This is a genomic window from Ensifer sp. ENS08 (genome assembly GCF_014852195.1).
In the GTDB taxonomy this organism is placed as follows: Bacteria; Pseudomonadota; Alphaproteobacteria; order Rhizobiales; family Rhizobiaceae; genus Ensifer; species Ensifer adhaerens.
Genome location: NZ_JACVBF010000016.1, coordinates 57,672 through 172,462, shown reverse-complemented (window position 1 = coordinate 172,462; position 114,791 = coordinate 57,672). Strand labels below are relative to the sequence as shown.

Here is a 114,791-nt window from a genome sequence, read left to right as displayed (position 1 = left end):
TGCCCGTGCCGCAGCCGCAAAGCCGCCATGATCCACGACTTGGACAAAATAATAGAGGTCGTTCAGGTCCTGCATCGTTCTATTCATAGGACGCTGCGTCGAAATTCACAATCTTTTTGCGGCGACGGTCCTGCAGTAGCTTACGTTCAATCACAGCAGATCGGCAACGAAGGCCGCTGGCGGTGATGAAAACCAAACGAAGGAAAGGACTTCCGATGACCAAGCCCTACGTACGCCTCAACAAGGATGATGTTGCCGTCCTGCTCGTCGACCATCAGACCGGCCTGTTGTCGCTGGTGCGCGACTTCGACCCGGACAAGTTCAAGAACAATGTTCTGGCGCTCGGTGATCTCGCCAAGTACTTCAAGCTGCCGACGGTTCTCACAACCAGCTTCGAGGATGGCCCGAACGGCCCGCTGGTTCCGGAGCTGAAGGAACAGTTTCCCGATGCGCCCTTCATTCCCCGTCCGGGCCAGATCAACGCCTGGGACAATGAGGATTTCGTCAAGGCGGTGAAGGCCACCGGCAAGAAGCAGCTGCTGATCGCCGGCGTCGTGACCGAGGTCTGCGTGGCGTTTCCGGCGCTTTCGGCGATCGAGGAAGGCTTCGAGGTCTTCGTGGTGACGGATGCTTCCGGCACCTTCAACGAGGTGACACGCGATTCCGCCTGGTCGCGCATGACCGCCGCCGGCGTTCAGCTGATGACCTGGTTCGGCGTTGCCTGTGAGCTGCATCGCGACTGGCGCAACGACATCGAGGGTCTCGGCACGCTGTTTTCGAACCACATCCCGGACTACCGCAACCTCATCACCAGCTACAATACTATGGCGGCGCGCAAGTAAGACACGCCAGACGATGAACGACGAAAGCCCCGGCCTCGGATGGCCGGGGCTTTTCGTGTTGTCTGTTGCCGTGGCCTTTATGCGCGGCTGGCGGCCTGCTGGGCGTCGTCTTGCACGTCCAGACGGGCCGCGGGCTTGAGCCGGCCGGTCAAGAGCAGGCTGACGGCGAGGAAGGGCACGAGCACGCCAAGACCGAAGCGCATGTCGCTGTATTCGGCGATCAGGCCGATCAGCGGCGGCCCGAGCAGGAAGCCGAGCAGCGCGATGAAGGACAGAATGGCGACACTCGCGGCCGCCGGCCGGTCCTTCTGGTCGGCAGCGGCGGTGACGGCGAAGGGAAAGCCGACGGATACGCCGAAGCCCATGGCAGAAAAGCCGAGAAGCGCTGCCCAGGCGGCGGGGCTTACCACCACGAGAATGAGCCCGCTAATGCTGGCGATACCGCAGGCACGTGCCACCGCAACCGGGCCGTAGCTCGCCTTCAGCCGGTCGCCGGCAAAGCGCCCGGCAGCCACCATGAAGGCGAAGATCGAGTAGCCGAAACCGGCGCTGGCGCTGGAAAGCCCGAAGATGTCGCGCAGGAAGACCGCCGACCAGTCGGCGACGGCGCCTTCGGTCATGGTGATGCCAAAGACGAAGAAGCAGACGCCAAGCAATGCCCAGCCCGGCAGCTTGCGTCTGGAGGGCGCCGCTTCGGCAGCCGCGGCCTCGCCGGTCTTCAGGAGCGGCAGCTTCCGGGCGAAGTAGACGCTGATCGGCAACATGCCTGCCGCCGTCAGCGGCACCGCCCATTCCGGTGCCACGTGCAGCGCCGCGAAGCCGACGCCAACCAGGCTGCCGGTCATGATGCCGAGGCTCCAGAAGCCGTGGCAGGTGCTCATGATCAGCTGCCCGGAGTGCTTCTCGATCGCGTCGGCCTCGACATTGAGGCCGAGTTCGAGCGTCGTCAACGCTGCGCCGACGATGGCGAGCGCCACGAAGAGCACCTCGATGTTCGGGGCCCATGTCGGTAGCCAGACGAGCGCCAGAAAGACGACGAAGCCGTAGAGGATGGTCGCACGGCCGCCGATCCAGGCGACAAAACGGCCGGCAAACGGCAGGGTCAGCAGAATGCCGACGGGCATGCCGAGCAGCGCGATCGCCAGTTCCGCCGGGCCGAGGCCGAGCCTTTGCTGCACGTCGGGAATACGCGGCAGCCAGGCGCCGAAGGCGATCGGTTGCAGGAAGAAGATCAGCATGATGAGCCGTTGGTTGGTCATGCGCATTGTTCCCCGGATAGCGTGTCGCGCGATGCACCCTCGGCAGCGGGCGGGAGCCGTCGAGCCGATGCGGTATGTGAAGGAATTCTGATATTCTGAAAATTGTTTTCAGAGCTTGTCGCGCGGGGCGGGTCCCGTCAAGGCGAGAAGAGGCCGTCAAGTCGGAAAGCGCGGCCTTTCCGAGCGAATGGCTGTTGGTGTTGCGAATGTGTCGCCACCAATCCTGGCATTGGTCTGGTTCCGGTGAAAAAAATGTACATACCGGAAGCGGCGGGCTCCGACCCGCCGTGCCGTTGCGCGTGCTTTTGTCCTATCGCAGCAATTTCAGCGATCCCGTCAGCGATCTGACCCACTTCACGTCGCCGGCAAGACCGATGCCGTCGATCGTCTCCTGCGCGAGATCCCGTTCCGGAAATTGCGTCTCGTAGTCGGCATAGCTGTGCAGCGAACGCGCGAAGGCTGGAAACGGCACGACGACACGATCGTCTTCTTTCGGCAGTGCCTTCAGGAGCAGTGCACGGATCGTCGCGCCATCGGCCTGGAGGATCGGCACGGGCCGGTTGGAGCTGATGTCGATGGTGTTCTGCCTGCTGTCCGTCAGCCGCTGGTTACCGAGACCGGGCATCGCCGAGCCGATGCCGATGCAGATCGCGGCGATCGTGTTGGCGAGATGACCGGGTGTCAGTTCGGGATTGACGATGATGGCGAGGCGGGTGTCCTGAAGCACGTGGTCTGTTTCCTCTCTGTTTCTCAAAGGCTGGGTCGGCCGGGAGAATAGACCGTGTGGCGAGGCAGTATCTTTCTGATGTTGCGAGAAATTGCCAAGATGGGGTAGATTCATCCCGATAGAGCAGAAAATGAGATAGAAGATGCCCGCCACCCTGACACCCGCCGATGTAAAGATCCTGACCGCGCTGCAAAGTGACGGGCGCCTGAGCAACCAGGCGCTTTCGGAGGAGGTTGGCATGTCGACCTCGCCCTGCTGGCGGCGGGTACGGCAACTGGAGGACGACGGTGTCATCCAGGGCTACATGGCGGTACTCAATCGCCGGGAAATCGGCCTTGGGGTGCTCGCCTTCATCCGGGTAAAGATCGACAGCCATACGGAGGCGGAGGCGGACGCCTTCGCCGAGGAGGTGATGAAACTCGACAGCGTCGTTGCCTGCTACAGCATTGCCGGCGATGCGGATTTTCTCCTCCAGGTCGTCTCTGCCGATCTCGATTCCTATTCGGATTTTGCCATGAAGGTCGTGCGGCGCCTGCCGTGCATCAAGGAGATGCAGACGACCTTCGTGCTGAAGGAGATCAAGGCCTATGGCGGGCTGCCCCTGCGCGCCTCGGCCGGCCAGCGCTGACCCAAACGACGGTCAGGAGGCGGAGGCCATCAGCGGGTCTTCCCGGACCACCTGGACAAGGAAATCGAGAACGGTGCGCACGCGTAGCGGCACGTTTCTGCGCGAGGGATAGACGACGCTGATCGGCAGGCGCGCCGGCGGGAATGCCGGCATCACGTTGACCAAGCGGCCAGCCTCGATGTCCGGGCAGGCCAGGATATGGGAGAGGATCGCAAGGCCGTTGCCGGCGAGCACCGCGCGATGCACGGCCACGGCACTGTTGGCGACGAGCCGCGGCGCGATGCGCACGAAAACGTCGCCGGACCCGTCGGAAAACGTCCACTGGCGGCCGTCGCCGGCGCGGCTGTAGCAGATGCATTCATGCTTCCCGACGTCGTCGGGAATCTTTGGCGCGGGGCGCCGGTTCAGATAGTCGGGTGCCGCCACCAGAAACGCGGTCGTCCAGCCGATCCGCCGGCAGATCAGGCCGGCCTCCGACACCGGACCCAAGCGAACCTCCAGATCGATGCCCTCTCCAATCAGTTCCGATGGTTCCTCGCGAAACAACATCTCTACGGAAAGCCCCGGATGACGGGCGAGCAGGGCGGCCAGGCGATCGCTCAGATAGAGGCCGAGCGGCGCGGGCACGGTGAGCCGCACGCGGCCCGCCACGAGGCCGGCCTCGCCGCAGGAAGCCTCGTTCAGAGCATCGACCGCCTCGACAACTTTGAGCGCCATCGGGATCATGTGTTCCCCCTCGGCGGTCAGCGCCAGCGCATTCGTCGTCCGGTGCAGAAGACGCATGCTCAGGTGCTCCTCGAGTGCCGAGACCTGGCGTGATACCGCCGGCTGGGTCAGGCCGAGATCGTTGGCAGCCGCGGAAAACGAGCCGGTCTCCGCCACCCGCAGGAAGGCTCTGAGCGCAGAAACGATGTCCATCCGGCTTCCCCCAAACGTTTCGACATAAGCCTTATGCGCCGAGTTTACCCCCGGCGCGCTTTACTGTCCATCGATTAAGGATATCTTGTATCCATAAGGATAACAGATGTCCTTAATTAGGAGCAAAGCCATGACCCAGCGCCTCAACTACGCCCAGCAGTCACCCGAGTTCTTCAAGAAAATCTCCGACTTCAGCCACAGCCTGAAGGACAGCGTCATCGAGCAGACAATCCGCGATCTCGTCAATCTGCGGGCTTCGCAGATCAACGGCTGCGCGTTCTGCGTCGACATGCATGTGAAGGAGGCGAAGATCCACGGCGAGAGCGAATTGCGCCTCTACCACGTGGCAATCTGGCGGGAATCGAACCTGTTTGCGCCGCGCGAACGCGCAGCACTTGCCTGGACCGAGGTGCTGACGAAATTGCCCGAGGGCGGCGTTCCGGACGAGCTCTATGAGCGCGTGCGCGGCCAGCTTTCGGAAAAGGAGATCTCCGATCTGACCTTCTCCATCATGGCCATCAACGCCTGGAACCGCGTCAGCGTCGCGTTCAAGTCCGTGCCCGGCTCGGCCGACAAGCTCTATGGGCTCGACAAGGCCGGGCTCAACTGAGCCCGCAGCAACCGTCATGCACGGCGGCGCGATGGGCGCCGCCGATGGAGGATCCCATGAAAATCGTCATCATCGGCGGCACCGGCCTCATCGGTTCGAAGACGGTCGAACGCCTGCGCAAGCGCGGACACGAGGTGATTGCCGCCTCCCCGAACACCGGCGTCAATACGATCACGGAAGAGGGGCTCACCGAAGCGCTCAGCGGCTGCGAGGTCGTCGTCGACCTCGCCAACTCCCCCTCGTTCGAGGACAGGGCGGTGCTCGAATTCTTCGAGACGTCGGGCCGCAATCTGCTTGCCGCCGAAAAGGCTGCCGGCGTCAAACACCATATCGCGCTTTCCGTGGTCGGAACCGAGCGGCTGCAGGAAAGCGGCTACTTCCGCGGCAAGCTTGCGCAGGAAAAGCTGATCGAGGCCGGTGGCATCCCCTACACGATCGTGCACTCGACCCAGTTCATGGAGTTCCTGAGCGGGATCGCGCAATCGGGAACCGTCGGCGACCTCGTGCGTCTGTCGCCGGCCTATGTGCAGCCGATCGCGTCAGACGATGTTGCCGATGCCATGACCGACGTGGCGCTCGCCGATCCCGTCAACGGCACGATCGAGATTGCGGGTCCGGAGCGCTCGCGCCTCAGCGATCTCGTCGCCCGCTATCTCAGGGCGATGGGCGACAATCGCAAGGTCGAGCCGGACCGGGAGGCGCGCTATTTCGGCGCTCTGCTCGAGGACGGCTCGCTTGTTTCCGACAACAATCCCCGCCTCGGCCGCATCACCTTCGAAGAGTGGTTCGCAACGGCACCCCGCAAGTAACCGAACCGGAGGCGCGCGCGTCGCGCATCTCCCTCATCTGAAAGGATTTTCGACATGATCAAGTCTCTCCTCACCACCCTCGCCGTTACCGCAACCCTGTTCGGGACCGCCGTCGCCGGTGACGCTGCCAAGGTGACGCTCGTCTATGAGCATGAATTGCCGAACGTTCCGGGCAAGAGCATTAAGGGCGTTCTGGTGGAATATGGGCCTGGCGGCTCGTCCGATGCGCACACCCATGCGAGCACGGCCTTCATCTATGCGACGGTGCTCGAAGGCTCGATCCTCAGCCAGGTCAATGATGGTCCAGTCAAGGAATACAAGGCCGGCGAGAGCTTCTCCGAGATGCCGGGCGACCGTCACGGCGTCAGCGCCAACGGCAGCAAGACCGCGCCCGCCAAGCTGCTGGCGGTCTTCGTCGTCGACACCGCCGAAAAGGAACTGACCTTTCCGATGACGAAGTGACGCCATGCCAAGGGCCGACTGCCGATCGCGCAGCCGGCCCTTCTTTCGGCCCAACCGTTGGGGCCAGCCAAGTTTGCCGAGCATCTGCCGGCGCAGGCCTATCTCTACGCTTCGCCTGCTGAAACCGCGGCCGGCGCCGCTCATCCGGCGCGTTCTAGCACCCAGGCAAAGCTTCGCTTCGAGAGATCGGCGGGAATTTCCTTCGAGAGGATTTCCATCAGGTCGGACAGGCGCACGCTTCGCAGCTTGTCGCGCCAGGCTTCGTCCGCCTCCCACATGATGCGCGCCACCGCACAGGGGGTCTCGTCGCAGTAACCAGGCGCCCGACAGGGATTGTTGGCCCGGATATTGGTACAGACGAAGGTGCGCGACCGGCCTTCGACCGCCTCGACGATATCGAGGAAAGTCAGTTCCGCCGGCGCTTTCGCCAGCCGGTAGCCTCCCGAAGGACCGAGGGTCGTGTGGACGAGGCCCGCCTGTGACAGGCTCTGCAGCGCCTTCGACAGATACTCCTTCGGAAGTCCGTGGAATTCGGCCAGCGCCTTGGTCGATAGGTAGCGGCCCTCGGGCAGGCCGGCGAGAATGGCGCAACAGTGCAACGCCCATTCGACTTGGCTCTTAAGGATCATACGCTCTAACGATCTTTTTTTCGTCCGGCAGATGCCGCCCGCATCTATTAAGGACAAAAAATATCCCTATTTTTTCCCTGTGTAAACAGCGCCGTCATGTGCAACAGGAGGGATCATGGTCGTTGTCGTCGGCTTTCTGCTTGTTCTCAGCATCCTGCTGCCGCTTGCCTTCATCTGGCGACTGTGGCGGCTGAATGAACCGACGCGGCTTGGCTGGCTGCTGGCGCTTGCAGAGACCGTCGTGCTGCTCACCCTGATCGGACTTCTCAACCGCTGGGACATCGCCGGCTTCTGGACCCGGGCGGCGCTGGCCGCGCTCGCGGTCGCGGCGTCTTTGGTTTCGTTGCCCCGACATTGGCGCCGGCCCTGGCTGTCGCTGGATCGCGGAGCATTGGCGCGCAGCCTGGTGCCGACCGTAGCCTCTCTTTTCGTCTTCGGTGCAGCACTCGCCTATGTCGCCTGGGGCATCGGCTCGCAGCACGGTCCGCGCGGGCTATCGTTTCCGCTGGCCGGTGGTCGCTTCGTCGTCGCTCAGGGCGGCGGCATCGGCGTGCTCAATCATCACAGCGATCACCCGGTGCAACGGCATGCCCTCGACATCACGGCGATCGGCGACGCCGGCTTCCGGGCGTTCGGCCTGCTACCTAGGGATCCCGCTGACTATGCCATCTTCGGCAAGACCGTCGTCAGCCCGTGCGAGGGAGAGATCGTCGCGGCAGTGGATGGGCTGCCCGACCTGCCCCCGCCCGAGGCGGATCGGGGCAACCCGGCTGGAAACCACGTGATCGTTGCCTGCGACGGCATGCGGGTGGAACTGGCGCATCTGCGCAAGGGGAGCGTGACCGCCTTGATCGGGGCGCGGGTTCTCGCCGGCGATCCGATCGGCGCTGTCGGCAACTCTGGCAACAGCACGGAGCCGCATCTGCACATTCATGCCGTCGATGCCGGATCCGGAAAGGCTGTTCAACTGTCCTTCGACGGGCGTGTTCCTTCCCGCAACGCGCAATTCGCCAGGTGAGAACCGATGCGTGGTTGAGCGGGCGGTGCTTTACACGTTCGATCTGAACGGCCAAAGATAGGCCGCTCACGGGAGGAGCCCGTTCATGGACATCAGCACCATGGCTGCCTTTGCGGCCGTCACCTTCATCGCGGTGGTCACGCCCGGCCCGGACGTGATCCTGGCGATGGCCAATGGCTCTCGTTTCGGCATGAAAAAGGCGGTTGCCGGGATGATCGGCGTGCTTCTTTCCGACTTCTTCCTGATCGCCGCCGTGGCAGCCGGCCTCGGCGCCATCCTTGCCGCGTCGGAGTTCTGGTTCTCGGTCGTCAAATATGCGGGTGCCGGCTATCTAGCCTGGCTCGGCTACAAGATGCTTCGGCCCGGTAGAGCCGAGAAAGCGGAAACGCAAGACGCCGAAAACGGCGATCTCGTTCGCACGGAATCCGCGCTTGCGATCTGCCGCCACAGCATGATCGTGGCCATCACCAACCCCAAGGCCTACCTGTTCTTCTCCGCACTGCTGCCGCAGTTCATCAACCCGGCCGCGCCGCAACTGCCGCAGTTCCTGGCGCTTACCGCCGTGTTCACCGTCGTCGAGTTTGCCGTCATGTTCGGTTACGCCCTTGTCGGCTTCAAGACGACGCAATTTGCCGCCTCGTCGATGCGGCGCTGGATGGAACGAGGCTGCGGCGGCGCCTTGCTTGTCTCGGCTGCCTCGCTCGCGCTGGTAAAGCGCGTCAACGGATAGGCGGCGGGTCGCGATAACGGGGTGCCCGGCCGATCGTTCGTTTTCGGGATGCGGAAGGTTCAGGAGCCGGTGGGCCGCCGTGTCGCAGCACTGCTTCTGGCAGGGCTTAATGATAGAAGCGTCGCCGCCGTTCCGGCGGGTGCGATCGAGCCCGCTGCAAACTGCGGCACGCCCGACGGATCATCCGACCAAACGCTGTTTCTGCCGGCGGCCTTCGCGGCATAAAGCGCGGCGTCGGCGGCGGAAATGATCGCGTGCACATCCTTTTGCCGGTCGGCAAAGGCAATGCCGATGCTGACCGTTGCCGACAGCGCGCCCTTGGTCGTGCTCAGCCGGCGCGCTTCGAGCGCGGTGCGAATGCTGTCGGCAATGGCGATCGCGTCGGCGCGATCCGCCTGCGGGAGGCAGGCGGCGAATTCTTCCCCGCCCATGCGCGCGATCAGGGCGTCACGCGGCACGGCCTTCGAGAGGATCCCGGCAAATTCCACGAGCACCTGGTCGCCCACCGCATGGCCGTAGCGATCGTTGATCACCTTGAAGTGGTCTATGTCGAGATAGAGCAGTGCTCCCTTGGCCGGTTGCGTGGCGAGATGGGTCTCCAGCTGCGCAAGGAACGAACGGCGGTTCGGCACACCCGTCAGCGCGTCGGTCTCCGAGGCGAGCTTGTAGCGTTGCTGGGTTCGCTCCTTGACCATGGCGAAGAAGGCGAAACCACCGGCGAGGCTGTGAAAAAACAGCTCGAAGGTCAGCAACTGGTACCAGAGCGGCTGCGAAGTTCCCGCGGCCGTGTTGCCGGCGAGCGGCCAGATCAGGATCAGCGGGATGCGGGCGAGATAGAGCAGGCCATGGGTGGCGAACACGAAGGCGACGATGTAGGAGCTCGGGAGCTTGCGGAAATTCTCCGAGCGGAAGATCTCGTGCGCGATCAGCGCCGAATAGGCGAAGATCAGGATCGAGTAGAGCACGATCCGGCTTGTGACGCTCTCGCGAACATAGTCTGAAGAATAGGTGACGACGATCCACAGGAGCGGCCCGACGAGCGCGGAGGCGATCTTGAGCGGCTGATTGTCAAAGGCGCGCAAGCCCAGCCAGATCATCGCGAGCCCCAGCACCGCGAGCGCGTTGCCGAGCGAGATGGTGATGAAGTTGTAGCCGTCGCCGCGCAGCGTCAACAGGACGAAGCCGACTGCGCCGATGGCGAAGGCCAAGGACCACAGAAGCAGTTCGAGGCTTTTGCGCTCCTGCCGCCAGGCAAAACCGAAGAAAGCGGCGAAGATCACCAGCGTTACGAACGAACTGAGCATGATCGTCGGGGTATGCAGGATGTCCACCATCGTCTCCTGATGTTCGCGCGAAACCATGCCCGACAAGCGTAAAGCTTTCGCAAATGACGGCATTTGGTGGCGTGCGCGGCTCCGGGCAATCTGTGCCAAAACGGCGGTCGCGTAGGCAGGAAACGGGTTGAATTCGGCGGCGTCCTGCACGATTTTTGAGGGAGGCGTACAAGTGGAGGCGAGGCCGATGGGTCAGGCGATGCATCGTTATTTCATCTTTGAGACCGCGGCCGGTTTCTGCGGCATCGCCTGGAACGATGTCGGCATCACGCGCTTTCAACTGCCGACCGGCACGCTAGAGGCGACCGAGCGGCTGTTGCTGCGGCGGCTGCCTTCCAGCGAGGCGTCGGAGCCGACGCCGGTAATCCGGGCGGCGGTGGAAGCCGTGCGGCACTACTTCGAGGGCAGGGAGGTCGATTTCTCCGGCTTCGCGGTGGATCTGCAAGGCCAGGATGAATTTTTCCTGCGCATCTATGCGGCCGCGCGGGCGCTGCGCTGGGGCCAGACCACGACCTATGGCGCGCTTGCCAAGGAACTGGGCGTCGGGCCGGAAGCAGCACGCGATGTTGGCCAGGCCATGGCGAAGAACCCGGTATCGCTGATCATCCCCTGCCACCGGGTGCTGGCCGCCGGCGGCAAGATCGGCGGGTTTTCAGCGCCGGGCGGTTCGACCACCAAGACGCGCATGCTCGAACTGGAAGGCGTCCATTTGGAGGAGCAACAGGCCAAGCCCGCACAGCAGTCTTTCGGCTTCTGAGGTGAGGCTGCTCCAGCGCGTGGCGCCTAAAGCCTGTCGCGTCACAAAGGATTCACACGCCAGACTGTAAGCTCTTGTTTTTATGCGTCTCGTTGCCGCAAAACCGATGCACAGTTTTGCGCGACATGCATTAGCCTTTGGAGCGCTGCTCGGCCTCGCGTGCGTAAACCGCGAGGAAGGCCTTCCCCATCAGCGAATTCTCGTTCTCGATGCTCTTTCGCAGGACCGCGGCGCGGGTTGCCTGAATGGCCCGGTCGTCGGGTGCGGCTGCGCTGGCGAATTCCACGAGTTGCACCGCGAGGCGAAAATTCCCAGCCTCCGATAGGTGCGTGGCCCGCTCCGCAAGCTTTTCGGCGCCGCCGGCAAGAGCGGCCAGTTCCGATGCGAGATCGGCAGTCCTCGGCGGCTTGAGATGGGCCGCGTCACCATCGAACCAGCCGGCATAGAAGTGATAGATGCCGCGGACGAGGAATTCCGGGTCGTCGTATTTCGCTGCCAGATAGGGCTTGCCCAGATATGCCTCGGGCACCTTCACCGCATGCAGAACCGCGTCGAGGCTGGCGCCCCTGTTGAGGAGCGCGAGCGTTTCACGCACGAGATGCTCGAGCGCCTCTGCCCCGTGGCGCAGCATCTCGGCCGCGCGCTCTTCGCCAAAGACGACCGGACCGTGACCGGGAATGAGGACCGCCGGAGCGAGCGCCTCCATCCGCCGAAGTGCCGTCGCCCAATCGGCTGCATAACGCTGCACCTTGCGCGGATTGCCGGCGTTCGGAAACACCCAGATGACGAAATCGCCGCTCGCAAGGACACGTCGTTCCGGTAGCCAGACGAACGTGGCATCGTCGGTTTCGCCTCTGCCGTGAAAAAGTTCGATCCGCTCGCCACCGACGGACAGTGACAGGGTATCGTCATAGACCGCGTCCGGTCGCCGCTGACCGATTGGGTAGATGTAGCCCGGTTTGTTGAACTGCTGGCTCTGCGCGATGCTGTTGTAGCCATGCGAAGCCTCGTAGCGCTCCATCCGCCGCTTCACGTTGCGGTGGGCGACGATCCGCGGGCGCGCTAGCCCACGCGCATCCGCTTCCTGGTCGATGACCGTGATCCCGCTGGTATGGTCGATATGGCCATGCGTGAAGATGACGGTGTGTATGGGGCTGTCGTCCCAGGAGCGTATGACGTCGAGGGTCTGCTTTGCCGTTTCCGGCTTCGCGGTGTCGATTAGGACCAGACCTTCGCTGGTACGGATGGCCGTCACGCTGCCGCAGAAGTAGGTCGTGTGGACGGTGATGATGTTGTCGGCGACATGGGTGATGGCGCCGTGCGAGACCGCGGCGGTCCATTCTTCCATCTGAGCCGTGCCGTCCCACAGACGCTCGAACAACGGGTCGTGTCTCATGGTCTTTCTGTCCTCGAAGCAATCGCCGACAGCTTTAGCATTGCCGGCCGTGGTTGGAAGCCGGCACGTGTGGTCTTGTGGACATGCCTCAGGTTTTGGGCTGCATCATCTGAGACGCTCGCTCATTGAAGAAGCTTGAACAGCTTTCCCAAAGTGCCGCTGTCCTGTGCCGGTTGCTCGGCTTCTGCAGCGGGTTGCTGCTCCGGCTGCGGCGTTTCCGGCGCCGGCTGTTCGGCAGCCGTGTCGGGCGGAGCTTGCCCATCGACGGGCGGTGCCGCCTCGGGCTCGGTGCCGCCACCGCCGATGATCTGCTCGATGGAGAGCTCGCTGCCTTCGTCCTTCGGCTGCTTGCCGATCGCACCGCTGAGGATGTCGCGAAGCTTTCCTCCCTTGCCGTCCCCGGACAGAAGCTCATCGAGCCCCAGCTTGCCGGTCGGCAATCCGAGCTTCTTCAAGGTCGAAAGCGCGGCATCGGGGTTTTTCAGAAGGCCCGAAAGGTCGGGATAGATGCGCGGAGCGGCAAACGACCCTTCGATGACGACGGGCACGCCGATGCCTTCGGTGGCGATGTCGGCACCCTGGCCCTGCAAGGATGCGACCACGCGGGGATCGAGGCGGAAGTTCAACTGGTCCTCCGGCAGGTTTGCCTCGCCTTTGCCGCTCATCCGCACGAGCGGGCCGACGAGCTTGATGTCGTCGGTGCGCGCAACGCCGTTCTCGATGGCAAAGGATGCCCCGAGTTCGGTAAAGCCGGTCGCCTTGTTGTCGTTCTGCTTGAAGCCGGAGGACATCAGGCCGACGAGATTGTTGTAGACGTCGGCAACGTCGATCCCGCGAATGGCGCCGTCGGAGAAACGGACCTCAGCCGTGCCCTTGAGCGATCGCTTGAGCGTGCTGGTCGTGCCGCCGGCGCCTGCAATGTCGAACGTCGTCTGCAGCGCGCCTTCGAGATGCTTGAAGTTTGCAAGGTCGGTGAGCAGTGGTGCGGCCGAGGCGCCCGATATCGAGGCCTTCACGGCGATAGACGGCTCCGTGCCGGATCCGTCGGCGGTCAGGCTCGCGGCCACCTGGCCGCCATAGAAGGGGCTATCCGGAATGTCGAGGTTCGCGATGCCCTCGGAGATCTTCAGGGAAGTTGCGACCGGCCCGACGACGACGCGGCCGTAGGCGAGTTTTTCGGCATCGACCTTGATGGAGGCATCGATGGAGCGAAGTGCGGACAGATCCAGCGGACCATCCGGGGCAGGGCCACCACTCGCTTTGCTTTTGGCCTTCGCCTGCGGCGCGGCCGAAGGCGCGCCGGCCAACCGCGCGAGGTCTAGTTCCTTGAAATGGAGCGCGCTCGAAATTTTGAGCGGTGTCCCGAGTTCGACCGCGCCATTGCCGCTTCCTTCGACCCCGTTGACCGAGAGCGTGGCCTTCTGGAATGCGACGCCCGCAGCGCTTGCCTTCACGTCGCCATTGAAGGCGAATTGCGTGATGCCGCCCGCGTCGGCCTGACCGATCCAGGCAAGAAGCGCTCGCAGGTCTGCGGCCGCGAAGTTCAGCTTGCCGACGTAGCTGCCCGCAAGCGCCGCCTTGCCATCCAGCGCAAGCGTCGCTTCCTTCGAGCGCAGGTCGAGCTTCAGCGGGATGTCGCCCGCACGGGCATTGGCGTCCATGAGCAGGTCGCGGATCGGTAGGGTAAGATCGATCTCGGCCGGTTTGCCGCGCCACTCAAGGCTGCCCGCAAGACGCATTGGCTTGGCCAGGCCCTCGATCTTGAGGGCGAGTTTCTTTGCCTTCACCTCGGCCATGGCCGGATCGGCGATGCCGGGAATGACGATGGTCGCGTCACGCAGGCTTGCGCCGCCGGTCACGTTGATCGTCTTGCGCACAGAGTTCGCGCTCAGTCCGCGAAACGCGAAGGCCGTGTCCATCGTCACGGTTCCCGACAGCGGTACCGATTGGCCGGCCAGAGCCGCGAGTTTGGAAACGTCGAGCCCGTTGCTGACGACGCGGCCCTGGAAAATCGGCTCGGCGGCGCCGACGTCGGCGGCGAGATCGGCGGCAACACTGCCGGCGTCGATGCCGAGATGCTCGAGCCGCCCGGTCAACTGCCCGTCCTTGAGGGTCGCCGTCAGCGCGACGTCGGATGCGGAAATGTCACCAACGGCAAGGGCGCCGACATTGACGCTGATATCGGCGTCAAAACCGGCCAGCGCCTGCAGGCCTGCAGCTGCCTTGGCCTTGTCCGTCCGGCCTGCCGGTTCCTCGGGCTGCGAGGAGGATGCGGCCGTCTCGCCGTCATCGAGAAATGCGCTCAGATCCAGCCGCTCGGCGTTGAGGTCGGCGAGGAACCGCGGGCGGCTGCCCGGCACGAACAGCGCGTCGAGTCCGAGCGCTTCGTCGCCGATCGTAAGCTTGCCGCCGCGGATCTGGTAACCGCCATTGGCATTCAGCGCTACCTGGCCGCTGGCAGTCAGTTCGGTGAGCCCGGCCGCAAGCTGGGGCTCGGCCTCCAGGGAAAGGCTGAGTTCGGCAGGCTTGTGCTCGAGCAGCGGACGCAAAGGCGAAACGGCAAGCGTGACATCGTAGCGCCGGCCATCGACGCCGGCGCCGGCCGAGAGCGACAATTCGCCATCGATATCCGGAACGGCGAGCGTAAGATCGAGATCGCTGACGACGTCGACCGAACCGCCGGCGCCCTCCTGCCGCAGCGTTCCCTCGCTGATCGAGATCTTGTCGATGGCGCTTTTCTCGAGGAAGGCGACGAGGGCGGCGAGCGGATCGCGCGTTTCGCCCGTGCTCGCCTGTCCCGCCTCAGCCCCCCCGTCTTGCGCAACCGCTGCGGCCTCTGCCTTCGGCCGCAGCGCCACGACAGGGCGTACAAGCCTTACTTCCCTCACGTGCAGGCGGTCGGACCATAGCGAGGAGAGCGTCACGGAGCCCGCGACTTCGCCGATCTCGGCGGTCATGCCGTCGGCATCGAGCGAGACGTTTTCGGCCACCACCGCCAGATGCGGGACGACGGAAAGTCTGACCGGGCCGTTGAGCGCGATCGCGCTGCCGGTCGCGTTCGAGAGTTGCCGTCCCAGTTCGGCGCGCATCCAGTCGCTCGAAACGAAGCTGGGCAGGATCATGACTGAAACGACAGCGAGGACGCCGAGCGCCAGCAGGCAAAGAAAGAAACGCCGCATGTTTCCCCTCGTTGCGAAAGCGATTGATTCGGTATCGTTTTCCAGCGCGCGCCGTTTTGCAACTCCTGGGGCGATCTGCCTTCTCGTCGTACGGTTGCGCTATCGCGCGCCGACACCCTTTCCGGCGATGGCTGCATCGCCCATCTCGACGGCTGTACTCTCGGCCACGGCTGCCGGAGCGGCAACCGCGCGCGGACGATGCACGAGCGTGACCAGCACGAACGACAGGATCATCAGCAGATACCAGGCGCCGAGCTTTTGCACGGAGACCAGCGTCCAGCCGGCATGCTGCGAGGGATAGATCCAGGCCCGCGACCAGGTGCCGATGTTTTCGGCGAACCAGATGAAGAGGGCGACCAGCAGGAAGCCCACGAGCAGCGGCATGCGGTGGCGAAAGCGGAAGACGCGATAATGCACCGTGGTGCGAAGGAAGAGGATCGCGGTCAATCCGAACAGCGCGTAGCGAAGGTCGATGATGTAGTGGTGGCTGAAGAAGTTGACATAGATGGCAAGGGCCAAAAGCAGGGTCGCGATGAGCGGCGGATAGTTGCTGTAGCGCATGTCGAGAATGCGGGTCACGCGCGCCAGATAGGAGCCGACGGCGGCATACATGAAGCCCGAAAACAAAGGCACGCCGCCGATGCGGAAGAAGCTTGGCTCCGGATAGATCCAGGAGCCGACGGAGGTCTTGAAGATTTCCATCAGCGTGCCGACGACGTGGAAGATCAGGATGACCTTGGCCTCGGCGATGGTCTCGAGCTTGAAGACGAGCAGTGAGATCTGGATGGCGATGGCGCTCAGGAACAGGAAGTCGTAGCGGGCGAGACCACTACCTTCGGGCCAGTAGAATTTCGTTGCCAGCATCAGGGCCAGCATCGCGCCGCCGAAGAGGCAGGCGAAGGCCTGCTTGATGCCGAACACCAGAAATTCGGTCAGGCCGCCAAGGAAGCCGCTTGCCGGAAGCCGGTCGAGCACGCCATGCGCCGCAGCGTCGATGCGCGCCTCAAGGCTCGTAAACCGCCTCTCCTCGGGTTGTCCAACCATCCGCATCGCCTCCTTTTGCCGTCGCTGCTGCGATGGCCTGACAATGCGGTTGAATTGTGGATGGCTGGAAACCGGGCCGTGTGGAGGTGGCTGCCGCGCATCCGCCACCAGCGGCGGCAGCAGGATTGCGGCATGCCGTCGTCTGCGCTCGTGGCGGGTGATCAGCGCGGGAAGGCGTAGCGGTCGACGATCGCCCAGATTTCCCGGTTGACCTCCTGCAGCTGCTCGATCACCTCGTTGATCCGCGCGATCTCCGCCTCGTTGATCTGCTCGATCTTGCCGTACTTGATCGTGTCCTTGCTGTCGAAGATCGCCATCAGTTGCGTGCTCGCCTGATCGCCGGTTTCGTCGAAGGAATAGATGCAGTGGCTGTATTTGTTGCGGAGTTTTGCCTGCCGGCCAAGCTGTTGGGTAATCGAAAGAATTTCTTGCCGCTGCGCGGCAGGCGTCTTTCCCATCTTGGTCAGCCGCTCGACGAGTTCGATGCGGGCCCGCGTCGTGTTCAGCGTCAGGAAGATGACGATCGCGGTTTCCTTGTCGACCCGGGCGAGGCCGGCGATGAGGTAGATGAGCAAACTCTCCGTATTCGTCCACGTGTAGTTGAGTTGTCCGATTAAGAGGAGGATTTCGTGAAATCTTGCCATGGGCCTTCCAGTGCTCGCCGGTTGCCAAATGCCACACCACTGCTCGTCAGAATACTGCATTCCTGCGTCCAGTAAATTCGTTCTGACGATGGTCGCGCAGGCCCGGAAATGCGGCGCTCGGGCCCTCTCCGGCGCGTGGCCAGCCGTCGGGTGACGGCCATATTTTGCCTAGCCCACGGGTGAAGGTTTCTGCGTCTCGTCGCTAGCCCGCGAAGGTTAGCCCGAACTGACAACTTACAATGCGTGTCGGTTTTAGACAGAGTCTCCTCTGCAACCGGCGAGCAGGACGCACTCAGGCCCCCTTTGGGCAAGCTCTGCATCGAATGGAATACCCAGTTGGGAACCTGTTCCGGTCCTCTCGACCAAGTAAGGGGAGAGGCAACAAAAGCGATCAAAGTATCGACAGATGGGCGACTAGGCGCCCGGAGGAAAACACCGTTACTGAGTTCAACAAGTCCAACACGTAGCCCGCGCATGGCCCAAATCCGCGTAAGAGAAGAATGCGGCTCGGCTGTCGCGGCCTCAACTCGAGGTAATCGTCATGAGTAAGGACAAGAATATCCTGTGGCCATGGGATGACAGCCAGTCTCAAGATCAAGACCAGGGACAAGGACAGGGCCAGGGTCAGGGACAATTGCAGGCGGAGCTGCAAGGCCAGCTTCAGGGACAAGGCCAGGGCCAGGGGCAAGACCAGGGACAGGGCCAGGACCAAGGTCAGGGCCAGGATCAGGGACAATCGCAGTACAGCGAGTCCTACAACGGCAATCTCAACGGCAACGGCAACCTCAATGGTAACGGCAACGCCAATGCCAACGGGAACGGCAACCTGAACGGCAACGGCAATGCCAACCTGAACGGCAATGGCAACGCCAACCTGAACGGCAATGGCAACGCCAACCTCAATGCCAACCTCAACGAAAACAGCACCCATGTCGACGTCGACAGCAAGACGACCGTCGACGTGGACGTCGATCTCGACCTGAGCGGCTACAAGCCGTCCGACGACGACTTTGCCGATATCGACAACTCCTCGATCCACGGCATGGCGAACACGAGCTTCAAGGACATCCTGAACGGCTCGATGAACGGCAACAGCAACGTTGCCAACGTGTTCAGCCAGAACGCCATCATGTCGGATGACGACAGCGCCTCTGACATCAACAACAGCGGCACGCTTAACCAGAACGGCAACGCCAATGCCGGCGACGCCCGCTCGGGCGACGGCATTCAGGCCGGCGCAGACGGTGGTGAAGGCGGAAGCAAGGCCTATGCCAACGGTGGCGACGGCGGCGATGGCGGCCATAGCGTTGGTGGCTTCGCGGGCGCTGGCGACGGCGATGGCGGCGACGCAGACAACAATGCCGATGCGACCGGCGGTGCCGGCCTTGGCGGCATTGCAGCCAGTGTTGGCGTTGGCGGCGGCAGCTCCAGCGGTGACGCAAATGGCGGTACGGCGACAGCCGGTGCCGGTGGTGCCGGTGGTGCCGGCCTCGGCGTCGGCCTCGGTCTCGGTGTCGGCCTTGGTGTCGGCGCGGCAGCCGGCGGCGACGGCGGCAGCAATGGTGCCGGCAACGGTGGCACAAGTGGCGACGTCACGAGCGGCCCGGCAGGATCTTCGGATGCAGGTGACGGCGGCGATGCCGGCGGCTTCATCCTTCCAATCCTGAACCTCGGTGGCGACGGTGGCGACAGCAACGGTGGCAACAGCGTAGCGGTTGGCGATACCGGCAGTGCTGACGGTGGTGATGCCGGCGATGCCGGCGACGGCGGCGGCGCTTTGGGTGCTGGTCTTGGCGCGGGTGCTGGCTTCGGCGCCGGTGCAGGCGTCGGCGGTGCCGGCGGCGGTGGTGGCGATGCCTATGCCGGTGGCGGCTCTACGGGTGACTCGACCGGTGGTGACGGTACCGGTGGTGCAGCGACCGGTGGTCACGGCCTCGGCGGCCTCGCGCTCACGGGTTCGTGGGCAGCCGGCGGCGACGGTGGCGATGCCTACGGTGGCCATGCACTCGGTGGTGCCGGCGGTGCCGGCGGCGCGGGTGGCTTCGCGACGAACGGTGATGGCGGTGCGGGTGGCAGCGCCGGCATGTGGGGCTCGTACAATGGTGACGACAGCTTCGTCGAAGGGCTCTCCTCGGCTTCGGCAGACGCAGTTATCGACACCAACGCCTTCAACCAGCAGATCGTGCTCGGCGCGAACCTGCAGGGCAACACGATCGACATGACGGTCGTCGGTGGTGATTACACGACCACTGCCGTCGGCGACGACGACAACACCTGATCGGTGAGGGGGCGTCGATCCGCGTCTCGCGGGATCGACCCGAGAATGACTGCGCGGGAAGCTCTCGCGCAGTCAGGCACGACCCGCCAAGCCGGCGGGGACTGCCGACGACAAGAGGAGGGCCTGACCTTGTATTCCGCAAAGATCACCGAGGCCATTGCCCATTTCATCGGTCTCTTCGAACTCTCTACCGAAGAGGCGCGTCTGCGTGAAATCCATGAGAAGTTCGACCCGGATCGCGACGTCCACAAGGATCCGAAGGAGCTCGTTTCTGCGCCGGTCAAGGTGCACGCACCTTACGATCTCGACGACTTCAACCCCGACGTCCCGTACAAGCCGGTCGGACCGGACATCTTCATGCCGATACCGGACGGCTATGCTGGGGTGTCCTTCCCCGAATACCCGATTTTTGGCGGCTCCCTTGGCCGCGCCAGCTCGGAAGCCTTCCTGCAGGGCGCATCGCCGAGATCGGCCTCGCAGGTGGTCGAGCCGCACATCAACCCGCCGGGCTCGGTGGTGGTCTACAGCAACCAGACCGCCGAGCTTTCGGACAATGATTTCGTCAGTGTCGGCGGGCATGGCCTGAAGTCCGGCCTGCAGATCGACAACAGCGCGACGATGGCCGAGCTCATCGACGCGACGCAGAGTATTTCGCTGCTCGGCGAGACGGATGTCGCCGGCTCCAGTGACGCGATCGCCAGCCTCGTTGTCGGCACGGCCGAGAGGCTTGAGGCATTCTCCACCGGCGGCGAAGCGGAGGCCGGGGGGCTGAGCGTCACCCATTTTTCAGCCAGGGCCAGCACGCTCGAAGGCATCTATGTGAACGGCGTGATCGTTGAGGAAGCGCCGGTTCTCAAGGATCACCTGCCGGACCCGGACGAGGCTTCCGATGCGCCGGACGAGCCCGAACTGTCGAACGACGGGGTCGAAGTCGAGGGCGGCATCGCCTATGGCGAGGGTGCCGTCTCGGTCGACACTTCGGTTGAGCTGGAAGCGGGCAGCAACACGCTGGTCAACTCCGTCGTCATCACCAGCGACTGGCTGCAGGCCGAAGTGCTGGCGGTGGCCGGCGACCACGTCGAACTCAACGCGATCGTTCAGGTCAACACCCACTATGACAGCGACCTCGTCAGTTCCGCGCTGAGCGGCAACAATATTGAGCAGCATGCTACCCAGGCGTTCAACATCGCCATGTTCAAACATGTCGAGCCGGCGCAGACGACGCATGCCGACACCGCCGACTTCCCCAAGGTCTGGGCCATCACCGAGGTCAAGGGCGACCTGATGATGGTCAACTGGCTCCAGCAGTTCACTTTCATGTCGGACCAGGACACGGCGATCCTCGCGGCTTCGGGCTCGAAGCTTTCGATCGTCGGTGGCGACAACACGGCGGCCAACCAGATATCGCTGCTGGAGCTCGGATACCGCTTTGACCTGATCTTCGTCGGCGGCAGCGTCTTCGACGCCAACATCATCCAGCAGACGAACATCCTGCTCGACAACGATCTGATCGGTGCCGTCGGCGGCTTTCACACCAGCGGCGCCGGTTCGGTCTCGACCGGCGGAAACCTGCTTTGGAACTATGCCGGAATCGTCGAAGCTGGCAGTGCAGGCCCGGTCAATCCGATGTCGGACGGTTACCTGTCCGCGCTGCAGGATCTGTCGGAAGGCAAGAAGCCGTCGGGCGACGACTTTCTGCATGATCCCGCCTTTGCCGGGCTGAATGGCCTGAGGGTGCTCTACATTTCCGGCGACCTCATCAGCCTCAACTACATCCAGCAGACCAACATTCTCGGCGACAGCGATCAGGTGACGCTGGCGATGAACGCGCTCGAGGCGCGCCCGGACGCGGACTGGACCATTTCCACGGGCTCGAATGCCCTGCTGAACTATGCCGGGATCGTCGATGTCGATACGGGCAAGACGATCTATGCCGGCGGCGGCGCCTATTCGGACGAGGTGCTCATCCAGGCGGAGCTGGTCAAGAACGATCCCTATCTCGGTAGTCAGAACCCGGATGCGCTGGTCAGCGAAGCGGTCGTCTTTCTCGGCGACGACATGCTCACTCCGGATTTCGGCCACCAGCCGCAGGATCAGATCTCGCCGAGCCATGGGCACGGCATCGATACGGCCAGTGCCGACCCCATGCACAGCATGGTCGCCTGATGGGAGTGCGGGAGGATAGTCATGACCGACCGCACGAATCCGTCTCGGCCAGTGTCTGCCGAAACCGGCGCCGATGCCGCTTCGCGTGCGGAGGAAAACGGAACACGGCCGGAAGCATCCGGCGCCGACGCCGCGCGACGGCAGTTTCTGCGCAAGCTCAATCATCAGGAACACGTTCTGGACCGTGCTGTTAGGGAGATCGACGGGGTGGCGGACCAAATAAGAAGAGTGGCGGCAAACGGCGCCGGCGAGGATGGCAACTGGACCCCTTCACCCGTTTCGCCTCTTCCCGGATCGGGCGTTGCCGCAAGGCCGGTACAGATCACCGGTCCGACACCCGGCCTCGCACCGGCGCGCGCTGCTGCACCGGCCGCACCGATCGGGGCAGCGCAGGCGTCACGCGCACAGATGGGAACGCCACGGGCGGATGCCGCTGAGACGGTCAACGTCACGTCGCGGCCGTGGCCTCCAAAGACCGAGCCCGTGGCCAGACCCGAGCCGGCTCTGCGCGGCGAGGCGACGGTCGAGCGCCGCCCGTTGCAGGAGGAACCAAAGCCGGCACCCTGCATCGAAAAGCCGGTCGGAAAACCGGTTGCCTGGCCGACCGCGGAGATGAAGGAGAGATATTCGCCTTCGGGCATGGTGGTGATCGAAGCCGACCGTGGGCCGATCAAGGCCGAGCCGCGGTCGCCCGACAAAGGTGGCGGATCGTCCGACAAGGGCGGCGGCGGAGGCGGTGGAGGGGGCGTGTTCCACAAGCGCCTTGGCCCGGTCGATTTTTCGGCGAGCCTCAGCGCTGGTCTCAAGGCGATCCGGCAGAACCTGATGATCGTCATGCTGTTTACGATCGTCACCAACATCCTCGTGCTTTCGATCCCTGTTTATCTGTTCCAGATTTCGGACCGGGTGCTGACCAGCCGCTCGGTCGACACACTGGTGATGCTGACGGCGATCATCGTCGGCGCGGTGCTGCTGCAGTCGGTTTTCGACGCCATTCGCCGCATGATCCTGATGCGCACCGCCGTGGAGGTGGCCGCGCAACTCGGCGCGCCGATCCTGAGCGCGGCAGCGAGAGCCGCCCTGCATAGCAACGGGCGCGAGTACCAGACGCTTGGCGACCTGCAGCAGCTTCGCTCCTTCCTCGTCTCCGGCACGCTGCTTTCGTTTCTCGATGCGCCGATCGCGCCGCTCTTTCTGGTGGCGGTCTTCCTCATCCATCCGCATCTCGGGATAATCGTCGTCACCTCAGCCGTTCTCCTCCTCATCGTTACGCTGTTGAACCAGAAAGCGACGGCTGCGGCGTTCGGCGAAGCGACCAATTTCCAGACCAAGGCCAACCTTCACCTCGATTCGATGTCGCGCAACTCCCAGATCATCAACGCACTGGCGATGATCCCGGAGGCCGTGCACATCTGGGGCAAGGACATGGCCGGTTCGCTCAAGGCCCAGGTGATGGCGCAGGACCGCAACATCGCCTTTGCGTCGCTGTCCAAGGCGGTGCGCCTCCTGACGCAGGTGACGATGCTCGGTTGGGGCGCCCATCTCGCCCTCAATGGCTCGCTCACCGGTGGCATGGTGATTGCGGCCTCCATCATCGCGGGCCGCGCGCTTGGACCTATCGAGGGCGCGATCGAGGGATGGAGCCAGGTCATCCAGTCGCGTGCTGCCTATGGGCGCATTTCCGCGCTGCTGAAGACGTCACCGCTCAATTTCGAACGGTTGAAGCTGCCGCGGCCCGAAGGGCGCCTTGATGTCGAGCGCCTGCTTTTCGTTCCGCAGGGCACCAAGCGCGTGGTGCTCAACGGAATTACCTTTGCGCTGGAGCCCGGCGATTCGCTTGCCGTGATCGGCAGTTCCGGTGCCGGCAAGACGACGCTCGGCAAGATGCTGGTTGGATCCATCCTGCCGACGTCGGGCAACGTCCGGCTGGATCTCATGGACCTGAGGAACTGGGACCAGCGGCAGTTCGGCGAAAGCATCGGCTACCTGCCGCAGGACGTGCAGCTGTTTCCCGGCACGATCAAGGCCAACATCGCCCGCATGCGCGAGGATGCCACCGACGCCGACATCTACGCCGCTGCCAAGCTTGCCGATGTTCACGACATGATCGCCATGCTGCCGCACGGATACGAGACCGTGGTGGCCGCCGACGGCTCGCCTCTATCGGGCGGCCAGAAGCAGCGCGTCGCCCTTGCCCGCGCCTTCTTCGGCAACCCGCGCATGGTTGTGCTCGACGAGCCCAACTCCAATCTCGATACCGCCGGCGAGGCGGCGCTGACGCGGGCGCTGACGCATGCCAAGCGTGAGAAGATCACGGTTGTCACCATCACTCAGCGACCGGCGCTTTTGAACAGCGTCGACAAGGTTCTGCTGCTCGTCAACGGCACGGTGGCGCTCTTCGGCATGCGCCAGGACGTTCTCAAGGCACTCGCTTCGCGTGGGGTGAATACCGAAGGCAACCCGCTCGAACAAAACCAGCTTCCGTAGGCGATCATGAGCGACATGGCCAAAGTACAGGATCTGACCTGGTACGCAGAGGTTCCGCGTTCAATCTGGCAGCATACGATGATCGGCCTGGTGCTGATCGTCGTGACCTTCGGCGGCTTTGGCCTTTGGGCCTTCACCGCGCCTCTGGCGGCAGCCATCATCGCCCAGGGCAGCTTTGTCGCAACCGGGCAGAACAAGGTGGTCCAGCACTTCGAAGGCGGGATCATCAAGGATATTCTGGTGAGCGAGGGCGACCGCGTAACCGTGGATCAGCCGTTGGTGCGGCTGGACGAAACGGCCGCACAAGCGAATGAGAGGCAGTATTTTCTGCGCTGGGCGCGGCTGGAGGCGATCGTCGCCCGGCTGACCGCGCAGGCGCACGGTTTGAAGCAGATCGTGCTGCCCGCGGTTCTCACGGAGCACGTCAAGAAAGATCCTGAGATTGTCCCGATCGTGCAGAGCCAGGAGCTCAATTTTCAGACCTGGAGGAGCAAGCTCGACAGCGATATCGGACTGTTGAAGCGGAATATCGAGAGCCTGGAGTTCCGCTCGCAAGGTTTTCAGGAGCAGCTGAAATCGGTGCGCGAGCAACGAGTCCTGCTCGAGGAGGAATACATCGGCAAGAAGACGCTTTTGGCCAAGGACCTGATCCGCAAGACGGAGATCAAGACCATCCAGCGCGCGATCGCCGATGCAGAGGGCCAGATTGGCCGTCTGATGTCCGAAGTCTCGGAGACCGGGTCCCAGATCCTCAAGCAGCAGCAGCAGGTCAACCAGACCGAACAGAGCTACCAAGAGGCTGCGCTCGACGAATTGCAGAAGGCCGAGGGTGAACTGGACACAGTGCGTGAACAATTGCGCGGCGCCACCAATGTGCTCCGCCGCGCGACGATCAACGCGCCGGTGACCGGCACGGTCATCAGGATGCATTTTCATACGTCCGGCGGCGTCATCGAGAGCGGCAAGCCGATCATGGAAATCCTGCCGGCCGATGTACCGCTCATCATCGAGGCGCAGGTGCTGCGCACCGACGTCGACAATATCCGGGTCGGCGAGAAGGCGACGGTGCGGCTGACCGCGCTGAACCAGCGCACGACGCCGGTCCTCAATGGGCAGGTCTTCTACGTGTCGGCGGACGCCCTGCCGGTGCAGACGCATGAGGGCACGCGCGAGGTCTACCTGGCGCGCGTCAGCCTTCCGGCAAGCGAGCTTGCAAGAGTTCACAATTTCGTCGTGACCCCCGGCATGCCGGCGGAAATTCTGATCCAGACGGCGGAGCGGACCTTCTTCGACTATCTCACCAAGCCGATCCGCGACAGCATGGCGCGCGCCTTCATGGAAAACTGACGGTTTCGCGCGGCAGAAGCGCCTACGACGTCGGAATACGGGCGGCGTGAAACCCGTTTCCGCCTGCCCGCGTTTCGCCGGCATCACCGGCCGTTCGATCGCATTTACGGCGGCTCTGGACCGATGCGCCGGTATTGCGCTGCGCGCATAGCGCATAGCTGGCTTGCGCAAAATCCGCCTACGATTTGGGCAGAAACCCTGTATATTCACCTCATCGAAGCAATGCATCTCCTCCCGCAGAGCTTCGATGCGGTGAACGATCTCCTCCTCCCATGGATCGTTCACGAGATCAGCGCCACTCCTCCTCCCAGGCTGCTGATCGATTTTTAGAGAGCCTGCCGCTCCTCCCGCGGCGGGCTCTTTTGTTTTTCGGCAGACGCTGCCGGCAATTGCGTCCTTCAAGTGTCGAATTCGTCGACGCCACGCCCCCGTGATCAACAATGCATGCCCGCGCACGGAACCAAAGTGCCCGGTTAGCGGTTACGCCTGTGGAGGTGCGTGATGTCTATCCGGCACGTGAAATCCGATCCGCAGTCGAAACCACAGCGCTGGGCGTTTCACCATGGCGCAGGGCGCCTGCGGGCAGGAGACGCGACCCGCGACGGGTCGACGACGCAGGAACGGTTGTCTCCCGTGGTCGACGCCGGCGACGGCGGCCTGGTGGCGCCGGATCTTTCGGGATCTCTCGCCCCTCATCGCAACCGGCAGCCGCCGCCGCACGACTACAGCCGTCCGGCGGTCGGTCGCGATGCGCTGGCTTCCATCCGCGACATGCGCGACGAAGACTGCAGCGGCGGGCCGATCTGGGTCGCCTTGCTCGGCGACAATACGAGCGAGGGCATGCGGCAGTTCATGGGGCTCGTGCTCGCCTTCATCTTCCTGTCGGCCGTTTTCTTCTGGTTTCTTGCCTAGGACGTATGAGGCAACAAAGCCGCCGTGGCCGTGACATTTTCCCGGTTGACGGTCGATCGCTGAAGCCTAGATAACCGGCGGTATCCCGTCCTCCTTCCCCAATGCCAGCGAGAGCGCCATGCACTACAGAACCTTCGGCCGTACGGGCCTGCGCATTTCCGAAATCGGTTACGGTGCCTGGGGCATCGGCAAGAGCCATTGGCAGGGCGCGCGCGACGACGAGTCCGCCCGCGCCCTCAACCGCGCAGTCGACCTCGGCCTCAATTTCATCGACACCGCACTCGGCTACGGCCAGGGCCACAGCGAGAAGCTGATCGGCGCCTTGCTGCGCGAGCGGTCGGAGACGATCCATGTCGCCACCAAGATCCCACCTAAGAACATGCAATGGCCGGCGCACGCCGGCATCCCGGCCGAGCAGACCTTCCCGGCCGACCACGTGATCGCCTGCACCGAGACGAGCCTGCGCAATCTCGGTGTCGAGACGATCGACGTGCAGCAGTTCCATGTGTGGTCGGACGAGTGGGTAGGCCGCGGCGACTGGCTGGAGGCTGTCGAGCGGCTGAAGCGCGACGGCAAGATCCGCTTCTTCGGCGTTTCGATCAACGACTACGAGCCGGACAATGCGCTCCGGCTGATCGAGACCGGCGTCGTCGACAGCGTGCAGGTGATCTACAACATCTTCGAGCAGGCGCCGGAAGAAAAACTGCTGCCCGCGTGCCTGAAGCACAATGTCGGCGTCATCGTCCGCGTGGCGCTCGACGAAGGTGGTCTGACCGGCCAGATCCGCGCCGATACCGTCTTTCCCGAGGGTGACTTCCGGGAAACCTACTTCCGGGGCGAGCGCAAGCGCGAGGTCGAGGAACGAACGCAGAAGATCGTCAAGGATCTGGAAATCAAGCCCGACGCACTGGCCGAGACGGCGCTGCGCTTCGTTCTCAGCCACCCGGCCGTATCGACGGTCATTCCCGGCATGCGTTCGGTGCGCAACGTCGAGCGCAACTGCGCCATCGGCGACGGTGCCGGCCTGCCGGATGCGCAGCGGGCGAAACTGACCGCCCACCGCTGGCGGCGCAACTTCTATCGGGATTGAAGCCGCCGTTTCGCCGCCTGTCATCGACGCTCCCAGGGATCTGTCGGCTGCGTGGCCGCGTCTTCAGTGCCTCGCCCGTCCGGATATGCTATCCATAGGGGTGCTGGAGCCTGGGGGCGCCGATGGAACAAAAGCTCTCCGTCATCATGGCCGCGGACGTGGTCGGCTATAGTCGGCTGATGGAGCTCGACGAGAAGGGCACGCTTGCGACCCTCATGGCTCATCGGCAGGAGCTGTGGGACGTCGCGGTCGCCGCGCATCACGGGCGCATCGTAAAGCTCATCGGTGACGGCATGCTGATGGAGTTTCGTGCCGTGGAAGACGCAGTTCTCTGCGCGGTCGAGATCCAGCGGGGAATGCAGACGAGGAACGCGGGTACGCAGCGGGATCGCCGGATCGAATTTCGCATCGGGATCAATCTCGGCGATATCCTGTTTGAAGACGGCGACGTTTACGGTGACGGCGTCAACGTGGCGGCTCGCATCGAGAGCCTCGCCAAGCCGGGTGGTATATCCGTCTCCGCCTCGGTTCACGACACGCTGGGCGGTCGTCTGGACATCCGCTTCGAAGACACGGGCGCGCAGGCGTTGAAGAACATCGGCCGCCCCGTCCACATCTACAATATCGTCATCGACGACGGCGGATCGGAGGGGGCGGCGCTGATGGCGCCACCGACACAGGAGGTACGGGAAAATCCCCCCGTCAAGTCGAGCCGGACGCTTCTCTATGTGTCGCGCTTTGCGAATTTAAGCGGCAATCCCGATGAGGATTATTTCGCGGCCGGCATCACGCAGGACGTCGTCGCGGCATTGTCGCGGTTCTCCGGTTTGAACGTGATCGTTCGGTTGCCGCGTCCCGAGCCGCAACCCCAGGCACGCACAACCTACTACACGCTCGAAGGCAGCGTCAGACGCGCTGCCGACCGGGTCAGGGTCAATGCCAGTCTGACCAATGCCACTGGCGAACACATCTGGGCGGACAAATACGATTTCGACCTTGTCGACATGTTCGATGTCCAGGACGAGTTGTCCCGTTCCATTCCGGCTGCCTTGAATGTCAAAATCGAAGAGGCCGAACGATACCGGATTCTCGCCGAGCCGCTCAAAGGATCAAGCGCCTACGATTTCTATCTGCGTGGCCGGCACATTGAAAAAAGCCTGAAACCGGATGAGGTCAGGCGGGCAAAGGAGATGTTCCTGGCCGCGGTCGACGCTGATCCAGCCTACGCCCGCGGATATCTCGGGCTGGCCTGGCTGGATATACGCAAACTGAAATGGAACGAGCGTGCCGACATGGAAGCGACGCTTGCCAGTGCCTTCGCATCGGCAAGCAAGGCTTTGGAGCTCAGTCCCTGTGACGCCGATGTTCACTGGGCGCTCGGCGTCGCCCATTTGTGGAGGGGAGAGGCAGAACGCGCCATCGGTTGTTACGAGCGTGGGCGCGAACTGGCGCCGAACAATTGCGATCTTCTTGCGGAATATTGCGATGCCCTGGGGTATCTCGGTCTGTTGGAGGACGCGATCAGGATCGGGGAACTGGCCTTGCGGCTGAACCCCAGTCGTCCGGACTGGTATTTCTGGAACATCGCGGCTGCCAGGTATCTCTCCGGCCAGTACACCGAAGCGTTGGCTCTGCTGGAGAAGATGGCCGATCTTGGTTCGGCCTACCGTTTGCTGGCGGCGACCTACGCGCAACTCGGGCGCCTTGAGGATGCACGTCGCGCCGCGGCGGAGCTCCTGAAACTCAATCCGGAATTCTCGATCGAGCGATACGGTTCCCGTGCACCCTACCGGGATAAGGCCTTGCTTGCGCGTTACGTTGAAGGATTGCGGCTGGCCGGACTGCCGGAGTGAGTTCGGAACGGCGTGAGGGAGCCGCATCGGCCGGCCGGGTTTACTTGGAGGAAAAGCAATGTCGGAAACAGTCAATGTCCGCTACATGGTCGACGACGTCGAGGCGGCGATCGCCTGGTACACGACCCACCTCGGCTTTTCGCTTCTGTCGAGCTATGCACCGGCTTTCGCGGATGTGCAGCGCGGTGCGCTGCGGCTGCTGCTGAGCGGACCGACGAGTTCGGCCGGCCGGCCGATGCCGGACGGCGAGAAGCCGGGGCCGGGCGGCTGGAACCGCATCCATCTCCTCGTCGATGACCTCAACGCCGAAGTGGAGCGGCTGCGCCGTGCCGGCGTCATGTTCCGCAATGACATCGTCACCGGTCCCGGAGGGGCGCAGATCCTTTTGATCGATCCCTCCGGAAATGTTGTCGAACTGTTTCAGCCCGCGCGACGATAGCGACCCGCGCGCCCGCGGGTCGTCGATGCGCTCGCACCGCTGGGGATGCGAGCGCCAGGTCGGCTCTCAGCCGGCGCTGGTGTCGACCACTTCGAAATCGTGGGTGATCGTCGCGGTCTTGGCGAGCATGGCCGAGGCCGAGCAGTATTTCTCGATCGAGAGCGAAACGGCGCGCTCGACCTTGTTGACCGCAAGTCCGCGTCCCTTGACGATGAAGTGCATGTGGATGCGGGTAAAGACGCGCGGTTCCGTCTCGGCGCGGTCGGCGTCGAGTTCGACGACGCAGTCTTCCACCGGCTCGCGGCCCTTCTCCAGAATGTGCACGACGTCATAGGCCGAGCAGCCACCGGTGCCGATCAGCACCAGTTCCATCGGGCTCGGTCCCGGGGTGCGCCCCTCTTCGCCGAAGGCGGTTCCCAATACGACTTTGTGGCCGCTACCAGACTCTCCGACGAAGGTCCGGTCTTCCACCCATTTGACGCGTGCTTTCATGTGTCTCGTCCTGTTGTAGCCATGGCATGATCACGGACCCAGACAGAGCCGATGATCCTCCGTTCACATAGCGTCTTGGAGGGTTTTCGCAAATGGCCCGCATCCTCTAAAATGGCAGCCAGCGCCATCGGTGCGGGGACGGACGGCGCGGAAACCAGACCAAAGGTGTTTTGATGAACGAGACGACGGGAAATGCGCCTGACCGTTCCGGCGCCGTGATCCATCCGCCGATCGCCTGGGTGATGTCGGTGGGCGGTGGCCTCGTGCTCGACCGGCTCTACCCGTTGCCGTTCGTGCCCGCGACCGTGCCGGACGCCCTCGTCGGCGGCATCATTTTTCTCGCCGGTCTCGCGCTTTTGATCTGGGCGGCGGTGAGCTTCAGGCGTGCGGGAACCGAAATCCAGATCCATCGCCCGACATCGGCGATTGTCGAAGCCGGTCCCTACCGCTTCACCCGCAACCCGATCTATACTGGCATGTTTCTCGGCCTGATCGGCTTTTCCATCATCTTCGACAGCCTGTGGCTGCTGATCCTGCTGGTGCCCTTCTACTTCGTCATCCGCTATGGCGTCGTGGCGCGCGAGGAGGCCTATCTTGAGCGCAAGTTCGGCGACGTCTATCGGGTCTACAAGGCGCGCGTCAGGCGCTGGCTCTGATTGCACAAATCGGCATGCTCCGCGGCGATGAAACGGGTCCGGACGTCGCGTCGCAGCACTCGCGATTTCGGGTGGATGAGTCGGCAGGCCCTCGATTGATCATAGCCGAGGCGGCTGCGCGTGTGCCTAGGGGGTATTGCCGGGATGGACTTGAACGAGCGTCCATCCCGCTGGAACACGAAAGGTGGTCTTTCGTGCAGAAGGTCGGGCCTTATCTCGGCGCTACGATCCCGTGATAGTAGTCGCCGTCACCAGCTTCATAATCGGCGGCGTAGCCGCCACCGCCACCGCCGCCGCCGCCGGTCTGGGAGCATCCGGCGAGGGCGAGAACCATTGCCAACAGGATTGTAGCGCGCATTTATTCTACCTTTCAGTTGAATGATCACGACAGAGGCTGCCGAGTTGCTGCCATACCTAACACGCCCGGTGGAGTATGATCGAGCGCGTGTGGCGATGTGTGCCTATGGCAATGCGCCGCGCCTCAAGCGCGCGATCGCCTGTCGAAGGCGATCGTTAGCGCCAGGCCACAAGCCCTTCTTCATACGGCCGTATCTCCTGTGCCCACCTCTTTCAGGTAGGTTGCTGTGAAGGGCCATAGACTATATGGCCCTTGACCTCACTTCCGGAACAAGGAGGACACATGACTTCGATCGAACCCGCCTACGGAACCGCGACGCTCCTGCTGATCGCGGCGGCAGCCGTTGGCCTGCTTCTTTTTCTTATCCTCCGGTTGCGCCTGCATGCCTTCGTCGCTCTGGTTTTGGTCAGCCTCTTGACGGCGCTGGTGACCGGCATCTCCTTCGCGGACGTGGTCCCGACCCTCCTGCAGGGCTTTGGCTCGACGCTTGCCTCGGTGGCGCTGCTCGTCGGTTTTGGCGCGATGATCGGGCGGATGCTGGAGGTCTCCGGTGGCGCGCAGGTGCTCGCGGATCGGCTGATCGGCCAGTTCGGACCTGAGCGCGCGCCTCTCGCGCTCGGCGTCGCCTCGCTGCTGTTCGGCTTTCCGATCTTCTTCGACGCCGGCCTCGTGGTCATGCTGCCGATCATTTTCAGCGTCGCAAGCCGCTTCGGCGGCTCGGTTCTGCTTTATGCGCTGCCTTCGGCAGGCGCCTTTGCGGTCATGCACGCATTCCTCCCGCCCCATCCAGGCCCGGTGGCCGCCAGCGAATTGCTGGGGGCGGATATCGGCCTGCTCGTGCTCGTCGGCCTCGTCGTGGCGCTGCCCACATGGTATCTCGGCGGCTATCTCTTCGGCCTATGGGCAGGCAAACGCTTCGAACTGCCGGTGCCAACCCTTCTCGGGTCGCCGAACGAGGCGGCGCACGACGAAGTGCCCCCGTCTTTCGGCACGGTGATGCTGGTGCTGCTGCTGCCGCTCGTGCTGATCTTCCTCAATACCGGCCTATCGACGCTGGCCGCCGCCAAGATGATCGACGGCGGCGCATTGTGGGTCAGCATCCTGCGCATGGCCGGGCAGACGCCCGTCGCCCTGCTGATCACTGTGCTCGTCGGCATGTGGGTCCTCAGCGGCGAGCGTACGCTCAAGGACATGGAAAAGCTGATGGACGGGGCGCTAGGCCCGATCTGCGGCATCATTCTCGTTACCGGAGCCGGCGGCATGTTCGGCGGCGTGCTGCGAGCAAGCGGCATCGGCCAGGCGCTCGCCGGCAGCCTCGAGGCGATCGGCATGCCGCTGATCGTCGCCGCCTTCCTCATCTCCACGGCCCTGCGCGTGGCGCAGGGTTCGGCGACCGTGGCACTGACGACGACGGCGGGCCTTCTCGCTCCAACGGTCGCGGCAACGACGGGGCTCAGCCCCTTCGACCTGTGCTTCCTCGTGATCGCCATCGCTTGCGGCGCGACGGTGCTGAGCCATGTTAACGATTCCGGCTTCTGGCTCGTCGGCCGCTTCCTTCAGATGGATGAGCGGACGACGCTCAAGACCTGGACGGTAATGGAAACCCTGCTCGGGGTGATTGGTTTCGCCTTCGCGCTTGTGGGATGGTGGCTGCTATGAGTGAGGACCTTCAGCATGTCGTGGTGATGGGCGTATCCGGCAGCGGGAAGACCACTGTCGGCGAGGCGCTGGCCACAAGGCTCGGCTGGCGTTTTGTCGAGGGCGACAGCTTTCACCCGCCGGAGAACGTCGCCAAGATGTCCGCGGGCATTCCGCTCGACGACAATGACCGTGAACCCTGGCTGCGGGCGCTGGCCGCAGAAATTGCCAAGGACGAGGCGGCTGGCAGCCCTTCGGTGGTCGGGTGCTCGGCCCTGAAACGGTCCTATCGCGACATCCTGCGCACGGGCGCGCCGCGCGTCTGCTTCGTGCATGTGCACGGCGACCGCACCGTGCTGGCCGACCGACTCTCGCATCGGGCGGGACACTTCTTCCCGGCTTCCCTGCTCGACACTCAGCTTGCGACCCTCGAGCCGCTCGGTCCGGACGAGGATGGCGTCGTCGTCGACGTGGCTCTTCCAACAGCTGAGCAGGTCGATCTAGCCATCCAGGGGCTGGGCAACTAGCCCAGCCGCGCTTGCGCTTCTCACTTCGGCGGACAGTCGCTGTACGGCGGGGACGGGGCGTGCAATCGCGCATTGAAGGCGAAGCGATCCCTGAACGTCCGCGCATCCCGCAGCCTGAGCTCCAATGCGTGAGCGCTGGCGGAGGGGAGTGGGGGTCGAACCCACCCAGGACAGGCTCGCTGCCCCAACCGGATTTGAAGTCCGGCCGTCCCACCGGAGACGATTCCCTTCCTCAGCGCGCAAACAGGTCGCTGCGATGGGGATTTATGCGACGCAGATCTCCCCTGCGCAAGGTCAGGCCGAGCCGGTCGTAGAAATCGAGGACCTCGATGGCGACCTTGCGGCCGTTGTGGACCCGGTCGCGAAAGCTGGGCGCGGTGAACCAGCCGTCTTCCGCCTGTGCCGCCACATCGAGCACGATGGCCGCCATCTCCTCAACGACGGCGCGGGCGAAAAAATGGTCGTGCGCGATCTCGTGGGTCTGCCCGAGCCTCTGGGCGAGCTTCAGCACGCGCCGTATGTCGCGCTCGTCGGCATTGAGAAGGGCCGCGAAATCGCGCACACGCGGTGGCCGGAAGCGGCTATCGTCGACGAGGTGCGGATGGATCCGCTGCCACAGGTCCTCGTCCGCCGGCGACAGCCGAACCTCGTGGCCCGGCAGGCGCAGGAAGGCGCCGTCAAGCACGATTCGACCTGCCGCGGCTTCGTCTCGGAGGAACGCGAGGAAGCTTGTCGTCGGCAGGCGCGGTTTGAGCAGGAGCCGCAACCGTTCGCGACCGATCCCGGCAAGCTCCGGGTTTTCTGCGTGGAAGGCTGTGAGTGTGTCAGTCAGGTTCGCCCGCAATCCGTCCGCTGCTGCGGACGAGAGCGCGTGGTCGCCGATGGCCCTCGCCCCGGCGGCAATCAGCAGCCGGGAAAGCGTGTCCTCGCCCAGGCCACGGTCGCGCTGGAAGGCCGCAAGCTCGATCGGTGCCAGGTCGGACAGGTCGGAAAGGGCCGCTGCCGGGTCCTCGTTGCGGGAAGCGGTAAGGAAGGCCAGGCGCTCCGGCGTGCCACGCTTTCGCGCCGGCGGGCGCAGATCGAGAAAACGGCCACCGCCGATGGTCCGGATGGCCGAGGTGTCGCGCAGGATGAAGCGGTCGCCGATGGTCGCGGCGATGGGGCGGTCGAGGACCAGTTGCACGAGGCCTTGTGTCTCGGGATCGAGCGGGCCGGCAAGAGGCACGATCCGCGCACCGACCTCTGTCGCATGGGTGTACAAGCGTGCGGGAAACCAGATGCCGATCGGCTTGGCCTCCGAGGCAAGCACGCGGACCTCCGCGTCGATCCGGTCCGTCGGTGCATGCAGTGCCGGGGCGAGGACCACGTCGCCGCGCCGGATCGCGTCCTTCGTCACCCGTTCGCCGGCGATATTCAGCGCGCAGCGTTGGCCGGCAAGCCCCTCCGCTGCTTTCCGGTTCTGCGCATGGATCCCGCGTATACGGGCGGTCAGGCCGGACGGACTGACCGTGACGCTATCGTCGAGCTTCGCACGGCCGCCGAGCACCATGCCGGTCACGACCGTGCCGGCGCCCGCAAGCGTGAAACTGCGATCGACGGCAAAGCGCAGCAGGCCGGCATAGTTGCGTGCGGCGGTTTCCGCTTCGGCGGCGGCGAGCCCCGCGCGCAGGACCTCGATGCCTTCGCCGGTAAGGGCGGAGACGGCAAGGATGGGCGCCTTTTCCAGACCGGTGCCGGCGAGGGCGGTCTGGATCTCCGCGGTTACCTCCGCGCGCCGCTCAGGCCCGGCCAGATCGGCCTTGGTGAGCGCGACGAAACCTCTGGTGATGCCGAGCAGGTCGAGGATCGCGAGATGCTCGCGCGTCTGCGGCATGACGCCGTCGTCGGCTGCGACCACCAGCAGCGCGAAATCGATACCGCCAGCGCCGGCAAGCATCGTATGGATCAGCCGCTCATGACCCGGCACGTCAACGAAGCCGGTGACCGTCCCGCCGCCGAGGTCGGCATAGGCAAAACCGAGGTCGATGGTGATGCCGCGGGCTTTTTCCTCGGCAAGGCGGTCGGCGTCCGTGCCGGTCAGGGCCTTCACCAACGCCGTCTTGCCGTGGTCGATATGCCCTGCCGTCCCGACGATCATAGTGCTGCCAGGGCCGCGATGAGCATCTCGTCGCTTTCCAGGCAACGCAGATCGAGGACCAGCGCGCCATCACGGATATGGCCGACGACCGGGATCGGCAGGGCGCGAAGCCGTGCGGAAAGCCGTTCCGGCGCGTCGCCGCCGCTGCCTGTCAGCCGCAGGCCGGCGCTCGGGATCGTATCGACCGGCAAGGCGCCGGAGCCGACCTGGCTCTGGCACGTGCAAGCTGCTGCCGAATAGCCGTGCGGCTTGAGCAGCGCATCGATTGCCGGAGCGAGACGGGCCGCCTGTGCGCCGATGTCGGCCTCCGGTCGGGAAAGAAAGCGCAGCGTCGGCAGCCGCTCCTTAAGCCGATCGGGATCGCGATAGAGCTTCAGTGTCGCTTCGAGCGCGGCAATGCGGATCTTGTCGAGACGAACGGCGCGTTTGAGCGGATTGCGGTTGATGGCGGCGATGAGATCGCGCCGACCGACCACGAAGCCCGCCTGGGGCCCGCCGAGCAGCTTGTCGCCCGAAAACGTGACGAGATCCGCGCCTTCGGCGACGGCTTCCGCCACCGTGGGCTCGCGTCGCAATCCGAAGATGGAGAGATCGATGAGTGAGCCCGAGCCGAGGTCGTTCAAGAGCGGCACACCGGCCTTGCGGGCAATCTCGGCCAGTCTTGGCGCCGGCACCTCGGCGGTAAACCCTTCGATCCGGTAGTTGGAGGTATGGACCTTGAGGATGACGCCGGTCTCAGGCCCGATCGCGCCCTCATAGTCACGCGGATGGGTGCGGTTGGTGGTGCCGACCTCCACCAGCCTGGCGCCGGCGCGGGCCATGATGTCGGGCATGCGGAAGGCGCCGCCGATTTCGATCAGTTCGCCGCGCGAGACGATCGCCTCGCGTCCGTCGGCCAGGGTATTGAGCGCAATCAGCACGGCGGCGGCATTGTTGTTGACGATTGTGGCGTCCTCGGCGCCGGTCAGTTCGCAGAGCAGGCCACGCAGATGATCGTCGCGCTGACCACGCCCGCCGCCGTCAAGGTCGAACTCCAGCGCCAGCGGGTTGGCCATCGCGGCGGTTGCGGCGCTGACGGCTTCTTCGGCCAGGATGGCGCGGCCGAGATTGGTGTGCAGCACGGTGCCCGTGAGGTTGATGAGCGGGCGAAGGGCGGAGCGGGCGGCGGCCGCCAGCTCCTCGGCGACGCGGCGCGGTAGGTCGGCCGCAAGCGTTGCCCCATCGTCGCCCGCACGGATTTTTTCCCGCGCGATCTCAAGCCCGGCGCGGACGGCGGTGACGACGGCGAGACGGCCATGTTCTTCCGTCAGCGCCAGTCCCTCTGGCGAGGTCAGCATCTGGTCGACCGAGGGAAGCACGCGAAAATCCTGCATCAATACCCCGCGAGATAGGGGTTGAAGCCACCGCGGCGAAACTCGGTCTCCTTCATCAGGATATCGAGGCCAAGGCTGCCGACGTCGTCGGCGATCGGCTCCAGGCTCGGGTTTTTCACCTGGTAGAAGATCTTGACCCAGGCATGGCATTCCCGACAGGTCTCAGCCTTTACCGTCGCCTCCGAGGTCTCGACCGAACGATAGCTGATGCCCTTGGTCGAACCGCAACAGAGGCACTTCACCCGCACCTCGTTCCATTGCGTGGCGCAGCAGGCGCAGGCGGCATAGCGCACGTTCTCGACGCCCTGCGTACCCACGACCGACGACGTCGCCGGCCGGCCGCCGCAGGCGGGACAGACGCCGAGGCTGACAGGGACGAGCGCTTCCGCATCGAGCGTCGCGGCGAGCCGCGCCATGTGCACCTGCACCGCGGCCGCGACGAAGAGATGGGGAGCGGCGCTGTCTTCCGGAACCCGATCCGATAGGATGTTGGCGAGCAACCAGTGCCGGTCGCCGTCCTCTGCTGCGCGTACCGCATCGAGCGCCAGGCGGGCGGGGTCGGGCATGGCGAGATCGGCAGCGCCTTCGAGAAGCGCGTCGAGGGTTGCGGAAAGGCCGGGGTCATCGACAAGCGCCATTCGGTCGAACGGCGGCATGGCGGCGCGTGCGGCCTCGGCGAGGCGCGCCGATGTGGGCGCCGCGACGGGCGGAAGGGTCACGACCAAGCGAGCCTGAAGTTTGGAGAGCGCCGCGAGGAAGGTGAGATACGGCGCAAGCGCGTTGCTTTCGGCGAGAAACGCGAAGCGGCGCGCGCGTGTCTGGAATAGTTTGACCGGCTCGGGCAGGAAAGCCAGCGGCGGTTTCGGCACGCCGCCAATGAGGGAGGGATCGGGTTGTACGTCTTCTGCCATCGCATCTCCGGCGATCCGACAGAGACGCCGGATCAAGCAGCATTCACGGTGCTACAGCGACCTTTGCGCGCCTGACAGGACGCGCGGCGCTGTAGGAGACCTTCATTTTGACGGGTCGGAGCCCTGGCGTCCAGCCAGTTCGCGCAGCCATTTGCGATGATGCCGAAAGGCCCAGCCGCCGGTGACGGTGCCGCGGGTCATGGCCCTTATCGTGCCGCGCGTCCAGATTGCCGCATAGACATGGACGATGAAGATCAGGATCGTGAAAAGCGCCGCCAGCGAATGCACCGCGACCGCGATGCGGCGAACGGGGATGGAAACGAGGTCCGGGAAGTACTGCTCCCAGATCATGATGCCGGTCGTCACGAGCACGACGATCAGACCGGACATGCCCCAGAAGACCATCTTCTGGCCGGCATTGTATTTTCCGAGTTCGGGCAAGCTCTCTTCGTTGCCCTGGAGTAGATCACCGAACTTGCGGCTCCATTCCACATCCTCGCGCCGCGGCAGATTGAGCTTCCACATCTGCGCAAACAGGAGGAGGAAGCTTGCGACGAGGATAAGTCCGACGATCGGATGCAGCCATCGCGTGGTCTGGCCGCCGCCGAAGAGGCCGGTCAGGAAAAACAGCGACGGGTGGAAGAAGGAAAGTCCGGAGATCAGAAGCACGATCATGCAGGCGGCGGTGACCCAATGGTTGAGACGGGTATAACCACGATAGCGATTGACGGTGACCGGATGCTTCGTCTCGATCCTGTCGCCGGGGGCCGAATAGATACGTTTGTCAGCCATCACGCCTCCCTGCCGCCTTGCGGGCGGTTGCGATCCTCGACGAGTTCCTCCGCCTCGCCTTCCTCATGGGCGGTCACCTCGTTCGGCCGGGCGAAGATGCCGTGCAGCACGGCGCCGGCGGCGGCAAGTCCGGCAACGGCGAGACCAACGGTTTTGGCCGGACCCTTCCAGCCGCGCACCACCGGCGAAATCTGCGGATCCTCCGGCAGCCCGGAATAGAGCGACGGTTGATCGGCATGGTGCAGCACATACATCACATGCGTTCCGCCGACGCCTTGCGGGTCATAGAGGCCGGCATGATCGTAGCCGCGCGACTTCAGGTCCTCGACACGCTCGTTGGCAAGCGTGACCATGTCTTCCTTCGTGCCGAAGGAAATCGCCTTGGTCGGGCAGGCCTTGGCGCAGGCCGGTCCTTGTCCAACCGCCACGCGGTCCGAGCAAAGCGTGCATTTCTTCGACACATGCGCGGTCTTCGAGATACGCGGAATGTTGAAGGGACAGCCGGCGATGCAATAGCCGCAGCCGATGCAGTTGTCGGAGATGAAATCGACGATGCCGTTGGAATATTGCACGATGGCGCCCGGTGCCGGGCAAGCCTTGAGACAGCCGGGATCGGCGCAGTGCATGCAGCCGTCCTTGCGGATCAACCACTCGAACTCGTTGGTAACCGGGTTCTCGTATTCAGTGAACCGCATCAGCGTGAACATATCAGCTGTCAGGTCATGCGGGTTCTCGTAGACGCCGACATTTTCCTCCAGGTCCGGATGGGTGTCGTTCCATTCGATGCAGGCGGACTGGCAGGCCTTGCAGCCGATGCATTTCGACACGTCGATCAGCTTGGCGACCGGGGTCAGCTGTCGTTCGGGTGCCGGCACGTTGCTTGTTGCCGAAGCCTTGACGACGTCGCTCGGCAACAGGTTCGACGCCAGCGGTTGCAGCGGCGGGTTGGCGGCGGCCGTTACCGGTTCCGGTGCGCGTTCGCTCATGCCGAAGCTCCTTCTTCCGCCGCCGGTTCGATGTTGACCAGGAAGGCCTTGAACTCCGGCGTGTCGATATTGGCGTCGCCGACGAAGGGAGTGAGGCTGTTCGGGCCGAAGCCCTTGCGGGCCGCACCCATGAAGCCCCAGTGCAAGGGAATGCCGACCACATGGACCGGCTTGCCGTTGCAGATCAGCGGACGAATTCGCTTCGTCACCACTGCCTTCGCCCAGACCTCGCCACGTGCGCTCCACACGCGCACCCGCCCGCCCTTGGTGATGCCGCGTTCAGCCGCCAGCTCCTCGCTGATCTCCACGAAGAATTCCGGCTGCAGCACGGCGTTGACCCGGCTGTGCTTGGTCCAGAAGTGGAAATGCTCGGTGAGGCGGTAAGATGTGGCAACGAAGGGGAAGTCGGTGCTCGTGCCCAGCTGCTGCAGGTCGCCGGGGAAGATGCGCGCTACGGGATTGCCGCGAAGTTTGGCGTTGAACGGATTTTCGACCGGGCTTTCGAACGGCTCCATATGTGTTGGGAACGGCCCGTCCCGCATCAGCTTGCGGGCAAAGAGGCGGGCGGTGCCCTCCGGCGTCATGATGAACGGCATCACCGCCTCGGGCTTTGCCGTCACCGCTATGTCGGGCACGTCGAAGCCGGCCCAACGCTCGCCGTTCCATTCGATCAGTTTACGCGCCGGATCCCAGGGTTTGCCCTGGAGATCGCAGGACGCGCGATTGTAGAGGATGCGGCGATTGGCCGGCCAGGCGAAGGTCCATTTGAGGAAGGTGCCGACATCGCCCGGATCGCTGTTGTCGCGCCGGGCCATCATGTTGCCTTCTTCCGTCCAGGAGCCGGCGTAAATCCAGCAGCCCGACATGGTGGATCCGTCGTCACGCATCACGCCGAAGTTCGGCAGGAGCTTGCCCGCCTCGACCAGCACCTTCGTCGGATCGGTCGGGTCATAGAGCGTCTGCAGCGCCCGTCCGTTCATCTCCTGGGCAAGCTCGGCCGGTTCCGGCTCGTAAGGGTCCTTGTAATCCCAGGCAAGGTTCAGGATCGGCTCGGGACAGACCCCGCCTTCCTTGCGGTAGAGTTCACGCACCCGCAGGAAGATGTTGGCCATGATCCAGGTGTCGTGCTTGGCGTCACCAGGCGGTGTCGCCCCCGGCCAGTGCCATTGCAGCCAGCGGCCCGAATTGACAGTGGCGCCCTCGTCCTCGGCAAAGCAGGTCGCCGGGAGTTGCAAGACCTCCGTCATGATCTTGGCGGAGTCCACCTGGTTGTAGATACCGTGGTTTTCCCAGAAATGCGCCGTCTCGGTCTGCAGCGGGTCGATTGTCACGAGCAGTTTCAGCTTCGACAGACCCTCGGTCAGCTTCGCCCGATTGGGGAAGGACAGAAGCGGGTTGAAGCCCTGGCAGAAGTAGAGGTTCACTTCGCCGCGGCTCATCATGTCGAACATCCTGAGGATGTCGTAGTAGGGGACATCGAGCTTCGGCAACCAGTCGAAGCCCCAGTCGTTTTCCTTCGTGGCAGCGCTGCCCCACATGGCCTTCAGGAAACTGACCATGAATTTGGGGGTGTTCTGCCAATAGCTTGTCTGGCCGGGAACGAGCGGCTTGTTGCCGCGCGTCGACATGTAGGTGGTGTAGTCCGTCTCCTTTTCCGTCGCGAGGTTCATGTAACCCGGCAGGGAGTTGGAAAGCAGGCCGATGTCGGTCAATCCTTGGATGTTGGAGTGACCGCGCAGCGCGTTGACGCCACCGCCCGGCAGGCCGACATTGCCGAGGATGAGCTGCAGCATCGCCATGCCGCGGATGTTCTGGGCGCCTTTCGAATGCTGCGTCCAGCCGAGCGCATAGAGCGAGGTCATCACCTTGTCGCGCGCCGACGTCGCGCCGATCATCTCGCAGATCTTCAGATAGCGATCCTTGGGCGTGCCGCAGATATTTTCCACGAATTCCGGTGTGTAGACTGCGACATGCTCTTTCAGGAGGTTCCAGACACAGCGCGGGTCGGTGAGAGTCGGATCGGTTTTGACCGTTCCGTCCTCGTTGAGCTGGTAGTCCCAGGCGGTACGATCGTAGTCGCGCTTCTCCTCGTCATAGCCGGTGAAGAGACCATCGGCCCAGCCGAACTCCGGGTTCACCAGATAGGTGGCGTTGGTATAGTTCTTGACGTAGTCCCACTGCACCTTGTCGTTCTCGATGCAGTAGCGGATCGCGCCCATCAGGAAGGCGATGTCGGAGCCGGGGCGGATCGGCGCATAGACATCGGCGACCGAGGCCGTGCGGTTGAAGCGCGGATCGACCACGATCAGCCGGGCGCCGCGATAATGCTTGGCTTCCGTCACCCATTTGAAGCCGCAGGGATGAGCTTCGGCCGCGTTGCCACCCATGACGATGACGAGGTCGGTGTTCTTGATGTCGGTCCAGGCGTTCGTCATTGCGCCGCGGCCAAATGTTGGAGCCAAACTGGCTACCGTGGGGCCGTGTCAGACGCGTGCCTGGTTGTCGAAGCCGACGACTCCCATAGACCGGACGGTCTTGTAGGTCAGCCATCCCGTCTCGTTGGTGCCGCCCGACGCCGCAAGGAAGCCCATCGTCGTCCAGCGGTTGACGGTCACGCCGGCCGCGTTCTTCTCGATGAAGTTCTTGTCGCGGTCGTCCTTGATCGCTCGGGCGATCTTGTCGAAGGCATCTTCCCAGGAGATGTCCTGCCAGGTGTCGGCGCCCGGAGCGCGGTGACGCGGCTTCGTGGCGCGGGTCTCAGACTTCACGAAGTCCTTGAGCGCCGCGCCCTTGGGACAGAGCGTCCCGCGGTTGGTCGGATGATCGGCATCGCCCTCGATATGGATGAGCTCCGCCTTCTCGCCGGCGGAAAGATCACCCTTCGAATACATCAGGATGCCGCAGGCGACCGAACAGTAAGTGCAGACGTTGCGGGTCTCGGTGGTGCTTGCGAGTTTGAAGGCACGCACATGGGCGGCTGTTGCGGCCTCGGCCGCTCCGAAGCCCATGGCGCCGATCGTGGTGGCCGCGGCTCCTGCGCCAGCGAGCTTCAGGAAACTGCGGCGGGAAAGATCGATGTTCATTGGAGGTCATCCTCTTCCATGCGTATCGGTCTTACCGGGATGGTCGAACCTCAAGGCCCTGGTGTCAAGAAGGAATTGAATGGCATTTGCCCCGAAAAGTCATGGTCTTGCCCGGGATCATCGGTCATGATCGCGAGCTGCGACAGGGCCGCCTTTGACGCAACCGTATGAAGGGAGTTCCAACCGTGAGCAGTATTTCCGCTTCTGCCGAACCGCGCCTGACCTCGCTTGCCCATGGCGGCGGCTGCGGCTGCAAGATCGCCCCGGGCGTGCTTCAGGACATTTTGCGCGGACGGGTACAACTGCCGGTCCCGCCGGAACTTCTGGTCGGCATTGAGACCTCGGACGATGCAGCGGTCTATCGCCTAAACGATCACCAGGCGGTGGTCGCCACCACGGACTTCTTCATGCCTGTTGTCGACGACCCCCACGATTTCGGCCGGATCGCCGCGACGAATGCCATCAGCGACATCTACGCCATGGGCGGAACGCCGATCTTCGCACTGGCGCTGGTCGGCATGCCGGTCAACGCGCTCTCGACGGAAACCATTGGCGCCATCCTCGACGGCGGGGCGGTGGCCTGTCGGGCGGCCGGCATTCCGATCGCCGGCGGCCACACGATCGATTCCGTCGAGCCGATCTACGGTCTCGTCGCGATCGGGCTCGTCGATCCGGCCCATCTCAAGCGCAACAGCGGAGCCGAGCCGGGTGACGTGCTGATCCTCGGCAAGCCGCTCGGCGTCGGCATCTTTTCCTCGGCGTTGAAAAAGGGCGCGCTCGATGAAGCCGGCTATATCAGGATGATCGAAAGCACCACGCGCCTCAACACGGCCGGACCCGATCTCGCGCGGCTTTCCGGCGTGCATGCCATGACGGACGTGACGGGTTTTGGCCTTGCCGGCCACGCGCTCGAAATGGCGCGCGGGTCGAACTGCCAGGTCCGGGTCGACTGGTCCGCCGTTCCCCTTCTGGAAGGTGCTTTCGATCTGGCTGCCGCCGGTTTTGTCACCGGCGCCTCCGGGCGGAACTGGGCAAGCTATGGGCAGGACGTGGCCTTTGCCCGCGAGATGGGCGCGATCGACAAGGCGCTGCTTTGCGATCCACAAACGAGCGGCGGCTTGCTCGTCGCCTGTGACCGGTCGTCCGCGCAGGCGGTGCTCGACCTGTTCGACAAGCACGGTTTCGGCGCGGCGGTGATCGGGGAAACTGTGGCCGGGCCGGCGGGATTGGTGATCGCGTAGCCTTTGGCGCTTACCCGGCCCTGCCGAGCTTGGCTGCGTCTCTCTAAGCCAAATCTCGCGTCGACCAGAGTGGTCGCAACGTCTTTCGTCGGGACGGGTTGGTCCCGGCGATGATCGTTGTATTGCGGCCGGGCTGTGTCGGCCGCAACAAGATGGATGCGGAGGCACGATCTCTCCACGCCGTGACGGTTGGGGTGCGCTTCTTACCCCGGCTATTGCTCGGCAGACCGGAGCGCGCCGGCATCGTACACGACCTTGCCGCCAAGCAGGGTCAATACCGATCGGATGGTATCGATCTCGTCAACCGGCATCGTCATGTAGGGCTTGTCGAGCACTGCCGGCACAGGCCACCCTCCAGGCGGCTGACGAGATTGACCGCCGGGCCGATGGCTGTGAAGTCGAGCCTATCGGCGGCACCTATATTGCCCCAGAGAATGTCGCCGAGGTGCAGGGCGACGCCGAAGGAGAGCGGCGGTAGCCCCTCGGCCTGCCGGGCCTGGTCGAGATGCGCCATGCCGGCGCGCGCGGCGGTGACCGCGCGCAAGGCTGCGTCGCAGGCTTCGCTCGGCGAGCCGCTCACTGGAAAGATCGCCAGAACGCCGTCGCCGATGAATTTCAGCACCTCGCCGCCAAAGGCATGGATCGCGCCGGCGAGGCGATCGAACCAGGCGTCGAGGGCCGCGATCACCACGGCGGGTTCCGATGTTTCGGACAGCGCCGTGAAGTTGCGCAAATCGGCATAGAGTAGGGCCGCGCGAATGGTTTCGCCGGTGCCGCGGCCCGCTCGGCAAGAACCGCCAAGGGCGCGACGGCAAAGCGCGCGACATCACCAAGCCGCGCCGTCTCTTCCGGGCCGAACGGGCGCGTCCCGGCCCAGCCGAGCGACGCGCGTTCATTCCCCGAACCGGTCGATTGTTGCAGCAGTGGCCCGAGCCCGGCCAGCCACTCCTCTCCCGCCCGGTCGGAGACGGCGCCGGCAAAGCCTAGGCTCTCGATCACCACGCCGGTCTCGGCTCGCCAAAGCCAGGTGCGGCGGGCGATGATCGGATGCGGCACGGCGAGCGTAAGCGCGCCGCCCGAGAGCGGCAGACCGTCGGCGACGAGCTGGCGGCCAAGGTCGGACAGGAATCGGTCCGGCTCCTGCGAGGCGCTTGCCTCGTCCACGAGCCAGGCAAGGGGGGCGGACAAATCCATGCCGAAGAGGATAGGGTCGAGCGCCCTATGGACAAGCCCTTTCCCGCCGCCGCGCTGCGCGCAAGTCAGGGGCGGACGGTGGCGCCGTCCGCCCCTGCGGTCTATGATTGCGGCAGCCTGCAGAAGGACTCTCAAGCCGCAGGCAGGCCAATCAGCAAAGGGAAGACCGATGCCAGAAGCCCTCGTCGTCCGCCGCGAAGCGCATATTCCGGGGCCACCCGCCGCAGTGTTCGCTCTTTTGACCGACCCGGAAAAGATCCTGCGCTGGATGGGAACGGAGGCCGACACCAAGGCGGAGCCCGGCGGTCTCTATCTCGTCAACGTGACCGGGGCCCGTTTTGCCCGCGGGTCTTTCCGCGAGGTCGTGCCGGTGCATCGGCTCGCCTATAGCTTCGGCTGGGAAGGCAGCGACATTGTCCCGCCCGGCTCGAGCCTGATCGAGAGCGACCTGATCGAGCAGCCGCCCGGAACATTGCTGCGCCTTACGCAAACGGGTCTGCCCAGCGCCGAACAATGCGCCGGCCATGCGGAAGGCTGGGCGCATTATCTGGAGCGGCTGGGCCAGGTTGCGTCGGGCCGCGATCCAGGCCCCGATCCCTGGCTCGGCCGCGACGGCGCGGCTTGATGCAGACGTCCCTTGCTTGCCACGACTGGGCCTGAAGGCTTGACGACGGCGCTGGAATGCCATGTTGCTTGGGATTGGCGCGAACCTGCGTTCACATCTTATTGATGCCAAATCAGGACGTTAGGCGGCATATGTCATTGCGGTGCGCTGGCTGAACGCACCGGGACATGTATGAGTTTAGTCGGGATGGGAGCGAATGGACGACAACAACATCATCAAATTTGAACGACCAAAGCCGAAAAAGGAGGCGAAGCCGGCCAACCCTGTGCCGCGGAAGGCGTTGATTTGGCTGGCACTGATAGCCGCCTTGGTTGCGGTGTGGTCGTACTATCAGTTTATCGCGCCGCCGAGCTTGCCAGGCTAACAACGCTACAGACCGGCGGTTGGCGAGCGGCACGCGCTCCTCGCTTGGTCTGTCTGCAGACACAAGCGCACAATTCGCGAGCTCGCCACCGCCTTCGCTCACTTCCACATGGAGCGCATGCGGGCGCCGACGTCGATGCGGATCTGCTTGGCGCTTCGCTCGCTGGCGCTTGCCGAGATCTTCGGCCAGCTCGTCGTCTCGAAAAACTGAAGCAATGTCGCCGGGATGAAGCGGGTTCGCGAGGCGTAGACATGCCGGTCGCCCTGGGCGTTCTGGCCGTGGGTGAAGAAGCGCTGCGGCGTCACCAGGGAGAGATGATCGCGTGCCCGTGTCATGCCGACATAGAGCAGCCGCCGCTCCTCTTCGAGTTCGGCAGTTGTGCCCACGCCGAGATCGGACGGAATGCAGCCGTCGACGACGTTGAGCATGAAGACCGAGCGCCATTCCTGGCCCTTCGCCGAATGGATGGTCGACAGGATCAGATAGTCCTCGTCGAGCAGCGGCACGCCCGCCTGGTCGCTCGTGGCATCGGGCGGGTCAAGGGTCAGCTCGGTCAGGAAACGTTCGCGGTTCTGGTAGCCGCCGGCAATCTGCTCGAGCTGCAGCAGGTCGGCCTTGCGCGTGTCGGCGTCTTCATGGATCCGGTCAAGATGGGGCTCATACCAGGCGCGCGCAGCGCCAATCTCCTGCGGCCATCCGGGCTCGGCCCGTCGCAGACCGGACACCAGGTCGACGAAGCCGGTCCAGTTCTCGCCGGTCTTGGCGGGAGGCGGGATCTCAGCAAGAGCCGCGAGCGGTTCCGGATCGGCGGCGATCGCATCGAGGATCTTTCCAGCGGTCTGCGGGCCAATACCGGGCAGCATCTGCAGCAACCGGAAACCTGCGACGCGATCACGCGGGTTCTGCGCGAAGCGCAGGACTGCGAGCAGGTCCTTCACATGGGCGCTGTCGAGAAACTTCAGGCCACCGAATTTCACGAACGGAATGTTGCGGCGGGTGAGTTCGACTTCGAGCGTTCCGCTGTGATTGGACGAGCGAAAAAGCACCGCCTGCTGCTTCAAGGCGATACCGATCTCGCGGCCAGCGAGAACCTGCTCCACGATGTAGGCGGCCTGATCCGCTTCGTCCTTGACGGCGACGAGCAACGGGCGCTGCTCCGATTGCCTGTCCGTCCAGAGGTTCTTGGTAAATCGCTCCCGCGCCAGGCCGATCACGCCGTTCGCAGCGGCGAGGATCGGCTGCGTCGAGCGGTAGTTCCGGTCGAGGGTGATGACGTCGGCAGGCTCGGGCGAAAAGGCGTTCGGGAAATCGAGAATATTGCGAACCGTCGCAGCCCTGAAGGAATAGATCGACTGGGCGTCGTCGCCAACGACCGTCAATCCGTGGCCGCCGGGTCTGAGCGACATCAGGATCGACGCCTGCAGCCTGTTGGTGTCCTGATACTCGTCGACAAGAACATGATCGAAGCGTCCGCCGATATCTTCGGCAAGCTCCGGATCGGAAACCATCTGCGCCCAGTAGAGCAGGAGATCGTCATAATCGAGCACGTTCTGCGCCTGTTTGGCATCGACGTAGGCCGCAAACAGCGCCTTGAGCTGTTCGTCCCAGCCGGTGACCCAGGGATAGGCCGACTTCAATACGTCGGCAATCGAGCTTTCGGAGTTCACGACGCGCGAATAGATCGAAAGGCACGTTCCTTTCGTCGGGAAGCGGCTTTCCGTCTTCGAGAAGCCGAGCTCGTGGCGCACGAGGTTCATCAGGTCGGCACTGTCCTCCCGGTCGTGGATCGTAAAATCCGGGCCGAGACCGATTTGTTCGGCGTAGATGCGCAGGATCCGGGCGCCGATGCCATGGAAGGTGCCGGCCCAGGAGAGCGCGTCCGTCATGACTGCAGCGTTGTCGCCAAGGACCTGGCGGCAGATGCGCGCGACCCGGCGGGTCATCTCGGCTGCTGCGCGTCGAGAAAAGGTCATCAGAAGAATGCGGCGCGGATCGGCACCGTTGACGATGAGATGCGCGACGCGGTGGGCGAGCGTATTCGTCTTGCCGGAGCCGGCACCGGCGATGATGAGAAGCGGGCCGCCGACCTGTCCTTCCGGCAAGCCGATACCGTGCTCGACCGCCTCACGCTGGCGGTCATTGAGTTTTTCGAGATAGGCGGCGCTCATGCGTTCCCGTTCGTTTTCGTCGCACTCAGTCACTGCCCGCATCGATTTGCATCCAAGAGACGGGCAGGAACAAAGAAAGAACTAGCAATTTAGCATCCAGATGAAAACCCTGACGTCGCCGAGTTTTCCCTCCTGCAACGTCGGAATGTCACTCTTCCAAGGTTTTGATGACCTGCGAGATCGCCGATGGGCTTGATTGCTGCAGGTAAGGCCAATCGGCCCTGGATCGAGATCTGTCGCGGGTGATCGCCGGCTTATCGATCGGCCTATACCTATGGCTGTGCGCCGCACGAAGAACGCGCGACGGCTTGTGGCCTTATATAGTAGATTAGAAATATGCTCTGCTCCTGCGTCCACTCGAAAGAGGAAGAGCACATGGACGAACGGAGCGTTGAAAATACCTGCGAGGCCACCGGCTCGACCGCCGAATTGCAGGAGATTGCGCGCAAGCTGGCGTCGCTCGCCCAAGAGATCAGGTCAATTGCAGCGACCCCGCTCGGCGAAACGGTCGTACTCGACGAAAGCGGCGATGGATCGGAAACGGCAGTCGACTGATGTCGGCCGCGGGGCAGCGGCTTTACTTGTTCGGTACAGGCATTCATTCCTCAATTGGGGGATGGCCGTGATCTGCCTGCGCGCTTAGAACCAGCCTACGGTGGCGACCTTGGGATATTCGGGACGTCGATACGAGGCGACGCCTTCGAATATCCCTTGGCGCGTCAGCAGACGCTGGTGTCTGTTCAGGGGCAGCATTGAGCTCGTCACGCTACGACCGTCATCGTCATTTCGATGTAGGCGGCAAGGCACAGGGCTGAAGCCAAGATGCCCGGCGTTGAAGGCACGGCTTGCATTATTTTCGCGAAGAACATACCGCCGGCGATGAGCAATCCGCCGAAAAGCAGACCGTGTTCTGCAACAGCGAGGCCGATGGCGCAGAGGTTCACGGCACTCGCAACCATGGTGAGGGGCGCTGCGGCCAACGCAGCGTTCGATTGAGCCAGGAAGATGAGCCTGAAACGCGGCCAGCTGAGGCCGATGGCGAGAACGAGGAACACCAGGGACATGCCCATCAGCATGCTCCTGCGAGAGTGCGCTCGATCGATCCGGCCTGGTTGTCTCGGGCCGAAAACACGTCGCCGACAGCGATGAGGACCGGGTTGTCGTAGCCGATCTCCCCTATGCCCTCCGGGATTGTGGCGAGCATGCCTCGCCAGCTGCGTTCCGTCGGACGGCTGACATCGCTCATGATCACGGCCGGTGTTTCAGGTGGACGGCCTTCGCCGATAAGCTTTTCGGCAATCAGCCCCGCCGTTCGGCCACCCATGTAAAAGACCGCCGTGCTGCGCGGATCGGCAATGCCTGCCCAGTCGACATCATCGGGCAGGCCGCCGTGGCGGGAATGGCCGGTCACCAGCCGAAGCGACTGTGCATAGTCGCGATGGGTCAGCGACAGACCGAGACGGGAGGCCATGGCGCTTGCGGCAGTGATGCCGGGGATAACGTCGACGGGAATGTTCTCGCGGTCGAGATGGGCGATTTCCTCGCCGGCCCGGCCGAAAACCATGGGGTCGCCGGATTTCAGTCGCACCACGCGTTTCCCAGCCTTGGCGAGCTTGACCATCATGGCGTTGATGTCTTCCTGCCGGCAGCTTTCGCGGCCGCCGCGCTTTCCGACGAGCATGCGCTTTGCCTCCCGCCGGGCGAGTTCGAGCACGTCTGAAGAAACGAGGTCGTCGAAAAGGATGACATCGGCCGCTTGCAGCGCGCGCACGGCCTTCAGCGTCAGGAGTTCGGCATCGCCCGGTCCCGCGCCGACCAAAGTCACGTGACCGATGGCGGGGGCTCCCGCGAGCCTTTCGGCATCAGCAAGAAGCACCCCGCCTACGCCCTCCTCCGGCGTATCCATGGTCGAAAAGACGCGATCGGCAAAACGTTCCCAGAAGAGGCGGCGCCGGGGACCGGGTTCGATTACGCGGTTCACCGCTCCACGAAGAGACTGGGCCAGCGCTGCCCAGGCCTTCAGGCTTTTCGGCAGCAGCGTCTCGATCTTGCGGCGGATCGTCTGGGCGAGGATCGGGGCGGCGCCATCGGTCGAGATTGCAACGATGACGGGCGAGCGGTTGACGATCGAGCCGAACTGGAACTCGCAGAAGTCCGGCTGGTCGATGACGTTGACCGGAACGCCCGCCGCGCGGGCGGCGGCGAAGAATGCCCGCGCCTCCGCCTGGTCCTCGCAATCGCCGACGGCGAGCGCGGCACCGTCAAGATCGGCGGGCGCCCACAGCCTGCGGTTTAGCGTGACGCTGGCGGTGGGGTGTTGCGGGGTACGGCCGGCAAATGCCGCGAGCGCCTCGTCGTTCCCTTCAGCGTAAAGGTCGACGCGGGCGCCGCAGGCGGCCAGAAGCTCGGCCTTCCACATCGCTCCGTCCGTTGCACCGGCCACCACGACGCGCCGCCCCTCCAGCGCCCAGAAGACGGGCAGCTTGGCGAGCGCCTCCATGCGGGCGGGTCCGTCACTCTGCGGCTGCTGCAAGACATCCATCGATGATCCCCCTGATTTCGGCGCGGCACGAGCCGCAATTGGTTCCGGCATTGAGCGCCACGCCGACGGCCTCGACGCTGTGGCAACCGCCGCGTACGGCCGCGACGATCTGGTTGACGCCAACACCGAAGCAGGAGCAGACGGTGGCGCCTGGATCCGGCTTGTCCGCCCCCGGACGGCCCGCGACGAGCGCGAAGCGCTTGCGCAGATTGGCGTGGTCAGCGCCGAGTTGTGCGATCGCCCAGTTGCGCGCGACGGCGACCGGTTCGCGCGCGAGGAAGAAGGCCGCGAGAAGCTGCGGACCATCGAAGAAGGCGAGCCTGATGTCGCCGGTCTGTGCATCCGCATAGCCGAGCGGCTCTACACCTTGCGGGATCGCAAGAACGCGGCGGCACCAGCCGGCCCAGTCGTCCACCGGCTCGGCAAAAGCCAGTTCCAATCGCCAGCCGCCAGCCGCCTTCGCCAGCGCCCAATAGGCAGCATCCGGATCGACCGGCTTTGCCAGCGAGACAGCGAAGGCGTAGTGCGTCGCCTTGAACTTTCGCGCGGCGACCGCAATGTTCTTCGATGCCGGCTGGCCGGAAAGACAATCGGTGATCGGCGGCACGAGGACATCGATGCGTGCCTTCGCCGCAAACTGGTCGTTCCAGTGCATCGGCGCGAAGATGCTGCCGCGCGCCTGGCGGTCGGTGATGAGCGCACGTACGAACGCCTTGCCCTCAGGGCTTTCGATCTCGATAAGGTCGGCGTTGCCGACGCCGATCTCCATCGCATCACGCGGGTGCAGTTCCGCAAACGGTTCGGCGATATGGGCCGAGAGGCGCGCGCTTTTGCCTGTGCGGGTCATCGTGTGCCACTGGTCGCGAATGCGGCCGGTGTTAAGCGTGAACGGGTAATCGGCATTGGTGCGGTCGGTCTCTGCCGGGCGAACGGCCACGAACCGGCCTCTGCCGTCAGCGTGATAGAAGTTGCCCGCCGCAAAGAAACGGCTTTCGGCGCGCTTCTGGCCTTCCCGTTGGGGCCACTGGAAGGGCGTCAGCCCGTCGTAGTCCTCAAGCGCAAGATCGGCATAGGCTCCAATGTCGAAATCGCGGCTGCCGGCATTTTCGAAGGCCGAGAGCGCGGCATGTTCGCGGAAGATCGCGGCGGGCGCTTCGTAGGCGAAAGCATCGGTATGGCCCAGGCGGCGACCGACCTCGGCCAGTTGCCACCAGTCCGCCCGGGCTTCTCCCGGTGCGGCGAGGAACGCCCGCTGGCGCGAGATGCGGCGTTCGGAATTGGTGACCGTGCCGCTCTTTTCCCCCCAACCGAGCGACGGCAGCAGCACATGCGCGTGGCGGGCGGTATCAGTTTCTTTCAGGATGTCGGAAACCACGACGAAGGGACAGGCCCTGATCGCGGCCTCGACGGCGTCCGCTTCCGGCATCGAGACGACGGGGTTCGTTGCCATGATCCAGAGCGCCTTGACGCGACCGTCTGCCACCGCCCGGAAGAGATCGACGGCCTTGAGCCCCGGATTTTCGGCAATCTTTGGCGAACGCCAGAAGCGCTGGACGCGATCGCGATCACCGGCATCTTCGATCGCCATGTGTGCGGCGAGCATGTTCGCAAGCCCGCCGACCTCGCGGCCGCCCATCGCATTCGGCTGCCCCGTCAGCGAGAACGGCCCCATGCCCGGCCGGCCGATGCGGCCGGTCGCAAGGTGACAGTTGAGGATCGCGTTGACCTTGTCGGTGCCCGAAGACGACTGGTTGACGCCTTGGCTGTAGCAGGTCACGACCTTCTCGGTTGTCGAAAACAGCCGGTAGAATTCGCGCAACTGCATCGCCGGAAGACCGGTCCGCTCGAGCACGTCGTCGAACGAAACACCGCCCGCTGCGAGCAAGGTATCACCGAAGCCGGCCGTATGCGCCGCGACATAGTTCTGGTCGACGGCATTGCTGGAAACCAGATGTGAGAACAGCCCGACGAAGAGCGCCACATCGGCGTCGGGCCGGATCGCGAGATGCAGGTCTGCGATATCGGCCGTCATGGTGCGGCGCGGATCGATGAGAACGATTTTGAGGCCCGGCCGTTTCGCCTTGGCGGCGGCAAGGCGCTGGTAGAGGACGGGGTGGCACCAGGCAAGGTTCGATCCGGTGAGTACGACCAGATCGGCCAGCTCCAGATCCTCATAGGTCCCGGGTACCGTATCCGAACCGAAGGCACGGCGATGACCGGCAACCGACGAGGACATGCAGAGACGTGAATTGGTATCGATGTTGGCGGAACCGACAAAACCCTTCATCAGCTTGTTGGCGACGTAGTAGTCTTCGGTGAGCAACTGGCCGGAGACGTAGAAGGCGACCGAATCCGGGCCGTGTTCGGCAATCGTTTCCGCAAAGCGTGCGGCGACGAGGTCGAGCGCTTCGTCCCAGCCAGCCTGGCATCCGTCGATCTCCGGATGCAGCAGCCGACCGTCGAGGTCGAGGGTCTCGGCGAGTGCGGACCCCTTGGAGCACAGCCTGCCGAAATTGGCGGGATGGTCGGCATCGCCGCGCACGGCGACGGCGCCGTTGTCATCGACCGTCGCGATGACCCCGCAGCCGACGCCGCAATAGGGACAGGTGGTCTTGACCTCCTTTTCCATGGTCATTCCGCCGCAATCAGCAGGCTTTCGAGCGCAATGAACAGCGCGCCGCCGTCAATACGCACCGGAATTGTGCGCACCGCGCCTTCGTCGGCCCCGAGCGCCTTGCCGGTTTCGAGCGAGATCGCCCAATTGTGCAAGGGGCAGGTGACCGCCTTCGCGTGGACGATGCCTTGTGACAGCGGCCCGCCCTTGTGCGGGCAATGGTCCTCGATCGCGAAGACCTCGTTTTCGGCTGTGCGGAAGACGGCGATCTTGCCCTGAGGCGTCTTCACGCAGCGCGCGCCTCGCAGCGGAATGTCCGAGATGTCGCCGATCGGGTGCCAGGTCATGTTCATCATCTCACTCCGCAGCTTGGGGGAAGCCGACCGTCGCCATCGGCCGGAACTCGTGTTTGTCCTTGCCGGAGACGCGCTCCGACCAAGGGTCGACCTGGGCGAATTTCTGGCTGAAGACGAAGCGGTCGAAATAGGCCTTGCGCTTGTCCGTATCGTCCATGATCTGGCGGCGGATCTCGTCGAGGCCGACTCGTTTCGCCCACTTGTAGATGCGCTCGAGATAGCGGGCCTGCTCGCGGTACATTTGCGTCAGCGCCACGATGTGTTCCAGCGCCTCGTCCTCGCTTTTCACCAGGCCAAGTACCTCGGTGCCCTTGATGTCGAGCCCGGCAGCACCGGCGAAATGGATCTCGAAGCCCGAGTCGACGCAGATGACGCCGATGTCCTTGCAGGTGGCCTCCGCGCAATTGCGCGGACAGCCGGAAACCGCCATCTTCAGCTTGGCGGGCGTCCAGGAACCCCACATGAACTTTTCGATCCGGATGCCAAGCCCGGTGGAATCCTGCGTGCCGAAGCGGCACCAGTCCGAGCCGACGCAGGTCTTCACCGTGCGCAGACCCTTGGCATAGGCCTGGCCCGAGATGAAACCGGCCTTGCCGAGATCGGCCCAGACGGCCGGTAGATCTTCCTTTTCGATCCCGAGCAGGTCGATGCGCTGGCCGCCGGTCACCTTCACCAGCGGAATTTCGAACTTGTCGACCACGTCGGCGATGGCCCGCAGCTCGCCGGAATTGGTGACCCCACCCCACATGCGCGGCACGACGGAATAGGTGCCGTCCTTCTGGATGTTGGCGTGAACGCGCTCGTTGATGAAGCGCGACTGGTAGTCGTCGGCATATTCGTCCGGGAAATCGCAGACGAGGTAGTAGTTGAGCGCCGGGCGGCACTTGGCGCAGCCGCAGGAGGTCTTCCATTCCAGCTCCTGCATGACCGCGGGAATGGTCTTCAGGCCCTTGGCCTTGATCAGCCGACGTACGTCGTCGTGGCCGAGATCGGTGCAGCCGCACATCGGCTGGACGGCGGCCGGTCTGTAGCTCTCGCCGAGCGTCAGCGTCATCAGCTGTTCGACAAGGCCGGTACAGGAGCCGCAGGAGGCCGATGCCTTGGTATGGGCGCGCACCTCGTCGAGCGACGTCAGGCCCTTGTCGGCAATCGTGGAAACGATCTTACCCTTGCAAACGCCGTTGCAGCCGCAGATTTCCGCATCATCCGGCAAGGCTGCAACGGCCGCCATAGGGTCCAGCGGAGCGCCTCCCTGGAAGGCCTGGCCGAAAATCAGGGTCTGGCGCATCTCGGAGACGTCGGTCTCCTTCTTCTTCAGATCGTTGAACCAGGCGCCGTCGGATGTTTCGCCATAGAGCACGGTGCCGATGATGCGGTTGCCCTTCAGCACCAGCCGCTTGTAGACGCCGGCCGTGGCGTCGCGCAGGACGATCTCCTCGCGGTCGTCGCCATCGGCAAAGTCGCCGAGCGAGAAAAGTTCGATGCCGGTGACCTTGAGCTTGGTCGGCGTGTCGGAATGGACAAAGGCGGCGGAGCGGTCGCCAGCCAGATGCGAGGCGGCGACACGGGCCATCTCGTAAAGCGGCGCGACGAGGCCATAGACCATGCCGCCCACTTCCGCACATTCGCCGAGCGCCCAGATGCGGCCATCCGAGGTCTGCATGCCCTGGTCGACGACGATGCCGCGGTTGATCGCAAGGCCGGCCTCCTTCGCAAGGCCGACACTCGGCCGAATGCCGACGGCCATGACGACGAGCGTCGCCGGAATGATGCGGCCGTCGTCGAGCTCGATGCCTTCGACCCTGCCGTTGCCGACGATCGCCTTGGTGTTGGCCTTGCAGATGATCTTGATGCCGCGGCCTTCCAGCTCCTTCTCAAGGAGATAGCCGGCGGCCGGGTCGAGCTGGCGGTCCATCAGCGTCGGCATCACGTGAAGAACGGTGACGTCCATGCCGCGACCGGCAAGGCCGGCGGCCGCTTCAAGGCCGAGCAGGCCGCCGCCGATGACGACGGCTTTTTCGCGCGACTGGGCGGCGAGCAGCATGGCCTGCACGTCATCGAGATCGCGATAGGTGATGACACCGGGCAGGTCCTTGCCGGGCACCGGCAGGATGAAGGGCACCGAACCGGTCGCGATCACCAGCTTGTCATAGCTTTCGGTCACGCCATGGTCGGAGGTCACGGTTTGGGCATCGCGGTCGATCGCGACGATGCGATGACCCTTGTAAAGCGTGATGCCGTGTTTGATGTACCAGCCGTCGCCGTGGATGATGATCTCTTCGTAATCCTTTTCGCCCGACAGCACCGGCGACAGCATGATGCGGTCGTAGTTGACGCGTGGTTCGGCGTTGAAAATGGTCACGTCGTAGTGCCCGGGCGCCTTTTCCAGCAGGTGCTCCAGCATGCGCCCCGGCGCCATGCCATTGCCGATGATGACGAGTTTCTCGGTCATGGTCTGTCCTTGTCTGTTTACGCGGCAGCAGCCGTCGGCAGGGTGAGCGCGCGGCGTTCCATCTGGCGGATCGAAAGATGCATCCACAGGAGCGATGCGACGACGACGGCAAAGAGAAGCAGGAAGCAGCTCGACCACAGGCCGGTCGCGTCCTTGAGCAGGCCGAAGGCGATCGGCAGCACGAAGCCCCCGAGCCCGCCGACCATGCCGACGATGCCGCCGACCGCCCCGACGTTTTCCGGGTAATAGGCCGGGATGTGCTTGTAGACGGCGGCCTTGCCAAGGCTCATGACGAAGCCGAGCACGAAGACCGTGACGATGAAGACGGCAGGCGTAATGCCGAAGCCGTGGCCCTCGCCGGCGGCCGGCAGCGACAGGATCAGTGTTGCCACCGCCGAGATGCCGAGCATCCAGTACATGACGCTACGCGCGCCCTTGCGGTCGGAAAGCACGCCGCCGAAGGCACGGAAGACGCTGCCGGGGATGGAGTAGGCGGCTGCGACCATGCCCGCCACGGCGATATCGAAGCCGTAGACGCCGACGAGATAACGCGGCAGCCAGAGCGAGAGGGCGACGAAACCGCCGAAGGCGAAGAAATAGTAGAGCGAGAAACGCCAGACCTGGGCGTTCTTCAGCGGTGCGAACTCCTGGAGCAGGCTGCGCTTTGGCAGCTGGCGCTCGCGGCGGCTGCGGAAGGCCGGATCGTCGCTTGTCGTGAACCAGAAGACGAGTGCCGTGACGACGAGTGCGGCCGCCCAGATCTCGGCAACCGTCTGCCAGCCCCAGGCAATGAGGACGAAGGGCGCCAGGAATTTCGTCACCGCCGCGCCGACATTGCCGGCGCCGAAGATGCCAAGCGCCGTGCCCTGCTTTTCCGGCGGAAAGAAGGGCGAGACATAGGCGACGCCGACCGCGAAAGAGCCGCCGGCAAGACCGATGCCGAGGCCGGCGAGCAGCATCTGCGGATAGGTGGTGGCGTAGGTGAGCAGAAAAGTCGCAAGGGCTGCGGCCAGCATCGTCAGCGTATAGACGAGGCGCCCGCCGTAGCGCCCGGTCCAGACGCCGAGCAGGATGCGCACCAGTGAACCGGTGAGGATGGGCGTGCCAACCAGCAGGCCGAACTGCGCTTCGGTGAGCGCGAGGTCCTGCTTGATGCGGATGCCGATGATGGCGAAGATCGTCCAGACGGCGAAACAGATCGTGAAGGCAAAAGTGGACATCCACAAAGCCGTGGCGGGTTCGCTGGCGGATAATGGCTGCTTGTTCTCAGACATGGCTTCTCCGAGGCCCGACAAGGTCGTGCCGCTCCATCTTGGGGGTGAAAAACAAAAAGCCGCTGGCCAGGTATGCCCGACACGGTTCGCTCCGTGTGCGCAGTCCTGATCAGCGGCTTTGCTGGTAGGGCGCCCGTCGTTGGACACCGATCTCTTGGCCCGAGGGCCTGAGAATATAAAAGCAATCAGCGTGCCAGTTTTGGCAAGCTATTGATCTAAAAGAAAAAGTGAAATCGTCGGCCTGGCGTCATCCCGGTGGGTGACATTCCTTGGTGCAGTGCGAAGCCATTTTTTGTGCAATGCGCATAAATTAGGCGTCGCGCATTCAGCCTGCAGACTGGGCAGCGATGTAGGCATCGAGGTCGTCGGGATCGAAGCGTCCGCCATCGAAGAAGCCATCCGGCCCGAGCGTCAGCGCGCCCGATGAGCCGACTGGGGTTTCGACGGTCAAGGCGCCTTCCACCTTGGCGCTTGCCGACGGCATGGCGATACCAAGGTGCTTCAATGCGGCGCGGTAGATGTCCGGCCGGTAGGTTTCCGCGGCGATACGCTGGCGCTCTGCCGTATGCTCGATTTGCCGCCAGCGCACCATCTGGGTGTAGAACCAGAGGGCATGGCTCTTCCAGGGGAAGGTCGCCGCCTTGGCATTCGGAACGAAGAAATCTCTGACCACCCGGACCTCACCGCCGCCGACCGGCAGCGTGCCTTTGAGGGCGGGAAGAAGCAGTTCGGCGTCGCGCCCCACATAGGCAGGCTTTGCCAGAAGGGTCGCGAGTGCCTCGTGGTTATCCGGGCGGGCGCACCAAATTGACGCCTGATGAAGCGCCACGAGCAGGGCGGCCATCGCCTCCGGGTTGGCCTCCCCCCACTGTGCGTTGACGCCAAGCACTTTCTCGGGGCTCGACCGCCAGATCGCCGCCTTGACGGTCGCGAGATGTGCGCCGCGGCGAAGCACGCCGAAGGTGTTCCAGGGCTCGCCGGCGCAATAGCCGTCGATCACGCCTTCGGCGAGCGCATCGCCCATGTCGGGCGGCGGCAGCACGACGATCTCGATATCACGGTCCGGATCGATGTCGCTCGCTGCCAGCCAGTAGCGCAGTTCGTAATTGTGCCCGGAATAGGAATGCACGACGGCAAAACGCAGCGGCGCGCCCGCCTGCGCATCGATCGCCTTGCGCAGGGCTGCACCGTTCGCGCGCGCATCGAGATCCGTGGTCGCGCCGTTTTCCGCCATCCTTTGCCAGAGCGCCGGAGACACCGTCACCGCATTGCCGCCGAGACCCAGCGACATCGGCACGATCATTTCAGGGGCAGGCACATTGAGGCCGAGATTGCCGGCGATCGGCATCGGACCGAGAATATGCGCCACATCGACATGGCGAACCGCAAGCCGGTCGCGGATGCTTGCCCAGGAGCGTTCGCGCAGCAGGGTAAGGTCGATCCCCTGTTCTTCGGCAAAGCCCATCTCGCGGGCGACAACGAGCAAGGCGCTGTCGAGGAGCGGCACGAAACCGGCGGTGATGGCGTGGCGCGTCGTCATTCCTTTCCTCCCGGATCGAGCAGGCTTGCCGCCGTGACGAGGCTTTGGGCGATGTCGACGATCTTGCGGTTCTGGTTCATCGCCGTGCGGCGCAGCAGCGCATAGGCCTCTTCCTCGGAGAGCCCGCGCGAGCGCATCAAGAGGCCCTTGGCGCGGTCGATCACCTTGCGGTTTTCCAACTCGCCGCGGGTTTCTTCCAGCTCGCGGTTGAGGCGGGAGAATGCGTTGAAGCGGCTGATCGCCATCTTCAGGATGGGGCGCACCCGTTCCTGCTTCAGACCGTCGACGATATAGGCCGAGACCCCGGCCTCGACAGCCGCCTCGATGGAGGCCTCGTCGGACTTGTCGACGAACATCGCGATCGGGCGCTTCACCGCGCGCGAAAGCTGGAAGATGCTTTCCAGCATGTCGCGGTTTGGGTTTTCGAGATCAATCACGATGACGTCGGGATTGAGGTCCGCGATGCGTCGCGCCAGGCCGTGCATATTGTCGATGACGGTGACATGGTCATAGCCCGCGTCGCGCAGCCCGTCCTCGATGATGGCGGCGCGGATGCGATTCTCGTCGATGACCAGGACGTTTAGTCTGCTGTGCTGCATGCCACGACCGCATTCTGACCAAGCTTGACCTGCCGTGTCGGCTCTTTTTGCAATGCAGCATGGCGGGTCCGAAAGCAAGGGTGATCTTTCGGATGGCGTTCACGCACAGGCGGGACTGCCAGATACTCGGCGTAGATCGACATGCCGCGGCGCGAGCGCCGCGCCGCGGCAATGAGGAGATCAAGCTCTTCCACGGTCCGTGAAAGTGCCGACCGAAGGCATTTTAGGCTGCAATGAGTTCGTCGGATGGGCCGAAGAACTCATAGTGGACCCGCTCGCTGGAAACGCCTTCCCTGGCAAGAGCCGGGACGAGCGCACGAAGGAACGGTTTGGGGCCACAGAGATAGAATTCGGCATTGGCGATCGGCGTGTGCTTGCGAAGCCATTCCGCGGTGATGAAGCCATCGAAGTCGTGCGACAGCCCCACGGCATCCCCGTTTGCAGGCGCGCTATAGAAGCTGCTGATCGTGATCTTGCCATGTGCATCGGCGAGTTCGCGAACATGCCGATCCATGGCATGCGTGCCGCTGTTCAGCGCGCCGTGGACGAAGTGCGCCTCGAGGTTCGGATGTTCCTCGGCGATCGTCTCGAGAATACTGACCATGGGGGTCAGGCCGACGCCACCCGACAGCAATACGACAGGTGCTTCCGGCGCTTCAGGGAGGAAGAAGTCGCCGGCCGGCGGGGTCGCGCTCAAGACCGTGCCGACGGTCGCCTGATCGTGGAGATATCGGGATCCGCCTTGCCCGTGCGCCTCGCGCTTTACCGAGATGCGGTAGAAGCTGTCGTTCGGCCCGCTGGAGATCGAGTAGTTGCGCTTCATCTCCAGGCCATTGTCCAGTTGGAAGCGAAACGTCAGATATTGGCCGGGTCTGTGGCGCGCAACGCGACCGCCGTCCTTGGGTTTCAGGATAAACGAGGTGACGACGTCGCTCTCGCGAACTTTTGAGGCGATGACGAAATCTCTCCAGCCGTTCCAACCGCCCGAGCGCTCCATCAGTTCGCCGCGTATGGCGGTCTCGCGCTCCTTGAGAATATCGGCCAGGAACCAATAGGCCTCGCCCCATGCGTTGAGGAGCTCAGGGGTCGCCGCACTCCCGAGCACATCCTCGACGGCGGCGAGAAGAGCCTTGGCTACAAAGGGATAGTGCTCTGGAAGGATATGGTAGCCGATGTGCTTGTGGGCGATCCGTTCGACCACCGGGCCAAGCACGCCGAGATTATCGATGTTCTGCGCATAGGCGAGAATGGCGGCGGCAAGCGCGTTAACCTGTGAACCGCCTTCGCCCTGATTGGCGTGGTTGAACAGCGCGCGGATATGATCGTCACGGAAGAGGCGGGCATACATGCTCTTCGTGATTTCCGTTCCGTGGGCCGCGAGCGCCGGAGCGCTGGCTTTCACGATCTGGACAGTCTCGGGGGAGAGTGGTTTCGGCATGATTTTTTCCTTTCGGTGGGACGTATCAGTGGGGGCAGGTTGGTGATCCTGGAAATGCAGCCGGCAATTCACCGGGCCCGGTGATCGGGAACTGTGTCCCAATCTCTCGCGGCCGCGAATCCCGCGCTCAAAATCCTGTTAATGCGGACTTCGCCCTGGAAGCATTCGACGATCATCCTGATCTCAGCTCCGGCTACCGTTCGCGCGTTCATCGCAAATGACCCTTAAAGATGTATCTGAAATGCATCTATTCGCTTGCGATCAAAGATGCTAATCAAATGCATGTTTTTTGAACGGACTTTTTGACGCAGATCCCGCGATGAGGCTCACGAAATACACCGACTATGCGATGCGCCTGATGATCTATCTGGGCTCCCAGCCCACTGGGCTCAGCTCCATCCGGGAGATATCCGATACCTTCTCGGTCTCGCAGAACCATATGATGAAAGTGGTTCAAGACCTCGCGAATGCGGGGTTTTTGGAGGCTGTACGCGGCCGGAACGGCGGTATCAGGCTCGCAAGGGCTGCGAACGAAATCAATCTCGGCGCTCTCCTCCGGCACACGGAGGAGTTGTCCGATCTGATCGATTGCCGAGGTTGCCGCATCGCGCCGGCCTGCAGCCTACCGTCCGTCCTTTCGGAAGCGACGGCCGCCTTCGCCGCGGTCTTCGACAAGTACACGCTTGCGGATCTCGTCGAAAAACGCTCGACGCTCGGCGTGCTCCTGGGTTTCCGGGCAGCGTTGCCGGGCGAAGATTGCACCCTGTGACGAAGGGATTGGCGGCCCGTGCGCGTTAGGTCGCCAGTCGCTCGAGGAATAATAACGCCCGGCACCCCAATGACTCGCCGCGGCCTGCTACTTCACGTCCGATTTGAGGTTGCGCCGCTTTGCCGGGGGCGAACCTGGCCGTGGCCGGAGCCCGCCTGAGCATCAGATCGGCAGCAGCGCGTCCGGCTTGACGTCGCCGACCGAGGCGTAGGTGTGCGTCTCCCTGACGCCGGGCAGGGGCAAAATCACCCGTTCGAGAAAATCCTGGAACAGCGACATGTCGGCAATGCGCGCCTTCACCAGATAGTCGAAGCCGCCGATCACCATGTGGCATTCCAGAACTTCCGGCGCCTTTGCAACCGCGTCAGAGAAGCGCTCGAAGATATGCGGGGCGGTATGGTCGAGGCGCACCTGGATGAAGACGACGGTGCCCCGGCCGATCTTCTTCGGATCGAGGATCGCTCGCACGGCCTTCACGTAACCCTCGCGGAAGAGGCGCTTCACGCGCTGGCTCGTGCCCGTTGGCGACAGGCCGACACGCTCTGCCAGCTCCAGTGTGGTCCGCCGGCCATCTTCCTGCAGCAATCTCAACAAGGTGCGATCGATGGTGTCGAGGCCTGCAATTTCGTTCATCACGCTATTTGGTCCATAAAAGAGTGATAATCGCTTAGATTCACTGAAATCAGTGTATTTTGACGCGGCCCTTTGCGCAATACGGTGCTTCTGTCGAAGCCGCGGGTAAGGCTTCCGCAATGTGGAGAGACGGGCGTGCAAAGTGCTACGATAGGGGAGGGCGACCGCAGCCGGCGGCTGGCGATATGGGCAGGGGTGGCGGTCGTCGCAATCACCACCTTACAGTTCGTGGCTGCCCGGTTCAGTCTGCGCGAGCATCTGACCGCCGCCGACATCGTCACCTTGCGGTTCTCTGGCGCCGCCCTGGCCTTCCTGCCGGTGTTCCTCAGCGTTGGCTTGCCGAAGTTGATGCAGCTTGGCTGGCGCAAGGCAACCGTGCTGGCGCTGCTGACGGGGCTGCCCTATCCGCTGATCATCAACCAGGGACTTTCGCTGGCACCGGTCGCCCATGCGGCAGCACTCTCTCCCGCCGTAATCGTCTTCTTCTCGTTCCTGTTTTCCCGTCTCGTCTTCAAGGACAAGGCCTCCGGCACGCGCCTTGCTGGCGTTGCCACGGTCATTGCCGGCCTTTTGCTGTTCGTGCTCCAATCGGGCGTCGCCGACGCCGGGACATTGCGCGGTGATCTGTTGTTCGCCGTTTCGGGGTTGATGTTTGCCACCTTTGCGGTGCTGGTGCGGCTATGGTCCGTCGACGCCGTGACGGCGACGATCGCAGTGGTGTTCTTCTCCTGTCTTCCGTTGCCCTTGCTGCACATTCTGGCGCCCAGCGGGCTCGCTGCCGCCTCTTTCACCGAAATTGCCACGCAATTCGTCATCCAAGGCTTTCTCGCCGGGGCGCTCGCGAGCGTTCTCTACACCTATGTCATCCGTCAATTGGGTCCGCAGCCTGCGTCGCTGTTCATGCCGTGCGTTCCGGTAACGACGACCGCGGCGGGGGTCGTCGTTCTCGGTGAAGTTCCGACGCTGCTTCAGGTCGTTGCCATTGCCGTCATCACGTTCGGCATGATCTTCCCGATCCTGAAAAGGGCGTAGGCCGGGCCGGCGACCGGCCTATTTCTGCGCCTGCTCGGCCGGCATCGGTTTGACCGGTGCGCCCGGGAAAATTTTCTGCAGGTTTCCCGCGATTACCTGGTCGCCCTCCGAAACCCCTGACGTCAGGCCGATGAGGTCGCCGCTCGTCGGCCCGAGGGTGACGAGCCGCTGCTCGACCGTTTCCCCCTTGCCGACGACATAGATGTATTTGCCGAGCTGGCTCGAGCCGAGCGCCGTTTCCGGCACCATCAGCACGTTCGGCTCGTCGCGGATCTTCAGCCGGACGCGGACATATTGGCCGGGCAGCAGGGAAAGATCAGTATTGTCGATCGTCACGCGCGCCACCACCGTTCCGGTATTTCCCTCGACCGTGTTGTTGATGAAGGTGAGGTCGCCGCGATAGCGCGGTTCCTTGTCGCCAGGCAAAAGCACTTCCGCCTGCACTTTCCCCTTCGCCCGGGCCTTCTGGATGTCGGCGAGTTCTGTTTCGCTCGGGTTGAAGGAAACATAGATCGGCGAAAGCTGCACGAGGTTGTTGAGCGGTGTCCCGGCGGTGTTGCTGACAAGCGTTCCCTCCGGCGCCTGGTCGCGGCCGAGCCGGCCGGCAAAGGGCGCGTGGATTTCGGTGTAGTCGAAATTGATCTCGGCGGTGCGCACCGCCGCCCGCGACATCTCCAGTGCCGCTTCGGCCTGGTGCACAGCACTCTGGCGCTGATCGAAGCTGTCCTTATCGAGGTAACCCGTCGTGGCCAGTTCGTTGCCGCGGTTGAGATTGGAGCGGAGATAGGCGAGCGACGCCTGGTCGCGCTCGACCTGGGCCTTTGCCTGATCGAGCGCTGCCCGATAATCGCGCGGGTCGATCCGATAGAGCAGATCACCTTCCTTCACATCCGAACCGTCGGGCACCGCCTGCGACTCGATATAGCCCGTGATCTTGGCGCGGAGCGTCACGTTGCGGATCGCTTCGGTGCGTGCCGAATAGTCGAGATAGATCGGAATGGTTTTCTTGACGACCGAGGCGACGGGAACGGGCATAGCCTGTTGCGGCGGACCCACCGCCGCACCGGCGTCGCCGCCCTTCAGCTCGAAGCCGCCGTTCTTGTAGTGATAGGCCGCAGCAAGGGCGGCGACCACGACCGCTGCGGCAAGGACCAGTCTCGAACCACGCATGTCAGGCTCCAATTCCTATTCCGCCGCCTCCGGCTCGTGACGCTGGCCGATCGGCTGCGAGGACGTGCCTTCGCGCCATTTTTCGATGACCGCGTAGAAGACCGGGACGAAAATGAGTGTGAGGATCGTCGCCGCCAGCATGCCGCCGAAGACGGTGGTGCCGATTGACTGGCGGCTGGCAGCACCTGCGCCCCTGGCATACATCAGCGGCAGCACGCCGAGAATGAAGGCGAAGGCCGTCATCAGGATCGGCCGCAGCCGGAGACGCGCCGCTTCCGCGGCGGCTGCGACGACGTCGAGCCCTTCCTCGCGTCGGCGTCTTGCGAACTCGACGATCAGGATGGCGTTCTTGGCGGCAAGTCCGACCAGCATCACGAAACCGATCTGCGAATAGACGTCGATCTGCATACCGCGCAGCCACAGCGCCGAGAGCGCGCCCAAAAGCGCGAGCGGCACTGACAACAGCACCATGAAAGGCATCGACCAGCTTTCATACTGGGCGGCCAGGATCAGGAAGCAGAAGACGAGGGCGAGCGCAAAGACGAGCGCGGCGATCGAGCCTGCCCGGATCTCCTGATAAGTAATGCCGGTCCACTCGAATGTGTAGTCCCTGGGCAGCGTCGTTTTTGCCACCCGCTCCATCGCCGCCACCGCCTGGCTCGAGCTGAAGCCGGGTGCTGCCGCACCGTTGATCAGCGCCGAGGGGTAATTGTTGTAGTGGGTGATGGTCTCCGGGCCGACCGTCGGCTTGAAGGTTCCTAGCGTATTGAGCGGCACCATTTCCCCCTCAGTGTTGCGCACGTAGAGACGAGAGAGATCGGTGGCCGAGGCGCGTGCGCCCTGATCGGCCTGCAGCGTCACGCGGAAGGTGCGGCCGAAGATGTTGAAGTCGTTGACATAGAGCGAGCCGAAATAGATCTGCAGCGTGCTGAAGATATCCGGAAGGCTCAGGCCCAGCAGCTTTGCCTTGTCGCGGTCGAGGTCATAGTTGAACTGTGGGCTCGAGGTGCTGAAGGTGGTGAACAGCTGGTAGGGATTGATTTCCGGCTGCTTGCGCGCCTCGGCGATCAGCGCCTGCGTCGCGTCGTTCAGCGCCTCGGCGCTGCGGCCGGCAAGGTTCTCCACCTGGAACTCGAAGCCACCGGTAGCACCTAGCCCCTGGATCGACGGCGGGTCGAAGGCGAGCACCAGCGCGTCCGGGATCTGCAGCAGTTGCGGCATCACCGCTTCACGCAGCGCCGAGGCGCCTTGTTCGGGCGGCCGCTCGTCCCATGGCTTCAATACGGCGAATTGCACGGCCGAGTTTGACTGGGCGGCGAAGGACAGGAAGTTGAAGCCGACGACCGAACCGACGAAATCGACGCCGGCGGTGCCGCGCAGGATCTCTTCGGATCGCCGCGCGACCGCCTCGGTGCGTTCGAGCGAGGCACCATCGGGCAACTGGATGACGACGAAGAAATAGCCCTGGTCCTCGACCGGCAGGAAGGTCGAGGGGATCCGCTGCCATAGCGCATATGTCGAGGCGATCGCGGCGAGGAAGACAGCAAACAGCGCCCAGCGCCAGCGCACGAGCCCGGCGACGCTGCGCGCATAACCGTGCGACAGGGCGTGAAAACCGCTGTTGAACCAGCGGAAGAGGGCAAAACGCGGCTCGCCGCGATAGCGTAGGAACGCGGCGCTCAGCGCCGGACTGAGGGTCAGCGAGTTGAAGGCGGAAAAAGCGACGGAGATCGCGACCGTCAGCGCAAACTGGTTGTAGAGGCTGCCGGCGACGCCCGGAATGAAGGCGACGGGGATGAAGACGGCCAGCAGCACCGCGGTCGTCGCGATGATCGGGCCGGTCACCTCCTGCATCGCCTTTTTGGTGGCCTCGAGCGGCGGCAGCCCGGCCTCCAGCTGGCGTTCGACGTTCTCGACGACGACGATCGCGTCGTCGACCACAAGCCCGATGGCAAGCACCATGCCGAGCAGGCTCAGCATGTTGAGCGAGAAGCCGAAGAGATACATGACGACCAGCGTCGCGATCAACGAAACCGGAATGGCGATCGTAGGGATGATCGTCGTGCGCAGGTTTTGCAGGAAGATGAAGACGACGAAGACGACGAGGGCGAGCGCCTCGAGCAGCGTGAACACGACATCCTTCATCGCCGCCGAGACGAAACGCGTGGTGTCGTAGAACATGTGGTAGGCGATGCCCGCGGGGAAGCGCTGCGACAGCTCGTCCATCTTCGCCTGCACGCGGGCCTGCAGGTCGAGCGCGTTGGAGCCCGGTGCCTGGAAGACGGCAAGCACGACGCTTTCCTTGCCGTTGAAGGTGACCGACGAGGAATAGAGCAGCGCGCCGAGCTCGATGCGCGCCACATCGCGCAGCCGCGTCGTTGCCCCCGTCGTCTGGTCGGCGCGCAGCACGATGTCGCCGAACTGGGACGGGTCGCTCAAGCGTCCGAGCGCGTTGATCTGCATCTCGAAGGGCGTGCCGGCCGGTGCCGGCGATTGCCCGATCTTGCCGCCGGCGACCTGGATGTTCTGCTCGGCAATGACGTTCTGGACGTCGACGGCGGTAATGCCGAGATTGGCCATGCGATCCGGATCGAGCCAGACGCGCATCGAATAGCGGCGCTCGCCGAAAAGCTGGACGTCGCCAACGCCCGGCAGGCGTTTGAGTGGATCGAGGATCTGCAGGTAGGCGTAGTTGCTGACCGCGGCGAAATCGACCGAATTGTCGGGCGAATCCAGGCTGACGAGCACGGTGAAGTTCGGGATCTGCTTGGCGATGGTCACGCCGGTCTGGTTGACGAGGGCCGGAAGCGAGGAGGCGGCCTGCGAGACGCGGTTCTGCACGTCGAGCGCGGCGACGTCGATCGGATAGCCGACCTCGAAGGAAATGATGATGCGCGACGAGCCGTCGTTCGAGCTGGTCGAGGTCATGTAGAGCATGCCGGGCACGCCGTTGATCTGCTGTTCGAGCGGCGTCGTCACCGTGTCGGCGACCACCTGGGCGCTGGCGCCCGGATAGTTGGCGGCAACGACGATCTGCGGCGGCGTGACGTCGGGAAATTGCGAAATCGGCAGCAGGAAATAGCAGATGCCGCCGGCGAGCGTCATGATGATGGCGATCGCCGATGCGAAGATCGGCCGGTGGATGAAGAAGTCGATCATGGGGCCGATCCTTTGGGAGCGCCACCATCGCAGCAGGCGGCGTGGCGGAAACTCGGCACCGGCACGCCCGCCGCGCGGACCTTGCGGTCAGCGACGGTCTCCCCAGCCTTCAGCCCATCCAGCATGCGCATCATAAGGCTCCAGCACGAGATCATGACGGGCCGATCCGGTCCTAATCACGACGACCAAATCACGAGCGTTATCGAATCTAAAAAGTCTCTGCGGTGTGCGCTCTGGCTAAAAGACGCCTGGCGACCGCGCTCACCGACACTGCGCATGAAATTTTTCTGCAGTTACCGCCGCCGTTTCCGGAAGAGGTCTTTGCCGCAAGCGGATGCTCCTCGATTTGCCACGGTGGCGAAAATGTTACTGGTCGGTAACATCGTCGCATGTTATCGACCAATGACAGGGCGTCAAGGGGCAAGATTTTCCGCGCCGTTCACGCCGGGCCACTGCGATGACAACGGATTTCTGCAAACCATCCCGTCGTTCGCCGCGCGATCGCATCGTCGAGGCGGCGCGTGATCTCTTTCGCCGCCGCGGCATTCGCGGAACCGGCGTCGATGCGATTGCCGATGCTGCCGAGAGCAACAAGATGACGCTCTACCGCCACTTCAGTTCGAAGGACGAGCTGATCGTCGAATGCCTGCGCCATGCGGGAATGGAGATGGATGGCTTCTGGCGCGAACTGGAAGACCAGCACCCGGGCGACGGTCTCGGTCAGCTCAGGGCCTGGGTCCGGCGTATCGCCGAGCACCTCGGCGAGGACAAGTGCCAATGCGAAATGATGAGCGCCGCCGTGCAGCTGACCGATGAGGATCACCCCGGCCGCGAGGTGATCCGCCTCTTCAAGGATGCGCAGCGCGACCGGGTCGTCGAGCTGTGCCGCCGGGCCGGCATCGCCGACGCAGAGCTGCTCGGCGACACGCTGCTGCTGCTGATCGATGGCGCGCGCGCCGCGCAGCAGAGCAGCGGCGCCGAAGGGCCAAGTGCTCGTTTCGCCGAGATCGCCGATGCGGCGATCCTGTCTTTTACCGGCAACAGGACCGCTTCCAAGTAGCGGCCGTTGCCTACCGCTGGGCTGGCCAGTCCGGGTGATGGCTGTCGATCACGAACACATGGGTGTGGCGGTGGCCGCTGCCGACGCGCGTCGCACCGGCAAGATGGGGGTGATCGCCCGCCAGCGCATGATGGGTGTGTTCGATTTCGTCCGGGTCGGGCGCGGGCCAGAGCCGGGCGGCCGCGGCGACAGCGCCGATGGCGATGAGGCCAAGCGCGATGAAGGTCGTGCCGAGCCCGGCGGTAGCGCCGAGCCAGCCGGCCAGCGGATAGGTGATCAGCCAGCAGGCATGCGAAAGGGCGAACTGCGCTGCAAAGAGCGCCGGCCGGTCTTCGGGCTGGGCGGAGCGGCGCAGCAACCGGCCGGACGGCGTCTGGGTCAGCGAGTAGCCGATACCGATGGCGAGCCACAGCGGCAGCAGCGAAGCGAAATTTGGAACGAGGGGCCCGATGAACAGGCCGGCGACGAGGATCGTCGCCCCGGAAAACATCGCGAAACGGTCAGGCGTCCTGTCGAGCAGGCGCGGCAGCATCAGCGCGGCAATCATCGAGCCGCAGCCAAAGGCGGCAAGCGCGATCGCCGTGTCGGTCTGGGTAAGGTCGAAGCCGGCCTGAACCAGCACCACCGTGTTGACGATGACCATCGAACCCGCCGCCGAGACCGCGAGATTGAGCGCGAGCAGGCCGCGCAGCCGTGGCGTCGAGAGATAAATGCGCAGACCCCGTGTCGTGCGGTCGTAGATACCGCGCCGTTCCGCAGCCTTCGGGCTTGGCAGCGCGACGGACACGACGAAGGCGGCCGAGGCGAGGAAGCCGATCACCGTGCCGGCAAACACGTCATGGAAACTGACGACGGTAAGCAGTGCCGCAGCGAGCATCGGGCTTGCGACGCTTTCGAGATCATAGGCAAGCCGCGAGAGCGACAGGGCGCGGGTGTATTCCTTTTCATCCGGCAGCACGTCGGGAATGGTCGCCTGGAAGGTGGGGGTAAAGGCGGCCGAGGCCGACTGCAGCACGAAGATCAGCACATAGACCTGCCAGATCTCGGTCACGAACGGCAGGAACAGCGCGACGGCGGCGCGCACCAGATCGAGGCTGACGAGCATGGCACGGCGTGGAAGCCGTTCGGCGAAGGCGGCGGCGATCGGCGCCACGCCGACATAGGCGATCATCTTGATCGCGAGCGCCGTCCCGAGCACCGCGCCCGCTTCGGCGCCGGCCAGATCATAGGCGAGAAGGCCAAGCGCGACGGTTGCGAGGCCGGTTCCGATCAGCGCGATCACCTGCGCCAGGAACAGGTGGCGATAGGTGCGGTTTGCGAGGATCTGCAGCATGATGATTGGGCCTCGCTCGGTGGCGGTTTGTGGCAGCGGATTTGCTGCTCAGAGGTATTTCGTGATCGCCTTGAACTCGTCGATGGAGTGGCGCTGCTCGTGCGGAAGCGCCCCGATCGTGTCTTCAAGGCAATGGTCCAGGTGATCCTGGATCAGGGTTCGCTTCGCCTGGCTGATCGCCTTCTCCACTGCGTGGAGCTGCTGGGCGATGTCGAGGCAGGAGCGGCCGCCTTCGATCATGGTGATGACGCTCTTCAGGTGCCCCTCCGCGCGTTTCAGCCGCTTGACGATCTCGGGATGGGTGTCGTGTCTGTGCTCGCTCATATCAATATCCTATCCCCCTGGATAGGATATTTCAAGGGAGTGATTTTCGATGGTTGCTGCGGTGTCCGAAGGCGGGCGTTGTGGCGCCATGTATCTGGTCTATCCGGATCCAGATGCGGCGGGACCGGGTGCCCAGCGCCTGGGCGAAATCATCAGGCACGAGGCACGCGCCTGGCGCAATAGTCGTCCGTCTGCGCGTCTTTCCGGAATGTGCCCGCCGTTGCTTTAGGCCAGCCTCTTCGAGAGGCCGCGCTCCATCACCACCCCGTGGTTCCAGCGAAAGACGGGTCTGAGGATAAAGGAAAGACGGACCATCCAGGGCTTCGTGACTGTCACGATCCAGTCATAGCGAACGCGGCAAGCGCTGCCTTCGCCTTGCAGGGTCCAGCGGCCGATGCCGTCGAGTTCGCCCAAGGCCCGGCCTTCGATGAAGAGAGGCGGCTCGACTTTGGTGGTCTCCATGTCGAAGACCAGTTCGTAGGGGAGTGCCGTCGACCAGCGCATGCGCCTGACGGCGCCGACACCATGTTCGTCCCCCTCGTTTAGCAGCGTAACCTGCTTCACCGATGGCCACCACTCGGGCCAGCGTTCCGGCGTGCTGAGTTCATGCCACACGTCTTCAAGCTGGGAGGCGATCGTCCATTCGGTGACGAGATGAAAGTTGGTCGACGACATCGCCGATCCCTCAACAGGCGGAACGCCTGAAGTATAACACGGCATGCGGACCTTGCGGCCCGCATGCGTCGTTTCACGCCGTCAGGCAGCGCGTGCAGCGGCGCCAAGCGGTTCCAGGTCGTCGAGCACCTTGTCGCCGTTGTAGACGGTCTCGTCGAGAATGCCTTCGCGCTTGGCGACGATCGTCGGCACGAGCGCCTGACCGGCGACGTTAACCGCCGTGCGGCCCATGTCGAGGATCGGGTCGATGGCGAGCAGCAGGCCGACCCCTTCGAGCGGCAGGCCGAGCGTCGAAAGCGTCAGCGTCAGCATGACAGTCGCGCCGGTGAGGCCGGCGGTTGCGGCAGAGCCGAGCACCGAGACGAAGACGATCAGCACATATTCCTGGATGCCGAGCGGCAGGCCGAAGAACTGCGCGATGAAGATCGCCGAGATGGCCGGGTAGATCGCGGCGCAGCCGTCCATCTTGGTGGTGGCGCCGAGCGGCACGGCGAAGGCGGCATATTCGCGCGGCACGCCGAGGCTCTTTTCGGTCACTGTTTCGGTAACGGGCAGGGTGCCGACGGAGGAGCGTGAAACGAAGGCGAGCTGGATCGCCGGCCAGGCGCCGGCAAAGAAGCGCGAGGGCCTCAGGCCGTGGCCGACGAGCAGCGCCGGGTAGACGACAAAGAGCACGATCGCAAGGCCGATATAGACGGCAGCGGTGTACCAGCCGAGCTGCGCCAGCGTTTCCCAGCCGTACTGGGCAACGGCGCGACCGAGCAGGCCGATCGTGCCGATCGGCGTCAGCCGGATAACCCACCAGAGGACCTTGCGCACAATCGCGAGAAGCGACTGGTTGAAGGCGAGGAACGGCTTGGCAGCATCGCCCACCTTCAGCGCCGCGGCGCCGACGGCGATCGAAACGACGAGGATCTGCAGCACGTTGAAATTGAGCGAGGTGTTCGCACCCGTGTCGGTGACCTTGGTGCTGGCTTCAAGGCCGAGCATGTTGGCGGGCACGAGGCCCTTCAGGAAATCGAGCCACGAGCCGGAATAGGAGGGGGCCTTGGCAGCTTCCTGCGAAACGGCCGAACCGATGCCCGGCTGGATGATCAGGCCGAGTGCGATGGCGATGACGACGGCGATGAGAGAGGTGATCGCGAACCAGAGCAGCGTCTGCCACACGAGCTTGGCGGCATTCTGCAGCGTCGCCAGGTTGGCGATCGAGGCGACGATGGCGGTAAAGACGAGCGGCGGCACGAGCGCACGCAGAAGCTGGACGAAGATCGAGCCGATCGTCTGCAGGGTGACCGTCAGCCAGTTGGCATTGCCGCTGGCATCGACGCCCATATTGCGGGCGATGAGGCCGAGCAGCAGGCCGATGACCATGGCCGCCAGGACTTGGAACCCGAAGGAAGCATAGATCGGCTTTGGTGAGGATTGGGTGGTTGCTTGGGACACGTCTTTCACTCTCATTGTGTGGCGGCGGCCACATTTTTAGGCAATGGCCGCCGCAAGTGCCCGAAAAATAGTCGAGTATTCTGGTCGAGATAAGAAAACCTTTGGCTCGAAAACTATTCCAAGTGGAATATTTTCCCGGATCAACCGCGCACTCTCGCTCCGGCCGGATTGCGCCTGAGGGCGGCGAAGCGGTCATCGATCTCTAAACCGGGCGAACTGACGAAAAACATTTCAATCCCGGCACGTCTCGTTGAAATCCTCTTTCTCTATAAAATTAGTGTATAATGTAACCTGTCTGTCGTGGCCGGAGTTCGCCGCGTGTTGCGGAGCGCCTTGTGCGCTTCGCCTTCGGCAGGGTGATCTCCTCGAGTTTAAAGCGAGAACAGGAGAGGATTGAGATGACACGCAAGATCCGGCTTGGAGCCTTTCTTCCCGGCGGCGGGCAGCATATTGCCGCCTGGCGCCACCCCGACCAGCCAGCCGACGGGGCGACCAGTTTCGAGTTTCACAAGCAGCTGGCGCTGACCGCCGAACGTGGTCTGTTCGATGCCTACTTTCTTGCCGACGGGCTGGCGATCGGCTTCGGTGGCGCGCGAGAGGGCGGCAATGCCCGTGTTGCCGGCTTCGAACCGGTGACCCTGTTTTCGGCGCTGGCGCCACTCACCACCCATCTCGGTTTCATAGCCACCTCGTCGACGACCTATGAGGAACCCTATACGACAGCGCGCAAGTTCGCGTCGCTCGACCTCATTTCCGGCGGTCGCGCCGGATGGAACGTGGTGACGACCACGGGTGATCCGACCGCCCAGAATTTCAACCGCGACACGCAGCTTCCGCATGCCGAGCGTTACCGGCGCGCCGCCGAGCATGTCGATGTGGTCAAGAAGCTCTGGGACAGTTTCGAGGACGATACCTTCATCCGCGACAAGCAAACGGGCGTCTTTTTCAATCCGGCGAAGTTGCACGACACGGATCACCGCGGCGAGCATTTCAAGGTCCGCGGTCCGCTCAACATATCGCGCTCGCCGCAGGGACATCCCGTCATCGTGCAGGCCGGCCAGTCCGATGATGGCAGGGGCCTTGCCGCCGCCACTGCGGAGGTGATCTTCACGGCGCACCAGCACATCGAAACGGCGCAGGAATTCTATCGCGATATCAAGGCCCGCGCCCGAGGCCTGGGCCGCAACCCGGACCACATCCTGGTCATGCCCGGTGTCTCGCCCTTCGTCGGCCGTACGGAAGCCGAGGCGCGGGAGAAATACGAACGGCTGACCTCGCTCATCGTCGAGGAGGACGGCATCGGCCTGCTCAACGGCCTGACCGGCGGAACGCTCGATCTCCGTGGCTACGACCTCGACGGGCCGCTGCCGCCGGCGCCGCCGACCGAGGGCATGAAGAGCCGCCAGGCGCTGATCCGCCAGATCGCCGACGAGAACAACTTCACCATTCGCCAGCTCTACCAATGGATCGCGTCGGCGCGCGGCCACTACACGATTGTCGGTACGGCGGGGCAGATCGCCGATACCCTGCAGGAATGGTTCGAGAACGAAGCCGCCGATGGCTTCAACATCCTGCCGCCATGGTTCCCGACGGCGCTCGACGACTTCGTCGAGCTGGTGATCCCGGAATTGCAGCGTCGCGGCCTGTTCCGCACCGCCTACGAGGGCAGGACGCTGCGCGAAAACCTCGGCCTGCCCGTACCCGTCAACCGCTGGACTGCCGCCCGGTCGGTCGTTCAAGCAGCGGAGTGAGGTGTTGCCATGTCCTATGAAACCATCAACCCCTCGCTTGCGGCAGGCTTTGCAACGGCGCGCCGTGAGGCTCTGGCCAAGAGTTCCACTTCGCCCGCCGCGCATTCCCGGCCGAACTCCGTGCCGCGCTGGCGCCGCCTGCTCGGCGCAATCGTCGCCCGCTACGGCCTCGTGCTTGCGTTTCTGGCCTTCTGGCAGGTTGCAAGCACCGTGGGCTGGGTCAACGCGGCGGTGTTTCCGCCGCTCGACGTGATCCTGTCGGCCCTTTGGGACGGTATCGCCGGCGGCGCGCTGCTCGACGACATCGCCATCAGCCTGCAGCGGTCGGGCATTGCCTTTGCAGCCGCCGTCGCGGTGGGAATCCCGCTCGGGCTGTTCATGGGCCAGGTCCGGCTTGTCGAACAGGCACTCGACCCCGTCCTGCAGCTTTTCCGCCAGACCTCGGCCCTGGCGCTCTACCCGGTCTTCATTCTGCTGCTCGGTCTCGGCGAAACGTCGAAGGTCTTCGTGATCTTCTGGGCGACGCTCTTTCCGATCCTCCTGTCGACGATCGGTGGGGTCAAGGAGGTCGACAGGAAGCTGATCGAGATGGCTCGCACCTACGGCGCCGGCTCGCTCGCCGTCTTCCGCCGCGTGGTTCTGCCGGCCTCCGTGCCTGCGATCTTCGTCGGCCTCAGGCTCTCGGCCACGACCGCGTTGCTGCTTCTGATCGCTGCCGAAATGATCGGAGCGAACAAGGGCATCGGCTTCCAGGTGATGAACGCCCAATACAACTTCCAGATCCCGCTGATGTTTGCATCGATCCTGCTGCTTGCCCTGCTCGGTCTCGCCGCCAATGCGCTGCTCGTTCTCATCCAACGCAATCTCTGCCGCTGGTCTGCGCCGAACGCCTGACCGCCTTACCAGTTCCCCTTCGAAAGGATATCGAGATGACCTTCCACCCCCGCAATCTTCTTCTCTCGGCAGCCGTCACACTTGGCCTTGTTTCACCGGCGGCCGCTGCCGACGCGGTCACGCTTCGCTATCTCGCCAGCCAAGGCGGTCTGTCGGCACATGAACTCGCGCAGGAACTCGGCTATTTTGATGGAACCGGCATCACGATCGAGAGCGTCGGCTACGCCACCGGCGGCCCGGCATCACTGATCGCGCTGGCCTCCGGCGACGTCGAGATCGGCAGCGCGGCGACATCGGCCGTGCTGAACTCGATTATCAGCGGCAACGATTTCGTGGCCGCCTATCCCTCCAACGGCATCAATGACGAAGTGCAGTCGATTTTCTACGTGCTGGAAGACAGCCCGATCAAAAGCATCAAGGACATCGCCGGCAAGAGCATAGCGGTGAACACGCTCGGTGCGCACCTCGACTATACGATCCGCGAGGCCTTGCACTCTGTCGGCCTGCCGACAGATGCCGCCAACCAGGTGGTCGTGCCCGGTCCGCAACTGGAACAGGTCCTGCGCTCCGGCCAGGTGGATATCTCGGCCTTCGGCTATTGGCAGACGACCTTCGAGGGCGTGGCTCGTAAGAATGGTGGTCTGCGCGCGATCTTCGACGACACCGACGTGCTCGGCGAGATCGCCGGCGGCTTCGTCGTGCTCAGACGCGACTTCGTGAAGGAGCATCCGGAGGCGGCAAAGACCTTCGTGCTGCAGTCGGCCCGCGCGCTCGACTATGCCCGCGAACATCCGCAGGAAACAAAGGAAATCCTTGCCAAGGCCCTGAAGGCCCGCGGGGAAAATCCTGAGATCGCCCAGTACTTCCGCGGCTATGGGGTGCGGGCCGGTGGCCTGCCGGTCGAGCGTGACCTCCAATTCTGGATCGACGTGCTGGTGCGCGAAGGCAAGCTCAAGCAGGGCCAACTGGCGCCAAAGGACGTTCTCTTGGCCGTCGACGGCGCAACGGCCAGCAACTGAGGACGTTCCATGAGCGTTACCCAGAACCCTCGCCGGGGAGAGGTGACGATCCGTCACCTCTCCAAGTCCTACCGCCTGAACGGCACGCCCTTGCCTGTGCTTCGGGATATCAACCTTAATATCCGCTCCGGCGAGACGCTCGCTATCGTCGGCGCCAGCGGTTCGGGCAAGACGACCCTGCTTCGGGTGCTGGCGGGTCTTGAGGATCCGGATGCCGGAGAGGTGCTGATCGACGGAAAGCTGACGAGAGGTGTCGGCACCGACCGTGCCGTGATCTTCCAGGAGCCGCGGCTCCTGCCCTGGCTGACGGTGCTCGACAATGTCGGCTTCGGGCTGGAGACGCGTGGTCTTTCCCGTGGGCAGGCACGAGACCGGGCGCGGCGCTACGTGCAACTGGTCGGCCTGCAACAGTTCGAAGACGCCTATCCGCGGCAATTGTCGGGCGGTATGGCGCAACGCGTCGGCATTGCCCGGGCGCTTGCGGTCCAGCCGGAAATCCTGCTGCTCGACGAGCCGCTGGGCGCGCTGGACGCCATGACCAAGATCAGCATGCAGCAGGAGTTGGCGCGGATCTGGCGCGACGAGGACGTGACAACCGTGCTCGTCACCCATGATCTCGAGGAGGCGATCTATCTCGCCGACCGTATCCTCATCCTGCCGCGCGAAAAGGGCGGCGAACCTCGGCTGATCGAGATCGACCTGCCGCGGCCGCGCGACCGCAGCGCCAGCGCCTTCGTGCGCCAGCGCGAGGAACTGCTCGGCATCTTCGGACTGCACTAAGGTCGCGTGCGGAACGGTTGCAGCGATTACGCGTTATTCTCTCTCGACGTTCGCATCCACCGGGGGCGATGCTGCCAGATGGTCGGATGCTCAGCCGAGACAGGAGCAACGCCATGAAGCTTTCGAACGGAATGTCATTCGCCGCAATCGTTTTTGCCCTTGGCACGGCAACACCGGCGCTCGCCAACGGCTTCTACACCGGCATCGATCCGCACAATCCGCCGGGCACCCAGAACCGGGTGCTCTACGGGCAACCCTACTATGTCGAACCCGCGCCCGGCCCGGTCTATGTCGAGCCTGTAGAGCCGCAAGTCTATGTCGATCCGATGCCGACTGGCAGCATCTATGTCGATCCGTATGTCGATCCGGCGCCGGGTTATGTCTACCGCCCGCCGGCCCGCACGCTGGGTGATGCCCGCCAGCGCTATACGGGCGAGTATCAGAGCGGCGGACAGGGCGACTACTATCTGGGCGTCGCGCATCCGCCGCAGGTTCCCTGAAGAACCGGCTAAGCGAAGGGGCGCGGCCGTACCTCCGCGCTCCCTGATTCGGCCGGGTGCCTGAATTCAGATGCCTGGAGTTTGAGGCGTCGCCTGTCGCTAGCGCCAACCAAGTGCCGGCGCGACATGCTTGAGGATCGCCTCGATCACATGGGCGTTGTACTCGACGCCAAGCTGGTTCGGGACCGTCAGGAGCAGCGTGTCGGCCTCGGCAATCGCCTCGTCCTTTGCCAGTTGCTCGACCAGCACGTCGGGTGCTGCGGCGTAGCTGCGCCCGAAAATCGCCCGCGTCTTGTCGTCGATGAAACCGATCTGGTCTTCCTGCTTGTTTCCGCCGCCGAAATACATGCGGTCGCGATCGTCCACCAACGCAAAGATGCTGCGGCTGACCGAGACGCGCGGCTCGCGCATGTGCCCCGCCGCCTTCCAGGCTTCCCGGTAGGCGCGGATCTGGTCGGCCTGCTGGACATGGAACGGCAGCCCGGTCTCGTCATCCTTCAGCGTCGAGCTCTGCAAGTTCATGCCGAGCTTGGCGGCCCAGACGGCCGTGGCGTTCGAGCTTGCGCCCCACCAGATGCGTTCTCTGAGGCTCGCGGAATGCGGCTCGAGGCGCAGCAGGCCGGGAGGATTGGGGAACATCGGCCGCGGATTGGGTTCGGCGAAGCCGTCGCCGCGCAGGACGTCGAGCAGCACTTCCGCGTGCCTTCTTGCCATGTCGCTCTCAGTCTCGCCCTCGGACGGCTGGTAGCCGAAGTGGCGCCAGCCATCGATCACCTGTTCCGGCGAGCCGCGGCTGATGCCGAGCTGCAGCCGACCACCGGCGATGAGGTCGGCCGCACCCGCATCCTCGGCCATGTAGAGCGGGTTCTCGTAGCGCATGTCGATGACGGCGGTGCCGATCTCGATCCGGCTCGTCTTTGCACCGACCGCCGCCAGAAGCGGAAACGGCGAGGCGAGCTGGCGGGCGAAGTGATGAACGCGGAAATAGGCGCCGTCTGCGCCGAGTTCTTCGGCCGCAACGGCGAGATCGATCGATTGCAGCAGGGCGTCGCCCGCCGATCGCGTCTGCGACTGCGGCGAGGGCGTCCAGTGCCCGAAGGAAAGAAAACCGATCTTCTTCATGGCCGTGCCGCCTCCTCGATGGAACCAGCCGCTTCCATGGCATAATTCGGTTTCCGGATACAGCCGGTGTCCGGTGACTTCGCCGTGAACGGCGGCGCGTGGGGATGCGCTCGCACCGCCGTCCTCAAGTCTTTCATCGCACCTGCAGGCGCGCTTTCATATTCGGGTGAAAGCGGCAGGTATAGTCGAAGGTTCCGGCCTTGGTGACGGTGAGTGTCGCCATCTTTTTCGGTGGTATCACCACGTCGAAATCACCCTCGGCCGTTGCCGTGTGCGCCATGACGTCCTTGTTGTCCCACTCGATCACGTCGCCGACGGCGGCGCTGATTTCGGCGGGCGAAAACACGAGCTTTTCGATCGTCACCCGGATGGTCTCCGCCCACGCCGATGGCGCAGCCAGCATCAGAGCCAGGCCGGAAATGGCGCCAAGGCTTCGCTTCCGCATCATCGCGCGGCCTACTTCATCATCCCGGCGACATGCTCGGCATGTTGCTGGTGCCCCTGGAACAGCTTGAGCCCGGTCTCCAGCAGGTCCTTGAGCTCGGCATTCTTCGCGGAGGGAATAAGCAGGGTTTCAAGCGCGCCATTGACCTGCTTGTGGTAGGCCACCTCGTTGGCGACATAGGCCTTGTCGAAGTCGGCGCCGCTCAGCTTCGCCAGCTTTTCACGCTCTTGCGTAGCCGCTTTCGTCAGCGCGCGGCTGGTGTCGTTGTCTTCGGGCGTCACCTTGAGCTTCTTGACGAGATCGAGGGCCTGCTTGTTCACGGCCTCGTGGTCGCGCAGCATGTCGTTGGCAAAGCCGATGACCTCCTTGTCCTTCGAGATTTTCAGGGCCTGCTTGGCGGCCTCGATATCGATGACGCCGGCGGTATAGGCGATATGGGCGATTTGCGGATCTGTGACCTTCGTGTCGGCTGCATGGGTAGCGCCACTGATGAGACAGGCGACGGCGAGGGCTGAAGTGAAACGGGCATACATCGGGAACTCCTTTTCCGGCCGCAAGTGGCACCGGTCTTGATGGATGACACCCGTTGGATGCGCGCCGCAGTCAAAGGTTCCCGAAAATGTCAGCCTGATAGCCCGAGCCGGTGCATGACCGCCTCCGTCAATCGCGCGCAGCGACGTCCAGCGAAGGGAAAGGCATTCAGGAGCACCGGCCCGACCTGGCGATCGATCTGCTGACGGACGAGCTGACGAGCCCGGTAGAGGCGGCTCCTGACCGTCTTTGGGTTGATGCTGAGGAGGGCGGCGGTTTCTTCGACGCTCATCGCTTCGATGACGCGGGCGGTAAAGACCAGGCGGAAGGCTTCCGGCAAAGCGTCGGCGGCCTCTTCCACCAGCCGAAGGATCTGACGCTGCGCGAGGCTGCGTTCCGGATCGTCGGCGTTCGCAGCATTGGGAAAGGGTACGATCTCGGCGCCGGCGTTGTCCGTCGGAAGCGGAACCTCCCGTCGCGTCGCCGACCGGCGCAGGCGTCCGAGCGCCTCGTTCAACACGACCCGATGCAGCCAGGTGGCGAGGCTGGCATCGCCACGAAACGTTTCGAGGTGTTCGAACGCGCGCAGATAGGCTTCCTGCACCACATCCTCGGCGATGCTGTCGTTGCGCACGACGGCGCGCGCGATGCGAAAAAGCCGCTGGTTGTGCCTTGTCATGATGATCCGGAAGGCTTCCGGATCCCTCGCAAGCGCACGCTCGACGAGAGTCTCGTCCGTCAAATGGTCCGCTTCCGCCGTGGCGGGTTTTGTCTGCACGGCATCCTTCATCATCCACCTCCAAACCACCGTTTGATGCGGATCGGGCAAAAACGTTCCCGAGAAAACATACGCCGCGTTAGCGGCAACCGAAATAGGGGCAGGGGCGTGCTTCCAGTCGCGAGGGTGTCTCTACGAAGCGGCATTTCGCGTGTTTTCGCCAGCGGAAGTTGGGTCTTGGGGCGCTGTTCGCGCAGCGGTATTGGCAAGCCCTCTTTTTTTCTCTGGCCAGGGAACTGGGGTTCCCTCTGGCGAGTTTGAGGATCGGCGACCCCGGTGTGCAGGGGCGCGTATCGCGGTCGCATCTTCGCACTAGGAGAGACGACGATGAAGCATCAAACAATAGAACAGTTGCAGGCGCTCGCCGAAATTCGTCCCGATCCCGTCATGACGAGAACGGAACGGCTTCAGCGTTGGGCCGAACTCTTGGAAAGCAATCCCGATCGCCGGCTTGGCACGCTTTCCGGTACTGAACGTGCGACTGCTGCCGTGCGTCAGGCCATGCAGGTCAACGGTTCGCCCATGACCGTCGCCTTCGAGGATACGCAATTGCGCCTCGCGGGGCTCGCAGACGACAGCTACGGCGAAGCAAAACGCTTTTTCGAAATATCGGATCATCAGCTGCACGACATCGTCTGCGACTGCAATTTCGGTAGTTCGGTGCGGGCTGCCTATGCCGCCCGTCGGGTTCGCGCGGCCATTGGTCTCTGGCCGCGTCTGAAGGCGCTCTTTAGCTGAGGGCTGAGCCCATCGGCCAGCCTCGGGGGAAGCCAGGGCGCCAGCCGGAAGCTTCCCTAACCTCCTGTTTCTTGTGAGCGGCGCGGCCTCGCTTTCGCGCCGGGTAAGGATATTGCGCCCGGCTGGGTGGCAAACCTGGTTTTGTTCAGCCCGAACCGATGCGCACCGCGTCGCAACGGACACAGTGTGGTCGTCGCGCGGCAAGGCGCAAACCTAGCCCGAGGGAGTATATCGCGATCCTCCCCACTTGCAGCATCATCCCCTCAACGCCGGTGCCGCGCGGCTCGCCGGGGGTGGAGGGATGCAGCCGCGGGAGGAGGATTTCATGACATTGGCAGCAGTAACCCGGGCTCTGGGTGCAACGTCCGCGCTGGCGATCCTGGTCGGCACGGCGCAGCCGGTTTGGGCCGCACCCGATCTGATCGTGCTCAACGGCGACGTGCGCACGGTGGACCAGGGCAAGCCGAAGGCACAGGCCTTCGCAATCGAGAACGGCAAGTTCACCGCAGTCGGCAGCAACGACGAGATCAAGGCACTGGCCGATGCCGAGACCAAGGTGATCGACGCCGGCGGCAAGACCGTGACCCCTGGCTTCATCGACGGGCATACGCACCTCACATCTGGTATGGACATGGTGACCGGTGTCGACCTCTCCTACATCCCGGACAAGAAGACCTGGCTCGAAAAGATCAAGGAAGCCGATCAGCGCCTGCCGACGGGCGTCTGGCTGATGGGCGGCGGCTGGGACTACACGCTCGGTGAGGGCAAGCTGCCGACAAAGGAAGACCTCGACGCCGTGGTGCCGGATCGCGTGGTGGTCCTGCGAGATATCGATTTCCATTCCGTCTGGGTCAATTCCAAGGCGCTCGAAGTGGGCGGCGTTACCGCGAAGTCGGAAGTCGAAGAGGGCGGGCAGGTGCTCTTGAACGACAAGGGCGAGCCGAGCGGCATCCTGCTCGAAAAGGCCGGCGACCTCGTCGAGAAGCATCGTCCGGTGGCGACCGACAGCGAGCGGCGGGCAGCGCTGCTTGAGACGATGAAGTTTGCCAACAGCCTGGGGATCACGGGCGTCAACGACATGTCGGATCTCGCCGCCGTGCACGACTATGCCGCGATCCTCTCGGAAAAGAAGATGCCGCTTCGCGTCTGGTACGGCTTCTTCGAAGGAGATCCGAAGAAGATTGCCGCAGCGGTCAAGGATCGCGACGAGGTCGACAAAGCGGCCGCCGGTTCCGGCGAGCAGGAGGTAAAGGGGCCGATGCTCAAGCTCGGCTACACCAAGTCGGTGATCGACGGGGTGCTCTCGACCCGCACCGCCTATATGCATGAGGACTATTCCGACCAGCACGGCTGGAAAGGCAAACCCTTCGAGACCAAGGAGCAGCTGGCGGCGGCAATCAAGGCCTCCAACGAAAACGGCTTCCCGACGGCGGTGCATGCGATCGGCGATGGCGGCGTCAGCCTCGTTCTCGACGCTTTCGCCGAAGCCTCCGTGCCGCGGCCGCAGCCGAACCGTATCGAGCATATCGAGGTGGTCGAGACCAAGGACATCCAGCGCTTCAAGGATCTCGGTGTCGTCGCCTCGATGCAGCCGAACCATGCGACCGGCACGATCGGTAAGTACATCACCGAACGCATCGGTACCGATCGCGAGCCGCGGGCCTATGTCTGGCATTCGATGCTCGACGCCGGCGTACCGCTGGTGTTCGGTTCGGACTGGCCGACATCGCCGCTGAGCCCGCTGACTCAGATCAACGATGCCGTCTTCCGCGAGAGCCCCTTTGGCTTGGGTGATGGTCCCTGGCACCCCGAGCAAGCGGTCACCTTCGACCAGGCCCTGCATGGTCTCACCCAGGCGGGTGCCGACATGACGCCTTGGGGCGGTGAGATCGGCTCGATTAGCGTCGGAAAGTGGGCGGATTTCGTCGTGATCGACGGCACTCTGTCCGATCCACTCGACCGTTCGATCCGCGAGCGCAAGGTGGAGGCGACCTATCTCGCCGGAAACGAGGTCTATCGCCGGCCCTGATCGGGGGCGGCAGCGTCCGTCTCCTACCGGTCGCCGTGCGAGGACACGTCGATCGGCAGCCTTCCCACCGATCCAGATCACGCTCGGCCGGCGCTACCAGCGCCGGCCGATTTGCCGTTCAGGGCCATGGTGCACTAGCTTAGTGCCTGAAAATTCATAATAATTGCGCTTCACTTTGGAGCTTATCAAGCTAAGGACGCGATGGAATGGCGTTGGACTCGTTGGACGTGCGGCTGCTGCGGATCTTCGTGACGATCGTGGAGGCGGGTGGTTTTGCGGCTGCACAGGGCGAGCTCAACCTGTCGCTCTCGACGATCTCCAACCATATCTCGGCGCTGGAAAGTCGCCTGGGTCTGATCCTTTGCCAGCGGGGCCGGTCCGGTTTCCGTCTTACCGAGGAGGGGCGTGCAGTCTACGAGGAGGCCAAGCGCCTGTTCGGCACGATCGACCAGTTCGATATCCGCATGAAGGGGCTGCAACACCGGCTGAACGGCACGCTTTCCGTTGGTCTGATCGACAACACCCTGTCCGACCCGGCCTCCCGTCTGACCCGCGTCTTTGCGCGGATGACGGATGAAGCGCCCGAGGTGGCGCTTTCGATCGTCACCCGACCGCCGCATGAACTGTTGCGCGACGTGATAACGGGCGAGCTCCACATCGCGATCGCGAGCTTCCCGCGCACGACGCTGGGGCTCGAATATGTCGATCTTTACGAGGAGACGCAGCGCTTCTATTGCGGGGCCGAGCACCCGCTGTTTTCCCGCGATGACAGCACGATCGAAATCGACGACATCCGGTCCTACAATCTGATCGGTCGCTCCTATTGGAATGCGCGCGACCTCAAGATCTTCTCGATCGCCAATCCGCGCGCGACGGTCAGCGACATGGAGGCGGAGGCGCGGCTGATCCTTTCCGGGCGCTATCTCGGCTATCTGCCCGATCATTTCGCCAGCCGCTATGTCAGCGAAGGGTTGCTGCGGCCGATCCGCCCGGATCTCTTCAGCTACAGGGCGCCTTTCCAGGCAGCCTTCGACAAATCGCGGGCGAAATCGGGGCTGGTGCCGTTTTTCGTCAAGCTGCTGACGAGCGAGTTCGGCGTCGCGCCCTCCGGCCGAAGCGCCTCGCGTCTGCGTGCCGGACGTTAGAACGCCGGGTCGCTGCTGCAGCCCGGCGTTCTGAAGGAACAGATTACGTGACCGGTTCTAGTCGAGCTCGAAGTTCTCTTTGTAGTCCTGCTTCAGGTGCTCCGGCTGGTTTTCCTTCTTCAGCATGCAATTGCCGACGACGAGGCGCTCGATCTCCGTTCCCATGAAGCAGCGATAGGCGTCTTCGGGATTGCAGACGATCGGCTCGCCACGCACGTTGAAGCTGGTGTTGACGAGCACCGGGCAGCCGGTGCGCGCCTTGAACCGGGTCAACAGCTCCCAGTAACGCGGGTTGGTCTCGCGGTGCACCGTCTGGATACGGGCGGAGTAGTCGACATGGGTCACCGCCGGTATTTCCGAGCGCGGCACGTTGAGCAGATCGATGCCGAACAGATTTTCCTGCGGGTGATTGGCGTGCAGGCGGCGGCTTTCCAGGACGTCGCCGACAAGCAGCATGTAAGGGCTGTCCGTGTCGATATCGAACCAGTCCGACAGGTCTTCACGCCGGATCGACGGAGCGAAGGGGCGGAAGCTCTCGCGGTACTTGACCTTGAGATTGAGCATCTTCTGCATCGTCGGCGAACGGGCGTCGCCGAGGATCGACCGTCCGCCGAGAGCCCGCGGTCCGAATTCCATCCGCCCCTGCATCCAGCCGACCGCTTTTTCCTCGGTCAGCGCCGAGACCGTGGAGGAGGTGATCTCCTCGTCCGAGAGGACCTCGAAGTTCGCCCCGGCGTTGGCAAGCCGCTGCTCGACTTCACCTTGCGCGAAGGCCGGTCCCAGATAGCCGCCCGACATGGAATCGCTGTCTTTCACGACACGCGCGCTTCCAAGATATTCGTGCCAGACCGAGAGGGCCGCCCCAAGGGCGCCGCCCGCATCGCCTGCGGCGGGCTGGATCCAGATATCGTCGAAGATCCCGGCCTTCAGCAACTTGCCGTTCGCCACGCAGTTGAGCGCGACGCCACCGGCAAGGCAGAGGTTCTTTTCGCCTGTCTGGCGCCGGGCATAGCGGGCGAGCCGCATGACCGCCTCTTCGGTCACGACCTGCACGGAGGCCGCAAGGTCCATCTCGCGTTGGGTCAGCGGCGATTCCGGCTTGCGGGGTTCGCCTCCGAAGAGGTCGTGAAAGGCCGGCGAGGTCATCTTCAGGCCCGTGCAATAACCGAAATAGTGCTGGTCCAGACGGAAGGAGCCGTCGTCCTTGAGATCGATCAGGTTGTCGAGGATCGTCTGCGCAAAACGCGGCCGCCCGTAGGGCGCAAGCCCCATCACCTTGTACTCGCCCGAATTGACCTTGAAGCCCGTGTAATAGGTAAAGGCCGAATAAAGCAGGCCAAGGGAGTGCGGGAAATGCAGCTCCTTCAGGAAGTCGAGGCGATTGTCATGGCCATGGGCAAGCGATGTGGTGCACCACTCGCCGACGCCGTCCATGGTGAGGACTGCGGCTGAGGCGAAGGGCGAGGGAAAGAAGGCGCTCGCTGCATGGGACTGGTGGTGCTCGGTGAAAAGCAGCGAGCCATCCCATTCCTTCTTGCCGACAAGCTTGCCGAGATCCTTGCGCAGCATCTTCTTCTGGAAGAGCTTTTCCTTGATCCAGACCGGCATCGCCACGCGAAACGAACTGAAGCCGTGCGGCACTGTCGCAAGATAGGTCTCGACAAGCCGCTCGAACTTCAGGAACGGCTTTTCGTAGAAGACGACATGGTCGATGTCGTTCATGGTGCAGCCTGCTTCCGACAAGCAGTACTCTATTGCCCGCGCCGGAAAATCGGGGTCGTGTTTCCGGCGCGTAAAGCGCTCTTCCTGTGCAGCGGCTACGATGCGCCCGTCTTCGACGAGCGCGGCCGCGCTATCGTGGTAAAAGGCCGAGATACCGAGGATACGCACGATGGTGCCGCCTAGAACAGCGTATAGATGAAGGGGGCGACGGCCGTTCCCTGCGTCAGTACCACCAGGGTTCCGAAGATGGTCGTCATGACCAGGATCGGCAGCAACCAGTATTTCTTCCGGTTGCCCATGTAAGACAGGAGTTCCCTAGCAAGGTCCATTTTCGTGTCCTCTGTCCGATACAATAAGGGATAGGTTCTTCAAAATTCAGAACTGGTTTTTCATCGTTGCCTGGGCTGCTTCGCCCTGCGGCTTGTCGATCCAGTAGGTCTTGGCGTTCTTGTCGAACTGTTCGGTCAGCGCGTCATTGCCGCGAAGCCTGAGATAAATGCCGATCGGCACGAAGGTCGTGACGTAGATCAGGAACATCACGACCGGATTGACGATCTTGAACAGCACAAGGCCGAGCCGCATCCAGAGATGGTTGGCGCGTGTCAGGGTCGAAGGCGCGATCAGGGCCAGCACGACCAGAACCACGCCGATCAGGGCGAGCACAGCCGTTACGGTCGTAATCTCGGAAGCCCGCCACCATTTCACGAGCGCGATCAGGGTAAGGATGCCACCGACGGTGTAGCCGAAACTTCTGTTCGACGGTCCTTCCGGGGGCTTCTCGTTCAGTGGTCCGTGAGAAATGCTCATTGCTATCCACCTCAAAGCGGTTAGCTAAAAAACGCACAATTTTCATTGTGCCGACGAATGAAAAACTCTTTAGTCATTTATATTGGGAGAATATGAGCGGCAAATACTGGGGTAGGTCAATATGCCAATGGATATAGAGGATCATATCCGGCTTACGATTCTTGGCGCGATCTTCTGATACTCGGGTTGATGCCCGCCGGTCGGCCCTGTTCCAGGGCTTGCCTGCAGCAGTGCAAGGTTCGTGTGGTCCGGGCGCGCGTGCGTAACCTTGGCTATACTGGTGGCGAATGCATTTGAGCGCTGGAAGAGACGAGCGTATGCTGGCGACACTTGAATATGCTGATTGCAGCGGCTGCCAGGGCCGTGCCGTCCTCGTCGTCGAAGATGCGGTCGGCGACGGTCGGTGGCCGCGATTTGATTTATTCTCGCTCGTCACGCGCAGGGTTGTTTTCAAAGGGGCGGCGCAGAGCGGAGACTTGGCATGAAGCTAGAGCCGTCAAACCGTTTCAGCGCCCGCCGCGTGAGCCCGACGGCGGCCGCTCCACCACACGGTGCCGGCGCGCCGATGGATCTGGACCAGGCGTCCGGCCGCAAGGTCTGGACGAACACCTTCCGAGCTCGTTCCGACAAGGTGATCGCCGTCGGGCGCATTCTGCTGGCGCTCGGCAGCGTCTGGATCGCCTGGCTCGATTCCGTTCACGTGCCGCTGCCGCCAGAGCCCATCTACTTCCTGCTGATCGGCTATCTCTTCTATGCCATCGCGGCCGCCTTCCTCGTCTGGCGCACGGAGATTTCGCGCGTGCGCGGCACGCTGGTGCGTCACATCATCGATGTCGCGGCGTTTGCGATCTTCATGTCGATGACCGACGGCCCGGCAAGCCCGTTCTTCATGCTGATGCCGTTCACTTTGCTGTCCGCGACGCTGCACTGGCGCTGGCGCGGGGCGCTCTACACCGGTCTCGTCTGCCTGGCGGCCCTGCTCTACCTCGGTTACTTCGATGCCGGCGATATGCTCGATCCGGATGCCGATACGACGACGAACGCCTCGCGGATCCTCTTCATCTTCGTTGCGGCTGCGCTGCTCGTCTGGCTGGGCGCACACCAGGAGGCGGTCCGGGCCGAGCTTCTTCGGCTGGTGCAGCGAACACCGAGCCAGCCGCGGGGACGCGAGTGGCCGGCGCGCGCGGCCCTCGATTATGCCGCCCATGTCATGCTGGTTCCGCGGGCCCTCTTGTTGTGGACCGATGCGGAGGAGCCCTGGACCTATGCGGCCCTGTGGAACGAAGGCGAGCTCGAGGTCATGCAGATGCCGCCCGATGCCTTCGGTACCTGGACGGACGAAAAATTGCTGCGCAGCAGCCTGCTTGTCACCGAGGCCGCGCGTGGTCGCGTTCTCGTGCATATCGGCGAGGGGCGGTTTCATCAATGGTCGGATCCCGATCCCCCGATCTCGCCAGCGCTTGTGGAAGCTTTCAACATCAACGCCGCGGTCTCGACCTTCTTCCAGGTCGACGATCTGCAGGCGCGCCTCTTCGTTCTGGAGCCGCCTGCGCTCACGCTCGATGACGTGGCGATCGCGGAGATCATCGCCGACAGGATCAAGGCGCTGTTCGAACAGGCGATCCTGGTTAGACGCCTGAGTGACGAGGCGGCCGTCGACGAGCGCATCCGCATCGGCCGCGACCTGCACGACGGGGTGCTTCAGGCGCTTGCGGGCACAGCACTGCAGCTTCAGTCGCTGCGCAAGCTCAAGGATGCGGGGCCGGATGTGCTTGCTGAACGCCTCGAGGCCATCCAGGCGATGCTGCTCGAAGAACAGCGGGAGCTTCGCGGCTTCATCCGCGCGCTCGAGCCGGGTGGCAATCTCCAGGCTACCGGCGAAATGCAGCTCGAGCGTCAACTGGAAGCGGTGGCCGCACGGCTGCGGCAGCAATGGCAGATCGACGTCTCGATCGCCTTCGACCCGCCGTCCGGCATCGACCTGCCGCTGGCGCTGACCTACGAGCTTGCGCGCATGACGTCCGAAGCGACCGCCAACGCGGTCAGGCACGGCGGCGCGCAGAAGGTCAGGATCACGCTCAGCATCGACAACGGATCGATCGTGCTGACGATCGACGACGACGGGGTCGGCTTCGGTTATGGTGAGCGTCTTGACCATGCCGAGCTTGAACGAGAAAAAATCGGACCGCGGAGCCTGCGTGAACGGGCGGCAGCGCGTGGCGGAAAACTTGCGATCGAAAGGATAGCGGAATGGACTCGAGTGGTCGTCATGCTGCCAATGCCGCAATAGCGTTGCGCGCGGTCGTCGTCGACGATCATCTGATCGTGCTCGACGGGCTTCGCCGGCTGATCGAGACCGTGCCCGGCTGGGAGGTGGTGGCGACCTGCGAGCGTGCGACCGATGCGCTGCAGGTTCTGTCCGAGCGGGGCGCCGATATCGTCGTCGCAGATCTTCGCATGCCGCATATGGACGGGCTCGAATTCATACGCCGGGTGCGCAGCGCCCACCGACAGCAGATCGCGATCGTCATCCTGACGGCTGATATCGGTGACGATCAGGTTGCCGAAGCGATCCGGCTCGGAGTGAACGGCATCGTCCTCAAGGAACAGGCCCCGGACACCCTGCTCGACTGCATGAATGTCGTGGCCAGCGGCAAGACCTATTTCCAGGATCAGGCGCTGAAGTCCGCGATCGAGCGGATACGCGCGCAGGAGGCCGTTGAGACCCGGGGCGTCGACCTCCTGACACAGCGCGAGATCGAGGTCTCGCGGCTGGCGGCTTCGGGGATCCGCAGCAAGGAGATCGGTGCCCGGCTCGGCATATCGCCGGGCACGGTCAAGCTGCATCTCCACAGCATCTACAGCAAGCTCGGAATCTCGACGCGCGTCGAGCTGGCCAATCTGGCGAACCGGCTCCCGAAGAGCCCACTATGACGGCGTCGCCCGCGCTTGCAGGCCCCCTGCTTCTGGCCTGAGCCTCCCCTTTCGAAAACATCCAGCCCGCGACGAGACGCCGCGACCGGCGCTTTCTGCCGCAAGCGAACTGTAAGAAACAGGGCCGGAGTATATCCATCTGGATATATTCAGAACGAAAATCCTAGGATAGAGTTCGGAATTGTAAGGCGTCTCCGGCAGAGAAGTGAAACCTCCGAAGCTCATGTCGCTATATAACGAATAAGTTCATGTTTTCGTATTCTGAAGATATTGACGGTGTTCTTCTCTGTTCCGGAGAGCCACTATGCATGTTCAAAGTGTTATTGAAATAGCTGAAACAGACGGTCGGCTTCCGGTCGAGATAATCATAAAGGGTTATCGTTTGAGCCAGAAGCGGCTTACCGTCTTCGTTTTAAACGAGGTGACGCCGGCCGCGGTCAACCGGATCCTGGATCCCGTGGTGCCGACGTTGCCTCTTTTCATTCCTGGCGTGCTTTACGTCAAGATTTCGGATGATGCCCGCGTGCGGGAAGCGGTCGAGACGGCGGATGTCGTCTATGCCGCGACCAGCCTGTTTCGCGATCAGTTGACCGGCTACGGGACTTTGCCCGGGCTGCTTCGACCGATCGAGCTCCTGCGGCCGGATTCCTCCAAGCGCATCCGGCTCGCAGATACTGGCGAACACGCAGGCTCCGACGAACCGAAGCGTCCCTCCGTCGCAAAGACATCGAGGCGCACGACCACCTATCTCGCCAGCCTGGCACGGTCCTATTGGCGCGAGGCCGGAAGCGCCTGAACCGGGCGATGCGGCAATCATCCGAAATGCTTCAACACAGATCGCACAATCAAGGTGTCAGCTGACATGCCCCGAAAAGCCGAACGTCAGGATGCGCTCAACAACAACAATCCGACGGCGACGCCTGCGGATTTCATCGATCAGAACAAGCCTCAATCGAGCGGAATCCTGCAACGCATGCGCCGTTCGCGCAATTTCGGCGGTGTCATGGATGGGCTGATCATTCTCGTTTCGGGACTTGTCGCCATTCTGCTGTGCGAACTGCTGCTGCGTCTGGTGCCGAGCCTCCAGCTTCCGGTCGGCGAGGGCGAATATGTCTATTGCGGCGTGCCGCGGGGGCGGCATCAGTCGCACGCGCTCTACGGCTATACGGAAATACCGGGCAACAGCTACTTCGAGCGTTTCAGCCCGCTCGATCCTTGGAACCGCGTCCAGATCAACCGCGACGGTTTCCGCGACAATGCGACGGGCACGGGTTCGCCGGTGTTCGTCCTCGGCGATTCCATGGTGCGCGGCTCGCTCGTCAAGGAAAGCGAAACCTTCAGCTCGCTCCTGAACGCATGGCACCCGCAACTGCTGCTCAAGAACTACGGCACCGGCGGCTACGGCCAGCCGAACGAGATCCGGGTCTATGAGGACAAGGGCCACAGCATCCCTCATAACCTCGTCGTCGTCGGGCTCTCGCTCAGCACCGACCTTGAGGACAATGCCGAGCGTGCGGTTCTGACGCCCTCGTCCATCGATATCACGGTCGAGCCGGCCGGTAGCGGAACCAAGAAGCCCAGCCTCGCTTTGCAGGCACATCTGTACCTGTGGCAGAACAGCAAGCTCTACAACTGGTTCTACTCGACCCTGCTCAGACCCTATGTTGGCGACCGGGCGTCCCGGCGTGACATCGGCCATGCGATCGAGCTGACGCGGCGCCTGTTCGTCCGGCTTGCCGACGATGCCCGCGCCAACGGCGCCGAGCTGCTCGTCGTCATCCTCCCGGGCTGGGCGGAACTGGTTGGTCGCGACGACGGCCTGCAGCCGGAAAAGCAGCGCGAAATGATCAAGGCGCTCGCCGCTGCGACGCCCGGAGTGTACGTGGTCGATCCGACCGAAAAGCTCTCCGCCAACGATCCGATGAAAACCTATGGCATCGGCGACAAGCACCTTTCTCCGCTCGGACATTTTCTTGTGGCCGAGGCGATCGACCAGTGGCTGGTCAATGATTGGAGCGGCGGCAAGGGCCTGACGGTCGGCGAGCACCAGTTCGTAAAAACCGCTCCGGTGGAGCCAGATTGCCTGAAGTTTTCTCAGGTCGGACAGTAATCGGCGGACCTGAAAGGAAGATCCGATGAATTCCAATGTAACACGCGTCGTTCAAATGGAACAAAACAGCGTCCGGAAATCCTCCATTCTCAAGCGAGCCCTGCTTGCGGTTCTCGCGACGGCTTTCAGCCTCGCCCTTTGCGGCCTCATGATCGAAGGCATGGCGCGCACCGTCTTCGACAACGGCATGGATTTCGACCTCGAGATGTGGAAATACGCCCGCGACCTGAAACGGGTCAGCGCCGAGCCGGCGATCGGCCACGAGCATATTCCCAATTCGAGCGGCGTCTTCATGGGTGTGCCGGTCAGCATCAACTCGATCGGCCTGCGCAACCGCGAAATCGGCCCGGTTGCCGCCGGGACGACGCGGGTGATGATGCTCGGGGATTCGCTGACCTTCGGCTGGGGCGTCAAAGAGGAAGATACGCCCTCCAGGCTGCTGGAAACGGTCCTCAACGGCGGCAGCCAGGGGGCGCCGAAATACGAGGTGATCAACACCGGTGTCGGCAACTACAACACCCAGATGGAAGTCGCCTATTTCATGACCAAGGGCGTCGAGCTCAAGCCGGACGTGGTCGTCCTCAACTATTTCATCAACGATGCCGAGCCGACGCCGCGCCGTCACGAGGTCGGCTGGGGCGAGTATTCGCAGGCCTATGTCGTACTCGCCTCGGCGGTCGACAAAATCTCGCGCATCTTCCTCGGTCGGGCGGACTGGAAGGCCTATTACCGGGGCCTCTATGAAGACGACCAGCCCGGCTGGACGGAAGGGCAGGATGCCATGCGGCGGCTGATCAGCTTCTGCCGCGAACGTGGCATCAAGCTCGTGCTCGTCAACTATCCCGAACTGCATGAAGTCAAGCAGTATCCGTTCCCGGAAGTCACCGGCGCGGTCGAGAAGATCGCCGAAAGCGAGGGGGTTCCCTTCCTCGATCTTCGCCCCTCGGTCGAGGATCTCGTTCCCGAAACGCTGTGGGTATCGCCATCGGATGCGCACCCGAACCGGATCGCCAACGAGCGCTTCGCCGCCGCGATCGCCGGAACGCTGGAACGCTCCTATCCGGACCTCTTCGCCGGAGCCGGATCGGTCGCCAAGGTCCAGCCGTGAGGCTAGCGCGACCGGCTGCTGAACGTCCTGGTCGGAGACATGCGCGTCAAAAATCGACGATCAGGTTTGCGCGGCCGGCACTCGACCGCGCGCCGTCGCCGAATTCGCCGAGATAGGTGATTGCCAGCCGCGCGGATTTGGAGAGCCGGGCGGAAATGCCCGCTTCCACCACCAGCGCATCGCGCGCGATGGGCACGCCTGCGATGGTGAAGGGGCTGGCACCGGCAAAGGCAAGGCGCGCGGACGGCGAAAGGTCGCCTTCCGCATGGCGCCAGCCGAGCATGCCGGAGGCTGAGATCGGCATTTGGTCTATCGGCAGATTCGCCCACCAGCGCACGCCGATGGTCGTAAGCATGGCGTCGTCAGTGGCACCTTCTGCCGAGAGCGCCGCCGAACCACCGTTTTCCTTGAACGCATCGGTATCGAGATAGACATAGGCCAGGTTTGCGAACGGCTGAAGCCTGATGTCGTCTGCGCTGAGCGTGAAGGAAAGGTCGGCGAACACCTGGGCAACAGTGCTGTCGTAGTCGGCGGTCAGGCGGTCTGTGAACGAGCCGAAGGCGAGGTCACGCTCCGACGAAACCTCGTTGTGGCTATAGATCGCGCCGCCTGCAAGGTTCAGCGCCCCGATGTTCCCATATCCGTAGAGGCCCGCATGGTAAGCATCGACACGCGCCTGCGGCTGAACGGTGAGATGGCTGTAGCCGAGGATCCCACCGAGGCGCCAATCGTCGGAAACCGCCGTATCAGCGCCGACGAGGACACCCGCCGTGCGGTTACCGATAGCGGCTGCGTTGCCGTCACCGGACAAATGGCCCGCGCCTGCAAAACCCGACGTCCAGAAGACGGCGTCCTCGGTTTCCTGAAGGGTCGAGACGGCCGAGCCCGCGCGCTCCAGAATGGCGTCCCGCGGAAAACGGCTGTCCCACATCAGCGCGCTCTTGACTGAGGCGTGTACCTCGCCGCTCAGCTGGGAAAAGGCGCTTGCGGCCGTTGCATCATCCAGCGAGAGCACGGCCAGCGTGAGCGGGCTCGTGACGCCCAGCGCTTCGACAGCGCTTGCTGCTGCGCGCCCATTGGCGGTTTCTGCGAGGTCCGCGAACGCAACGTCGTTCCGGTCGAGCCTCAGATCGATGCCGGTGGCGCCATAGGTCAGCGTCGGCGACAGGAACGCAAGATTGCTTGTCACCGCATCGAACCGGCCGCTGACAGTGCCGGCGGAAGCGATCGTGTAGCTCGTCGACGGGTCATAGACGCCGCTGCCGGCGAGGACCGCTAGCCTGCCGCCCTCAAGCGAAAGCGCGCCCGAAACGGCCAGGCGGTCGGATTGCCCCGCCGCATCCACATCCACCTGATAGATCGAGCCCGAACGGAACGTCAGGTCGCCGTTGACGGTGGCAACCGCGATGCCCGGGCCGGGAGAGACCACGCCGCCGGCATTGACCGTCAGGCTGCCGACGATGCCGCTGCCGGACAAGAGACCGCCGTCGAAGATTTCGACCGTCCCGGCGACCGTACCCTGGTTGACGAGAGCGCCGCCCGTGATGTTCGCCGCGCCGCTGATCGTGCCGGTGTTTTGGAAGAGGCCGCCGCTGTTTGCGAGCGAAGCGATGGTTCCGTCGTTCGACCCGGTGCCGGCGTTGGAAACTGCCCCGGCAGTCGCGCCGCTGTTATTGGTGAAAGTGCCGTTGGCACCGATCTCGACGTCGGCGAGCGCCGCATTGTTGACGACGCTGCCGCCGGCGACGGTTGTCTTTCCGGTCACCGTGCCGTTGCCGTTGTTGGTGAAGGATCCGCCATCGTTGCGCACGGAAGCGATGGTTCCGGCATTGGACAGGGTGCCGGCGTTGGTGACGTTGGCGGCCACGGCGCCGCTGTTGTTGACGAAGGCTGCCGCGGCCGCGACGTCGGCGTCGCTAACGACGAAATTGTTCGTCACGGTGCCGCCTGTAACCGTCATCTTGCCGGTGACTGTGCCACCGGCATTGTTGGCGAAGTTTCCGGCTGTGTTGGTAAGTCCGGCGATCGTGCCGGCATTCGACGCGGCGCCGCTGTTGGTGACCGCGCCGGCGCTTGCCCCCGACGTGTTCGTGAAGGTGCCGCCCGCGCCGACGGTGACCGTACCGAGGGTCGCGTTGTTGGTGACGGCGCCGCCAGAGACCGTGGTTTCGCCGGTCACTTCGCCGCCGAAATTGTTCGTGAAGCTTCCGGCGTCGTTGCGCACCGATGCGATGGTGCCAGCGTTCGAGACCGTGCCGGCGTTGGTAATCGCGCCCGCAGTTGCGCCATTGTTGTTGACGAAGGCGGCCGCTGCCGCGACATCCGCGTCGGTGACGACGAAGTTGTTGGTGACGGTTCCGCCCGCCACCGTCGTTTTCCCGGTGATCGTGCCGCCGGTATTGTTGGTGAAGTTCCCCTGGGTGTTCGTCAGCGAGCCCATGGTTCCGGCGTTGGAGGCGGTGCCGGCATTCACCGTCGCGCCGGCGACGGCGCCGGTGTTGTTCACGAAAGTGCCCCCAGCCGAGACTTTGACGTCACCAACCTCGCCGTTGTTGGAAAGCGACGTGGCGCTGCCGACGCTGGCGCTGTCCAGCGTTCCGTTCACCGACACGTTGCCGTTGTTCAGCGTCAGCCTTCCGTTGAGGTCCCCATCGATCGACAGGCTGCCGCCGTTCAGCTCGACATTGGAGGTGAGTGCGCCGCCCGCGTTGATGCTGACGCTCCCGGAATTGATCGTGCTACCGTTGGTGACGGTCAGCGCGCCGGTGTTGGAGATGGTGACATTGCCGCCGTCGACGCCAAGCTGGCGGATCGTACGGCCGTCGTTGACCTGCGGAGAGCCGGTGTTGACCTCCGCTGCGTCGCTCGCGCCGGGCAGGGCGGGCGCCCAGTTCGCGCCGTTGCCGAATTCGTTGTCGTCTCCCCCGGTCCAAACGGACTGGGCAAGCGCCGGTGTCGAGACGGCAAGAGAGGCTAGTGCCGTGAAAAGGCCGAGGCGTTTGGAAAGGACCGCGAGCGGTGTTTGTCGCATGGGTGCCGCCGGTGCTACGAACGCTCGCGAATCAGCCAGCGGAATGGGTAGCTTTGGCTATCTAATCATGGTTAACGATTTACTACCACCGTTGCTCCCGGGCCGGATGGGCCACCGCCATCGCCCGGTGGCAGAGCCGAAAGTCTCGGCTCCGCTTGCCCTTTGAAGCCGCCGGGAAACGCATGATCAACTGAGCGGGAAGCCCATGGCCGAGACCATCTTGAGCCACGGCCTGCGCCAGCCACCGGACTTGTCGGCGGTGTCGAGCGCATACATGGTGATCTGGGCGCCGAGCCAGCGGAACGGCTCGGGTGGGATCGTATTCGGAAGGCTGGTGGCGAAATCCAGCCGGCTCTCCGGGGTCTTCGAGCCGTCGAGGATATCGAGCGCTATGCGCGCGCCGAAACGTGAGGCCGAGACGCCGAAGCCAGAATAGCCGCCGGCATAAACGACCTTTTCGTCATGGTAACGCTGGAAGTGTACGGCCATGCGGGTGCTGAGGTCGATCGGCCCGCTCCAGGCATGGCTGAAGCGCAGGCCTTCGAGCTGTGGAAAGGTGTCGAAGAAAGCGGCGGCAAGGGGCTCATAGGTATCGAGTTCCCGGTCGATCGACGGAAACGGATCGCCGGCGAAGGCATAGGCGAGGCGGCCGCCGAAGATGATCCGGTTGTCCTTGGTGAGCCGCATGTAGTTCATCTGGGTGCGAGTGTCGTAAACGCCCTGACGATGGCTCCAGCCGATCGCTGCCATCTGCTCCGCTGACAGGGGCTCTGTCGCCAGCACCCGATCGCGCACGGCGACGACCCTGTTTTTGATCTTCCTGTGGCCGGCGGCAAAGGCGTTGGTGGCGAGCAGCACCTTCGGCGCGGTCACGCTGCCGGAAGCCGCGTGTGCCTTCATCCGGTCGCCGAGGTCTTCAAGGCCTGTCAGTTCGGTGTTTTCGAAGATCCGTACGCCGAGCGTGAGCGCGACCCGTTTCAGTCCGAACGCCAGCAGCGCCGGATGCACCGTGCCGCAGATATGCTTCGACCAGACGCCGGCCTTGTAGCGCGGCGAATTGATTTCGGCGCGGACGGCGCTCTGATCGAGGAAGACCGCCTGGTGGCCGTACTTCAGGTGAAGCTCGTGCTCCTCGTGCAGCGCTTCGATATGGGCGTCGTCGACCGCGACCGTTAGCTCCCCGCCCCACTCGGCATGACAGTCGATCGCATGCTCCTCAAGCGTCTTGAGAAAGCCGTGCATGTTCTCCTGGCCGAGCTTCTCGAGCGCTGCGATGTCTTTCGGGAAAATGCGCACGGCGTTCGACAGCCCGTGCATGACCGAGGTTGAGACGACACCGCCCGGCCGACCCGAGGCGCCGTTGGCGACCGAGCCTTTCTCGATCAGAATGACGTCGATCTCGGGCTGGCGCTGCTTTGCCTGGATGGCGCCCCACAACCCGGTAAAGCCGCCACCCACAACGAGAAGGTCGGCCTTCAGATGACGCGTCAGTCGCTCTCGCGGCTCGGGCGCATCCGGCCGGTCGAGCCAGAAGGGCGTCATCGTCACGTCTGCAAGGGCTTTGTTTCTTACCTGGGTCATGAGGACGGCTCACATCACTTCGCGGCAGGGGCGGTGTAGAGGACGTAGACCTTGCGCATCGTCTCCAGCACTTCGAAACGCACTTCGACGCCGGCTGGAAGCACGTAGCTTTCGCCCGCCGAAAAGGTCTCGACCGAGCCATCCGGGTTGGTGATCGCGACCTTGCCAGAGAGGATGACGCTGTATTCATTGCCATCGGGATAGGAGAGCATTTCCGCATAGGGCGTCGACTGCCACGTGCCGATGACGACGGCCTTGTCGGGGCTTTCGAAATGAACGTCGCCGAGCTCGTCCGCAAAGCCCGAAAGGATCGCCTCCGGCGGCACGACGCTGCATTTTTCAAGCGCGTTGAGGCCGACACCATCGCGCCCGAGTTTGATGACCTTCGACATGTTCACTCCAGTTCAGAAAGACGAGCGCCAAGTCGATCGGCCGCGCGCCAGGGTTTCGTTGTTTCATTCTTCTACGGAACGACGGGATGTCCGAGATCAATATGCCGTCTCGACAGTCACGTGCCGCCTTGCCTGCCGCGGATCTACTGTGCGGCTTGCATCATTTTTCTAGGCGTCGATATCGCTGCTCGGAATACGCCAAAGGGCTAGGTTCGCTCCGAGGCGGGCCATCCGTGCCGCGCCGCAAGGCCTTGCCCCGCCGGATGTCGGCCACCTATGCCGTTGTTTTGGTTCCCCAAAAGATAGTTTTGGAAATCCCGTAGTGAAATTCCGTTACTTGCGACCAACCCAACCTTCGCCTAGTCTGCGCTTGGAGGAGAACAATATGAACGACGATACGATCATCAAAGTCTGCGCGCCGGCGCAGCAGGTGTCCGGTGTAGGCGATCTGGCGCTGTCGCTGATGGAGGGGGTGGGCCGTTCGGATTTCCAGGACCGGCTGACACATTCGCTCAAGCGGCACATTGCGATCGATGCCGGTCTGATGCTCCTCTATCGACGCGACGCCGCGCCGAAGATCCTGTTTAACGACTGGCGCACGGACAGGGGGCTGTCGGATATTCGCGCCTATCTGCAGGGGCCGTACCGGATGGATCCGTTCTACCGGCTGGCGCTCGACAATGGCGACGACGGGCTTTATCGCCTTCGGCAAATCGATCCGTCCTTCGACCGGTCGCAGTACTACCGCGACTACTACCGGCATTCGGGCCTGCACGACGAATTCAACGTCTTCATCGGCATCGATGCCGACACGAAGATCGCAATCTCTCTGGCGCGCCGCCATGCGCACGCGGCCTTCAGCGGCGAAGATCAGGATTTCCTGCAGAATGCGGCGCCGCTTATCAGCATGGCCGTGCTTCGGCATTATCGCGACCTCAGACCCGAAGGCCTGGGCGACGACGGCTCGCCGCTTCAAAGCGCCCTGGCGCAGGCGGTGCGCAATTTTGGCCGCAGCCTGCTGACCGATCGCGAATGCCAGGTGGCGCAGATGATCCTGCGCGGTTACTCGGTCAAGGGTGCTGCCGAAAAGCTCGGCATCTCGCCGGCGACCGTCAAGCTGCATCGCCGCAACCTCTACGCCAAGCTCGACATCACTTCGCAGACGGCATTATTCTCGCTGTTTATCGATGCCGTATCTTCGGCAAGCAATGCCTTCGAGGATCCGCTGGCCACGTATCTTTCGCCGGCTGGCGCGCTGAGGCCGCACTGATCCGGCGCATTTGTCGGGAATTCCGGGGAAGTCTATCTTCCTCAGAGTTACCTCAAGCCGCGGCGCTCACCCGTTGTTCGGAGCGCCGCGAGACCAGTTGAGCGGCCACCAATCCAAACACGACGATGCCGAGGATAATCGTCGAGATCGCGTTGATCTCCGGCGTCACGCCGAACTTGATCTGTGAATAGATCTTCATCGGCAGGGTCGATGCACCCGGCCCGGTCGTGAAGCTCGAGATGACCAGGTCGTCCAGCGACAGGGTGAAGGACAGCAGCCAGGCGGAGACGAGCGCCGGGATCATGTTCGGTAAGGCGACGCTGACGAACGCCTTTGCCGGAGGGCAGCCGAGATCGCGCGCCGCCTCCTCCAATGAGGGGTCGAGTTCGACCAGCCGCGATTGCAGGACGACAGTCGCAAAACAGAGCGTGAAGGTGGTGTGCGCCAGCGTGATGGTGAGCGGCCCGCGGTCGATCCCGAGCGTCACGAACATCAGAAGCATCGACACGGCCATCACCACCTCGGGCATCACCATCGGGGCGAGCAGCATGCCGTTCAGCAGTGCCCGGCCACGGAAGCGACGCAGCCGCACCATGACGACGGCGGCAAGCGTGCCGAGAAGGGTGGCGGCGGTGGCCGAGACCGCCGCGACCAGGAAGCTGACTTTCGCGCCCTCGATGATCGAGGGATTGTTGAGAACAGTCGCATACCATTGGGTGGAGAAGCCGCCCCAGACCGTCACGAGCTTCGAGCCGTTGAAGCTGTAGACGACGAGCACGACGATAGGCAGATAGAGGAAGGCAAGACCGAACAGGATCGACAGCCGATTGAACCAGCTTGGTTTTGTCATGGCTTGCTCCTCAGCCTTGTTCACGCGATTGGCGCGACTGGAAATAGACGATCGGTACGACCAGCAGAGCGAGCAAGACGATGGTCACGGCAGCGGCCATCGGCCAGTCGCGGTTGTTGAAGAATTCGAGCCAGATGGCGCGGCCGATCATCTGCGTGTCGGCGCCACCCAAGAGATCCGGGATCACGAATTCACCGACGACCGGGATGAAGACCAGCGCGCAGCCCGCGAGCACGCCGGGCAGGCTCAACGGGAAGGTGACCCGCCAGAAGGCGGAGATGCGCGAGCAGCCGAGATCGCGCGCCGCCTCGATCAAAGTCCGATCGGCGCTGCTCAAGGTCGAATAGATCGGCAGCACCATGAAGGGCAGGTAGGTGTAGACGATGCCGATATAGATCGCCGTCTCGGTGTTGAGGATTCGCAGCGGCTCGCTGATCAGCCCGATCTTTAAAAGCAGCGCGTTCAAAAGACCGTCGTTCCTGAGAATGCTCATCCAGGAATAGACGCGGATCAGCATCGAGCTCCAGAACGGCACGATCACCAGAAAGACCAGCAGGGACCTGGAGGAGGGCGAGCAGGACGCGATGCCATAGGCGAGGGGATAGGCGATGAAGAGCATGGCAGCCGTGGAGATCGCCGCGATCTTGAGGCTCGTCAGATACGCCAGAAGATAGGTGTCGTCGGTCAGCACATAGAGGAAATTCTCGAAATTGAGCCTAAGGTTCAGGATCGAGCCGTCCCAGGCGGTCAGCGGCTCGAATGGCGGCATGCCGAGGCGGACGGTCGAAAGGCTGATACCGGCAACCAGCGCGAAGGGCGCGAGGAACAACACGAGCAGCCAGGCATAGGGGATGGCGATCAGCAGGCGCTTGCCCCAGTTCGCCTTTGCGGAGGGGGCGGCTGCGGAAGAATGGGCGATGGAAGACAAGGGTCGACCTCCTATTCGGCCAGCAGCCGGCTTGCCTGCGGCGGCCAGTTTGCGAACACGCGGTCGCCGACGCGAAGATCGCTCTCGGCGCCGAGATTGACCCGGCGCGCGTCGAGCGTCGCGCCCGACTTCAGCCGCACGCGGTAGTGTCTCTCGACACCGGTATAGGTGAGCTGTTCCACGGTGCCTTCGAGGCCGCTGCCCGAAGTTGTAAGCTCTACCCGTTCAGGGCGGACCGAAACCCAGAACGGCCGGTCGAGCGCCACCCGGTCGGTGAAGGCGGCGCGGACACCGCCGCCGGCCTCATCGCTTTCGATCCGCAGTTCTTCGCCATCGCGTTCCGATCGTCCGCCGGCAAAGACATTGGTTTCGCCAAGGAATTTCGCGACGTAGCGCGACCGCGGCGCCTCGTAGACGTCTGACGGCGAGCCGACCTGCAGCACCTGTCCCTGCTTCATGATCGCGATGCGGGTGGAAACGGTCATCGCCTCGTGCTGATCATGGGTGACGATGATGAAGGTGAGGCCGAGTTCGCGTTGCAGGCGGACGAGTTCGAGTTGGGTTTCGGTGCGCAGGTTCTTGTCGAGCGCGCCCAAGGGCTCGTCAAGCAGCAACACCTTCGGCCGCTTGACCAGTGCGCGGGCGAGCGCCACGCGCTGGCGCTGGCCGCCGGAAAGCTGCGCCGGCTTGCGATCGAGCAGTGCGGTCAGCTGCAGCTTTTCCGAGACCTCGTCGATCCGCTTCCTGATCTCGCTCTTGTCGAGACCGTCCTGGTGCAATCCGAAGGCGATGTTCTTGCCGACCGTCAGATGCGGAAAGAGCGCGTAGGATTGGAACATCATGTTGGTCGGACGCCGATGCGCCGGAACGTCGGTGACGTCGGCGCCTTCCAGCCTGATCGCGCCCGAGGTCGGCGTCTCGAAGCCGGCGATCATCCGCAGCAGCGTCGACTTTCCGCAGCCGGAGGGCCCAAGGAGCGAGAAGAATTCGCCCCTCTCGATGCCGAGGTTGATGTTGTTGACGGCCGTGACGACGCCATAGGACTTCGCCAGGTTTTCGATCGAAATATAGGATGGCACGGGATCTGGTCCTGCTGTTGACGGTTGGCCTATTGGCCGGCCCGGAATGCTGACCAGACGCGGGTGCGCTCGCGCGTCTGGCGCGGTGGCAGCGACTTGTCGACGAAGAGCTTGGAACGGACCTCGGCAGGCGGATAGATGTTCGGGTTGTCTCGGATGCCGGCGTCGACCTCTGCCGTCGCCGCGGCATTGGCGTTGGCGTAAAAGACGCGATTGCTGATCGCGGCGACTGTCTTCGGCTCGAGGATATAGTCGATGAAAGCCAGCGCCTGTTCCGGATCCGGTGCGTCGGCCGGGATCGCCATCGTGTCGAAGGAAATGATCGTGCCTTCCTTCGGGATCGAGTAGGCGACCGCAACACCGGTCTCCGCCTCTTCGGCGCGGGCCGCTGCAATGCCGGCGTCGCCGCTCCACATCAGCGCCAGGCAGAGCTGGCCGGAGGCCATGTCGGCCACGAGCTGGCCGCTTTGCATGTGCCGGATAAAGGGGCGCAGCTTCAGCAGCAGTTCCTTGGCTTTGTCGAGATCCTCCGCCTGTGTGGAATAGGGATCGAGGCCGAGATAGTTGAGCGCGATCGGGATCACCTCGTTCGGCGCATCGACGATGCCGATGCCGCAGTCCTGGAATTTCTGGGCGATCTCGGGCTTGAAGAACATGTCGAGGCTATTGACCGGTGCCTCGGGCAGGCGCTCGTTGACCAGCTTGGCGTTGTAGGCAACGCCCGTCGTCAGCCACATGTAGGGAACGAGATACTTGTTCTCCGGGTCGTGCTCGGCGACAAGCTTCAACAGGTCCTTGTCGAGATTGCCGTAGTTCTTGAGCGCTGTGACATCGATCGGCTTCAGTGCGCCGGACTGGATCAGGCGCTCGCCGACCGTGGCGCTCGGGAAGGCGACGTCGAAACCGCTGCCGCCGGCAAGCAGCCGGGTTTCAAGCACTTCAAGGGAATCGTAGAAGTCCACCCGAGTTTCAACGCTGGTCTTCGCCTGGAAATTCGAAACGGTGTCTTCGGCGAAGTAGTCGGAGAAATTGTAGATGAACAGCTTGTCCTGCGCCTGGGCGGTCGTTGAGGCCGCAATGGCGGCGAGCGACGCGGCGAACATGGAGCGCAGGGCGGTGCGGGTTAACTTTTGCATGGTTCCTCCCAAGAACAGCGTATTTTTGTTTTCGCCAAAGTGATTGGCGGGTCCTTTGAGGGCAACACTCCCTTTGGCTAGGTGTGGGAGACGCGGCGGCGTCGTAAACGGCAATCGACGCCGGCCTTTGCCGCATCGGGCATGTTTGTTTGACCGCGATCGAAGTAACGTTCGATCGAAGGGCATTTCTCGGGTGGCAATGGCTGCTAGGGTTCCGGCGACAGAAAGGGAGAACTTCCATGGACGAAAAATTCAACCAGCCGCTGGGCGGCAACGATATGCCCCGCTTCGGCGGCCCCGGCACGATGATGCGTCTTCCCACCGCGACCTCGGCTGAAGGCCTCGACGCCTGCTTCGTTGGCATCCCCATGGATATCGGCGCGTCCAACCGGTCTGGTACGCGCTACGGACCGCGCCAGATCCGCGCGGAATCCGTGATGATCCGTCCCTACAACATGGCGACCGGCGCCGCCCCGTTCGAAAGCCTGCAGGTCGCCGATATCGGCGACATCGCCATCAACACCTTCAACCTGCCGGCCAATATGGAGATCATCACCCGCGGCATCCGCGAGATCCTTAAGCATGACTGTATCCCGCTGACCCTCGGCGGCGATCACACGATCAGCTACCCGATCCTGAAGGCGATTGCCGAAAAACACGGGCCGGTCGCCCTCATCCATGTCGATGCGCATGCGGATATCAACGACACGATGTTCGGCGAGAAGATCGCGCACGGCACGCCGTTCCGTCGCGCCTATGAGGACGGCTGCCTCAATCCCAATCTCGTCTTCCAGATCGGCCTGCGCGGCACCGGCTATGCTTCCGACGATTTCGACTGGTCGCGCGACAGGGGCTTCACCGTCGTCCCGGCCGAGGAATGCTGGCACAAGTCGCTGGTGCCGCTGATCGAAGGCATCCGCGCGAAGATCGGCAACCACAAGACCTACCTGACCTTCGACATCGATAGCCTTGATCCGGCCTATGCGCCGGGCACCGGCACGCCCGAGATCGGGGGCCTTACCGTCATCCAGGCACTCGAGATCATCCGCGGCTGCTGCGGTCTCAACCTGGTCGGCGCCGATCTCGTCGAGGTGAGCCCGCCCTTCGACACGACTGGAACGACCGCGATCACCGCGGCGAACCTGCTTTATGAAATGCTCTGCGTGCTGCCGGGGGTGAAGTACAAGCGGTAACGGCTCCGGCAAGCTTGATTGCGGATTGGCAGGAGGCCGGAGGCGGCCTCCTTTCCGAAAACCTTTCGAACGCCTTTAGCGCTTTGCCGGGCGCAGACGCCCCCAGATCGGCGCGACGACATTACCCAAGACGACGATCGTGATGGCGCCGACGACGAGGGCGAGCAGTGCCTGCTGTGCCGAGGTCGCAAACCAGCCGACGAGCCCGGGCGCGAACTGAAGCGCCTGCGCGACATGCTCGGAGATGTCGTGGATGAAATGTTCAGGCCCGGCCTCGCCAAGTTGCGCCATGCCGTGCACGAGAATGCTGCCCCCGACCCACAGCATGGCGGCGGTGCCGATGGCGGCGAGAGCCTTGAGGAACACGGGCATGCTGAGCACCAGTCCGCGGCCGAGCGGCCGCAGGAGCGCGACGGGGTTTTTGGCAAGCGCGACGCCGGCGTCGTCGGCCTTCACGATCAAGCCGACCGCTCCGTAGACGGCAAGCGTGATGAGGATGCCGACCCCGGCCAGAACTGCTGCCTGTGTGTAGATGCTGGCGTCGGCAACGGTCGAGAGCGTCAGTGCCATGATCTCGGCGGAAAGAATGAAGTCGGTTCGGATGGCGCCCGCAACCTTCTCGTTTTCGAGCGCTACCGGATCGCTCGTCGCGCCGAGCACGGCTTCCTCATGTGCGTGGGCGGCATGGGGGAAGAGGGCACCATAGAGCTTCTCGGCGCCCTCGTAGCAGAGATAGATGCCGCCGAGCATGAGCAGCGGCGTGATCGCCCAGGGTGCGAAGTAGCCGAGCAGAAGGGCTCCCGGCAGAAGGAAGAGCAGCTTGTTCTTGAGCGAGCCGAAGGCGATCCGCGCGATGATCGGCAGTTCCCGTTCCGGCGTCAGGCCAACGACATAGCGTGGCGTCACGGCCGCATCGTCGATCACGACGCCAGCGGCCTTGGTGCTGGCCTTCACCGTCTGGGCGGCAACGTCGTCAAGCGAGGCCGCAGCCATCTTGGCGATCGCAGTGATGTCGTCGAGGAGGGCGATGAGACCTGTGGCCATCGATGGCTGAACCCTTTGAGAGAAATCCGAAAAACACGGCAGTTAAGTCGCCAGTAACCACCATAGCGTGTCGAGTCAACGGCGCCGCGGTTGCACCCCGTCACCCAGTCTGCGTCGCGGAGGCCCTCGTGTGCCAGAGGAGGGCGTCTCGCTCGTTCTTCAAAACGTGATCAACCACGCCCGACTGTGCCATTGACGCACACCTCGTTTCGATTTACGACTGACGAAATACGAAATTCGTCAGTCGTAAATCGAAAGGCCAGCGATGCCGGTGAGCAACGATATCGTCGTCGACCAGACACGGCAGGACAACATCACGCGCATCCTCGATGCAGCGGAGGGGCTGTTCCGGCACTTCGGCTACAGCAAGACCAATGTTGCCGACATCGCCCGCGAGCTCGGCATGTCGCCGGCAAACATCTACCGTTTCTTTGCCTCGAAGACCGAGATCCACCAGGCGCTTTGCGCGCGCATGCTCGCGGCCAGCTACCAGATGGCGCAGGAGATCTGCCAGTTGCCGCTGAGCGCGAGCGAGCGCCTGCACCGCTACGTCCACGCACAGCACAAAATGACGGTCGAACTGATGCTCGACGACACGAAGGTGCACGAGATGGTGATCGTTGCCATCGAACGCGAGTGGCACGTCATCGACAAGCACATCGACAGGATCGACGCGCTCCTCGCCGACGTCATCCGCGAGGGGATTGCCGCGGGCGAGTTTCGCGACCAGGACGCCGATGCCGCGTCCCGTTGCTTTGGGGCGGCGACCGTCACGCTTTGCCACCCGCAAATGGTCGCCCAGTGTCTGAGCAAGACGAACCGCGCAAGCCCGGAAGAGCTGGTCGAGTTCGCGATCAACGCATTGAAAATTTAGCAGAAATATTTCCGGCGCGGCTTCGGCCTGCGCCAGCCTGTTTTGGGAGTGCGAACATGTTTAAGCTCATAGAATTTCGCCGCCGTACTTCATTTTTTGCCACTGCTGCACTCCTCTCGATGCTCGCGGCGACACTGGCCGGCTGCTCGCAGGAAAAGACCGAAGCCACTGCGGTGGTGCGCCCGGTCAAGGTCGTCGAGATTGCTGAGGCCGACACGGCCCGCCAGCTCAGCTATTCCGGCTCCGTGCGGGCACGGACCGAAATGAACCTCGGCTTCCGCGTCAGCGGCAAGATCGTCGAGCGGGTCGTCAATGTCGGCGACCGCGTAAAGGTCGGCGATCTGCTCGCCCGCGTCGACGCCACCGATTATGAGCTCGCCGTGCGCAGCGCTTCGGCCAATCTGGAAGCGGCCGAGCGTCAGGTCGAGACAGTCAAGCTGGTGCGCGATCGCGCCGAACAACTGCTCGCCCGAAAATTTGCCTCGCAGGCCCAATTCGATCAGTCGGTGCTGAGCTACAATCAGGCCGTGGCGACGCGCGACGCTGCGAAGTCGGCGCTGTCGCAGGTGGAGAACCAGGTGACCTATACGAACCTCGTCTCCGACCGGCCGGGCATCGTCACCACGATCAATGCCGATGTCGGCCAGGTCGTCGGTTCGGGCACGCCTGTCGCGACTGTCGCCGTCGAAGGCGAAAAGGAAGTGCAGGTCGCCGTGCCCGAGACGGAGATCGCCAATTTCAAGACCGGCCTGCCGGTCAAGGTCGGGCTCTGGTCCGACACCGGGTTGTCGCTTGACGGCACGGTACGCGAGGTGGCGGGCAGCGCCGACCCGCAGTCGCGGACCTTTTCCGTGCGGGTAAGCCTGCCGAACGATCCGCGGGTTCTGCTCGGCATGACCGCGACCGTCGAGGCGTCGGCCGGCAACGGCAAGCCTTACGTCTCGGTCCCTTTGAGCGCGCTTGCACAGAAGGACGGCTACACCATCGTCTGGGTTGTCGATCGCGGCACCGAAACCGTCAGCAGCCGTCCCGTCACGCTTTCCGACTTCACCGCTGACGGCGTGCGCGTCACCGATGGGCTTGAGGTCGGCGACCTTGTCGTTGCTGCCGGGACGCAGTTCATGGCCGACGATCTCAAGGTGACGATCTCGAACGCGACGACGCAGCACTCCGCTTCGGCCCAGGCCGAAGTCCCGCTCCTGCGCTGACACTCGAAAACCGCGGAACCGAGCCGATGACCACCTCCTCTTCCGACGAAAAACGGCCCTTCAACCTTTCGCGCTGGGCGATCGCGCACCCGAGCATGGCGCGCTTCCTGTTCGGCCTCATCATCCTTGCCGGCGTCTTCGGCCTGATGCGCATGGGGCAGAAGGAAGACCCGGACTTCACCTTCCGCGTGATGGTCGTGCAGGCCTTCTGGCCGGGGGCCTCGATCGAGGAGATGCAGGACCAGGTCGTCAACAAGATCGAGCGCAAGCTGCAGGAAACGCCGCATCTCGATTTCGTGCGCTCCTATACGCGTGCCGGCAGCGCGATCATCACGTTGCAGGTCGAAGGCGACACCAATGCCGAACAGGTGGCGGATGCCTTCTACCAGGTCCGCAAGAAGGTCGGTGACATCTCCAACGAACTGCCCGAAGGTTTGCTCGGTCCCTATTTCAACGACGAGTTCGGCGACACCTTCATCACACTGCATTCGCTGAGCGGCGAAGGCTACAGCTATCCGGAGCTGAAGAAGTTCGCGATCCAGGCGCGTGACATGCTTTTGACGACGCCCGGCGTCGAGAAGGCCGTCATCATCGGCGACCAGCCGGAGAAGATCTATATCGACGTCTCATCCAATGCGCTGGCCGAGCGCGGGCTGACGCTCAACGACCTGCGCAGCACGATTGCCGGCCAGAACAACATCGACCCGGCCGGCGCGGTCGATACCGGCACGCGCTCGGTGCGCATCTCGGTCGAAGGCAGTCTTGACAAGGTGGAGGACCTGAAGAACCTGAGGCTTCGCGCCGGCGGCCAGATCACCCGACTTGGCGATATCGCCACGGTCAGCTCCGGTCTCGAAGATCCCTATTCGCGCAAATTCCGTTTCAACGGTGAAGACAGCGTCCAGATCGGCGTCGTCATGGCCAAGGGCTTGAAGGTGACCGATGTCGGCAACGCGGTGGAGGCGACCTATCAGCACTTCGAAGCGTCGCTGCCCTATGGCGTCAAGGTCGACCAGGTCTCCAACCAGCCTGAAGTGGTCAAGGAAGCCGTCGGCGAATTCATGAAGGCGCTCGGCGAGGCGCTGGCGATCGTGCTCGTCGTGTCGTTCCTGTCGATCGGCTGGCGCTCGGGCCTGGTGATCGCGATCACCATTCCGCTGGTGCTGGCTGCAACCTTCGCCATCATGTACGAGCTCGGCATCGACCTGCAGCGCATCTCGCTCGGCGCACTGATCATTGCGCTCGGCCTTCTGGTCGACGACGCCATGATCGTGGTCGAGATGATGGAACGAAAGCTGGAAGAGGGCTTGGTGAAGGTCGAGGCTGCGAGCTTCGCCTATACCTCCACTGCCTTCCCGATGCTGACCGGAACGCTGATCACCACGGCCGGCTTCATTCCCGTCGGTTTTGCCGCTTCGACCGCCGGGGAGTATGTGCGCTCGCTGTTCTACGTGGTCGGCATCGCGCTCGTCGTCTCGTGGTTCGTTGCCGTCTATTTCACCCCCTGGCTCGGCAATATGCTCCTGAAGCAGCGCAGCCACGCCGGCAATCATCACGACGTCTTCGACACGCGCTTCTACCGTCGCCTGCGCACGACGGTCACCTGGGCCGTGCGCCATCGCATCATCGTGCTGTCGACGACGCTCGCCCTCTTCTTCGTCAGCCTCTGGGCCTTCCAGTTCATTCCGAAGAACTTCTTCCCGCAGTCGTCGCGGCCGGAGATCCTCGTCGATCTCTGGCTGCCCGAGGGCACCAGCATCAAGGAAGTCGAGAAGCAGGCCAAGGCACTCGAAGCCCGCATGATGGACGACGAGGACAAGCGCTTCATCGCCACCTATATTGGCGAGGGCGCGCCGCGCTTCTTCCTGCCGCTCGACCAGCAGCTTCGCAATCCGAACTTTGCCCAGCTTCTCGTGATGGCCAAGGACGAGCCGGCGCGCGAACGGTTGATCGCCAAGATGCGCGGAATTCTAGCTGCCGACTTCCCCTCGATCCGCGCCAAGGTCGATCGCCTGTTCCTGGGCCCGCCAACCGGCTGGCCGGTGCAGATGCGCATCATGGGGCCGGATCGCGACGAAGTCAGGCGTATTGCCGATCGCGTCAAGGCGAAGTTCCACGAGAACCCGCTGCTCGGCGCCGTGCACGACGACTGGCTGGAGCCGGTGCCGGGCATGAAGCTGGTGATCGACCAGGACCGCGCCCGCGCGCTCGGGGTCACCTCGCAGCGCATTCGCCAGATACTGCAGGCAAGCGTCACGGGTGCGCCGCTCGACAATTTCCGCGATGGCGAGGAGACGGTGGCGATCGTTGCCCGCGAGCCCGCTGAAAGCCGCAAGCTGCTGAGTTCGGTCGACTCCATATACATCCCGACCGACTTCGGTGGCTTCGTACCGCTTTCGCAGGTTGCCAAGGTCGTGCCGGTGCTCGAGCAGGGCATCGAATGGCGCCGCGACCGCCTGCCGACGATCACCGTGCGCGGCACCCTGCCGGATGGTGTGCAGCCGAACGACGTGGCGATGAAGATGTTTGGCGAAATGCAGCCGCTGCGCGACAGCCTGCCCGCCGGCTACTCGATCGCCATCCAAGGGGGCGCGGAGGACTCTGCCGAAAGCCAGGCCTCGATCGCCGCCAAGGCGCCGATCATGCTCGGCGTCATCGTCATCCTGCTGATGATCCAGCTGCAGCATTTCGGCAAGGCGATGCTGGTTCTCGCGACCGGTCCGCTCGGCATCATCGGTGCGGCTGCTGCCCTTTTGATCAGCGGTGCGCCTTTCGGCTTCGTTGCGATCCTGGGCGTCATTGCGCTGCTCGGCATCATCATGCGCAACTCGATCATCCTCGTCGACCAGATCGACCAGGATATCGCCGCGGGCATGGACCGCGCCGAGGCGATCATCGGCTCCGCCGTCAGGCGTTTCCGGCCGATCACGCTTACCGCCTTGACGGCCGTGCTGGCGCTGATCCCGATCTCGCGCGGTGTCTTCTGGGGGCCGCTCGCCTACGCCATGATGGGTGGCATCCTGGTCGCGACCGTGCTGACCATCCTGGTTCTGCCGGCGGGCTATGCGCTCTTCTTCGGTCGCGAACCGAAGAAGAGCTCCGTCGAGCCTGAGACGCCGGCAAGCCTTGAGGCCGAGGACACGAAGACCGTAGCCTATCCCGCAGCCGTGGCGGCGGAGTAGGGCCACGGCTCCGTTCAGGGATGGTAGATCGGGCGGCGGGCAAGCCGCCCGACGTCAGCCGGTGATGTACATCGCCTGGCCCTGGGCGAGGCATTGGAACAACTCGTAACCCATCCAGATGTAGCCGCGACGCCCGTTCCATTCGCAGCCCCAATTCTCACCGAAGCTGTTCTGGATGAGGACGGCCTGCTGCTCGTCGTCATAGCCGATGACCAACATGCAATGGCCGGTGTTCGGCAACTTTTCCAGAGGCCCTCTCAATGGGCCCGGCCCTTCATATTGCATGAAGCTCTTGTTCAGTGACGTGCCGTAGCAGAGCGCTCCGCCCGCGACGATGACGGCCTTGATCGCGTCGAGATCGCTGGTCTCGACCGTCGCCCAGCCGGGTATCTGGAAGCTGGCGTCGGGAAGGGCGCCGGGATCGTAGCGCGACCACAGCTCGGGACAATTCGGAAAATAGGGAGCCGTCTCCCAGTTTGGGGTGCCGCCCTGCTTGAGCAGATTGAGATAGGAGGCCAGCTGTGATCCCGCGCAACCCGTTTTCCCGTAGCTCTTCATCACTTCGATGTAGATATGGGCCGGACTTGCCTGCCGCACGGGTTGCAACGGCGCTTCGCCGGTCGAAACGGCCGCCCAATAGGTGGCAAGCCCGTAGGTCGTGGCCCAGGCGGCGCAACTGCCGGGGCTGCCGACATGGCTCGGTGTGCCCTGCGCCTTGGGCGGCGGCAGGTAGAGCGCGTTGACGGTTGCCGCGCTCGGCAGTGATGCGGGTATCGGCGGCCGGAGCGTCGGGCCATCTTCCTTGATCGTGGGATCATAGCCGAAGTTGAGGATTGCTTCCTGTACGGTCATCGGGATCTCCTGCCGACAGCGAGGGTAAGGCGTGATGTCACAGGCGTCGCGCGCCGCCGGCATTTCCGGTGAGACACAGCCGAAAGCGGCTCCCTCGTTTCCCGAAGGCGCAGTCGAAATCTCCCCGGATACGCGGTGCTCGTATCAAGATGATGCACTCATAGGTAGATCTTATCAGGATTTTGCATGCCGAAAATCCCGAGTTTCGCGGGGTTTCGATCATTCCATTGCTGCACAATAATGAAATGCATGTTTCATTATTGACTTTCAATGGACCATGTATTCCGTTTATGACTCACAGGTCATCTGTTCCTTTGGGAGGTTTCGAATGAGGAAGTTGCTGTTTGCCGCCATGTCGGTTCTGCTGGCTGGTACCGCTCACGCCGAAAACATCGGCATCACCATTGCCCGTTCCGATAGCGCGTTCCTGACGATCCTGCGTCAGGGCATGGAAGACCGCGCCGCCAAGCTCGATGGCGTTTCGGTTCAGGTCGAGGACGCCCAGAACGATCCGAGCAAGCAGCTGGACCAGGTACAGAACTTCATATCCTCCGGCGTCGACGCGATCGTCGTGGTTGCCGTCGATGGCGACGGCACGCCGGCGCTGACGAAAATGGCGAGTGCCGCCGGTATTCCGATCGTCTACGCCAACCACCCGCCGGCCGATGCCGATGGGCTCCCGGCGACTGCCGCCTTCGTCGGTTCGAACGAGATCGATTCCGGCACGCTGGAAACGAAGGAAGTGTGCCGGCTGCTTGGCGGCAAGGGTTCCGTTTATGTGCTGATGGGACCGCTCAACAATCATTCGTCGCTGACCCGGACGAAGGATATTCACGACGTCATCGCCACCGATGACTGCAAGGGCATGAGCGTGATCGAGGAACAGAGCGCCAACTGGGATCGCCTCGAGGCGAGCAACATCATGACCAACTGGCTCTCGACAGGACGGGAATTCGATGCCGTCATCGCCAACAACGACGAGATGGCGATCGGCGCGATCCAGGCGATGAAAGCGGCGGGCACCGACATGTCGAAGGTGGTGGTCGGTGGCATCGATGCGACGCCGGACGGGCTTGCCGCCATGGCCGCAGGCGATCTCGACGTCACCGTCTTCCAGAACGCAATCGCGCAGGGCGCGACCGCGATGGATGCCGCCGTCGCCCTGGCGCGGGAGGAAAAGACCGAACGGCATATCTGGGTTCCGTTCGAACTGGTGACACCTGAGAACATGAAGGACTACGCCAAGGCGAACCAGTAGACGGCCGTTCTTGTCACAATCCGAACAATCACTGGTAGATCTCGGTTGTAACCGACAGAGAAGCCGGCAGGCCGCTCGCTACGGCCTTTCGGCTTCTCTGGTGTCCAACAGATGACCCCTGATCGTTCCGCCCAGCCCCCTTCCCAGCCGATTGCCGATCTGCAGATCGCGATCGCGGCCTTTGTGGCGGGCGCCGGATGGCTGTTTTCGATCCACGCTCTTGCCGAGTTTCCGCCACTGCTCTTCCTCAGCAGCCGTTTTGTCATCGCCGGTCTGCTGATCGGTCTCTTGGCGAGGTTCGCATCCTTTGCCGAACTCGGCAGGGCGGTGCGCCTGCTGCTTCCCGCCGCGCTCGCCCTTGCGGTCGCCATGATGGCCTGGATTTTCGGCCTGAAACAGACGACGAACCCGGGCGTTGCGGCCTTCATCACCTCGACCGGCAACCTGCTGGTGCCGGTTTTCGGTCTGCTGTTCTTCGGCTGGCCGGTCGGGCGAGCGCTCGGGATCTCGATCGCCGTCGCGCTTGCCGGGATGGGCTTGCTGTTTCTTGGCCCCGGCGCTCGGGTGGAGGTGGCTCACCTCTATTTTGTGGTCTCGGCCCTGCTTTGGGCGGCGAGCATTGCGTTGGTCAAACGCAATTCCACCGAAGTAGGCGCGGTGGCCACAGCCGCGATCCAGCTGGTGGCCGCAGGGGTGGTCATCCTCGCGGTCTCGCTGCCTGTCGAACAGATGCCCGCGGCAGTCCCTTCGATCGCGATCTGGGGCTGGTTTCTGGCAAGCATCCTGATCTCGACCTGCCTGCGCTTCGTCCTGCAGTTTCGCGGCCAGCAGATGATCTCTGCGGCGCGGGCATCGGTGATCATGTGCTGCGAACCGGTATGGGTTCTCGTCTTCGCGCTGGCGTTTCTGGGGTCACCCTTGAGCCTTTCCCAGATCCTGGGCTGCGCGGTGATTCTGCTCGCGATGCTTGGCCAAGTCGTTTTCCGACCAAATTCCGCCGCCTGAAAGAGCCGCCAAATCGCAAGATTTCGGAAGTGGTATTCTCGTTCGAAATACCACTTGGCGGTTCGGACCATAACTTTAGTCTCGGCGAAAATACCCCGATTGACAGCGCGACTTTGACGGACTTATCGTTAAGTCAAATTACTTGACTTAATAGTTCGATCAACGAAACCTGAGGGGGAATTCGTCATGACGGCAGTCGAGGAAATGCGGCCTTTGCGCAACGCGCCGGGGGGCGGAAGGAGCGGAACGACACGGCGTTTTGTTGGCGTCGCGTCCGTGCTGATGATGATCGGCGCCGCTGAGGCCCGCGCTGAATCCGTGCTCACCATGCACATCGAGGAGCAGACGAGCTGGGTGCAGAATTTCAACCCGTTCGACCTCGGCGGTCGGCGGCAGAGCACCATGGATTTCGTCTACGAGCCGCTGGTGATCTTCAATGATTACGACGGCGGCAAGCCGGTCTTTCGGCTTGCGACCGCCTACAAATTTGCCGACGATCTGAAGTCGATCACATATACATTGCGCGACGGCGTGAAATGGTCGGACGGCAAGCCGCTCACCTCGGCAGATATGAAATTCACGCTCGAGCTGATGCTGAAGAACCCGGCGGTCGATACCGTCGGCGTTGGCGAAACCGTCGCTTCGGTGGAGGCGCCGTCGACGACCGAGGTGAAGATCAACCTCAAGGATGTCGACACGCATTTTCCGGAGTCGCTTGCCGATTTCCCGGTGGTGCCCGAGCACATCTGGAAGGACGTGAAGGATCCGCTGGCCTTCAAGAACGAGACGCCCGTCGGCTCCGGCCCGATGACCGAGATCCGCCGCTTCACGCCCCAGGTCTACGAGCAGTGCCGCAACCCCAACTATTGGGACGCGGCGACGCTGAAGGTCGATTGCCTGAAGCTGCCGCAGATTTCCGGCAACGACCAGATGCTGGCGCTCCTGCCGGAGGGCTCGATCGACTGGTTCGGCTCGTTCC

101 protein-coding genes, 1 tRNA gene and 1 pseudogene (2 of these 103 cut by a window edge) are annotated in these 114,791 nt (G+C 63.4%); 48 read left to right on the top strand and 55 right to left on the bottom strand.

The annotated features are described in order from the left end of the window. Positions 1–75, bottom strand: partial view of a LysR substrate-binding domain-containing protein gene (locus tag IB272_RS27095; protein ID WP_034787561.1) — the 5' end (the start) only. 873 nt of this gene lie to the left of the window's left edge; 75 of the gene's 948 nt are visible here — the first part of the coding sequence; it begins with the start codon at positions 73–75; the stop codon falls past the left edge of the window. A 140-nt stretch (positions 76–215) separates the two neighbouring features. On the opposite strand from IB272_RS27095, the gene ycaC reads away from it, so the two are divergent. Beyond that, entirely contained in the window at positions 216–842 is a 627-nt protein-coding gene (ycaC, locus tag IB272_RS27090; protein WP_034787558.1) for an isochorismate family cysteine hydrolase YcaC, read from the top strand. A gap of 77 nt (positions 843–919) precedes the next feature. Here ycaC and IB272_RS27085 read toward each other — a convergent pair whose 3' ends face one another. Both IB272_RS27085 and IB272_RS27080 read right to left on the bottom strand, forming a co-directional pair. Beyond that, a complete protein-coding gene (locus IB272_RS27085; protein ID WP_060585557.1) occupies positions 920–2,101 on the bottom strand; it encodes an MFS transporter in 1,182 nt (393 codons plus the stop codon). Positions 2,102–2,411: 310 nt separating this feature from the next. Then, on the bottom strand, positions 2,412–2,828 hold the full coding sequence (locus tag IB272_RS27080; RefSeq protein WP_060517708.1) for a DUF2000 domain-containing protein: 417 nt from the start codon (positions 2,826–2,828) through the stop codon (positions 2,412–2,414). Positions 2,829–2,970: 142 nt separating this feature from the next. Between IB272_RS27080 and IB272_RS27075 the strand changes: the two genes are divergently transcribed. Next, positions 2,971–3,456 carry an Lrp/AsnC family transcriptional regulator gene (locus IB272_RS27075; protein ID WP_034787553.1) on the top strand — a complete coding sequence of 162 codons (486 nt, stop codon included), beginning with the start codon at positions 2,971–2,973 and terminating at the stop codon, positions 3,454–3,456. Positions 3,457–3,468: 12 nt separating this feature from the next. Here the strand turns inward: IB272_RS27075 and IB272_RS27070 are convergent, their stop codons facing one another. Then, a complete protein-coding gene (locus IB272_RS27070; protein WP_060604473.1) occupies positions 3,469–4,374 on the bottom strand; it encodes a LysR family transcriptional regulator in 906 nt (301 codons plus the stop codon). A 130-nt stretch (positions 4,375–4,504) separates the two neighbouring features. On the opposite strand from IB272_RS27070, the gene IB272_RS27065 reads away from it, so the two are divergent. From IB272_RS27065 to IB272_RS27055, 3 genes are read left to right on the top strand one after another with little or no spacing between them, the layout of a single operon-like run. Further along, a complete protein-coding gene (locus tag IB272_RS27065) occupies positions 4,505–4,984 on the top strand; it encodes a carboxymuconolactone decarboxylase family protein (RefSeq protein WP_060585561.1) in 480 nt (159 codons plus the stop codon). Between the two features lie 56 nt (positions 4,985–5,040). After that, positions 5,041–5,793, top strand: coding sequence for an SDR family oxidoreductase (locus tag IB272_RS27060; protein ID WP_060517706.1), 753 nt, complete (start codon positions 5,041–5,043; stop codon positions 5,791–5,793). 54 nt (positions 5,794–5,847) lie between these two features. Then, positions 5,848–6,255 carry a cupin domain-containing protein gene (locus tag IB272_RS27055; protein ID WP_060517704.1) on the top strand — a complete coding sequence of 136 codons (408 nt, stop codon included), beginning with the start codon at positions 5,848–5,850 and terminating at the stop codon, positions 6,253–6,255. Positions 6,256–6,395: 140 nt separating this feature from the next. Here IB272_RS27055 and IB272_RS27050 read toward each other — a convergent pair whose 3' ends face one another. After that, positions 6,396–6,884 (bottom strand): Rrf2 family transcriptional regulator, encoded by a 489-nt coding sequence (locus IB272_RS27050; RefSeq protein ID WP_034787539.1) that lies wholly within the window; start codon positions 6,882–6,884, stop codon positions 6,396–6,398. Positions 6,885–6,999: 115 nt separating this feature from the next. Here IB272_RS27050 and IB272_RS27045 point away from each other — a divergent pair, with 115 nt between their 5' ends. Further along, positions 7,000–7,902, top strand: coding sequence for a M23 family metallopeptidase (locus IB272_RS27045; RefSeq protein ID WP_060517702.1), 903 nt, complete (start codon positions 7,000–7,002; stop codon positions 7,900–7,902). Between the two features lie 85 nt (positions 7,903–7,987). After that, positions 7,988–8,632, top strand: coding sequence for a LysE family translocator (locus IB272_RS27040; protein ID WP_060604483.1), 645 nt, complete (start codon positions 7,988–7,990; stop codon positions 8,630–8,632). Between the two features lie 59 nt (positions 8,633–8,691). Here the strand turns inward: IB272_RS27040 and IB272_RS27035 are convergent, their stop codons facing one another. Further along, positions 8,692–9,963, bottom strand: a complete 1,272-nt coding sequence (locus tag IB272_RS27035) for a GGDEF domain-containing protein (protein WP_192445446.1) — start codon at positions 9,961–9,963, stop codon at positions 8,692–8,694. Between the two features lie 190 nt (positions 9,964–10,153). Here IB272_RS27035 and IB272_RS27030 point away from each other — a divergent pair, with 190 nt between their 5' ends. Continuing rightward, on the top strand, positions 10,154–10,723 hold the full coding sequence (locus IB272_RS27030; RefSeq protein WP_060517696.1) for a methylated-DNA--[protein]-cysteine S-methyltransferase: 570 nt from the start codon (positions 10,154–10,156) through the stop codon (positions 10,721–10,723). Positions 10,724–10,853: 130 nt separating this feature from the next. Here the strand turns inward: IB272_RS27030 and IB272_RS27025 are convergent, their stop codons facing one another. The 4 genes from IB272_RS27025 to IB272_RS27010 form a co-directional block, all read right to left on the bottom strand. Next, a complete protein-coding gene (locus IB272_RS27025; protein ID WP_089042962.1) occupies positions 10,854–12,119 on the bottom strand; it encodes an alkyl sulfatase dimerization domain-containing protein in 1,266 nt (421 codons plus the stop codon). 122 nt (positions 12,120–12,241) lie between these two features. Continuing rightward, positions 12,242–15,298, bottom strand: coding sequence for an AsmA family protein (locus IB272_RS27020; RefSeq protein WP_192445445.1), 3,057 nt, complete (start codon positions 15,296–15,298; stop codon positions 12,242–12,244). Positions 15,299–15,397: 99 nt separating this feature from the next. After that, positions 15,398–16,342: a DUF817 domain-containing protein gene (locus IB272_RS27015; RefSeq protein ID WP_090297114.1), complete on the bottom strand. Its 945-nt coding sequence runs from the start codon at positions 16,340–16,342 to the stop codon at positions 15,398–15,400. 161 nt (positions 16,343–16,503) lie between these two features. Beyond that, complete coding sequence (locus IB272_RS27010; protein ID WP_051659098.1) at positions 16,504–16,986, bottom strand: hypothetical protein; 483 nt, start codon at positions 16,984–16,986, stop codon at positions 16,504–16,506. Between the two features lie 541 nt (positions 16,987–17,527). Here IB272_RS27010 and IB272_RS27005 point away from each other — a divergent pair. The 8 genes from IB272_RS27005 (at position 17,528) to IB272_RS26970 (ending at position 29,558) form a co-directional block, all read left to right on the top strand. Then, positions 17,528–19,264: a hypothetical protein gene (locus tag IB272_RS27005; protein ID WP_113506101.1), complete on the top strand. Its 1,737-nt coding sequence runs from the start codon at positions 17,528–17,530 to the stop codon at positions 19,262–19,264. A gap of 129 nt (positions 19,265–19,393) precedes the next feature. After that, positions 19,394–21,430, top strand: a complete 2,037-nt coding sequence (locus IB272_RS27000; protein ID WP_246810437.1) for a type I secretion protein — start codon at positions 19,394–19,396, stop codon at positions 21,428–21,430. Between the two features lie 408 nt (positions 21,431–21,838). Then, positions 21,839–23,917 (top strand): type I secretion system permease/ATPase, encoded by a 2,079-nt coding sequence (locus IB272_RS26995; protein ID WP_246810442.1) that lies wholly within the window; start codon positions 21,839–21,841, stop codon positions 23,915–23,917. 6 nt (positions 23,918–23,923) lie between these two features. After that, positions 23,924–25,264 carry an HlyD family type I secretion periplasmic adaptor subunit gene (locus tag IB272_RS26990; RefSeq protein ID WP_034787518.1) on the top strand — a complete coding sequence of 447 codons (1,341 nt, stop codon included), beginning with the start codon at positions 23,924–23,926 and terminating at the stop codon, positions 25,262–25,264. A 501-nt stretch (positions 25,265–25,765) separates the two neighbouring features. Further along, complete coding sequence (locus IB272_RS26985; protein WP_090297111.1) at positions 25,766–26,176, top strand: hypothetical protein; 411 nt, start codon at positions 25,766–25,768, stop codon at positions 26,174–26,176. A 118-nt stretch (positions 26,177–26,294) separates the two neighbouring features. Beyond that, positions 26,295–27,266: an aldo/keto reductase gene (locus IB272_RS26980; RefSeq protein ID WP_192445444.1), complete on the top strand. Its 972-nt coding sequence runs from the start codon at positions 26,295–26,297 to the stop codon at positions 27,264–27,266. A 122-nt stretch (positions 27,267–27,388) separates the two neighbouring features. Then, positions 27,389–29,119 carry an adenylate/guanylate cyclase domain-containing protein gene (locus IB272_RS26975; protein WP_192445443.1) on the top strand — a complete coding sequence of 577 codons (1,731 nt, stop codon included), beginning with the start codon at positions 27,389–27,391 and terminating at the stop codon, positions 29,117–29,119. 58 nt (positions 29,120–29,177) lie between these two features. Next, the gene (locus IB272_RS26970) at positions 29,178–29,558 is read left to right on the top strand and encodes a VOC family protein (RefSeq protein WP_060517679.1); all 381 of its coding nucleotides are present in this window, start codon (positions 29,178–29,180) and stop codon (positions 29,556–29,558) included. A 66-nt stretch (positions 29,559–29,624) separates the two neighbouring features. Here the strand turns inward: IB272_RS26970 and IB272_RS26965 are convergent, their stop codons facing one another. Next, positions 29,625–30,050, bottom strand: a complete 426-nt coding sequence (locus IB272_RS26965; protein WP_060604512.1) for an OsmC family protein — start codon at positions 30,048–30,050, stop codon at positions 29,625–29,627. Positions 30,051–30,223: 173 nt separating this feature from the next. Here IB272_RS26965 and IB272_RS26960 point away from each other — a divergent pair, with 173 nt between their 5' ends. After that, the gene (locus IB272_RS26960; protein WP_060604515.1) at positions 30,224–30,706 is read left to right on the top strand and encodes an isoprenylcysteine carboxylmethyltransferase family protein; all 483 of its coding nucleotides are present in this window, start codon (positions 30,224–30,226) and stop codon (positions 30,704–30,706) included. A 211-nt stretch (positions 30,707–30,917) separates the two neighbouring features. On the opposite strand, the gene IB272_RS26955 is transcribed toward IB272_RS26960, so the two are convergent. Continuing rightward, positions 30,918–31,064 (bottom strand): hypothetical protein, encoded by a 147-nt coding sequence (locus tag IB272_RS26955; RefSeq protein ID WP_156400696.1) that lies wholly within the window; start codon positions 31,062–31,064, stop codon positions 30,918–30,920. 282 nt (positions 31,065–31,346) lie between these two features. Here IB272_RS26955 and IB272_RS26950 point away from each other — a divergent pair, with 282 nt between their 5' ends. Both IB272_RS26950 and IB272_RS26945 read left to right on the top strand, forming a co-directional pair. Further along, positions 31,347–32,723 carry a GntP family permease gene (locus tag IB272_RS26950; RefSeq protein ID WP_034787501.1) on the top strand — a complete coding sequence of 459 codons (1,377 nt, stop codon included), beginning with the start codon at positions 31,347–31,349 and terminating at the stop codon, positions 32,721–32,723. After that, a complete protein-coding gene (locus tag IB272_RS26945; protein WP_113080262.1) occupies positions 32,720–33,229 on the top strand; it encodes a gluconokinase in 510 nt (169 codons plus the stop codon). Before IB272_RS26950 ends, IB272_RS26945 begins: the two co-directional genes overlap by 4 nt. Before the next feature lie 136 nt (positions 33,230–33,365). On the opposite strand, the gene IB272_RS26940 is transcribed toward IB272_RS26945, so the two are convergent. The 7 genes from IB272_RS26940 to fdnG all read right to left on the bottom strand — a co-directional run bounded on the left by IB272_RS26940 (position 33,366) and on the right by fdnG (position 42,511). Beyond that, positions 33,366–33,461, bottom strand: a tRNA-Sec gene (locus IB272_RS26940). Further along, positions 33,462–35,366, bottom strand: a complete 1,905-nt coding sequence (selB, locus tag IB272_RS26935; protein WP_192445442.1) for a selenocysteine-specific translation elongation factor — start codon at positions 35,364–35,366, stop codon at positions 33,462–33,464. Beyond that, positions 35,363–36,739: an L-seryl-tRNA(Sec) selenium transferase gene (gene selA, locus IB272_RS26930; protein WP_113080260.1), complete on the bottom strand. Its 1,377-nt coding sequence runs from the start codon at positions 36,737–36,739 to the stop codon at positions 35,363–35,365. Before selA ends, selB begins: the two co-directional genes overlap by 4 nt. Next, on the bottom strand, positions 36,739–37,650 hold the full coding sequence (gene fdhE, locus IB272_RS26925) for a formate dehydrogenase accessory protein FdhE (protein ID WP_060585583.1): 912 nt from the start codon (positions 37,648–37,650) through the stop codon (positions 36,739–36,741). The genes selA and fdhE overlap by 1 nt, the downstream gene beginning before the upstream one ends. Positions 37,651–37,752: 102 nt before the next feature. Continuing rightward, positions 37,753–38,442, bottom strand: coding sequence for a formate dehydrogenase subunit gamma (locus tag IB272_RS26920; protein WP_060604524.1), 690 nt, complete (start codon positions 38,440–38,442; stop codon positions 37,753–37,755). Then, positions 38,442–39,428, bottom strand: coding sequence for a formate dehydrogenase subunit beta (gene fdxH / locus IB272_RS26915; RefSeq protein WP_060517666.1), 987 nt, complete (start codon positions 39,426–39,428; stop codon positions 38,442–38,444). The genes IB272_RS26920 and fdxH overlap by 1 nt, the downstream gene beginning before the upstream one ends. Further along, positions 39,425–42,511 (bottom strand): formate dehydrogenase-N subunit alpha, encoded by a 3,087-nt coding sequence (fdnG, locus tag IB272_RS26910; protein WP_192445441.1) that lies wholly within the window; start codon positions 42,509–42,511, stop codon positions 39,425–39,427. The genes fdxH and fdnG overlap by 4 nt, the downstream gene beginning before the upstream one ends. Before the next feature lie 194 nt (positions 42,512–42,705). On the opposite strand from fdnG, the gene selD reads away from it, so the two are divergent. Next, positions 42,706–43,752, top strand: coding sequence for a selenide, water dikinase SelD (gene selD / locus IB272_RS26905; RefSeq protein ID WP_348646821.1), 1,047 nt, complete (start codon positions 42,706–42,708; stop codon positions 43,750–43,752). Between the two features lie 212 nt (positions 43,753–43,964). On the opposite strand, the gene IB272_RS35420 is transcribed toward selD, so the two are convergent. Both IB272_RS35420 and IB272_RS26900 read right to left on the bottom strand, forming a co-directional pair. Beyond that, positions 43,965–44,096: a hypothetical protein gene (locus IB272_RS35420; RefSeq protein WP_256436337.1), complete on the bottom strand. Its 132-nt coding sequence runs from the start codon at positions 44,094–44,096 to the stop codon at positions 43,965–43,967. Then, positions 44,090–44,946 (bottom strand): annotated as a pseudogene (locus IB272_RS26900) (adenylate/guanylate cyclase domain-containing protein); the annotation flags it as partial. The pseudogene IB272_RS26900 and the gene IB272_RS35420, both read right to left, overlap by 7 nt. Before the next feature lie 169 nt (positions 44,947–45,115). Between IB272_RS26900 and IB272_RS26895 the strand changes: the two are divergent. Next, positions 45,116–45,571, top strand: coding sequence for an SRPBCC family protein (locus tag IB272_RS26895; RefSeq protein WP_112771489.1), 456 nt, complete (start codon positions 45,116–45,118; stop codon positions 45,569–45,571). A 196-nt stretch (positions 45,572–45,767) separates the two neighbouring features. Then, positions 45,768–45,935: an intracellular growth attenuator family protein gene (locus IB272_RS26890; protein ID WP_146749529.1), complete on the top strand. Its 168-nt coding sequence runs from the start codon at positions 45,768–45,770 to the stop codon at positions 45,933–45,935. Between the two features lie 98 nt (positions 45,936–46,033). Here IB272_RS26890 and IB272_RS26885 read toward each other — a convergent pair whose 3' ends face one another. Continuing rightward, entirely contained in the window at positions 46,034–48,103 is a 2,070-nt protein-coding gene (locus IB272_RS26885) for an ATP-dependent helicase (RefSeq protein ID WP_192445450.1), read from the bottom strand. A 375-nt stretch (positions 48,104–48,478) separates the two neighbouring features. Between IB272_RS26885 and IB272_RS26880 the strand changes: the two genes are divergently transcribed. Further along, positions 48,479–48,658: a hypothetical protein gene (locus IB272_RS26880; RefSeq protein ID WP_034789801.1), complete on the top strand. Its 180-nt coding sequence runs from the start codon at positions 48,479–48,481 to the stop codon at positions 48,656–48,658. Positions 48,659–48,864: 206 nt separating this feature from the next. Here the strand turns inward: IB272_RS26880 and IB272_RS26875 are convergent, their stop codons facing one another. The 9 genes from IB272_RS26875 to hmpA form a co-directional block, all read right to left on the bottom strand. Beyond that, the gene (locus IB272_RS26875; RefSeq protein ID WP_244546770.1) at positions 48,865–49,173 is read right to left on the bottom strand and encodes a hypothetical protein; all 309 of its coding nucleotides are present in this window, start codon (positions 49,171–49,173) and stop codon (positions 48,865–48,867) included. Then, positions 49,173–50,645: a siroheme synthase CysG gene (cysG, locus tag IB272_RS26870; protein WP_192356947.1), complete on the bottom strand. Its 1,473-nt coding sequence runs from the start codon at positions 50,643–50,645 to the stop codon at positions 49,173–49,175. Before cysG ends, IB272_RS26875 begins: the two co-directional genes overlap by 1 nt. Further along, a complete protein-coding gene (locus IB272_RS26865) occupies positions 50,617–53,274 on the bottom strand; it encodes a nitrate reductase (protein ID WP_192445439.1) in 2,658 nt (885 codons plus the stop codon). Before IB272_RS26865 ends, cysG begins: the two co-directional genes overlap by 29 nt. Before the next feature lie 2 nt (positions 53,275–53,276). Further along, complete coding sequence (nirD, locus tag IB272_RS26860; protein WP_043611168.1) at positions 53,277–53,606, bottom strand: nitrite reductase small subunit NirD; 330 nt, start codon at positions 53,604–53,606, stop codon at positions 53,277–53,279. Positions 53,607–53,616: 10 nt separating this feature from the next. Continuing rightward, positions 53,617–56,067 (bottom strand): nitrite reductase large subunit NirB, encoded by a 2,451-nt coding sequence (gene nirB, locus IB272_RS26855; RefSeq protein WP_192445438.1) that lies wholly within the window; start codon positions 56,065–56,067, stop codon positions 53,617–53,619. Positions 56,068–56,084: 17 nt separating this feature from the next. Beyond that, positions 56,085–57,341 (bottom strand): nitrate/nitrite transporter, encoded by a 1,257-nt coding sequence (locus IB272_RS26850; RefSeq protein ID WP_034789792.1) that lies wholly within the window; start codon positions 57,339–57,341, stop codon positions 56,085–56,087. A gap of 325 nt (positions 57,342–57,666) precedes the next feature. Further along, a complete protein-coding gene (locus IB272_RS26845; protein WP_192445437.1) occupies positions 57,667–58,881 on the bottom strand; it encodes a CmpA/NrtA family ABC transporter substrate-binding protein in 1,215 nt (404 codons plus the stop codon). Continuing rightward, the gene (locus IB272_RS26840) at positions 58,878–59,480 is read right to left on the bottom strand and encodes an ANTAR domain-containing response regulator (RefSeq protein ID WP_034789780.1); all 603 of its coding nucleotides are present in this window, start codon (positions 59,478–59,480) and stop codon (positions 58,878–58,880) included. The genes IB272_RS26845 and IB272_RS26840 overlap by 4 nt, the downstream gene beginning before the upstream one ends. 223 nt (positions 59,481–59,703) lie before the next feature. Beyond that, positions 59,704–60,918: an NO-inducible flavohemoprotein gene (hmpA, locus tag IB272_RS26835; RefSeq protein WP_192356940.1), complete on the bottom strand. Its 1,215-nt coding sequence runs from the start codon at positions 60,916–60,918 to the stop codon at positions 59,704–59,706. 319 nt (positions 60,919–61,237) lie between these two features. Here hmpA and IB272_RS26830 point away from each other — a divergent pair, with 319 nt between their 5' ends. Further along, complete coding sequence (locus IB272_RS26830; protein WP_192445436.1) at positions 61,238–61,687, top strand: Rrf2 family transcriptional regulator; 450 nt, start codon at positions 61,238–61,240, stop codon at positions 61,685–61,687. 162 nt (positions 61,688–61,849) lie between these two features. Here the strand turns inward: IB272_RS26830 and IB272_RS26825 are convergent, their stop codons facing one another. Further along, a complete protein-coding gene (locus IB272_RS26825; RefSeq protein ID WP_192445435.1) occupies positions 61,850–62,320 on the bottom strand; it encodes an Lrp/AsnC ligand binding domain-containing protein in 471 nt (156 codons plus the stop codon). Between the two features lie 135 nt (positions 62,321–62,455). Here IB272_RS26825 and IB272_RS26820 point away from each other — a divergent pair, with 135 nt between their 5' ends. Continuing rightward, on the top strand, positions 62,456–63,352 hold the full coding sequence (locus IB272_RS26820) for a DMT family transporter (protein ID WP_348646820.1): 897 nt from the start codon (positions 62,456–62,458) through the stop codon (positions 63,350–63,352). Between the two features lie 18 nt (positions 63,353–63,370). On the opposite strand, the gene IB272_RS26815 is transcribed toward IB272_RS26820, so the two are convergent. From IB272_RS26815 to IB272_RS35415, 3 genes are read right to left on the bottom strand one after another with little or no spacing between them, the layout of a single operon-like run. Further along, positions 63,371–64,522: an efflux RND transporter periplasmic adaptor subunit gene (locus IB272_RS26815; RefSeq protein ID WP_060606087.1), complete on the bottom strand. Its 1,152-nt coding sequence runs from the start codon at positions 64,520–64,522 to the stop codon at positions 63,371–63,373. A 15-nt stretch (positions 64,523–64,537) separates the two neighbouring features. Beyond that, positions 64,538–67,681, bottom strand: coding sequence for a multidrug efflux RND transporter permease subunit (locus IB272_RS26810; RefSeq protein WP_192445434.1), 3,144 nt, complete (start codon positions 67,679–67,681; stop codon positions 64,538–64,540). After that, positions 67,678–67,812: a hypothetical protein gene (locus tag IB272_RS35415; protein WP_255381203.1), complete on the bottom strand. Its 135-nt coding sequence runs from the start codon at positions 67,810–67,812 to the stop codon at positions 67,678–67,680. Before IB272_RS35415 ends, IB272_RS26810 begins: the two co-directional genes overlap by 4 nt. A gap of 326 nt (positions 67,813–68,138) precedes the next feature. Here IB272_RS35415 and IB272_RS26805 point away from each other — a divergent pair, with 326 nt between their 5' ends. Further along, positions 68,139–68,741 carry a TetR/AcrR family transcriptional regulator gene (locus IB272_RS26805; RefSeq protein ID WP_192445433.1) on the top strand — a complete coding sequence of 201 codons (603 nt, stop codon included), beginning with the start codon at positions 68,139–68,141 and terminating at the stop codon, positions 68,739–68,741. 10 nt (positions 68,742–68,751) lie between these two features. On the opposite strand, the gene IB272_RS26800 is transcribed toward IB272_RS26805, so the two are convergent. The 4 genes from IB272_RS26800 to IB272_RS26785 form a co-directional block, all read right to left on the bottom strand. Further along, positions 68,752–70,074 (bottom strand): MFS transporter, encoded by a 1,323-nt coding sequence (locus IB272_RS26800; RefSeq protein ID WP_192445432.1) that lies wholly within the window; start codon positions 70,072–70,074, stop codon positions 68,752–68,754. Positions 70,075–70,122: 48 nt separating this feature from the next. Beyond that, entirely contained in the window at positions 70,123–70,398 is a 276-nt protein-coding gene (locus IB272_RS26795; RefSeq protein ID WP_089042985.1) for a metal-sensing transcriptional repressor, read from the bottom strand. Positions 70,399–70,623: 225 nt separating this feature from the next. Further along, positions 70,624–71,073 carry an SRPBCC family protein gene (locus IB272_RS26790; protein WP_192445431.1) on the bottom strand — a complete coding sequence of 150 codons (450 nt, stop codon included), beginning with the start codon at positions 71,071–71,073 and terminating at the stop codon, positions 70,624–70,626. 81 nt (positions 71,074–71,154) lie between these two features. Beyond that, entirely contained in the window at positions 71,155–72,516 is a 1,362-nt protein-coding gene (locus IB272_RS26785) for a dicarboxylate/amino acid:cation symporter (RefSeq protein WP_112985556.1), read from the bottom strand. 398 nt (positions 72,517–72,914) lie between these two features. On the opposite strand from IB272_RS26785, the gene IB272_RS26780 reads away from it, so the two are divergent. From IB272_RS26780 to IB272_RS26760, 5 genes are all read left to right on the top strand, one after another. Then, positions 72,915–74,267: an LLM class flavin-dependent oxidoreductase gene (locus tag IB272_RS26780; protein WP_060519262.1), complete on the top strand. Its 1,353-nt coding sequence runs from the start codon at positions 72,915–72,917 to the stop codon at positions 74,265–74,267. Between the two features lie 9 nt (positions 74,268–74,276). Continuing rightward, positions 74,277–75,161 carry an ABC transporter permease gene (locus IB272_RS26775; protein WP_060528972.1) on the top strand — a complete coding sequence of 295 codons (885 nt, stop codon included), beginning with the start codon at positions 74,277–74,279 and terminating at the stop codon, positions 75,159–75,161. Between the two features lie 35 nt (positions 75,162–75,196). After that, on the top strand, positions 75,197–76,180 hold the full coding sequence (locus tag IB272_RS26770) for an ABC transporter substrate-binding protein (protein ID WP_112985554.1): 984 nt from the start codon (positions 75,197–75,199) through the stop codon (positions 76,178–76,180). Positions 76,181–76,189: 9 nt separating this feature from the next. After that, on the top strand, positions 76,190–76,960 hold the full coding sequence (locus IB272_RS26765) for an ABC transporter ATP-binding protein (RefSeq protein WP_034789724.1): 771 nt from the start codon (positions 76,190–76,192) through the stop codon (positions 76,958–76,960). Positions 76,961–77,073: 113 nt separating this feature from the next. Continuing rightward, entirely contained in the window at positions 77,074–77,460 is a 387-nt protein-coding gene (locus tag IB272_RS26760) for a hypothetical protein (protein WP_034789721.1), read from the top strand. Between the two features lie 99 nt (positions 77,461–77,559). On the opposite strand, the gene IB272_RS26755 is transcribed toward IB272_RS26760, so the two are convergent. From IB272_RS26755 to IB272_RS26740, 4 genes are all read right to left on the bottom strand, one after another. Further along, positions 77,560–78,582, bottom strand: coding sequence for an LLM class flavin-dependent oxidoreductase (locus tag IB272_RS26755; protein ID WP_112985553.1), 1,023 nt, complete (start codon positions 78,580–78,582; stop codon positions 77,560–77,562). Between the two features lie 133 nt (positions 78,583–78,715). Beyond that, complete coding sequence (locus IB272_RS26750; RefSeq protein ID WP_112985573.1) at positions 78,716–79,027, bottom strand: cupredoxin family copper-binding protein; 312 nt, start codon at positions 79,025–79,027, stop codon at positions 78,716–78,718. A gap of 11 nt (positions 79,028–79,038) precedes the next feature. Next, complete coding sequence (locus IB272_RS26745) at positions 79,039–79,560, bottom strand: DUF4142 domain-containing protein (RefSeq protein WP_112985552.1); 522 nt, start codon at positions 79,558–79,560, stop codon at positions 79,039–79,041. An 89-nt stretch (positions 79,561–79,649) separates the two neighbouring features. Then, complete coding sequence (locus IB272_RS26740) at positions 79,650–80,351, bottom strand: RNA polymerase sigma factor (RefSeq protein ID WP_082584561.1); 702 nt, start codon at positions 80,349–80,351, stop codon at positions 79,650–79,652. A 312-nt stretch (positions 80,352–80,663) separates the two neighbouring features. Here IB272_RS26740 and IB272_RS26735 point away from each other — a divergent pair, with 312 nt between their 5' ends. The 3 genes from IB272_RS26735 to IB272_RS26725 all read left to right on the top strand — a co-directional run bounded on the left by IB272_RS26735 (position 80,664) and on the right by IB272_RS26725 (position 84,248). Next, a complete protein-coding gene (locus IB272_RS26735; RefSeq protein WP_034789708.1) occupies positions 80,664–81,074 on the top strand; it encodes a hypothetical protein in 411 nt (136 codons plus the stop codon). Between the two features lie 325 nt (positions 81,075–81,399). Beyond that, the gene (locus IB272_RS26730; protein WP_192445430.1) at positions 81,400–83,103 is read left to right on the top strand and encodes an amidohydrolase; all 1,704 of its coding nucleotides are present in this window, start codon (positions 81,400–81,402) and stop codon (positions 83,101–83,103) included. A 206-nt stretch (positions 83,104–83,309) separates the two neighbouring features. Next, positions 83,310–84,248, top strand: a complete 939-nt coding sequence (locus tag IB272_RS26725; protein WP_060519278.1) for a LysR family transcriptional regulator — start codon at positions 83,310–83,312, stop codon at positions 84,246–84,248. Positions 84,249–84,305: 57 nt separating this feature from the next. On the opposite strand, the gene IB272_RS26720 is transcribed toward IB272_RS26725, so the two are convergent. From IB272_RS26720 to IB272_RS26710, 3 genes are read right to left on the bottom strand one after another with little or no spacing between them, the layout of a single operon-like run. Next, positions 84,306–86,138 (bottom strand): carbamoyltransferase, encoded by a 1,833-nt coding sequence (locus IB272_RS26720; protein WP_060528964.1) that lies wholly within the window; start codon positions 86,136–86,138, stop codon positions 84,306–84,308. An 11-nt stretch (positions 86,139–86,149) separates the two neighbouring features. Beyond that, positions 86,150–86,299 (bottom strand): DUF5989 family protein, encoded by a 150-nt coding sequence (locus tag IB272_RS26715; protein WP_089043047.1) that lies wholly within the window; start codon positions 86,297–86,299, stop codon positions 86,150–86,152. A 46-nt stretch (positions 86,300–86,345) separates the two neighbouring features. Further along, positions 86,346–86,777, bottom strand: coding sequence for an SxtJ family membrane protein (locus IB272_RS26710; protein WP_034789693.1), 432 nt, complete (start codon positions 86,775–86,777; stop codon positions 86,346–86,348). Between the two features lie 317 nt (positions 86,778–87,094). Here IB272_RS26710 and IB272_RS26705 point away from each other — a divergent pair, with 317 nt between their 5' ends. The 6 genes from IB272_RS26705 to IB272_RS26680 all read left to right on the top strand — a co-directional run bounded on the left by IB272_RS26705 (position 87,095) and on the right by IB272_RS26680 (position 92,929). Then, positions 87,095–87,262, top strand: a complete 168-nt coding sequence (locus tag IB272_RS26705; protein WP_162731882.1) for a hypothetical protein — start codon at positions 87,095–87,097, stop codon at positions 87,260–87,262. Further along, positions 87,259–89,067, top strand: coding sequence for a sensor histidine kinase (locus IB272_RS26700; RefSeq protein WP_082566252.1), 1,809 nt, complete (start codon positions 87,259–87,261; stop codon positions 89,065–89,067). Before IB272_RS26705 ends, IB272_RS26700 begins: the two co-directional genes overlap by 4 nt. Next, entirely contained in the window at positions 89,028–89,711 is a 684-nt protein-coding gene (locus IB272_RS26695) for a response regulator transcription factor (protein ID WP_034789687.1), read from the top strand. The genes IB272_RS26700 and IB272_RS26695 overlap by 40 nt, the downstream gene beginning before the upstream one ends. Positions 89,712–90,093: 382 nt before the next feature. Continuing rightward, positions 90,094–90,507: a hypothetical protein gene (locus tag IB272_RS26690; RefSeq protein ID WP_060519282.1), complete on the top strand. Its 414-nt coding sequence runs from the start codon at positions 90,094–90,096 to the stop codon at positions 90,505–90,507. A 66-nt stretch (positions 90,508–90,573) separates the two neighbouring features. Then, positions 90,574–91,821, top strand: a complete 1,248-nt coding sequence (locus IB272_RS26685) for an SGNH/GDSL hydrolase family protein (protein ID WP_034789684.1) — start codon at positions 90,574–90,576, stop codon at positions 91,819–91,821. Positions 91,822–91,846: 25 nt separating this feature from the next. Then, positions 91,847–92,929 (top strand): SGNH/GDSL hydrolase family protein, encoded by a 1,083-nt coding sequence (locus tag IB272_RS26680; RefSeq protein ID WP_060519284.1) that lies wholly within the window; start codon positions 91,847–91,849, stop codon positions 92,927–92,929. A gap of 46 nt (positions 92,930–92,975) precedes the next feature. On the opposite strand, the gene IB272_RS26675 is transcribed toward IB272_RS26680, so the two are convergent. The 3 genes from IB272_RS26675 to IB272_RS26665 all read right to left on the bottom strand — a co-directional run bounded on the left by IB272_RS26675 (position 92,976) and on the right by IB272_RS26665 (position 97,933). Next, a complete protein-coding gene (locus IB272_RS26675) occupies positions 92,976–95,960 on the bottom strand; it encodes an autotransporter domain-containing protein (protein WP_192445429.1) in 2,985 nt (994 codons plus the stop codon). A 186-nt stretch (positions 95,961–96,146) separates the two neighbouring features. Next, positions 96,147–97,541, bottom strand: a complete 1,395-nt coding sequence (locus tag IB272_RS26670) for an FAD-dependent oxidoreductase (protein ID WP_034789670.1) — start codon at positions 97,539–97,541, stop codon at positions 96,147–96,149. 14 nt (positions 97,542–97,555) lie between these two features. After that, entirely contained in the window at positions 97,556–97,933 is a 378-nt protein-coding gene (locus tag IB272_RS26665) for a cupin domain-containing protein (protein WP_051659170.1), read from the bottom strand. Between the two features lie 385 nt (positions 97,934–98,318). Here IB272_RS26665 and IB272_RS26660 point away from each other — a divergent pair, with 385 nt between their 5' ends. Beyond that, on the top strand, positions 98,319–99,203 hold the full coding sequence (locus IB272_RS26660) for a LuxR C-terminal-related transcriptional regulator (protein WP_051659169.1): 885 nt from the start codon (positions 98,319–98,321) through the stop codon (positions 99,201–99,203). A 52-nt stretch (positions 99,204–99,255) separates the two neighbouring features. Here IB272_RS26660 and IB272_RS26655 read toward each other — a convergent pair whose 3' ends face one another. Genes IB272_RS26655 through IB272_RS26640 form a run of 4 tightly spaced genes read right to left on the bottom strand, consistent with a single transcriptional unit; the run spans position 99,256 to position 103,196 of the window. Continuing rightward, positions 99,256–100,053, bottom strand: a complete 798-nt coding sequence (locus IB272_RS26655; RefSeq protein ID WP_060519288.1) for an ABC transporter permease — start codon at positions 100,051–100,053, stop codon at positions 99,256–99,258. Between the two features lie 10 nt (positions 100,054–100,063). Then, positions 100,064–100,981 carry an ABC transporter permease subunit gene (locus IB272_RS26650; RefSeq protein WP_082566251.1) on the bottom strand — a complete coding sequence of 306 codons (918 nt, stop codon included), beginning with the start codon at positions 100,979–100,981 and terminating at the stop codon, positions 100,064–100,066. An 11-nt stretch (positions 100,982–100,992) separates the two neighbouring features. Beyond that, entirely contained in the window at positions 100,993–102,060 is a 1,068-nt protein-coding gene (locus IB272_RS26645) for an ABC transporter ATP-binding protein (RefSeq protein ID WP_234798796.1), read from the bottom strand. A gap of 29 nt (positions 102,061–102,089) precedes the next feature. Next, on the bottom strand, positions 102,090–103,196 hold the full coding sequence (locus tag IB272_RS26640) for an extracellular solute-binding protein (RefSeq protein ID WP_034789666.1): 1,107 nt from the start codon (positions 103,194–103,196) through the stop codon (positions 102,090–102,092). Between the two features lie 239 nt (positions 103,197–103,435). On the opposite strand from IB272_RS26640, the gene speB reads away from it, so the two are divergent. Continuing rightward, on the top strand, positions 103,436–104,389 hold the full coding sequence (gene speB / locus IB272_RS26635; RefSeq protein ID WP_192445428.1) for an agmatinase: 954 nt from the start codon (positions 103,436–103,438) through the stop codon (positions 104,387–104,389). Positions 104,390–104,464: 75 nt separating this feature from the next. On the opposite strand, the gene IB272_RS26630 is transcribed toward speB, so the two are convergent. Then, the gene (locus IB272_RS26630; RefSeq protein WP_192445427.1) at positions 104,465–105,433 is read right to left on the bottom strand and encodes a DUF808 domain-containing protein; all 969 of its coding nucleotides are present in this window, start codon (positions 105,431–105,433) and stop codon (positions 104,465–104,467) included. A 265-nt stretch (positions 105,434–105,698) separates the two neighbouring features. On the opposite strand from IB272_RS26630, the gene IB272_RS26625 reads away from it, so the two are divergent. From IB272_RS26625 to IB272_RS26615, 3 genes are all read left to right on the top strand, one after another. After that, positions 105,699–106,307: a TetR family transcriptional regulator gene (locus IB272_RS26625; protein ID WP_034789660.1), complete on the top strand. Its 609-nt coding sequence runs from the start codon at positions 105,699–105,701 to the stop codon at positions 106,305–106,307. A gap of 119 nt (positions 106,308–106,426) precedes the next feature. Then, positions 106,427–107,515 carry an efflux RND transporter periplasmic adaptor subunit gene (locus tag IB272_RS26620; protein ID WP_051659168.1) on the top strand — a complete coding sequence of 363 codons (1,089 nt, stop codon included), beginning with the start codon at positions 106,427–106,429 and terminating at the stop codon, positions 107,513–107,515. A gap of 26 nt (positions 107,516–107,541) precedes the next feature. After that, a complete protein-coding gene (locus tag IB272_RS26615; RefSeq protein ID WP_192445426.1) occupies positions 107,542–110,697 on the top strand; it encodes an efflux RND transporter permease subunit in 3,156 nt (1,051 codons plus the stop codon). 54 nt (positions 110,698–110,751) lie between these two features. Here IB272_RS26615 and IB272_RS26610 read toward each other — a convergent pair whose 3' ends face one another. After that, positions 110,752–111,549 (bottom strand): C1 family peptidase, encoded by a 798-nt coding sequence (locus IB272_RS26610; RefSeq protein WP_034789655.1) that lies wholly within the window; start codon positions 111,547–111,549, stop codon positions 110,752–110,754. Between the two features lie 328 nt (positions 111,550–111,877). Between IB272_RS26610 and IB272_RS26605 the strand changes: the two genes are divergently transcribed. The 3 genes from IB272_RS26605 to IB272_RS26595 form a co-directional block, all read left to right on the top strand. After that, positions 111,878–112,807: a sugar ABC transporter substrate-binding protein gene (locus IB272_RS26605; protein ID WP_034789652.1), complete on the top strand. Its 930-nt coding sequence runs from the start codon at positions 111,878–111,880 to the stop codon at positions 112,805–112,807. A gap of 111 nt (positions 112,808–112,918) precedes the next feature. Next, entirely contained in the window at positions 112,919–113,812 is an 894-nt protein-coding gene (locus tag IB272_RS26600) for a DMT family transporter (RefSeq protein WP_034789649.1), read from the top strand. Positions 113,813–114,094: 282 nt separating this feature from the next. Next, positions 114,095–114,791 carry the start of an ABC transporter substrate-binding protein gene (locus IB272_RS26595; RefSeq protein WP_234798813.1) on the top strand. 917 nt of this gene lie beyond the right edge of the window, so only the first 697 of its 1,614 coding nucleotides appear in the window; the start codon lies at positions 114,095–114,097; the stop codon falls past the right edge of the window.

Bases quoted from the DNA above. Each gene is read 5' to 3' on its own strand.
- ycaC (WP_034787558.1), top strand. From the start codon at position 216: ATGACCAAGCCCTACGTACGCCTCAACAAGGATGATGTTGCCGTCCTG.
- IB272_RS27085 (WP_060585557.1), bottom strand. From the start codon at position 2,101: ATGACCAACCAACGGCTCATCATGCTGATCTTCTTCCTGCAACCGATC.
- IB272_RS27075 (WP_034787553.1), top strand. From the start codon at position 2,971: ATGCCCGCCACCCTGACACCCGCCGATGTAAAGATCCTGACCGCGCTG.
- IB272_RS27070 (WP_060604473.1), bottom strand. From the start codon at position 4,374: ATGGACATCGTTTCTGCGCTCAGAGCCTTCCTGCGGGTGGCGGAGACC.
- IB272_RS27065 (WP_060585561.1), top strand. From the start codon at position 4,505: ATGACCCAGCGCCTCAACTACGCCCAGCAGTCACCCGAGTTCTTCAAG.
- IB272_RS27060 (WP_060517706.1), top strand. From the start codon at position 5,041: ATGAAAATCGTCATCATCGGCGGCACCGGCCTCATCGGTTCGAAGACG.
- IB272_RS27055 (WP_060517704.1), top strand. From the start codon at position 5,848: ATGATCAAGTCTCTCCTCACCACCCTCGCCGTTACCGCAACCCTGTTC.
- IB272_RS27050 (WP_034787539.1), bottom strand. From the start codon at position 6,884: ATGATCCTTAAGAGCCAAGTCGAATGGGCGTTGCACTGTTGCGCCATT.
- IB272_RS27045 (WP_060517702.1), top strand. From the start codon at position 7,000: ATGGTCGTTGTCGTCGGCTTTCTGCTTGTTCTCAGCATCCTGCTGCCG.
- IB272_RS27040 (WP_060604483.1), top strand. From the start codon at position 7,988: ATGGACATCAGCACCATGGCTGCCTTTGCGGCCGTCACCTTCATCGCG.
- IB272_RS27030 (WP_060517696.1), top strand. From the start codon at position 10,154: ATGGGTCAGGCGATGCATCGTTATTTCATCTTTGAGACCGCGGCCGGT.
- IB272_RS27025 (WP_089042962.1), bottom strand. From the start codon at position 12,119: ATGAGACACGACCCGTTGTTCGAGCGTCTGTGGGACGGCACGGCTCAG.
- IB272_RS27020 (WP_192445445.1), bottom strand. From the start codon at position 15,298: ATGCGGCGTTTCTTTCTTTGCCTGCTGGCGCTCGGCGTCCTCGCTGTC.
- IB272_RS27015 (WP_090297114.1), bottom strand. From the start codon at position 16,342: ATGGTTGGACAACCCGAGGAGAGGCGGTTTACGAGCCTTGAGGCGCGC.
- IB272_RS27010 (WP_051659098.1), bottom strand. From the start codon at position 16,986: ATGGCAAGATTTCACGAAATCCTCCTCTTAATCGGACAACTCAACTAC.
- IB272_RS27005 (WP_113506101.1), top strand. From the start codon at position 17,528: ATGAGTAAGGACAAGAATATCCTGTGGCCATGGGATGACAGCCAGTCT.
- IB272_RS26995 (WP_246810442.1), top strand. From the start codon at position 21,839: ATGGGAACGCCACGGGCGGATGCCGCTGAGACGGTCAACGTCACGTCG.
- IB272_RS26990 (WP_034787518.1), top strand. From the start codon at position 23,924: ATGAGCGACATGGCCAAAGTACAGGATCTGACCTGGTACGCAGAGGTT.
- IB272_RS26985 (WP_090297111.1), top strand. From the start codon at position 25,766: ATGTCTATCCGGCACGTGAAATCCGATCCGCAGTCGAAACCACAGCGC.
- IB272_RS26980 (WP_192445444.1), top strand. From the start codon at position 26,295: ATGCACTACAGAACCTTCGGCCGTACGGGCCTGCGCATTTCCGAAATC.
- IB272_RS26975 (WP_192445443.1), top strand. From the start codon at position 27,389: ATGGAACAAAAGCTCTCCGTCATCATGGCCGCGGACGTGGTCGGCTAT.
- IB272_RS26970 (WP_060517679.1), top strand. From the start codon at position 29,178: ATGTCGGAAACAGTCAATGTCCGCTACATGGTCGACGACGTCGAGGCG.
- IB272_RS26965 (WP_060604512.1), bottom strand. From the start codon at position 30,050: ATGAAAGCACGCGTCAAATGGGTGGAAGACCGGACCTTCGTCGGAGAG.
- IB272_RS26960 (WP_060604515.1), top strand. From the start codon at position 30,224: ATGAACGAGACGACGGGAAATGCGCCTGACCGTTCCGGCGCCGTGATC.
- IB272_RS26955 (WP_156400696.1), bottom strand. From the start codon at position 31,064: ATGCGCGCTACAATCCTGTTGGCAATGGTTCTCGCCCTCGCCGGATGC.
- IB272_RS26950 (WP_034787501.1), top strand. From the start codon at position 31,347: ATGACTTCGATCGAACCCGCCTACGGAACCGCGACGCTCCTGCTGATC.
- IB272_RS26945 (WP_113080262.1), top strand. From the start codon at position 32,720: ATGAGTGAGGACCTTCAGCATGTCGTGGTGATGGGCGTATCCGGCAGC.
- selB (WP_192445442.1), bottom strand. From the start codon at position 35,366: ATGATCGTCGGGACGGCAGGGCATATCGACCACGGCAAGACGGCGTTG.
- selA (WP_113080260.1), bottom strand. From the start codon at position 36,739: ATGCAGGATTTTCGCGTGCTTCCCTCGGTCGACCAGATGCTGACCTCG.
- fdhE (WP_060585583.1), bottom strand. From the start codon at position 37,650: ATGGCAGAAGACGTACAACCCGATCCCTCCCTCATTGGCGGCGTGCCG.
- IB272_RS26920 (WP_060604524.1), bottom strand. From the start codon at position 38,442: ATGGCTGACAAACGTATCTATTCGGCCCCCGGCGACAGGATCGAGACG.
- fdxH (WP_060517666.1), bottom strand. From the start codon at position 39,428: ATGAGCGAACGCGCACCGGAACCGGTAACGGCCGCCGCCAACCCGCCG.
- IB272_RS26895 (WP_112771489.1), top strand. From the start codon at position 45,116: ATGCCAGAAGCCCTCGTCGTCCGCCGCGAAGCGCATATTCCGGGGCCA.
- IB272_RS26890 (WP_146749529.1), top strand. From the start codon at position 45,768: ATGGACGACAACAACATCATCAAATTTGAACGACCAAAGCCGAAAAAG.
- IB272_RS26885 (WP_192445450.1), bottom strand. From the start codon at position 48,103: ATGAGCGCCGCCTATCTCGAAAAACTCAATGACCGCCAGCGTGAGGCG.
- IB272_RS26880 (WP_034789801.1), top strand. From the start codon at position 48,479: ATGGACGAACGGAGCGTTGAAAATACCTGCGAGGCCACCGGCTCGACC.
- IB272_RS26875 (WP_244546770.1), bottom strand. From the start codon at position 49,173: ATGGGCATGTCCCTGGTGTTCCTCGTTCTCGCCATCGGCCTCAGCTGG.
- cysG (WP_192356947.1), bottom strand. From the start codon at position 50,645: ATGGATGTCTTGCAGCAGCCGCAGAGTGACGGACCCGCCCGCATGGAG.
- IB272_RS26865 (WP_192445439.1), bottom strand. From the start codon at position 53,274: ATGGAAAAGGAGGTCAAGACCACCTGTCCCTATTGCGGCGTCGGCTGC.
- nirD (WP_043611168.1), bottom strand. From the start codon at position 53,606: ATGACCTGGCACCCGATCGGCGACATCTCGGACATTCCGCTGCGAGGC.
- nirB (WP_192445438.1), bottom strand. From the start codon at position 56,067: ATGACCGAGAAACTCGTCATCATCGGCAATGGCATGGCGCCGGGGCGC.
- IB272_RS26850 (WP_034789792.1), bottom strand. From the start codon at position 57,341: ATGTCTGAGAACAAGCAGCCATTATCCGCCAGCGAACCCGCCACGGCT.
- IB272_RS26845 (WP_192445437.1), bottom strand. From the start codon at position 58,881: ATGACGACGCGCCACGCCATCACCGCCGGTTTCGTGCCGCTCCTCGAC.
- IB272_RS26840 (WP_034789780.1), bottom strand. From the start codon at position 59,480: ATGCAGCACAGCAGACTAAACGTCCTGGTCATCGACGAGAATCGCATC.
- hmpA (WP_192356940.1), bottom strand. From the start codon at position 60,918: ATGCCGAAACCACTCTCCCCCGAGACTGTCCAGATCGTGAAAGCCAGC.
- IB272_RS26830 (WP_192445436.1), top strand. From the start codon at position 61,238: ATGAGGCTCACGAAATACACCGACTATGCGATGCGCCTGATGATCTAT.
- IB272_RS26825 (WP_192445435.1), bottom strand. From the start codon at position 62,320: ATGAACGAAATTGCAGGCCTCGACACCATCGATCGCACCTTGTTGAGA.
- IB272_RS26815 (WP_060606087.1), bottom strand. From the start codon at position 64,522: ATGCGTGGTTCGAGACTGGTCCTTGCCGCAGCGGTCGTGGTCGCCGCC.
- IB272_RS26810 (WP_192445434.1), bottom strand. From the start codon at position 67,681: ATGATCGACTTCTTCATCCACCGGCCGATCTTCGCATCGGCGATCGCC.
- IB272_RS35415 (WP_255381203.1), bottom strand. From the start codon at position 67,812: ATGCGCATGCTGGATGGGCTGAAGGCTGGGGAGACCGTCGCTGACCGC.
- IB272_RS26805 (WP_192445433.1), top strand. From the start codon at position 68,139: ATGACAACGGATTTCTGCAAACCATCCCGTCGTTCGCCGCGCGATCGC.
- IB272_RS26800 (WP_192445432.1), bottom strand. From the start codon at position 70,074: ATGCTGCAGATCCTCGCAAACCGCACCTATCGCCACCTGTTCCTGGCG.
- IB272_RS26795 (WP_089042985.1), bottom strand. From the start codon at position 70,398: ATGAGCGAGCACAGACACGACACCCATCCCGAGATCGTCAAGCGGCTG.
- IB272_RS26790 (WP_192445431.1), bottom strand. From the start codon at position 71,073: ATGTCGTCGACCAACTTTCATCTCGTCACCGAATGGACGATCGCCTCC.
- IB272_RS26780 (WP_060519262.1), top strand. From the start codon at position 72,915: ATGACACGCAAGATCCGGCTTGGAGCCTTTCTTCCCGGCGGCGGGCAG.
- IB272_RS26775 (WP_060528972.1), top strand. From the start codon at position 74,277: ATGTCCTATGAAACCATCAACCCCTCGCTTGCGGCAGGCTTTGCAACG.
- IB272_RS26770 (WP_112985554.1), top strand. From the start codon at position 75,197: ATGACCTTCCACCCCCGCAATCTTCTTCTCTCGGCAGCCGTCACACTT.
- IB272_RS26765 (WP_034789724.1), top strand. From the start codon at position 76,190: ATGAGCGTTACCCAGAACCCTCGCCGGGGAGAGGTGACGATCCGTCAC.
- IB272_RS26760 (WP_034789721.1), top strand. From the start codon at position 77,074: ATGAAGCTTTCGAACGGAATGTCATTCGCCGCAATCGTTTTTGCCCTT.
- IB272_RS26755 (WP_112985553.1), bottom strand. From the start codon at position 78,582: ATGAAGAAGATCGGTTTTCTTTCCTTCGGGCACTGGACGCCCTCGCCG.
- IB272_RS26750 (WP_112985573.1), bottom strand. From the start codon at position 79,027: ATGCGGAAGCGAAGCCTTGGCGCCATTTCCGGCCTGGCTCTGATGCTG.
- IB272_RS26745 (WP_112985552.1), bottom strand. From the start codon at position 79,560: ATGTATGCCCGTTTCACTTCAGCCCTCGCCGTCGCCTGTCTCATCAGT.
- IB272_RS26740 (WP_082584561.1), bottom strand. From the start codon at position 80,351: ATGATGAAGGATGCCGTGCAGACAAAACCCGCCACGGCGGAAGCGGAC.
- IB272_RS26735 (WP_034789708.1), top strand. From the start codon at position 80,664: ATGAAGCATCAAACAATAGAACAGTTGCAGGCGCTCGCCGAAATTCGT.
- IB272_RS26730 (WP_192445430.1), top strand. From the start codon at position 81,400: ATGACATTGGCAGCAGTAACCCGGGCTCTGGGTGCAACGTCCGCGCTG.
- IB272_RS26725 (WP_060519278.1), top strand. From the start codon at position 83,310: ATGGCGTTGGACTCGTTGGACGTGCGGCTGCTGCGGATCTTCGTGACG.
- IB272_RS26715 (WP_089043047.1), bottom strand. From the start codon at position 86,299: ATGGACCTTGCTAGGGAACTCCTGTCTTACATGGGCAACCGGAAGAAA.
- IB272_RS26710 (WP_034789693.1), bottom strand. From the start codon at position 86,777: ATGAGCATTTCTCACGGACCACTGAACGAGAAGCCCCCGGAAGGACCG.
- IB272_RS26705 (WP_162731882.1), top strand. From the start codon at position 87,095: ATGCTGGCGACACTTGAATATGCTGATTGCAGCGGCTGCCAGGGCCGT.
- IB272_RS26700 (WP_082566252.1), top strand. From the start codon at position 87,259: ATGAAGCTAGAGCCGTCAAACCGTTTCAGCGCCCGCCGCGTGAGCCCG.
- IB272_RS26695 (WP_034789687.1), top strand. From the start codon at position 89,028: ATGGACTCGAGTGGTCGTCATGCTGCCAATGCCGCAATAGCGTTGCGC.
- IB272_RS26685 (WP_034789684.1), top strand. From the start codon at position 90,574: ATGCCCCGAAAAGCCGAACGTCAGGATGCGCTCAACAACAACAATCCG.
- IB272_RS26680 (WP_060519284.1), top strand. From the start codon at position 91,847: ATGAATTCCAATGTAACACGCGTCGTTCAAATGGAACAAAACAGCGTC.
- IB272_RS26675 (WP_192445429.1), bottom strand. From the start codon at position 95,960: ATGCGACAAACACCGCTCGCGGTCCTTTCCAAACGCCTCGGCCTTTTC.
- IB272_RS26670 (WP_034789670.1), bottom strand. From the start codon at position 97,541: ATGACCCAGGTAAGAAACAAAGCCCTTGCAGACGTGACGATGACGCCC.
- IB272_RS26665 (WP_051659170.1), bottom strand. From the start codon at position 97,933: ATGTCGAAGGTCATCAAACTCGGGCGCGATGGTGTCGGCCTCAACGCG.
- IB272_RS26660 (WP_051659169.1), top strand. From the start codon at position 98,319: ATGAACGACGATACGATCATCAAAGTCTGCGCGCCGGCGCAGCAGGTG.
- IB272_RS26655 (WP_060519288.1), bottom strand. From the start codon at position 100,053: ATGACAAAACCAAGCTGGTTCAATCGGCTGTCGATCCTGTTCGGTCTT.
- IB272_RS26640 (WP_034789666.1), bottom strand. From the start codon at position 103,196: ATGCAAAAGTTAACCCGCACCGCCCTGCGCTCCATGTTCGCCGCGTCG.
- speB (WP_192445428.1), top strand. From the start codon at position 103,436: ATGGACGAAAAATTCAACCAGCCGCTGGGCGGCAACGATATGCCCCGC.
- IB272_RS26630 (WP_192445427.1), bottom strand. From the start codon at position 105,433: ATGGCCACAGGTCTCATCGCCCTCCTCGACGACATCACTGCGATCGCC.
- IB272_RS26625 (WP_034789660.1), top strand. From the start codon at position 105,699: ATGCCGGTGAGCAACGATATCGTCGTCGACCAGACACGGCAGGACAAC.
- IB272_RS26620 (WP_051659168.1), top strand. From the start codon at position 106,427: ATGCTCGCGGCGACACTGGCCGGCTGCTCGCAGGAAAAGACCGAAGCC.
- IB272_RS26615 (WP_192445426.1), top strand. From the start codon at position 107,542: ATGACCACCTCCTCTTCCGACGAAAAACGGCCCTTCAACCTTTCGCGC.
- IB272_RS26610 (WP_034789655.1), bottom strand. From the start codon at position 111,549: ATGACCGTACAGGAAGCAATCCTCAACTTCGGCTATGATCCCACGATC.
- IB272_RS26605 (WP_034789652.1), top strand. From the start codon at position 111,878: ATGAGGAAGTTGCTGTTTGCCGCCATGTCGGTTCTGCTGGCTGGTACC.
- IB272_RS26600 (WP_034789649.1), top strand. From the start codon at position 112,919: ATGACCCCTGATCGTTCCGCCCAGCCCCCTTCCCAGCCGATTGCCGAT.